93 protein-coding genes, 12 tRNA genes, 2 rRNA genes, 1 pseudogene and 1 riboswitch (1 of these 109 running past the window's edge) are annotated in these 115,343 nt (G+C 43.8%); of the genes and pseudogenes, 86 read left to right on the top strand and 22 right to left on the bottom strand.

The genetic code is table 11. The features are described from left to right. From M1K58_RS24905 to glmS, 22 genes are all read left to right on the top strand, one after another. Positions 1-115, top strand: a 23S ribosomal RNA gene (locus M1K58_RS24905); the annotation flags it as partial. 99 nt (positions 116-214) lie between these two features. Next, positions 215-331 (top strand): 5S ribosomal RNA (gene rrf / locus M1K58_RS24910). A gap of 43 nt (positions 332-374) precedes the next feature. Continuing rightward, positions 375-450, top strand: a tRNA-Thr gene (locus tag M1K58_RS24915). A 17-nt stretch (positions 451-467) separates the two neighbouring features. After that, positions 468-542: transfer RNA gene (locus M1K58_RS24920), tRNA-Glu, on the top strand. A 6-nt stretch (positions 543-548) separates the two neighbouring features. Next, positions 549-624: transfer RNA gene (locus tag M1K58_RS24925), tRNA-Val, on the top strand. Between the two features lie 25 nt (positions 625-649). Further along, a tRNA-Gln gene (locus tag M1K58_RS24930) sits at positions 650-723 on the top strand. Positions 724-727: 4 nt separating this feature from the next. Next, a tRNA-Lys gene (locus M1K58_RS24935) sits at positions 728-803 on the top strand. A 27-nt stretch (positions 804-830) separates the two neighbouring features. After that, a tRNA-Leu gene (locus M1K58_RS24940) sits at positions 831-915 on the top strand. Positions 916-930: 15 nt separating this feature from the next. Further along, positions 931-1,005: transfer RNA gene (locus tag M1K58_RS24945), tRNA-Gly, on the top strand. 6 nt (positions 1,006-1,011) lie between these two features. Further along, a tRNA-Arg gene (locus tag M1K58_RS24950) sits at positions 1,012-1,088 on the top strand. A 28-nt stretch (positions 1,089-1,116) separates the two neighbouring features. After that, positions 1,117-1,193: transfer RNA gene (locus M1K58_RS24955), tRNA-Pro, on the top strand. Positions 1,194-1,207: 14 nt separating this feature from the next. After that, positions 1,208-1,281, top strand: a tRNA-Gly gene (locus M1K58_RS24960). Positions 1,282-1,345: 64 nt separating this feature from the next. Then, positions 1,346-1,422, top strand: a tRNA-Pro gene (locus tag M1K58_RS24965). Between the two features lie 14 nt (positions 1,423-1,436). Further along, a tRNA-Gly gene (locus tag M1K58_RS24970) sits at positions 1,437-1,510 on the top strand. A 167-nt stretch (positions 1,511-1,677) separates the two neighbouring features. Next, positions 1,678-1,772: riboswitch (cyclic di-GMP riboswitch) on the top strand. Positions 1,773-1,907: 135 nt separating this feature from the next. Further along, positions 1,908-3,896, top strand: a complete 1,989-nt coding sequence (locus tag M1K58_RS24975; protein WP_256761608.1) for a sialidase family protein — start codon at positions 1,908-1,910, stop codon at positions 3,894-3,896. Between the two features lie 156 nt (positions 3,897-4,052). After that, positions 4,053-6,848 carry a phosphoenolpyruvate carboxylase gene (gene ppc, locus M1K58_RS24980; RefSeq protein WP_256761609.1) on the top strand — a complete coding sequence of 932 codons (2,796 nt, stop codon included), beginning with the start codon at positions 4,053-4,055 and terminating at the stop codon, positions 6,846-6,848. Between the two features lie 293 nt (positions 6,849-7,141). Further along, the gene (gene sigW / locus M1K58_RS24985) at positions 7,142-7,708 is read left to right on the top strand and encodes an RNA polymerase sigma factor SigW (protein WP_256761610.1); all 567 of its coding nucleotides are present in this window, start codon (positions 7,142-7,144) and stop codon (positions 7,706-7,708) included. A gap of 103 nt (positions 7,709-7,811) precedes the next feature. Next, positions 7,812-8,426: a zf-HC2 domain-containing protein gene (locus tag M1K58_RS24990; protein WP_256761611.1), complete on the top strand. Its 615-nt coding sequence runs from the start codon at positions 7,812-7,814 to the stop codon at positions 8,424-8,426. A 200-nt stretch (positions 8,427-8,626) separates the two neighbouring features. Continuing rightward, a complete protein-coding gene (gene cdaA, locus M1K58_RS24995; protein WP_256761612.1) occupies positions 8,627-9,457 on the top strand; it encodes a diadenylate cyclase CdaA in 831 nt (276 codons plus the stop codon). Then, positions 9,450-10,763: a CdaR family protein gene (locus M1K58_RS25000; protein WP_256761613.1), complete on the top strand. Its 1,314-nt coding sequence runs from the start codon at positions 9,450-9,452 to the stop codon at positions 10,761-10,763. The genes cdaA and M1K58_RS25000 overlap by 8 nt, the downstream gene beginning before the upstream one ends. A 30-nt stretch (positions 10,764-10,793) precedes the next feature. Continuing rightward, positions 10,794-12,134: a phosphoglucosamine mutase gene (gene glmM, locus M1K58_RS25005; RefSeq protein WP_256761614.1), complete on the top strand. Its 1,341-nt coding sequence runs from the start codon at positions 10,794-10,796 to the stop codon at positions 12,132-12,134. Between the two features lie 970 nt (positions 12,135-13,104). Then, positions 13,105-14,937 (top strand): glutamine--fructose-6-phosphate transaminase (isomerizing), encoded by a 1,833-nt coding sequence (gene glmS / locus M1K58_RS25010; RefSeq protein ID WP_256761615.1) that lies wholly within the window; start codon positions 13,105-13,107, stop codon positions 14,935-14,937. 462 nt (positions 14,938-15,399) lie between these two features. Here the strand turns inward: glmS and M1K58_RS25015 are convergent. After that, positions 15,400-16,309, bottom strand: a pseudogene (locus M1K58_RS25015) (transposase). 213 nt (positions 16,310-16,522) lie between these two features. Between M1K58_RS25015 and M1K58_RS25020 the strand changes: the two are divergent. Beyond that, positions 16,523-17,098 (top strand): sce7726 family protein, encoded by a 576-nt coding sequence (locus tag M1K58_RS25020; protein WP_256761616.1) that lies wholly within the window; start codon positions 16,523-16,525, stop codon positions 17,096-17,098. On the opposite strand, the gene M1K58_RS25025 is transcribed toward M1K58_RS25020, so the two are convergent. After that, the gene (locus M1K58_RS25025; RefSeq protein WP_256761617.1) at positions 17,067-18,146 is read right to left on the bottom strand and encodes a beta family protein; all 1,080 of its coding nucleotides are present in this window, start codon (positions 18,144-18,146) and stop codon (positions 17,067-17,069) included. The genes M1K58_RS25020 and M1K58_RS25025 overlap by 32 nt on opposite strands. Positions 18,147-18,498: 352 nt before the next feature. Here M1K58_RS25025 and M1K58_RS25030 point away from each other — a divergent pair, with 352 nt between their 5' ends. The 21 genes from M1K58_RS25030 to M1K58_RS25130 all read left to right on the top strand — a co-directional run bounded on the left by M1K58_RS25030 (position 18,499) and on the right by M1K58_RS25130 (position 51,712). Next, complete coding sequence (locus M1K58_RS25030) at positions 18,499-19,449, top strand: AlbA family DNA-binding domain-containing protein (RefSeq protein ID WP_256761618.1); 951 nt, start codon at positions 18,499-18,501, stop codon at positions 19,447-19,449. A 4-nt stretch (positions 19,450-19,453) separates the two neighbouring features. Then, on the top strand, positions 19,454-23,344 hold the full coding sequence (locus M1K58_RS25035; RefSeq protein WP_256761619.1) for a dsDNA nuclease domain-containing protein: 3,891 nt from the start codon (positions 19,454-19,456) through the stop codon (positions 23,342-23,344). Positions 23,345-26,296: 2,952 nt separating this feature from the next. Continuing rightward, positions 26,297-28,879 (top strand): hypothetical protein, encoded by a 2,583-nt coding sequence (locus tag M1K58_RS25040; RefSeq protein WP_256761620.1) that lies wholly within the window; start codon positions 26,297-26,299, stop codon positions 28,877-28,879. Positions 28,880-28,912: 33 nt separating this feature from the next. Then, positions 28,913-29,266, top strand: coding sequence for a glutamine amidotransferase-related protein (locus M1K58_RS25045; RefSeq protein WP_256761621.1), 354 nt, complete (start codon positions 28,913-28,915; stop codon positions 29,264-29,266). A 154-nt stretch (positions 29,267-29,420) separates the two neighbouring features. Then, positions 29,421-29,990, top strand: coding sequence for a glycerol-3-phosphate responsive antiterminator (locus M1K58_RS25050; RefSeq protein WP_256761622.1), 570 nt, complete (start codon positions 29,421-29,423; stop codon positions 29,988-29,990). Between the two features lie 245 nt (positions 29,991-30,235). After that, complete coding sequence (locus M1K58_RS25055; RefSeq protein WP_256761623.1) at positions 30,236-35,986, top strand: glycerophosphodiester phosphodiesterase family protein; 5,751 nt, start codon at positions 30,236-30,238, stop codon at positions 35,984-35,986. Positions 35,987-36,035: 49 nt separating this feature from the next. After that, positions 36,036-36,857 carry an HAD-IIA family hydrolase gene (locus tag M1K58_RS25060; RefSeq protein WP_372339209.1) on the top strand — a complete coding sequence of 274 codons (822 nt, stop codon included), beginning with the start codon at positions 36,036-36,038 and terminating at the stop codon, positions 36,855-36,857. 102 nt (positions 36,858-36,959) lie between these two features. Beyond that, positions 36,960-38,315: an ABC transporter substrate-binding protein gene (locus tag M1K58_RS25065; protein ID WP_256761625.1), complete on the top strand. Its 1,356-nt coding sequence runs from the start codon at positions 36,960-36,962 to the stop codon at positions 38,313-38,315. Between the two features lie 106 nt (positions 38,316-38,421). Next, positions 38,422-39,315 (top strand): carbohydrate ABC transporter permease, encoded by an 894-nt coding sequence (locus M1K58_RS25070; RefSeq protein ID WP_256761626.1) that lies wholly within the window; start codon positions 38,422-38,424, stop codon positions 39,313-39,315. A 19-nt stretch (positions 39,316-39,334) separates the two neighbouring features. Further along, the gene (locus tag M1K58_RS25075; RefSeq protein WP_256761627.1) at positions 39,335-40,147 is read left to right on the top strand and encodes a carbohydrate ABC transporter permease; all 813 of its coding nucleotides are present in this window, start codon (positions 39,335-39,337) and stop codon (positions 40,145-40,147) included. Between the two features lie 37 nt (positions 40,148-40,184). After that, a complete protein-coding gene (locus tag M1K58_RS25080) occupies positions 40,185-41,015 on the top strand; it encodes a sugar phosphate isomerase/epimerase family protein (RefSeq protein ID WP_256761628.1) in 831 nt (276 codons plus the stop codon). Positions 41,016-41,667: 652 nt separating this feature from the next. Continuing rightward, positions 41,668-43,146, top strand: a complete 1,479-nt coding sequence (locus M1K58_RS25085; RefSeq protein WP_256761834.1) for a DHA2 family efflux MFS transporter permease subunit — start codon at positions 41,668-41,670, stop codon at positions 43,144-43,146. Between the two features lie 164 nt (positions 43,147-43,310). Further along, positions 43,311-44,645 carry a UDP-glucose dehydrogenase family protein gene (locus M1K58_RS25090; RefSeq protein ID WP_256761629.1) on the top strand — a complete coding sequence of 445 codons (1,335 nt, stop codon included), beginning with the start codon at positions 43,311-43,313 and terminating at the stop codon, positions 44,643-44,645. 12 nt (positions 44,646-44,657) lie between these two features. Next, positions 44,658-45,695, top strand: a complete 1,038-nt coding sequence (locus M1K58_RS25095) for a GDP-mannose 4,6-dehydratase (protein ID WP_256761630.1) — start codon at positions 44,658-44,660, stop codon at positions 45,693-45,695. Continuing rightward, positions 45,689-46,396, top strand: coding sequence for a glycosyltransferase family 2 protein (locus M1K58_RS25100; RefSeq protein WP_256761631.1), 708 nt, complete (start codon positions 45,689-45,691; stop codon positions 46,394-46,396). The genes M1K58_RS25095 and M1K58_RS25100 overlap by 7 nt, the downstream gene beginning before the upstream one ends. 1 nt (position 46,397) lies before the next feature. After that, complete coding sequence (locus tag M1K58_RS25105; protein ID WP_256761632.1) at positions 46,398-46,718, top strand: lipid-A-disaccharide synthase N-terminal domain-containing protein; 321 nt, start codon at positions 46,398-46,400, stop codon at positions 46,716-46,718. 82 nt (positions 46,719-46,800) lie between these two features. Beyond that, the gene (locus tag M1K58_RS25110) at positions 46,801-47,259 is read left to right on the top strand and encodes a DinB family protein (protein WP_256761633.1); all 459 of its coding nucleotides are present in this window, start codon (positions 46,801-46,803) and stop codon (positions 47,257-47,259) included. Between the two features lie 553 nt (positions 47,260-47,812). After that, complete coding sequence (locus tag M1K58_RS25115; RefSeq protein WP_256761634.1) at positions 47,813-48,331, top strand: hypothetical protein; 519 nt, start codon at positions 47,813-47,815, stop codon at positions 48,329-48,331. Positions 48,332-48,517: 186 nt separating this feature from the next. Further along, a complete protein-coding gene (locus M1K58_RS25120) occupies positions 48,518-49,057 on the top strand; it encodes a sigma-70 family RNA polymerase sigma factor (protein WP_256761635.1) in 540 nt (179 codons plus the stop codon). After that, positions 49,050-50,393 (top strand): DUF4179 domain-containing protein, encoded by a 1,344-nt coding sequence (locus M1K58_RS25125; protein WP_256761636.1) that lies wholly within the window; start codon positions 49,050-49,052, stop codon positions 50,391-50,393. The genes M1K58_RS25120 and M1K58_RS25125 overlap by 8 nt, the downstream gene beginning before the upstream one ends. 317 nt (positions 50,394-50,710) lie before the next feature. After that, positions 50,711-51,712: a cell wall hydrolase gene (locus M1K58_RS25130; protein ID WP_256761637.1), complete on the top strand. Its 1,002-nt coding sequence runs from the start codon at positions 50,711-50,713 to the stop codon at positions 51,710-51,712. Between the two features lie 71 nt (positions 51,713-51,783). On the opposite strand, the gene M1K58_RS25135 is transcribed toward M1K58_RS25130, so the two are convergent. The 4 genes from M1K58_RS25135 to M1K58_RS25150 form a co-directional block, all read right to left on the bottom strand. Beyond that, positions 51,784-53,364: an ABC transporter substrate-binding protein gene (locus tag M1K58_RS25135; RefSeq protein WP_256761638.1), complete on the bottom strand. Its 1,581-nt coding sequence runs from the start codon at positions 53,362-53,364 to the stop codon at positions 51,784-51,786. A 75-nt stretch (positions 53,365-53,439) separates the two neighbouring features. Further along, the gene (locus M1K58_RS25140; protein ID WP_256761639.1) at positions 53,440-54,360 is read right to left on the bottom strand and encodes a carbohydrate ABC transporter permease; all 921 of its coding nucleotides are present in this window, start codon (positions 54,358-54,360) and stop codon (positions 53,440-53,442) included. A 24-nt stretch (positions 54,361-54,384) separates the two neighbouring features. Then, complete coding sequence (locus M1K58_RS25145) at positions 54,385-55,347, bottom strand: ABC transporter permease (protein WP_256761640.1); 963 nt, start codon at positions 55,345-55,347, stop codon at positions 54,385-54,387. Positions 55,348-55,551: 204 nt separating this feature from the next. Continuing rightward, on the bottom strand, positions 55,552-56,970 hold the full coding sequence (locus M1K58_RS25150; RefSeq protein WP_256761641.1) for an ABC transporter substrate-binding protein: 1,419 nt from the start codon (positions 56,968-56,970) through the stop codon (positions 55,552-55,554). Between the two features lie 163 nt (positions 56,971-57,133). On the opposite strand from M1K58_RS25150, the gene M1K58_RS25155 reads away from it, so the two are divergent. From M1K58_RS25155 to spoIIP, 3 genes are all read left to right on the top strand, one after another. Beyond that, entirely contained in the window at positions 57,134-58,915 is a 1,782-nt protein-coding gene (locus tag M1K58_RS25155; RefSeq protein ID WP_256761642.1) for a sensor histidine kinase, read from the top strand. Continuing rightward, on the top strand, positions 58,890-60,506 hold the full coding sequence (locus tag M1K58_RS25160) for a response regulator transcription factor (protein ID WP_256761643.1): 1,617 nt from the start codon (positions 58,890-58,892) through the stop codon (positions 60,504-60,506). Before M1K58_RS25155 ends, M1K58_RS25160 begins: the two co-directional genes overlap by 26 nt. Positions 60,507-60,589: 83 nt before the next feature. Next, positions 60,590-61,819, top strand: a complete 1,230-nt coding sequence (gene spoIIP / locus M1K58_RS25165; protein WP_256761644.1) for a stage II sporulation protein P — start codon at positions 60,590-60,592, stop codon at positions 61,817-61,819. A 131-nt stretch (positions 61,820-61,950) separates the two neighbouring features. Here the strand turns inward: spoIIP and M1K58_RS25170 are convergent, their stop codons facing one another. Continuing rightward, positions 61,951-62,259 carry a hypothetical protein gene (locus tag M1K58_RS25170; RefSeq protein ID WP_256761645.1) on the bottom strand — a complete coding sequence of 103 codons (309 nt, stop codon included), beginning with the start codon at positions 62,257-62,259 and terminating at the stop codon, positions 61,951-61,953. Positions 62,260-62,408: 149 nt separating this feature from the next. Here M1K58_RS25170 and M1K58_RS25175 point away from each other — a divergent pair, with 149 nt between their 5' ends. Both M1K58_RS25175 and M1K58_RS25180 read left to right on the top strand, forming a co-directional pair. Beyond that, entirely contained in the window at positions 62,409-62,966 is a 558-nt protein-coding gene (locus M1K58_RS25175; protein WP_256761646.1) for a sigma-70 family RNA polymerase sigma factor, read from the top strand. Continuing rightward, entirely contained in the window at positions 62,953-63,918 is a 966-nt protein-coding gene (locus tag M1K58_RS25180; RefSeq protein WP_256761647.1) for a VCBS repeat-containing protein, read from the top strand. The genes M1K58_RS25175 and M1K58_RS25180 overlap by 14 nt, the downstream gene beginning before the upstream one ends. Before the next feature lie 234 nt (positions 63,919-64,152). Here M1K58_RS25180 and M1K58_RS25185 read toward each other — a convergent pair whose 3' ends face one another. Both M1K58_RS25185 and M1K58_RS25190 read right to left on the bottom strand, forming a co-directional pair. Then, entirely contained in the window at positions 64,153-65,412 is a 1,260-nt protein-coding gene (locus tag M1K58_RS25185; protein ID WP_256761648.1) for a hypothetical protein, read from the bottom strand. Beyond that, positions 65,399-65,944: an RNA polymerase sigma factor gene (locus tag M1K58_RS25190; protein ID WP_256761649.1), complete on the bottom strand. Its 546-nt coding sequence runs from the start codon at positions 65,942-65,944 to the stop codon at positions 65,399-65,401. Before M1K58_RS25190 ends, M1K58_RS25185 begins: the two co-directional genes overlap by 14 nt. A gap of 237 nt (positions 65,945-66,181) precedes the next feature. Between M1K58_RS25190 and M1K58_RS25195 the strand changes: the two genes are divergently transcribed. Next, a complete protein-coding gene (locus tag M1K58_RS25195) occupies positions 66,182-67,141 on the top strand; it encodes an alpha/beta fold hydrolase (RefSeq protein ID WP_256761650.1) in 960 nt (319 codons plus the stop codon). A 110-nt stretch (positions 67,142-67,251) separates the two neighbouring features. Beyond that, complete coding sequence (locus M1K58_RS25200) at positions 67,252-68,352, top strand: glycoside hydrolase family 88 protein (RefSeq protein WP_256761651.1); 1,101 nt, start codon at positions 67,252-67,254, stop codon at positions 68,350-68,352. Between the two features lie 148 nt (positions 68,353-68,500). Here the strand turns inward: M1K58_RS25200 and M1K58_RS25205 are convergent, their stop codons facing one another. After that, positions 68,501-68,758, bottom strand: coding sequence for a hypothetical protein (locus tag M1K58_RS25205; RefSeq protein ID WP_256761652.1), 258 nt, complete (start codon positions 68,756-68,758; stop codon positions 68,501-68,503). A 319-nt stretch (positions 68,759-69,077) separates the two neighbouring features. On the opposite strand from M1K58_RS25205, the gene M1K58_RS25210 reads away from it, so the two are divergent. Continuing rightward, entirely contained in the window at positions 69,078-70,034 is a 957-nt protein-coding gene (locus tag M1K58_RS25210) for a metallophosphoesterase family protein (protein ID WP_256761653.1), read from the top strand. A gap of 97 nt (positions 70,035-70,131) precedes the next feature. Beyond that, positions 70,132-70,797: a hypothetical protein gene (locus M1K58_RS25215; protein WP_256761654.1), complete on the top strand. Its 666-nt coding sequence runs from the start codon at positions 70,132-70,134 to the stop codon at positions 70,795-70,797. A gap of 73 nt (positions 70,798-70,870) precedes the next feature. Here the strand turns inward: M1K58_RS25215 and M1K58_RS25220 are convergent, their stop codons facing one another. After that, on the bottom strand, positions 70,871-71,572 hold the full coding sequence (locus M1K58_RS25220; RefSeq protein WP_256761655.1) for a metal-dependent hydrolase: 702 nt from the start codon (positions 71,570-71,572) through the stop codon (positions 70,871-70,873). A 145-nt stretch (positions 71,573-71,717) separates the two neighbouring features. On the opposite strand from M1K58_RS25220, the gene M1K58_RS25225 reads away from it, so the two are divergent. From M1K58_RS25225 to M1K58_RS25240, 4 genes are all read left to right on the top strand, one after another. Beyond that, positions 71,718-72,062 (top strand): potassium channel family protein, encoded by a 345-nt coding sequence (locus M1K58_RS25225; protein WP_256761656.1) that lies wholly within the window; start codon positions 71,718-71,720, stop codon positions 72,060-72,062. Between the two features lie 95 nt (positions 72,063-72,157). Next, the gene (locus tag M1K58_RS25230) at positions 72,158-73,162 is read left to right on the top strand and encodes an HD-GYP domain-containing protein (RefSeq protein ID WP_256761657.1); all 1,005 of its coding nucleotides are present in this window, start codon (positions 72,158-72,160) and stop codon (positions 73,160-73,162) included. Positions 73,163-73,178: 16 nt separating this feature from the next. Continuing rightward, positions 73,179-73,916, top strand: a complete 738-nt coding sequence (locus tag M1K58_RS25235) for an AAA family ATPase (protein WP_256761658.1) — start codon at positions 73,179-73,181, stop codon at positions 73,914-73,916. A gap of 81 nt (positions 73,917-73,997) precedes the next feature. Continuing rightward, complete coding sequence (locus M1K58_RS25240) at positions 73,998-74,423, top strand: VOC family protein (protein WP_256761659.1); 426 nt, start codon at positions 73,998-74,000, stop codon at positions 74,421-74,423. A gap of 63 nt (positions 74,424-74,486) precedes the next feature. Here the strand turns inward: M1K58_RS25240 and M1K58_RS25245 are convergent, their stop codons facing one another. Both M1K58_RS25245 and M1K58_RS25250 read right to left on the bottom strand, forming a co-directional pair. Further along, positions 74,487-75,092: an acyl-CoA-like ligand-binding transcription factor gene (locus tag M1K58_RS25245; RefSeq protein ID WP_256761660.1), complete on the bottom strand. Its 606-nt coding sequence runs from the start codon at positions 75,090-75,092 to the stop codon at positions 74,487-74,489. Between the two features lie 64 nt (positions 75,093-75,156). Beyond that, positions 75,157-76,674 carry an MFS transporter gene (locus M1K58_RS25250; RefSeq protein WP_256761661.1) on the bottom strand — a complete coding sequence of 506 codons (1,518 nt, stop codon included), beginning with the start codon at positions 76,672-76,674 and terminating at the stop codon, positions 75,157-75,159. A gap of 192 nt (positions 76,675-76,866) precedes the next feature. On the opposite strand from M1K58_RS25250, the gene M1K58_RS25255 reads away from it, so the two are divergent. Beyond that, positions 76,867-77,340 (top strand): heme-degrading domain-containing protein, encoded by a 474-nt coding sequence (locus tag M1K58_RS25255; RefSeq protein WP_256761662.1) that lies wholly within the window; start codon positions 76,867-76,869, stop codon positions 77,338-77,340. A 68-nt stretch (positions 77,341-77,408) separates the two neighbouring features. On the opposite strand, the gene M1K58_RS25260 is transcribed toward M1K58_RS25255, so the two are convergent. Further along, positions 77,409-77,786 (bottom strand): hypothetical protein, encoded by a 378-nt coding sequence (locus tag M1K58_RS25260; RefSeq protein WP_256761663.1) that lies wholly within the window; start codon positions 77,784-77,786, stop codon positions 77,409-77,411. A gap of 215 nt (positions 77,787-78,001) precedes the next feature. On the opposite strand from M1K58_RS25260, the gene M1K58_RS25265 reads away from it, so the two are divergent. After that, entirely contained in the window at positions 78,002-78,823 is an 822-nt protein-coding gene (locus tag M1K58_RS25265; protein ID WP_256761664.1) for a hypothetical protein, read from the top strand. A 236-nt stretch (positions 78,824-79,059) separates the two neighbouring features. On the opposite strand, the gene M1K58_RS25270 is transcribed toward M1K58_RS25265, so the two are convergent. Then, a complete protein-coding gene (locus M1K58_RS25270; RefSeq protein ID WP_256761665.1) occupies positions 79,060-80,412 on the bottom strand; it encodes a glycoside hydrolase family 30 protein in 1,353 nt (450 codons plus the stop codon). 127 nt (positions 80,413-80,539) lie between these two features. Here M1K58_RS25270 and M1K58_RS25275 point away from each other — a divergent pair, with 127 nt between their 5' ends. The 7 genes from M1K58_RS25275 to M1K58_RS25305 all read left to right on the top strand — a co-directional run bounded on the left by M1K58_RS25275 (position 80,540) and on the right by M1K58_RS25305 (position 87,501). After that, a complete protein-coding gene (locus tag M1K58_RS25275; RefSeq protein ID WP_256761666.1) occupies positions 80,540-81,355 on the top strand; it encodes an AraC family transcriptional regulator in 816 nt (271 codons plus the stop codon). Positions 81,356-81,444: 89 nt separating this feature from the next. Beyond that, positions 81,445-82,329, top strand: coding sequence for a TRM11 family SAM-dependent methyltransferase (locus M1K58_RS25280; protein ID WP_256761835.1), 885 nt, complete (start codon positions 81,445-81,447; stop codon positions 82,327-82,329). A gap of 81 nt (positions 82,330-82,410) precedes the next feature. Further along, positions 82,411-83,814 carry a threonine synthase gene (thrC, locus tag M1K58_RS25285; RefSeq protein WP_256761667.1) on the top strand — a complete coding sequence of 468 codons (1,404 nt, stop codon included), beginning with the start codon at positions 82,411-82,413 and terminating at the stop codon, positions 83,812-83,814. 29 nt (positions 83,815-83,843) lie between these two features. Continuing rightward, the gene (locus tag M1K58_RS25290; protein WP_256761668.1) at positions 83,844-84,734 is read left to right on the top strand and encodes an ROK family protein; all 891 of its coding nucleotides are present in this window, start codon (positions 83,844-83,846) and stop codon (positions 84,732-84,734) included. Positions 84,735-84,988: 254 nt separating this feature from the next. Beyond that, positions 84,989-85,504, top strand: a complete 516-nt coding sequence (locus M1K58_RS25295) for a hypothetical protein (RefSeq protein WP_256761669.1) — start codon at positions 84,989-84,991, stop codon at positions 85,502-85,504. A 228-nt stretch (positions 85,505-85,732) separates the two neighbouring features. Beyond that, the gene (locus tag M1K58_RS25300; protein WP_256761670.1) at positions 85,733-86,833 is read left to right on the top strand and encodes a cation diffusion facilitator family transporter; all 1,101 of its coding nucleotides are present in this window, start codon (positions 85,733-85,735) and stop codon (positions 86,831-86,833) included. 191 nt (positions 86,834-87,024) lie between these two features. Beyond that, on the top strand, positions 87,025-87,501 hold the full coding sequence (locus M1K58_RS25305; protein WP_256761671.1) for a C40 family peptidase: 477 nt from the start codon (positions 87,025-87,027) through the stop codon (positions 87,499-87,501). 72 nt (positions 87,502-87,573) lie between these two features. Here the strand turns inward: M1K58_RS25305 and M1K58_RS25310 are convergent, their stop codons facing one another. From M1K58_RS25310 to M1K58_RS25325, 4 genes are all read right to left on the bottom strand, one after another. Then, complete coding sequence (locus M1K58_RS25310) at positions 87,574-88,374, bottom strand: DUF4358 domain-containing protein (protein ID WP_256761672.1); 801 nt, start codon at positions 88,372-88,374, stop codon at positions 87,574-87,576. Positions 88,375-88,467: 93 nt separating this feature from the next. Beyond that, the gene (locus tag M1K58_RS25315) at positions 88,468-89,610 is read right to left on the bottom strand and encodes a DHHW family protein (RefSeq protein ID WP_256761673.1); all 1,143 of its coding nucleotides are present in this window, start codon (positions 89,608-89,610) and stop codon (positions 88,468-88,470) included. 17 nt (positions 89,611-89,627) lie between these two features. After that, entirely contained in the window at positions 89,628-91,025 is a 1,398-nt protein-coding gene (locus tag M1K58_RS25320) for an MBOAT family O-acyltransferase (RefSeq protein WP_256761674.1), read from the bottom strand. Between the two features lie 6 nt (positions 91,026-91,031). Further along, complete coding sequence (locus M1K58_RS25325; protein WP_256761675.1) at positions 91,032-91,535, bottom strand: DUF4358 domain-containing protein; 504 nt, start codon at positions 91,533-91,535, stop codon at positions 91,032-91,034. Between the two features lie 283 nt (positions 91,536-91,818). Between M1K58_RS25325 and M1K58_RS25330 the strand changes: the two genes are divergently transcribed. The 18 genes from M1K58_RS25330 to M1K58_RS25415 all read left to right on the top strand — a co-directional run bounded on the left by M1K58_RS25330 (position 91,819) and on the right by M1K58_RS25415 (position 108,267). Then, on the top strand, positions 91,819-92,403 hold the full coding sequence (locus M1K58_RS25330) for a TerD family protein (RefSeq protein WP_256761676.1): 585 nt from the start codon (positions 91,819-91,821) through the stop codon (positions 92,401-92,403). 89 nt (positions 92,404-92,492) lie between these two features. Beyond that, positions 92,493-93,068, top strand: a complete 576-nt coding sequence (locus M1K58_RS25335) for a TerD family protein (protein WP_256761677.1) — start codon at positions 92,493-92,495, stop codon at positions 93,066-93,068. Positions 93,069-93,146: 78 nt separating this feature from the next. Beyond that, positions 93,147-93,725: a TerD family protein gene (locus M1K58_RS25340; protein WP_256761678.1), complete on the top strand. Its 579-nt coding sequence runs from the start codon at positions 93,147-93,149 to the stop codon at positions 93,723-93,725. A gap of 12 nt (positions 93,726-93,737) precedes the next feature. After that, positions 93,738-94,319, top strand: coding sequence for a TerD family protein (locus M1K58_RS25345; RefSeq protein WP_256761679.1), 582 nt, complete (start codon positions 93,738-93,740; stop codon positions 94,317-94,319). 29 nt (positions 94,320-94,348) lie between these two features. After that, complete coding sequence (locus M1K58_RS25350) at positions 94,349-95,635, top strand: TerD family protein (protein ID WP_256761680.1); 1,287 nt, start codon at positions 94,349-94,351, stop codon at positions 95,633-95,635. A gap of 42 nt (positions 95,636-95,677) precedes the next feature. Next, positions 95,678-96,484, top strand: a complete 807-nt coding sequence (locus M1K58_RS25355) for a TerC family protein (protein ID WP_256761836.1) — start codon at positions 95,678-95,680, stop codon at positions 96,482-96,484. Between the two features lie 91 nt (positions 96,485-96,575). Further along, positions 96,576-97,784: an HpcH/HpaI aldolase/citrate lyase family protein gene (locus M1K58_RS25360; protein ID WP_256761837.1), complete on the top strand. Its 1,209-nt coding sequence runs from the start codon at positions 96,576-96,578 to the stop codon at positions 97,782-97,784. Further along, entirely contained in the window at positions 97,723-99,135 is a 1,413-nt protein-coding gene (locus M1K58_RS25365) for a phosphoribosyltransferase family protein (protein ID WP_256761681.1), read from the top strand. The genes M1K58_RS25360 and M1K58_RS25365 overlap by 62 nt, the downstream gene beginning before the upstream one ends. Positions 99,136-99,156: 21 nt before the next feature. Next, positions 99,157-100,296, top strand: a complete 1,140-nt coding sequence (locus tag M1K58_RS25370; protein ID WP_256761682.1) for a cysteine protease StiP family protein — start codon at positions 99,157-99,159, stop codon at positions 100,294-100,296. Between the two features lie 3 nt (positions 100,297-100,299). Beyond that, positions 100,300-101,106, top strand: coding sequence for an HAD family hydrolase (locus tag M1K58_RS25375; RefSeq protein WP_256761683.1), 807 nt, complete (start codon positions 100,300-100,302; stop codon positions 101,104-101,106). Further along, entirely contained in the window at positions 101,103-102,119 is a 1,017-nt protein-coding gene (locus M1K58_RS25380) for an ATP-grasp domain-containing protein (protein WP_256761684.1), read from the top strand. Before M1K58_RS25375 ends, M1K58_RS25380 begins: the two co-directional genes overlap by 4 nt. An 86-nt stretch (positions 102,120-102,205) precedes the next feature. Continuing rightward, complete coding sequence (locus M1K58_RS25385) at positions 102,206-102,922, top strand: DUF456 domain-containing protein (RefSeq protein ID WP_256761685.1); 717 nt, start codon at positions 102,206-102,208, stop codon at positions 102,920-102,922. 21 nt (positions 102,923-102,943) lie between these two features. Then, positions 102,944-104,044 carry a toxic anion resistance protein gene (locus tag M1K58_RS25390; protein ID WP_256761686.1) on the top strand — a complete coding sequence of 367 codons (1,101 nt, stop codon included), beginning with the start codon at positions 102,944-102,946 and terminating at the stop codon, positions 104,042-104,044. A gap of 327 nt (positions 104,045-104,371) precedes the next feature. Beyond that, positions 104,372-104,956, top strand: coding sequence for a hypothetical protein (locus tag M1K58_RS25395; protein WP_256761687.1), 585 nt, complete (start codon positions 104,372-104,374; stop codon positions 104,954-104,956). Positions 104,957-105,023: 67 nt separating this feature from the next. Continuing rightward, positions 105,024-105,701, top strand: a complete 678-nt coding sequence (locus M1K58_RS25400) for a TIGR00266 family protein (RefSeq protein ID WP_256761688.1) — start codon at positions 105,024-105,026, stop codon at positions 105,699-105,701. Positions 105,702-105,800: 99 nt separating this feature from the next. Further along, entirely contained in the window at positions 105,801-106,343 is a 543-nt protein-coding gene (locus tag M1K58_RS25405; RefSeq protein WP_256761689.1) for an RNA polymerase sigma factor, read from the top strand. A 105-nt stretch (positions 106,344-106,448) separates the two neighbouring features. After that, positions 106,449-107,255, top strand: coding sequence for an alpha/beta fold hydrolase (locus tag M1K58_RS25410; RefSeq protein ID WP_256761690.1), 807 nt, complete (start codon positions 106,449-106,451; stop codon positions 107,253-107,255). Between the two features lie 37 nt (positions 107,256-107,292). Then, positions 107,293-108,267 (top strand): sensor domain-containing diguanylate cyclase, encoded by a 975-nt coding sequence (locus M1K58_RS25415; protein ID WP_256761691.1) that lies wholly within the window; start codon positions 107,293-107,295, stop codon positions 108,265-108,267. 63 nt (positions 108,268-108,330) lie between these two features. On the opposite strand, the gene M1K58_RS25420 is transcribed toward M1K58_RS25415, so the two are convergent. The 3 genes from M1K58_RS25420 to M1K58_RS25430 all read right to left on the bottom strand — a co-directional run bounded on the left by M1K58_RS25420 (position 108,331) and on the right by M1K58_RS25430 (position 113,414). Beyond that, positions 108,331-111,684: a DEAD/DEAH box helicase gene (locus M1K58_RS25420; protein ID WP_256761692.1), complete on the bottom strand. Its 3,354-nt coding sequence runs from the start codon at positions 111,682-111,684 to the stop codon at positions 108,331-108,333. A 129-nt stretch (positions 111,685-111,813) separates the two neighbouring features. Next, positions 111,814-112,134, bottom strand: a complete 321-nt coding sequence (locus M1K58_RS25425) for an ArsR/SmtB family transcription factor (RefSeq protein ID WP_256761693.1) — start codon at positions 112,132-112,134, stop codon at positions 111,814-111,816. A 119-nt stretch (positions 112,135-112,253) separates the two neighbouring features. Then, on the bottom strand, positions 112,254-113,414 hold the full coding sequence (locus tag M1K58_RS25430) for an ROK family transcriptional regulator (RefSeq protein WP_256761694.1): 1,161 nt from the start codon (positions 113,412-113,414) through the stop codon (positions 112,254-112,256). 202 nt (positions 113,415-113,616) lie between these two features. Here M1K58_RS25430 and xylA point away from each other — a divergent pair, with 202 nt between their 5' ends. After that, on the top strand, positions 113,617-114,933 hold the full coding sequence (gene xylA, locus M1K58_RS25435) for a xylose isomerase (protein WP_256761838.1): 1,317 nt from the start codon (positions 113,617-113,619) through the stop codon (positions 114,931-114,933). 96 nt (positions 114,934-115,029) lie between these two features. Further along, positions 115,030-115,343, top strand: partial view of a xylulokinase gene (xylB, locus tag M1K58_RS25440; protein WP_256761695.1) — the 5' end (the start) only. Its footprint extends 1,183 nt past the window's final position; 314 of the gene's 1,497 nt are visible here — the first part of the coding sequence; its start codon is at positions 115,030-115,032; the stop codon falls past the right edge of the window.

A 115,343-nucleotide genomic window follows, 5' to 3' on the forward strand; every position in this document is an offset into this window, starting at 1 on the left:
GATGAGATTTCCCAATTCGTAAGACCCCTTGAAGAACACGAGGTTGATAGGCTCGGGGTGGAAGCGCAGCAATGTGTGGAGCTGACGAGTACTAATAGGTCGAGGGCTTATCCTAAGCGAATTGACATTGTAAGACATATGACACACCACTTCTTCTATAAAGCTTTACTTCGCATCCAGTTTTCAAGGCGCAAGCCTTGTATAGTAAGTCTGGTCTGGTAATAATGGCGGAGGGGTTCCACGCGTACCCATCTCGAACACGACCGTTAAGCCCTCCAGCGCCAATGGTACTTGGACCGCAGGGTCCTGGGAGAGTAGGACGTTGCCAGGCCAGAATTATTAATCTCTATCGCTGTGTTTAGGTATTGGACCATGCTCTCATAGCTCAGTAGGTAGAGTGCATCCATGGTAAGGATGAGGTCACCGGTTCGATTCCGGTTGAGAGCTCCACTTCCATTACCATTCATGGCCCCTTGGTCAAGCGGTTAAGACACCTCCCTTTCACGGAGGTAACAGGGGTTCGAATCCCCTAGGGGTCACCATTATTCGGAGGCTTAGCTCAGCTGGGAGAGCATCTGCCTTACAAGCAGAGGGTCGGCGGTTCGATCCCGTCAGCCTCCACCATATCTATTTAAGATTGGCTTGCCGTTGGGGATTAGCCAAGCGGTAAGGCAACGGACTTTGACTCCGTCATCCAAGGTTCGAATCCTTGATCCCCAGCCATTTTGAGCCATTAGCTCAGCTGGTAGAGCACCTGACTTTTAATCAGGGTGTCGAAGGTTCGAGTCCTTCATGGCTCACCATTTTCAGAATGGTGAACTTGTAATCATGCGCGTATGGCGGAATTGGCAGACGCACCAGACTTAGGATCTGGCGTTTCACGACGTGGGGGTTCAAGTCCCTCTACGCGCACCATACTTACAAAAGGATGCGGAAATAGCTCAGTGGTAGAGCATCTCGTTGCCAACGAGAAGGTCGCGGGTTCGAGCCCCGTTTTCCGCTCCAACATTTGCGCCCTTAGCTCAGCTGGATAGAGCGTTTGACTACGAATCAAAAGGCCGGGAGTTCGAATCTCTCAGGGCGCGCCATTTTTTACAACAGAATACTTATCAATGTCGGGACGTAGCTCAGCTTGGTAGAGCACCTGGTTTGGGACCAGGGGGTCGCATGTTCAAATCGTGTCGTCCCGACCATCTATTTTCACTATGCGGGTGTAGTTCAATGGTAGAACTTCAGCCTTCCAAGCTGATAGCAGGGGTTCGATTCCCCTTACCCGCTCCAAAGTCGCTTTCAGGAGCCTTTACATCTAGGGCTTTTTTTTAAGAAATGATTACCTTCATAATGTCGGGACGTAGCTCAGCTTGGTAGAGCACCTGGTTTGGGACCAGGGGGTCGCATGTTCAAATCGTGTCGTCCCGACCACTATTGCAACGCACGCGGGTGTAGTTCAATGGTAGAACTTCAGCCTTCCAAGCTGATAGCAGGGGTTCGATTCCCCTTACCCGCTCCAACAACAAACGTCGAAGCTCCTTGTTAATCAGGGAGCTTTTTTTTGTTGTTTATCTAAAGAAGGAGCGCAACGTGGCTTCCAATATTAGTCTGGTTCAAATGATAACCCGCTACTATAATAGGCATAGGTAAATTAGCCCTAGGTCTATAAAACTAGATATTAGCTAAACAACGAAATGGCAAACTTGTCGAAAGACAAGGACGCAAAGCCTCGGGTCTAATGTTCTCTCCAAGAGAGAAACGATGACGGCCGGGTTACCGAACAGAAGCTTGAGATAACAGGTAGAGCCACCTTTTCGCAATTCGTGAAAAGGTGGCTTTTTTCATTACAACAAAGATTATTCGGGGACGTATTTGTTCAAACAAAACAATAGCAGCCTAGAAGGGACTTCGCCATCATGATTATTCAAACAATGAAAAGAGTATTAACGACGACCGCTATCGCAGCACTATTACTGACCACGATAAGCCACGCAGCTAGTGCTTACACAAAAGTCATAACAGAATCGGATGGAGAAACCTACATCTCCAGTGGATCGATATACTCACAAGACGGAACTTGGACGATGAATACCTCTTTCTCGATAGATACGCTTCATGATTTCATCTATGGGAATAACGAGTACGTTGCGATTGGCCAGCATGGAACATATGCCATATCTAAGGACGGTCGCCGCTGGCAGAGTCAATCGAGAATTGGGGATTACCATCTATCAACGATCGTATGGACGGGCAAGCAATACATGATGTGGGGATCTAGGGACGACTACGGCTACGGAGATTCTATGGTATTCATCTCAGCGGACGGCGTCACTTGGAAGAGGCAGGATACAAACTTAGATGAGGCACTTACGAAAGCTATTTTGGTAAATGAAAAGTTCTATGGAACGGATCACTATGGGAATGCTTATGTATCCACGGATGGAATACAATGGGCAGATTTACAAACTGGGCCAAAGGGGAAAGAGCAAGTTACTTCTATATCATCGGTAAATGGACTGCTTATCGCCCAAAATTACAACGGTCAATACATGGCGACGTCCAAGGACGGAACGAAGTGGATCGAGAAGACGAACAAGGGTGATGATTTTTATATTTTTGAAATCATATGGAACGGAAAGCAATACGTTGGCGCAGGGAACGGTGGGTTCTATACTTCGCCAGATGCACAAACCTGGAAGAAACTGCCCTTTATCAAAGGCGGCCAAGTCGGCAACATCGCATATGACGGCAAAATTTATGTGGCAATGGGATTGTTGAAGCAAGGCTCACAAACGAATAGAGTTATTTTCTCCTCTACAGATTTGAAAAACTGGAAGTCGACGCCTTTACCAGGCACCCAAATCATTTCAAGTATGATATCGACGAAAGATGGATTCGTGGGTGTTTCTTCTCATGATCCACACTTCCCCAAAGTAACTTATTACTACTATTCAAAGGACGGACAGTCATGGGAGGTTAACTTGCTTGGGTCATCCAGTGATTTTAATTCTTCTGCAACGAATGGTAAAAGAACAGTCCTCGTCGGTGATGATGGAGCAGTTGTATATACAGATGACGGTAAAACCTGGAGACCAAGTGCGATTCTAGACTCAACCTTGGCACCACACCTCAGTTCTGTAGTCTGGGATGGGAAGAAATTCGTGGCTGCCGGCTTAAAGGGTGTCTATGTATCAACGGATGGAGCCAAATGGAAGCTTATTCAAATGAAATGGCGAGAGCCTATTTTTAACTTATTGAAGTATTTGGTTTGGACCGGAGATCGATTTCTCGCAGCGGGACAATTCGGAGGCATCTTTACGTCCAAGGACGGATATACGTGGAAAGAACTCGGAAATCAAACTGATTTCAATATGGAAAGTCTGATGTGGGACGGCAAGAAATTCATCGCTTCACAAGGCCTTGGAGGTGTTAAGCCTAGCCGCATCGTATATAGCTCAGATGGATTGAAGTGGAAGGTTGCGAAGCTTCCAAGTGCTTCTGGACTCCCCTACATCATGAAAAACTCGAAAGGGTATGTTGCAGCGGGTACCGGAAACGATTACGTCTTGACCTCTAAGGACGGAATAACGTGGAAAAAGGAAGTCACAAATGTTCCTGATGCAAATAGCCTTATCAGCGATTTTATTTCTGTTATCGATGATAAGTTCGTAAGGTATGCCGCGTATGAACATCATGCTACCGTTCTTTACTCGGATGATGGTGTGAAATGGAAGGTTAAGCCACTCGTGCTCAGTGGTGAAGATGCAGTAGAGGATGATGATAAATATCCGATTGGCAGAATGGGTTCAGTTGTGAAAGCGTATGGGTCCTATATTTTCTCCGGAAGAGAGAGCAGAATCATTACAATTCCTGATCTTACAAATATTACGACCTTACAAAAGTAGCATAACGGCCGTGACGACTCGTTCGTGCGGCTGTTTTTTTTAACTGGTAAATAAGAATTATGACTAAATGATGAATTAAAAGAAGATTTTCGACGATCATTGTAGTATGATAAAAGGAAGGTTTTTTTGTAGAATGTAATGTTTGGAGTGAATGTGATGACGGAAGTGACTACAAGTCAACGTTCTCCGTCCAATCATCTGTTGCGCAGAGATGTGCGCTTTCTAGGTAACATTCTGGGTGAAGTGCTCGTGCATCAGGGTGGTCGGGAACTGCTAGAACATGTTGAGAAAATACGGGAAATGAGCAAGGCTCTACGAGCTGAGCATTTGCCAGAGTTGTACGAAGATTTTATTAATACAGTTAAAACTTTAGACCCTGAAAAGAGACATCAGGTTATTCGTGCATTCGCGATCTATTTCCAATTGGTCAACATTGCTGAACAGAACCATCGGATCCGCCGTAAGCGTGATTACGAACGTTCTACAGGAGAAGCGGTTCAACCCGGTTCAATTGAGAGCGTGGTACAAGATTTGAAGCAGAAGGATCTGTCCGTAGGCGAAGTTCGGGATATGCTTAATGATATCTCTCTAGAGCTTGTCATGACTGCGCATCCGACTGAAGCTACACGACGCGACGTACTCGACATTCATAAACGGATCGCGGATGAGGTTATGGAGCTGGATAATCCAACTCTAACTTACCGTGAACGTGAAAAGCTACGCGAGAAGCTGCTTAATGAGGTATTAACCTTATGGCAGACGGACGAATTGCGTGATCGGAAACCTACTGTACTCGATGAAGTGCGTAATGGGATGTACTTTTTCCACGAAACGTTGTTTGAAGTTCTTCCGGACGTATATGAGGAGCTTGAGCGTTGTCTCCAGAAGTATTATCCAGAGGAGTCATGGCATGTACCAACCTATCTTCGTTTTGGTTCATGGATCGGCGGAGACCGTGATGGTAACCCATCGGTAACGTCTGAAGTGACATGGAAGACGCTTAATATGCAACGTAACCTGGTTATCTATAAGTATGAGAACATTATTCGTGATCTCAGTCGTCAATTGAGCTTCAGCACTACGATTGTGAACGTGACTGATGAGCTTAAAGAGTCTATCCGTGAAGAGAACAGCAATGTTGAGCTTCGTACGGTGGAGCCTTGGACGAATGATAATGAACCTTATCGCGTTAAATTAAGATATATGCTACAGAAGCTTCAGAACATGAGGGAAGATGAATTCAAGGGGACGAAACAACGTTATCATACGGTTTCAGATCTCATTGCCGATATCGAACTCATTGATCGGAGTCTGCGTCATCACTTTGCGGATTACGTAGCGGATACTTATCTGAAGAAGTTTATTCGCCAAGTGGAGTTGTTCGGTTTCCATCTTGCGGCTCTAGACGTTCGTCAGCATAGTCAAGAGCACGAGAACACGATGACTGAGCTGCTTGCGAAAGCGGGAATTCAGACGAACTATAGTGGGCTTTCAGAGCCTGAGAAGATCAATGTTCTTAATGGATTGCTTGAATCAGACAATACCGTGTTGAACGGCGGGACGATTGAACTAAGCGATTCCAGTAAGGAATGCATGGATGTTTATCATACAATCTATAGAGCGCAGCAGGAGTTTGGAACAGGCTGCATCACGAGCTATTTGATCAGCATGTCTGAAGCTGCTAGTGACATTCTTGAAGTTATGGTATTTGCTAAGGAAGCTGGTTTGTTCCGTCGCAATTCAGATGGCACAATCACATGTACGCTGCAAGCAGCGCCGTTATTTGAGACGATCGATGACTTGCATGAAGCGCCTGCAATTATGGAAACATTATTTAACCTTCCTGTATATCGTCAATGTCTTGCTTCGATGGACGATCTACACGAAATTATGCTTGGTTACTCCGATAGCAACAAAGACGGCGGAATGGTGACAGCGAACTGGGAGCTGAGAGTAGCTCTTAATGACCTGACACAGACTGCGAAAGCTCATAATGTTCGATTGAAATTTTTCCATGGTCGCGGTGGTGCACTAGGACGTGGAGGAATGCCGCTTAACCGCAGTATTCTTGCACAGCCTCCACATACGATTGGCGGAGGAATTAAGATAACGGAGCAAGGCGAAGTGTTGTCTTCCCGTTATTCGATGAAGGGGATTGCCTACCGGAGTCTGGAGCAAGCGACTGGCGCGTTAATCGTTGGAGCTTACCTCGCTCGCAATCCTTCACAGGAGAGCTCAGTTGAGAAGCAGTGGGAAGAGATCATGCGTGGAATTTCCGTTGATGCTCAGACCAAATATCAGGATCTGATTTTCCGTGATCCGGACTTTATGACCTTCTTTAAGCAATCGACACCTCTTCCGGAAGTTGGAGAGTTGAATATCGGCTCACGTCCTTCCAAACGGAAGGGAAGCGATCGTTTCGAAGACTTGCGTGCTATTCCTTGGGTATTCGCTTGGACGCAAAGCCGCTACCTGCTACCAGCATGGTATGCAGCGGGAACGGCATTCCAAGTATATGTGAACGGAAATGCAGAGCGTCTTGAAACTCTACGTACAATGTACAAAGAGTATTCGTTCTTCAAGTCTCTTATCGACAATCTTCAGATGGCGCTTGCTAAAGCGGATCTGATCATCGCGGATCAATACGCGGGTATGATTGAAGATAGCACGATCAAGGAAAGAATCTTCTCGCAAATCGAAGAAGAATATGCGAAGACTAAAGAAATGATTCTGACGATTACCGGACAAGAGGAAATCCTTGATAATGTCCCAGTTATCCAAGAGTCGATCAGACTTCGTAATCCTTACGTCGATCCGTTAAGCTACATGCAGGTTCAATTATTGACTGAATTGCGTGCATTACGTGAACAGAACGAAGATGATGCGATTCTTCTTCGTGAAGTGCTGTTAACGATTAACGGCATTGCAGCCGGTCTACGAAATACAGGCTGATATAACGGAATGAATAGGGCCCGGGCTGCAAGCCGGGCCCTTTTGTCACAATTAGGGAGTCGGACAAGAAGATTTTTTGTCAGGATTGGAACCTTCTTTAGGTATTTTCTTGCTTTTTCAGTTTGACTGGATTACGATTCTGCTAGGTAGCTATTCGTTGTTATGGACGAGCCTCTCACTTAATGGCAGGGAGCGGGCATTATTCAAATTATCGTGGGTAGTATGGGAGTATGGCGGCACAGCGAAAGTCTCAGTAAACCTGCCATAGCTGGGAAGGAAGGTGAGGAGTAACTTTGAAGCCAGTTGAAACGCGGCTGGCGCGATTAGCCCTGAAAGGGGATCAGCGTGCTTTCGCGGAGATTGTGGATATGTATAAGGATAAGCTGTACCACCTCGCTTACCGGATGACGGGAAACCGTCAGGAGGCGGAGGATGTTGTGCAGGAAACCTTCCTTAGAGTATATAAGAATCTGGATCGTTACGATGAGAACCAGAAGTTTTCCACATGGATATACAGAATCGCTACAAACTTATGTATTGATCGACTTAGAAAAAGGAAAGCCGTATATTCACTCGATGCGGAATCGTCTGAGCATGAGGGCTTAGACGGATATGCGATGCTTCCAAGCGACGATCGAACACCAGAGAGTGAACTGCTACTTTCGGAGACGCAGAAGCTTATTCGCGGGGCAATAGCGACATTACCCGTGAAATACAAATCCGTGATGATTTTACGATACCTCCAAGACATGTCATTGCAGGAAATATCGGACGTGTTAGGCATGCCAGTAACGACCGTGAAAACTCGGGTGCATCGTGGGCGAGAGTTTATGAGGAAGAAACTGGAGAACAAACAGTGAGCGGATTCATTCAAATAAATGAAACCCCATTGTTATGCCACACGTACACTATAGAAGCATCGGTTGTGGAATTTGTTATCCACTTAAGAAAGGGATGGCTGATATGAAGTGCAACGTCGCCGTCGTGTTCATGCATGACTATCTGGATGGGGACTTGGCACGCGAGGAAACGATGCAGCTGCAGAAGCATCTGGGTGAATGTTCGTCGTGCAGTAACCGTTATGAATCATTAGAGCGCACAGAGGCGCTCGTAAAGGCTTTCCCTATAGAGAAGGCACCTGCTGATCTGGGTGACCGAATTATGAAGTCGCTTCCTAGCTCAAGACGTCCTAAGGCATGGACCTCCTGGGTTCGTCGGCATCCCGCTGTATCCGCAGCCGCGTTATTCTTGGTTGTGATGCTATCCAGCTTCGTGTCGATGTGGAATCAGAGTCAGGAGCTATCCGTATCTGGTCCAGATTTGGAGCATGTTATCATTGAGGGCAAGAAGGTCATCGTACCTGAAGGGCAGAAGTTTTCCGGAGACTTAGTTGTTGTTAATGGTGAGGTTGAGGTTCTAGGTGATTTAGATGGAAATCTTACAGTTATCGATGGCAGTGTGACTCCTCTGGCATCAACGGCACACATTGCAGGAGAGATCAAGACAATCGATAGGGCTGTAGACTGGTTCTGGTATAAAGTAAGCTCCTTTTTTGGGACATTGGCTTATGGTTCCTGATAAGATTCGACAGGAATTGATACCGTAGAACAGCACTCCGGATTGAGCAATAAGACCTCTCTGGGATAATGAGAGGTTTTTTTTGTGTAAATGACAGGAATTCATGGTAAGAGTAGAGAAAGATAATAAGATAGATACTAACAGTAACTCCGACAAATTTTGTCGAAAACTATTCCAGCGTCGGGACGGGGGGTCGCGTCTTGGACTATTTTGCCGGGCTGACACTTAAAAATTCGATTAAAGATATCGCTGATGTGGTGATCGTAAGCTACATCATCTACTTACTTATCAAAATGGTGCGTGGGACTCGGGCGGTTCAATTGCTTCGGGGAATCTTCTTGCTCGTGATTACTTGGGCATTGAGTACGTGGCTTAATTTGTATACGCTGAAATGGCTGATGAACCAGATGTTCACCTTCGGTGTTGTTACGGTTCTGATTATTTTCCAACCGGAGCTTAGAAGGGCTCTTGAGCAGCTTGGTCGAGGTAAGATTTTTACTCGATCATCACCAGAGGAGCAGGATACTAGTCATCAGATCAATGAAGTTATTAAGTCGGTTAATTATTTAGCGCTTAGAAAAATTGGAGCGTTAATTGTGTTTGAGCGGAATACGGGCTTGAATGACTATATTGAGTCGGGCATTAAGATGAATTCGAAGCTAAGCTCTGAGCTTCTAAGTAATGTATTTGTTCCTAATACACCTCTGCATGATGGTGCCGTTATTATTCGTGGCAATCAGATCATGGCAGCGGGCTGTTATTTACCACTATCGGAGAACCCGTTTATAAGCAAGGAATTAGGAACTCGTCATCGTGCTGCTATCGGTGTTACTGAGGTGTGCGATGCGATATCTGTCACAGTCTCGGAAGAAACCGGACAAGTATCGCTAGCCATCAACGGTCAAATTGTGCGCGATATTAAGGAAGAGTCATTGATATCTAAGCTATTCGAGGAATTGCGTCCCCAATTCAAGGTTAAGACAACGGATTGGGCTTTCTGGAAACGGAAAGAAGGTGGCAAACGTGGATAAGTGGCTAAATCACCCGATCGCATCGAAGCTGATTGCACTTGGACTTGCGATATTAATGTGGGCAGTCGTTCATTTCGAACCGAATGATACGACGCCTAATAATGTGTCATCTCTGTACGATACGAAAGTAATTAACGATGTCAGTGTACAGCCGTATGGTTTGGATGAGAAAAAATACGTGCTGATCGGCTTAGAGCCACAGAAGGTTAACCTTACGGTTCGTGGATCCAAAAGCGCTCTAAAAACCGCGCAAACAAAAAACTATCGTGTGAAAGTTGATTTGAGAACGGTGGGCGAGGGAGAGCATACACTGCAGTTAGAAGAGGATCTGCCCGCAGGAATATCAGCAACGTTGTCGCCAACTTCTGTGACAGTCCGAATTGAGTCTCTCCAGACGAAGGAAATGGAAGTCGAGATAAAGACGAAAGGCTATCCTGCCAAAGGCTATAAGCTAGGCACGCCTATCCTAACACCAAGTAACCGAGTGCACGTTACGTTACCTGAAAATTTATTGGCGGTAGTTGAAAGCGTTGGAGCTACGATTGCGATTGATGGGGAGAAGGAATCCATTAAGAACAAGAGCGTAAAGCTAGCTGCTTATGACAAGGAAGGTAAAGTGGTCGAGGGAGCTGTTATTGATCCAGCAGTGCTCGAGGTTGAAATCCCGATTACAAATCCGTTTAAGATCGTTCCATTACAAATTAAATTAGTCGGTCATATGCCATCAGGACTAAGTATTGCTTCCTTCAAGTCTGATGTAGAGCAGGTAACCGTCTATGGACCACAGGATGCGCTGGACAAGATTGAATTTATTGATGTTAATGTTCAATTGGACGAGATCAAGAATTCAGGAAAGGTGACTGTTCCGCTGAAGATTGTGGCCCCTATTATCGAGATCTCTCCAGCAGAGATTAACATTAACATTGAGGTCCTTCTCTCCACCACGAGGACTCTTGAGGGATTGCCTATAACTTTAAGTGGGTTAACCGAGGGGCTGAAGGTAACGATAACGGATCCTTCGTCGGGTAAAGCGGATATTGTCATTCAAGGGGCTCCAGCCATATTGGATCGCCTGAGACCTGGTGATGTAGATGTTATCGCAGATCTTAGTGGTAGAGGTCCCGGCATTTACACAATACCGCTTGTCGTTAGTTTAGAACGATACATGGAGCAAGCGGGTGGCACGAAAACGATAACGGTAGAAATCTTGGATGAGGCCGCAACTGAGACGACGACTGACCCTGACAACCCTAATGGAGACATTATCGTTGAGGAAGGCGAAGTCCAGCCAACTGTGCCACAATAAGATGAGAACGAAGGAGCAGGATAGTTTATTATGGGGAAATATTTCGGAACAGATGGTGTTCGCGGTGTAGCTAATCAGGAGCTAACACCAGAATTGGCATATAAGATTGGTCGCTGTGGTGGAGTCGTATTAGCTGGAAAAGCTAAACGTCCTAAAGTATTCATTGGTTGTGATACACGGATATCGGGTGCTATGCTCGAAAGTGCTCTAACGGCTGGATTATTATCAATTGGAGCAGATGTCGTTAAAATAGGCGTCGTAAGTACGCCTGCTGTTGCTTACTTAACCCGTGTATTAGGGGCGGATGCGGGAGTTATGATATCGGCATCGCATAACCCTGTTGCTGATAATGGCATTAAGTTTTTCGGTGGGGACGGCTTTAAGCTTTTAGATGAGACTGAGCTGGAGATCGAACGCTTGATGGATGCTGAGGAAGATACATTGCCTCGCCCAACGGGAAGCGGGATCGGTTCGGTCACAACGGATCTTGAGGTTAAGTCCATATATCTAAATTATTTGAAGACGACAGTAAGCCATTCTTTTGCTGGTATTAAGCTTGTGTTGGATTGCGCACATGGTTCTGCCTTTGAGCTTGCTCCACAAATTTTCCGTGAGCTTGGAGCAGAAGTCATTGCGTATGGAGCTGAACCAGATGGACTGAACATTAATGAAGGTGTTGGTTCAACTCATCCTGGGATGCTTGCTGCTAAAGTGAAGGAGCATGGTGCGGATCTTGGGCTCGCCTTCGATGGAGACGCGGATCGCTTGATCGCGATCGATGAGCATGGTGATGAAGTGGATGGGGACTACATTCTATGCATTTGCGGAGATGCTCTACGCAGGTCGGGGCGCTTGGCGCACGATACAGTCGTTACGACCGTCATGGCGAACATTGGGTTCTTCAAAGCGGCGGAGACGTTAGGACTTCGTACAGCGAAGACTGCAGTAGGCGATCGCTATGTCATGGAAGAGATGGTTAACGGGGGCTATAACCTCGGCGGAGAACAGTCTGGTCATGTTATCTTCCTAGATCACAGTACAACGGGAGACGGCATCCTGACGGGCTTACAGCTGGTGGATACAGTTGTTGGCTCCGGGCGTAAGCTTGGCGAGTTGAAGAAAATGATGCGCAAATATCCACAGGTGCTCGTAAACGTACGCGTAGCGGACAAATCCCGCTATCCGGGGAATACAGCAATAGCCGAGGCTGTCGCTGCTGCGGAAGCAGCTCTAGGCGATAACGGACGCGTGCTGGTGCGTCCTTCTGGGACTGAAGCTTTGATCCGCGTTATGGCTGAAGGGCCGGAGCGGGAAGAAATCGAGCAACACGTTGCAGCTATCGTGGCCGTTGTTAAGGCAGAATTGGTTTAATAGCAACGGATCGAGCTACGCTGATATCGTTCGTATAGAAGTAAATGCTTATATAACAACAAGCGCCCAGGTTTTGCGACTGGGCGCTTGTTGTTATATTGGTGAGGTACTTCGTTATCATTCACACTCGGGTAGACTTGTATCTGAGAAGGTTACGAACAGGAGTGACGTTGCCCGCTACCCTTTAGAAGGATAACGTTATGGCACGGTGCTATTTCAGCACGAGTGACACATTTCGGCACAATAGAGTGATGCCATAACGTTATCATCTCAATATGCTCCCGAAATGATCTCCATTCTAGGAAATAACGTTATAGCACGGCGCTATTTCGGCACGAGTGACACATTTTGGCACAATAGAGTGATGCCATAGCGTTAAAATTTGATCTAATGCGATTGCCCTGAAGCGCCAGCCATTCGTAACTGAATACATGAACTCCGCGCTTAGTCGTAAATGCTGTCCACAAATAGAAAATTACGGTGTAAAGGTTGCAACTCATTTTCAAAACGAATAAGATAAGGGATGACTCTAGAATGGAAGGGCAGGGTAGAAGTTTTTAAGCATATTAGCGCCAGAACTTGTTGATGCTTAGAGTAATGTCGAAGGGCAAGGATCAGGAACGGGAAAGCTGATTCGAGCGCAAAGCTTCTACATTAGGTCTATGTAACCGACAAGTTGACGAGGTGGGGGTGTTCGAAATATTCGGCGGGGACCTCCCGGCTTATCATCGGAGCCGACAATCGGAACACAAAACGCTTAGGGCAACCAGGCGTACAAAAATCCGATACGATGATTCAAAGAAACAACGTAGGATGTCCAGCGACCTGAACCGGTCGCTTGAGGGGCATAACGTGGGATGTTAGGGGAGAGCGGAAACCCCTTATTTGATAACGGCTTGTGCCGCTCATTCGGCTTGGTTGCGGGATCTCGGATCAAATTTGAGAAACCAAAACGGAGGCTTATATAAATATGTGCGGAATAGTTGGATATATAGGAAATAGAGACTCACAACCGATCTTGCTAGAAGGTCTTAAGAAGTTGGAGTATCGGGGCTATGACTCGGCGGGTATTGCAGTGTTTACAGAGCAAGGCCTGGAAGTCACGAAGACGGTAGGTCGCTTGGTAAACCTGGAGAACAAATTGGGCGGAGAGCCACTACGCGGAACAGTCGGAATCGGGCATACTCGCTGGGCGACGCATGGTAAACCTTCGGATGTAAACTCTCATCCTCATACGGACAATTCGTTGAAATTTTCCGTCGTGCATAATGGGATTATCGAGAATTATTTAGAGCTTAAAGAAGAGCTTGTGCGTGCGGGTCATCGTTTTCTGTCGGAGACGGATACGGAAATTATCTCCCATCTGATCTCAGTGGAGTACGAGGGTGACATCGTTAAGGCTGTACAGCGTGCCGTCAAAAAAATGCGTGGAGCATTCGCACTTGGTGTGCTGACAGAGCATGAGCCGGATCGTTTGGTTGCGGTGCGTTACGCTAGTCCTCTTATTATCGGTATTGGAGATGGAGAGAAATATATCGCATCTGATATTCCAGCGATTCTGGAGCATACGCGGGATATTTACATTCTCAATGACGGGGAGATGGCTGTTCTGACACGTGATGGTATCGAGCTACTCACGATGGAAGGCAATCCGATTTCCAAAGATATTTTCCATGTGGATTGGGATTTGATGACGGCTGAGAAGGCTGGTTTCGATCACTTTATGCTTAAGGAAATCCATGAGCAGCCTAAGGCTTATCGGGATACAATGCTTGGGCGCATTAGCGAAGATGGTCGTTCCGTGGTGCTACCGGAGCTTAAGATTACAGCTGAGAAGCTTAAAGGCATTAATCGTGTTCATATTGTAGCTTGCGGTACCGCTCTGCATGCGGGACTTGTTGGGAAAAATGTAATTGAGCAATTGGTGCGCATTCCAGTAGAGACGGATGTTGCATCGGAGTATCGCTATCGTTCGCCGATCATTACGCCGGATACGTTGGTTATTGTTGTCAGCCAATCTGGGGAAACAGCGGATACGTTAGCTGCTCTTCGTGAGGCTCAACGTTGCGGTGCTCACGTACTAGCGATTACGAACGTAGTTGGTAGCTCCGTAGCCCGTGAAGCGGATGACGTTATCATCACGCTTGCTGGACCAGAAATCGCGGTAGCTTCCACCAAAGCTTACTCGTCTCAGCTGATTGCTTTCTCCCTATTTGGATTGTACTGGGCACAGGTAGTTGGAACGCAGGATGAGGCGGCAGTTGCTCACGTTCTTGCAGCAATGGAGGCATTGCCAGAGCAAGTGGAGAAGATTCTGGGTCAATCGGAAGTGATTAAGAAGGTTGCGGAATCGATCACTCATCATAGCAGTCTGTTCTTCATTGGTCGGGGTATCGACTATGCGGTGGCAATGGAAGGCTCGCTGAAGCTGAAGGAAATCTCGTATATTCACTCCGAAGCTTATGCTGCGGGAGAGCTCAAGCACGGTACGTTGGCGTTGATCGAAGAAGGAACGCCAGTTATCGCGCTCCTCACGCAAGAGGACCTCTACGAGAAAATGCTTAGCAACATTAAAGAAACGAAAGCTCGCGGAGCTGACGTCCTTGGCATAATCAATGAAGGTCACGAGCAAGAGGTTGCTAAATCGGTCGATCGCCAGTTTGCGATCCCTCGTACTTTGCCTTTGCTGACTCCAGCATTGTCGGTGGTGCCATTGCAGTTGTTGTCCTACTATGCTTCGCTGGCTCTTGGTCATGATGTTGATAAGCCGAGGAATTTGGCTAAGAGTGTTACGGTGGAGTAGGGTGTTACGCACTTTAAAAATGATTGTTCTTAAACAATAAAGTCGTTGAGTTTACAATAAAGTTGATTAACAACTCCCTGGTGCAATGCGCTAGGGAGTTGTTTTGTAACCTGCGTTACAGAAAATTAATAAAAAATGCAGTTACACTATGTTGGAGACGTAATTTCCGTGAGGCTGTTTTTGAATGGTAGGATAACCAAAGATAAAATTTAGTGAAGGACGGTTTAAAGTGATGAAAAAAACTTATTTGTACTACTTGTTTTTGTATTAATTGTATTCAGCGTAGCTGCATTACCTGCAGCTGCGAATCAGTAAGTAAACAAGGGAAGGTAACAAATACACCAATCTACGTTGATGGCAAGAAAACAGAAGCGGAAATTCTATCGATTTCGATTATTAATTGGTTCTGTCAAATCTTTTGTGTAAACTCTCTTAGTGCTCCCCCCCCACCCAAGGGGGATTTTATCGTAAATGCTGTCCGATACGATCCGGGAAGAACATGGAAAGCTGCAGCAGCATTTGACCCCAATTCTGTACTCGGCCCGTCCATTTTCGTTTTACATACATCGTGGCCAGGTATAACAATTTAAGCAGTGATTCGTCCGTTGGAAAGATGCTTTTACCATTCGTTACTTTACGTAGTTGACGGTGGTTACTTTCAATAATGTTAGTAGTGTAGATAATTTTTCGAATCTCTGCGGGGTACTTGAAGAAGGTCGCTAGCTCGTCCCAGTTATTACGCCAGGAACGGATAATGAGCGGGTATTTGCTTCCCCAGATTTACTCAAAACGATCTAGCTCAACAAGAGCTATCTCCTCATTAACGGGTTTGTAGATGGGTTTCAGATCAGTTGTGGCCTTCTTCAAATCCTTATAAGAGACGAACCGAGTCGAGTGGACAGCTTGTAGCGGCCGATTCTGCAACTCCTTAATAAGGGGGATGATCTTGTTCGTGACGTTGGAGATGAAGGTTGGAGAGACCTCAACACCATATTGATTTTGTAAGTGATCTTGGATCTCACGGGTGCGGACACCTCTGGCATAGAGGGCAATAATTTGGTCTTCAATACCGGTTACATTGGTTTGGTGCTACTTCACGACAAGCGGCTCAAAGTCACCTTCACGGTCACGAGGAACCACGATCTCTTGCTCCCCGTACTCACTGGTGATGCTTTTATTGCTCTTGCCATTCCGGCTATGGTCATTTGTTTGTTCTGCATTTCATGTTTCTGTAGCCCAAATGTGCATCCATCTCTACCTCTAGCATCTCTTGTATCGTCTCGGCAAAAAGATTCTTTAATGCATTTTGAGCGTCCTGGGCAGATACCAACTTGTTATCTTTAATAAACGCTCGGTGTTGCTGCTTGTCCATAATCCCATGTGTTCTTCCCAACCTCTCTTATACTTCCATTTTAATGGGTTTAGGAGTTTACACATTCTATTTTACAGACTCTGCAGGACCAATATTCATAGATCAGTGATAATTTGGACGAGGTTCTTTTTGCCTATCCAAGTATTAGCACCATGTGCTAAAATAATACTATGCGAATTTTGCACGCGCATTAAAATGGGGAGATGAGTGTTCATGAAAACTCGGGATATTGATATACGTGTATGTCTTCATTCAATCCTTCGAAGAGAGCATGTTAACGAACCCGATACATTAATTCTTGATGAGCTTGGTTTGTGCCAGGGAGATGCAAGAATTGATGTTGCAGTAGTGAATGGAGCAATTAATGGCTTTGAAATTAAAAGTGAAAGTGATACTTTAGAGCGTTTGCCAAGGCAAAGCCAAATATATAATAAAATATTTGATACGGTAACTATCCTAACTGCGAATCGCTATATTGATGGGATTATTGAAATGACCCCGGAGTGGTGGGGTATAACTCGAGCGGAAATGGATGAAGATGGAGTCGTAAATTTTATTTCAGTACGTGAGCCAAAGCAAAATAATGAGATTGATTGTTTTGCTCTATCTCAATTGCTGTGGAAAGATGAGGCTTTAAGGATATTAAAGGAAAGAGGCTTGCAGAAAGGACTATTGAGCAAGCCTCGAAATGTGCTATGGGATGCTTTGGCAAATAATTTGCCTTTAAACGAACTGCAAGATGAGGTCCGCAAAACTCTTAAGGCAAGGTCACGTTGGAGAGATCATTAACGACATATGTCCAATGATGATTTGTTCCTGCACGCCTCCAAGTTTGGGGGCTCCCCGAAGTACCAACTTGATTGGCCGCTTCGTAAATATAATGATCCCCAGCAGAAAATTGCGGTCCTGAATATTCTGGGTGAGCTACTACTTGAGCGGCAAGTTGATAGTATTGAGCATATCCATTTTTCCTTAGATCGCGCCCTCTGAACATTATGAACTTATTTTCCCCAGTGTACCGGATATTTGCGCTCATTCTGATTAATCTTGGATCAGCTTCAAATGGCTCAGGATGTGCAACTCCATAGTCACCAAAAATTGGTCTTCTTGTTAAGAGATTTGTTTGTACAAGTCTCTTCCAAATTAACCATTCGGTTCTCTCTATTACTCCTACATTATCAGCGCCAATTTCGGACAAGTCTTTCGGGATTGCTGTGCCACAGAGAATGATGTTTCGCCATCCTTGCAGATAAGGCATGCTATTAATCAGTCCCGTGAGTAATAATGTAGTTCTCGTTCTAGAGTCAGGGTCAACATGTCTATAATCAATTACTAGGTCGACTTCTGTGGGACCAATATGCAAAGAATTCAACAGCCCATCAATTCGTGTGTGCAGGTTGTCGAAATCTTCTTCAACTAAACGTATACAGATACCTAAGCCATCTTGTTGATGTGCGGTAGAAACTTCTCGATTATATGTTGCATCGCGATCACATGCTGTAACTGGGATGGCTTTAACAAAATGAAGTCGTAAATCATCCATAACGTAGCCTAATGGATGTTGTCCGGATGCCATTCGATCATTAGGTTCAATATAAAGTAAGTCTACAAACACAGAACCATCTATTCCCCATGACCGTGAAACTATTTCTCCGAATCCATCGAGGTGCTCGTCAATTGTCTTTTTATACGTCCCATTGTCAAAATCCCAATCGATCGGTGCAACTTCAATGAGCGGGGTTAGTCCTTGTTTTATAGTAATTGTTAGAGACTCTATGGCTTTCTGTTCGCCCTGCTTCCACTTTAATACTGGTACATAACGTCTTTCATCAAACATTAGGATTCTCCCTTGCGAAATCTTCATCGGCTGAAGGAATGGCTTAGGACTTCTTGTCTATCTCATTTTACTACAACAGTCACAATATGGCGATATGTGGAACTAAATGTTAATTTATGTAAAGTGTTCTTGAGGATTACGCTAATGAGGAACGTCACTGTTAGGTTAGGGGATATTCAAGGTAAATAACATAAAGATATGAGAGCATTAGCCATTTCCCGGTTAATGCTCTTTTTATTTCTATAAACAATGATAGCTATATTTGTTCGGATCAACTGGAAATTTTGGTAGGATATTGATAGTATTTGTCGAATTAAGTAGCTAACACCTTAGTGAGAAGGAGTTATTCTACATGCAAACAATCTCCGACTTATTACAAATTGGCTACGAGTGTGAGTACTTAGATTTTAAAGAAAAACAATATTCAAAAGACAAGCATATGGACTTAGTTGCTGATATTATGGCGATGGCAAATTCACGTCATGAGGGAGATAAATATATTATCATCGGAATTAAGGATCGACCTGAGGGAAGAACAATCAAAGGGATTAATCCAGAGGATTTTGTTGATTCATCAAACTACACCCAGGTGATTCTGAGTAACATTGAACCTGATATTCAATTTGATTATTTTAAGTATGAATACAATGAAGCTTTACTAGGGGTTTTTAAGATATATGGTACGGACAATAAACCCTATATGCTTAAAAGAAAATACAATGGATTGAGTGAGGGCCTTTGTTTAATTAGAAAGGGAAGTACAAATTCTGCAGCAAAACGTAGTGATTTTGATTATATGTACCGGAATAAAGGTGGGTTTGAAGTCAGATTCATAGAAGAAACATTGTATGCAATACACGACGCCGATGAGTGTGCATCTATTGAAGTATTGTTGTCTAATACAACAGAGTTCCCAATTACAATTATTACAGGCATTTTAAATATTATTAATGATCAGGGTAAAAAGTTATCACAACATCGGGTATATGGTTTAGATCAAATAATCGGTGCTGATTTTAAGTTGAGCCTACAACCTAAGTCGGAAATAGTAGGCCAATTATTAGTAGGATTTGGTTCATCTGACCCTTTGCGATTAAATATTGATGAATATGGTGTCAGTAGTCATGACTTTAGCTTTGAACTCATATTAGTTGATGCGCGTCGAAATGAATACTTAATTTTACTGAATGAAGGTAGTGTATTTGTAGATGGGGATTTTCTATGGAAAGTGAAACAATTTAATCTATTTTGCAATACGAAGGAATTAAATATGATTAAAATATCAGATATACAGCTGAGGTGAGACAATGTTGGATGAGGAACTTCACATTTTTAGAAAGAATACAGAAGCAATACCCACAAATAGAGGGTTTCTATTTCAATACTTAATAACGTTGAACAACTGGTTAGAAAACTACGTTCAAGTAAATGGGAAATCTATTTTTTGCGAAGTAGAAGATGATTTGAAAGAGTCGGATAGCAATAGTAATGTGACATATTCACAAATAAAATGTTATGGAAGTACATTTTCTCTAAGTGATATCGAAATAAAAAAAACAATTTTTAATTTTTTTAATTTATTCCTTCAATATCGGAATGGAAAAACAGTTAGGTTTCAATTTATTTCTAATTCAAAACCTAATGATAAAGGTGATTTATTTCACTCATGGGTTCTAAATCAAAGAGAGCTAAAGGGACAAATATATAAAGATTGTTGTAATTATGTAAGGAACGTTTTAAAAGTTCAATACCAAACATTATTACAAATAAAGATTGATGTTTATAAAAAGGGGCATGAAGTAACAAATAAACTACAAACAGAAATAAATAAGCTTGAATTCATTTTAAGTATTCTAGATAATACTGATTTAATTGAGGAATTTGTTCATACTATTAATTGGGATTTTAAGAATGTTGATGTAAATAATATCATTGAATTATTAACTAAAGAAAATATAACTATACTATCTTCCATTGATAAGACTAAAGGAATGAGCAAGTTAATTCATAGTCGGCTTCTATCGGAAGTTTATAATAGATCTGCAAAAATTGATAAAGATGACAGAAAGTTAAATAGAGAGTTAATCGATACTATCCTTGATGAATCAATATTAGAGATGCACAATTGTATCAATCCTATAGTTGAAAGTTTTATGAACAAAGTAACGGAAGAAATGGCTTATCTAACTATGAGAACTGATAGAGTGGAACAAAGAATAAATAAACATCTTGATGATAATGGACTTTATGATGTCTCAAATGAATTTACAATGTATATAGGGAGAGTGAAAGATAGTATTTATGAAAACTTACATAGAGAAAATTTTTCGATAGTGGATATATTTGTGATTCCAGACTTTGAACATTATGAGTTTAGAGAAGAATTCAGAAGGCCTGATGATATAGGAATAATATTTGAATCCTCCTCGGCAGAAGATAGGGGACAAAGTATTAATGAAAAATTGATAGCTTTGTTATTTAAGGAAAAACAAAAGAGCATTATATTAATCCATGGTGATCCAGGCGTCGGTAAAAGCTCTTATTCAAAATCTTTGTTCTTAAATATATCAAATATGCCAGATATACCAGATTGGTTTTTAATACATATTGATCTAAAAAGGTTTAAATTTAGCAGAGATTTTAAAGCTTCATTAAAACAAGAACTGGAAGAAGAAATTCCATCATTTAAGTCATCTCATTTCAAAAAAATGAAAATTGTTGTTATTCTTGATGGGTTTGATGAGTTGCATATATTAAATGAAGGGAAACTCGATGATTTCCTAATATCATTAATTCAATTCTCGGAAGAATATAAAAATATACGAATAGTAATAACAGGTAGAACTACTGCTTTTGCAAAATACGAAAGACTCATCCCTAAAGGGACAAATATTCTAGAAATTAAGCATTTTAAGGAATCTCAGATTATCGAGTGGATTAATAAATGGTCTGTGGCTAAGGGATATAATAAACCTCTTGTTGACCAAATATTATATATGAAAAGAAAATCAGAGTTTGATTATTGGGAAGATGAGTACTATAGTAATTCAATTAAATCGAAATATCCAAAGGACGATGAGGAGCTGCTTGTAAGTCTTCCTTTATTTCTTTATTTATTCTGCACCATGGTTTATGAAGATGAGACATTAGTCATCGAGGAAATAATAGAATTGGAGTATCATCAGTTTTATAAACGTTTGATTGATTGGACATGTGCTACAGTAAAATACCAAGATGAGTATAATCCACTGAAAAAGAAAATGAATTTAGAGATGCTTGCGGTACATAAAAGATCTTTCAATAAAAATATTTCTCTATCAATGTATCACTCTGACAAATTTTATATTAATGAGAATGATATATATGAAAAGGCTCTGCTTCCATCCGAGCTAATAGAGGATAAGGAAAATGCATTAATTTTAATAAATTCATTCATTGTACTCAATTATATGAAACCCGTTTTGGGGAGTGGATACGCATTTGAATATATTCATAAAAGCTTTTATGAATATCTAACAGCGGAAGCACTATTGGACGTACTGATAAGCCTGGGACAGAAAAAAAGTGATGTCAATGAAATAGCCAGTGTTTTTTATACAAACTTTGGTGGATTCAAACTAACTCAAGATATATTAAATCTTTATTTAATTCCATTGCTAAGTGGAATTGATGAGGTAAATTCAAAACGAATTTATGAGAACCTTTTGAGTTTGTATTATGAATACTATCTTGAACATTACTTTCTAAATGAAGAGAGTAATTCGTGGTTTAAAGAATACTCTATGAAATACAAAGGAAATGCACAAAAGAAAATTTCCATTGAAAAAAATGTCTTATTTGCATTATGGACAATACTTCCTATATTAAGTGATAGATGTGGCGCATCTTTTAAAGTGAATAAAGAGGACCTAACAAATGAATTCAATAAATTAATACAACTTTCCAGTGATACATTTGAAGCTAATGAGTTAACCCTGGAGGGAGTGAATCTAGAAAAGGCTCATATTAATAATGTCAATCTATCTGGAATTAATTTATCATTTTCGGATCTGTCACACAGTCATTTCAATTTTTCTAATATTTCTAAGTCAAACATGAGGGGCGCGAACTTGTATGCAGCGACAATTAGTTTTTGTGATCTTGAGGCAGTGGAACTAAGAGAATCGATACTTACCTCTACGAAGATTTCCCAAACTAATATGATTGAAATTGTACTTGTCGATTCTTTTCTTGAAAACTCAGAAATATTCAATTCTAACCTGAACAATGCATCATTGGAGCGTTGTAATTTTTCTAATGCACAATTAATTCAATGTAATTTTACAAAGGCCGCGTTAAACAATTCAAAGCTTCCAAATGCTGTATTAAATAAATCTGTATTTAATGAAAGTAATTTAACTGATTGCGATTTGTCTAGCGCAGATCTAAGGGATGCTGGACTTTCAAGAGCAATCTGTTTTAATGCAAATTTAAAAGGTGCGTGCCTTTATTCAGCTGATTTAAGTCACGCAGATCTTCGTAATGCAGATCTTTCAAATTGTGATTTGTCATATGCTAATCTATCATATGCGGATCTTAGTGGGGCCAATTTGGAAGGTGCTAACTTAGGGGGAGCTGATTTATCTCATGCCAAATTAAATAAAATCAATGCAGCAAAAGCTGATTTCTCACATTGTACTTTTTCTGAAAATCAATTAAATAGTTGCAACTTTAGTGAGGCAATATTCCGTCAGGTAGACCTTTCATCAGTTAAGTTCAGAAAGGTGAACTTTTATAAAGCTAGTTTAAAAGGAGCGAGATTTGCAGTACAAGATTTAACAGGGATTATTACATTTGAAGATGCAGATTTATCAAGCGCTACAATAATTTTTTCCAAGTTGAACGGAATGAATTTTAAAGGTTGTATTTTTAACGGTGCTTCTATTAAAAACTCCTTTTTTATTAAGTCTAGTCTAAGGGATTGTAATTTTGTGAACTGTGAGTTTGAAGAGACACAATTAGGCCTGGCTGATTTCAGTGCGAGTAAACTTCTGTACACTCGGTTTAAATCATGTGACATGTTTGATACGGACTTCAAAAGATCGAGTGTTGTCAACTGCGATTTTTCAACTTCCTCGCTAAAGTGTTCTAATATTCATGCAAAGAGAAAAAGCTATAATTTTTATAATAACCAAATAGGTACTGGAAAAAGTCATTAGGAAGTTGAACAACTTATCGAAGAAAGCTTTTAGCATAAGGTATTGAATTCGAATGATTCCAAACTTTCTTTGCATGATAATTATTAGTGGTTCCCGACTTTCTTTTTTTCGACTTTATCACATGCCGCGGCAAGCCTAGTATAATCAATAAAAATGGTTCCAAACTTTTTTATCACCTGACACATGCTGTCCCAAGAAAATAAAGTATTAGACTGGAAAATAGAGTGTTAGACTAGGAAAATAAAGTTGTAGACTGATTCTCCTGTAATGGACTTTAATAATTTAGAAATTCTGATTTTAGTCCGCTGCGTAAAGCTTGTGTTTTAGGGGGGAATCGGGAATATGTTGTTAAGTTGGGTTTATTTAAGGGACAGAGCTAGGAGGACGGAATATAAATGACCACACATTTCGGGGTAAAGTTACGCAATAAAGAGGGTGGATTTAGATTAACCGCTGATAATTATATAGTATTTAGGAGTAAAGATTTTACCTCTCCCCATCTTGAAGGCTTAAAGAATAAATTCGAGAAGGCTCTGATCAATTTCGATCTTAATATGAAATATTCAAAATTCTGTCTTGGGGTAAGTTTAATGCAGAATTGCATAGGTTAGTAGATTCGTATACCTTTGATGAAATTACTGACCTTAATTCTGTAAACGAGGTCAAAGGATTCTACGTTATAGTTTTAGACGATTATTGTCAAGCTTATATTGGGATAAGTCATGATATAAAAAGAAGAATAAAGGAACATTGGGGCAGACAAATTCCATTGGATCGTCTCGCGGAGGATATCGGGGTGTATGCACTAGCGATAGATTGCTTTAGGGCTTTAGACACCACGAGAGTATTTGTACGTCCTTGTCCTGAGTGTGATTTTATTAATTACCCTCTGCTATCCGGAAATCTTGAGAATCAATTAGTAAACAAGTTTCCTATAGATTATTGCTTAAATCAGGGTATGGTAGGTACGAGAGAAGGTGTGAGAGAAAGGTTAAGAAATCGTGATATAAGGATTTCAAAGGTGCGTGGTCAGTCTAGCGATTACTGATGTTGTAGGTGTTAGATTGATAATGTGAATATAGTGCTTTTTATCAGAGTTTTTCAGGACAAAACCCTATAAAACCTCGTCATTAAGGAATTGCTAGTCTAATACTTTATTTTTCTTTTTCGAGTGTTAAGGGGAAAGAAAATCAGCTGAGTCTAATACTTATTTTCCAGAAGCTGACGTTCATTGATTTAAAAAAAGGCTTAGTAGCAAGACCGACAGTCTACTACTTTATTTTCTTTGTACACATGCATTATAGTTCGCCATGACCCCATAAAGTTTACCACTCATCATTTAAAGTTTGCCACAGTGCCGAACGATTGTCAGGTTTTTATCCTGATTTTCGCTCGGCTTCTTCTTTTACCCAACCTATAATTCCAGCTTACATCCCGCTCTTCCTCGATCTTTTTCTCTCTTTCTTTTTTCTGCTTCTCAAATCGGCGATCCCTTTCCAGAATTGCATTCTCGGGCTTTTCCTCGATTCTTTATATCCCGTTCTTAAGGTCTTCTTAGGTCTTGCCTCAGCTCGTTCCTGCCCCCTCATCCCAGTCAATCCCCCCTGCTCTTCCCCCTGCCGTTACGTCAAACTTATTTTTCTTTTTTAGCCCCGATTTGCCTCGAATTTTTTTGATTTCTCATGTCCTTTTTCGGCTTTTGCATCAAACTTTGGGGATAGGGAGCGAGAAAGGCTGGGAGGGCCTGTGTGGCTTGGAGTTTGGGCGATGGAGTGGTGAGAGGGGGAGTTGCAAACTTATTTGCATGGGGACAATACGGCGGGGGTACTCTAAAGCCGTTTCTACCATTTCTAAAGATAGTGACACTTATTCTTAAACTTTAGTCTAATACTTTATATTTCAGCTTCTGGTTGTTAGAAGTTGAATTGCAAGTAGGAGTCTAAAACTTATTTCTTAAAAGCTGACGATTTTCAATCTCAAAAACCGCGTCAAATCAACAATCCCAGTCTAACACTTTTTTTTCTTCGAACAAGTTGTGCATTCACTCTAAAGTTTACCGATGTTCCACAAAGTGTACCATTCGTCACTTAAAGTTTGCCGCCAAGCCGACCGATTGTCAGGTTTACCTCCTGATTTTCGCTCTGCTTTTTCTTTTACCCAGCCTATAATTTCAGCTTATATCCGGCTCTTCCCCGATTCTTTATCCGATTAATCTCTTCTTAATCCCAGTACTTCCCTGATGACTTTCCCTGCCCTTAAGTCAAACATGTTTTGCTGTTCTAGCCCCGATTTGCCTCGAATTCTAATGATTTCTCATGTCTCTTTTCGGCTTTCACATCAAATTTTAATTACTCTTGGAAATTGCGAGATGGGAGCGGGGAAGTTAGTTCAAACTCATTTGAATGGGGACAACAATTCAGTTAGGGTTAACGCTGGGTAGTTACTAGCGATCTCAATTTAATAAGCGCCAATGGTATTTACAGTCCTGATTTTATATGGTCCTGATGCTAGTTCCATGGTTGGTCGTATAAATCCAAGTTTTAATGCTAAAAGAAAAGTGACTATTATATTTTCATAATTAGAGCATATTTAATGGTTTGAATAGATAATAAGAGAAAATGATAGACAAGAATTTCCGGATGGGTTATTATGGGATTGCAAAGAAATAAAGATACCATAGTTTCTGTTAATGGGTTATTTATGTTTTATTATATGTATAAATGCGAAAAAAGGTGATTATGTTTTCTTTATAAGCTTAACGGAAGTCGGGAAGAAGAAGGGGGAATTTTATGATGAATATTGGATATTTCATACTCAAAATAATATTGTTAATTGTGATTCTTTTCTTCTTTTTTCCGACGAATGTATATTAAGTAAGATATATAAAAAATTATAAATGTTGATTTTAAATACAAAATGCAATGTGGTTATGAAATTTAAGGAGATGATTATATGAATAACAGTCTTCAACAAATCTTTGAGACAAATCTATCTGTAATTAATGATAGTGGTAAACCCAAAGTATATGGAAAATTAAAAAAAAATGGGAAATTCATTAAGAAAAGCCCGGATAAAAACATAGAAATTGGTAGATTGCACAAAGTTGTTGATGAAGTGAATGACATGATCGAAAAAGGATTTATGATCTCTAAAATTGAAAAAATGAAAATTTATATAAATAAAGGTATGGGTTCTGTTTACAGCATCGATGCCGTAAATCTTGCAATTGATATACACGAATATTATAAATTCATCATATTAAATGATAATGAACCTACACATAATAAATTGTTAAATTATTTAAGTAATGAACGTACTATTCTGAGTATGGGGAAAAGTGCATCAGGGAAGTCAGCTGGAATTAGATCTTTTATACCGAAAGAATACTGGAATATCTTTGAAATAATAGTCGGACTCAGAGAAACATCGATGTTTGAAAACGAATATCATCTGATTACTGATCCTTCAATCGCGAAGGAACTATCATCCATTGTTGGTGTTTCTGAAAATGGATTTTCTATAAGACCAACTATGAAACGTTCAAAAAGTATCTCAGATTTGATTCAAGGAAGCGTCCATAATTTTCTTGTGAAAATAGACGTAATATTATTTGAAAAAACTGATCCTGTGCAAGTAGAGGGTATAAATTGGTCGGATATAATTTCACAAAGCCTATCTGCGTTTGTAAGCGATCAGGATAGAATCTTTAATATTGAGTTACTATTAGGAAAAAGACATGAAAATCATGTGATCTTTGAGGAATTGAAAAAGCTTCTTAAGTCTGTGATGGTTGAAATTGAAAGAACTAGATTGAAAAAACAGAGTGAGATGTATAATTCTGATGCACTTTTAGATAATAAGATTACGGTTATTCGAGAACTACATACACGATCAGAAGATAAAGCTATATTATTAGAAAATTTATCAATCGAGTATAATAGAATCTTTGAGGAGCAGCCAATTCTAGATGACTTAAAGCTCTTGATGTTTGAGGAAATTATTAAAATTGTTATTTCGTTATTTTCCCGTGAGAATGTCGAGAATTATTCTTTCAATTCATCTACTTTAATTGAGGCAATGAATTATTTTGATTCAATTACACAAGATGAAGATATGAATTTCATTAAACTAACGTTACCCTCGAAAAATGGTTCTAAAGAGATTAATAATAAGATCAGAAGAACTACTTCGGATATACTTAAATCCTTTTATGCTAATAATAAGCAAGTTAAAGATGACAAATCTTATGCATCACCTTTAGTAGAAAGAATGGAGGTGTGGCTGCCATGTAATGATAAATTTGAACATATAGGATTAAACGTGAAGATAATAGATACTATTGGACTTGATCATGGAGAGAAAATAGACTCGATTAAGTTCGGTAATCGAGCATTAAATTATATTAATAACTATCATCCAGATGTTGTACTTTTTAATATAAATATTACTGAAAAACAAGATATACTTCAATATGCAATGGAAAGTGTGAAAAATAGTGGTTATTTAGAAAAAACCTTCATTTTAGCTGGTCATTCGGATGAAGTTGTTTTAGATATTTTGAAAAAGGACTATTTAGAAACATTTCTTGAAAATAAAACCCTAGATCAATTGGGACTCTCTTCAAGAGCTCTGGATGTTGTAGAAGAAGGGGATGGTGATATTTTGTCGGTCATTAATTTGCTGGATAAGGCTGATCAGGATAAAATCTCATCACTTGTATTAATTGAGAGTTTGGAATCTATTTTACAAACAGTGGAGTATAACTATGTTGAAGAACAAATTAATACTTCCTTAAAACTAAATTATAATACTATTAAAGAGCGAGTTTTTATGATAGATAGATTAGATAATTTTACCACTATGATTGGTGATAACTTGTTATCTCTCATGAAAGTTCAAGAAAGGTTACTACAAAAAGTTAAAGAGATTATAGAGATTCAAACTAGATCAGTATTGTTAGTGAAAAACAGTGTCAAAATTGATATTAATGAGAAATACTTTCATGAAATTGTTCGCGAGATTTATTATTCATTCATCGAACAAGAAAGAACTCTATATGAAAGGGATAACCAAGACTTTCGTTGGATCACTTTGGATACTGGTTTGTACGAAATGAAGAATGATTTTCCAGGACAATATCGTGGCATTAGCTACGACATAACCCCAGGTTTTGATTTTGCTGCTATTTTTAATAAAGGAATATTAGCGGTTGATAATGCTCAAAAGACTTTTGAACTTAAGTTTAATATTGTTGTTGATGAAGACAAAAAGTTATTATACGAGAAATTCAAAACTAATTTTAGTCGTATATTGTATGAGATAGCTCATTTTTCTTATATTACTAATAATTTGAATCAAATCTCAGATATATATAGTGTTAGATACGGTAAGAGGATATATCATAATATCCCTATGACAACAGAACGCAAAAAAAGAATGTTTAACTTAATAGAAACTACCGGAGCTGATAGTTCATATGTTGAATCTTTGATTAGAATAGCCCTCAAGTTGGCTACTGAAGAGTTGTACTTTTGAAAATTCGGATGAGTGAAGGATGCGGTATCCGTAGTGAAGCGTGTTCATTGTCATATGGAAATTGAGTGGATTCCAACGGATACACTTGAAAATGATTTTGAACATAAACTAGCAGCGTTTCAAGCCATTTGGACTGTTCCTGCTAGTCCCTATAAGAATATGCAAGGGGCGTTAAATGGTATCCGATTTGCACGAGAACATAATGTACCCTTTCTAGGAACATGTGGGGGGTTTCAACATATGGTTATGTTGGTTGCTCCTTTTACTTGTTCGGTAAGTGAAAAAACGGTTACTTTTAAACTTACACATGGCTCAAAGACTGCGGATATTTATGGTGATTTTGAAATAGTCGAACAGTACGGAATTTGGGACGCTATTTCAGCCTGAACGTTCAGCATTCAAAAATATCGTTCACCCATTAATTAGGGCATTTCTTCATAAGGTCATTCAATAAGGACGGACCGTTAACATTCCCGAAACATTCATCAGTTAAGTTTGAGTGAGAGTTATAAATCAGACTATGATGAGAGTAGGGCTGGAGATGAATCGGAATATGCATGATTATTGGGGGCCTAAGAGGATCATTCCAGCAGTACGTAAGACTGCGGATCTGCAAGCAGCCTGCAATAGTGAATGGCCGGTAGTCTTTTTGCTAATCGGCGATTTGTTCACGGTGGAGGAATATGTTAGCCAAGTGCTTCGTGCACGAAAAAAAGTTTTTCTGCATGTGGATTTTATTAATGGGTTGGGCAGTGATCCTATCGTAATTAAATTTATCGCGGAGCGGATAAAACCGACAGGCATTATTACTACGAAAAGCCACTTTGTGAAGCAAGCCAAGAAGAGTGGACTGATCGCCATTCAGCGGATTTTCCTAATTGATAATTCGGCTTTGGATCAAGCTATTCAGAACATAGAGCAGAGCTGCCCAGATGCTGTCGAGATTATGCCCGGACTTATTCCAAGGGTCATTACGAAGTTGCGCGACACGCTTTCCCAACCTATTATTGCAGGTGGATTAATTCAGGATCATACCGAAATTGAGATTGCCTTGCAAGCAGGAGCGAGTGCGGTTTCGATGGGTAGCAAGCACCTGTGGACACCCAGATAATAGAGATAGATTCTAATAACCTGTAATTGAGTTTTACAAATCTTTCATTTGTGCTTGATACTACGATAACAAAAGGCTGATAAAGTAGAACTTGTAGCTGACAACCGAATAATAAGGGTATGAGTCGAGGAGATAACCCTTTATGCAACAAATGGATGAGCACTTATTTTGCCGTGCCGGCATCCGTTTGATGGATAAAGGGTTTTTTGTATTGTCTTGAACTCTATTCGGATGAGGCTAAATCTGTGGAATGGAAGGATTGGACACTTGTGATACGACATTCTAGGTTCTTTTCCGTTATCCTCATTTTTACTCTAGTAAGTGGAATCATTCAGTTTAATTCGTTTTTACCTAAGGCTAATGCTGCAGATGCGGTAAGGAAATCACTCGATGTAAACAAAACGCTGGTAGCGCCCGTGATCGACGGAAGTCTAGACGAATCGATATGGAATCTGGATCAGCAGCTAGACACGAGGCAGGGGGAGGGCAACTTCAAAGACTCGAGCTTCGGTCTGCTCTGGGATAACCGATATCTCTATATTGGCGTCAAGCTGGAAGATGATAATCTGATAGCTAACGGTTCGGGCTATTGGTTCGAGCAGGATAATATCAACGTGTTTTTCGATCCTACGATGCATCGGTCTACTCCATTTGCTAAGGACGACATGCAGCTGGGATTCGTTTATCAGCCGGGAACGACGACTCCGGAATTTCATTTTGGAGCAGCGCTCAATAATCATAGCGGCAAAGACGAGAAAAAGCTTCTTAGAGCCATCCAAACTACGAATAACGGTTGGTCTCTGGAGTTGGCGGTGCCATGGGACATGCTGAATATAGATCCGCTGGTAACGAGGCAATTGGGCATCGAAATTGGAGCTTCAGATCGTTATGATACTGATCCTTCAAAGATAAGAAATAGCTATTGGAGCGCATATAACACCTTATCTTTCTGGAATAACACGAGCGGCTTCGGCCAAATCAACCTGGTTGATAGCAATCCGGTAACAGGAGCTGTTAACCCGGTGCTGCTCGAGGAAAACTTTGATGGATATGCGGATGGTGAGCTTCCGTTCGGATGGATATCAGACGTGAATGCCGGCAGTACTCCGATATCCGTCGTTCGGGATACATACGGGAATGGGGCATTGAAGTTCGACGGAAATGCATCCGGCAAACAGGCCCGAATCACGGCGCCGGTCCAATGGGATAACTACGTGATTGAGGCAGATGTGAAATTCGAGGAGGTTCTGAACGGAGGCCGGTGGGCAGCTATCATGTTCAGAGGCGCTTCCAATGGTAAGAACCCCTATAATCAGATGGCTGTTAGGCAGGACGGCAGATATGAAGTGGCCTTAAGGAAGCAAGATAATCAATGGGCAACGCCTACACCCGTAACGGGAACGTGGAATCCGTTGATGCTTAATGAAGATTATTCATGGAAAATCAGAGTTTCCGGCAGCAATGTTAAGGAATATATCAAGGCGAAGGGCGATCCCGATTATACGCTGGTGGTGGATCAGAATCTAGGTCCTGATGTTTTGTTGGAAAAGGGAAAGGTTGGCTTTCAGGCCGATCAGAGCAAAGTATCGTTTGATAACCTGAAGGTGACGAGAATAACTGCGGAACGTCTGGATGTGACTCTTCCTTCTACTTTAGAAGCCCTAACTACGCCAGTTAGCGTAACAGGCAGCGTCTATCAATCCGATGGAATTGCAGATCTTGTAACAGATAAACAGATTAAGCTGTATTCGTCCGACGAGAGTGTTATTAAAATTATCAACAACAAAATCGTTCCGATTAAAGAGGGAAGCGCAACGGTAAAAGCGGTATATATCAATGCTGAAGCTACACAGCATATCGTTGTAACCCCCTCGACTACCGGTGTGCAAACCATTTCTTTAGTGCCGGATGAAGGCTACAAGCTTGCTATAACTGGAACGGAGATCCCATTAGACACCCTTACTTTCAAGGCGGATTTCAGTGATTATACTTCTGGAACGCTTAAGGGCGACGAGTTAAGCTGGTCATCCCGTAATCCTGCGGTTGTCATAGAAGACGGGGTAATCAAAGTGCAGCAAAAGGGCGCCCATCTGCTGACCGTACAAATGGACAGTGCAACGGCCACAATGCTTATAGCTGCTAAGGATGCTGCTGATCCTGAATATGTATTATATGAAGAAAATTTTGACGCGGTTGCGGACGGTTCGCTTCCAGAGGGATGGATTCGTAAGGAAGGTGCCGCTGTAGGGAAAGCAGGAGTGAAGGACGGAGCACTGGAGATCGATGCGAGCTCTTCGCCCAATAATCCTTCCAGAGTCCTGCTCCCTGAATATTTGGCGATGTTCGGCGATTATAAAATCGAAGCGGACGTGACTCATCTGGCGGCGAACGATGCAGCGAGATGGAATTCCATCATGTATAGAATCCAAAACAATAATTATCCCTATTATCAGATGGCGGTAAGAAAGGATGCAACGGCATCCAATGGAGTTGAATTTTCTGAAAGAACTCCAGCTAATGCTTGGAATGTGATGGATAGAGGGACTTATACAGAGGCACTCGATCCTGCCAAAATGTATCACTATGTGGTAAAGACATTCGGGAACAGAGTAGAACAACAGATCGATGACAAATTAATCAACAATAATGATATGGCAACTGCTTATGCCAAAGGAGGCATCGGATTCCAGGCAAACGGTAGCAAAATGAAGGTAGATAACGTTCGTGTGTCGCTACAACAAAACGCTTTGTCTCCTCTGCCATCCGACCTCTTTGTCAACGTGACAGAGCCGGAAACCAAAATTTCGATCGCGCCATCCGTGGTGACCGAGATTAAAAGCATGAACGATCTAAGCGCACTGACTGGGACTACGCTTCCTGCCACAGTCATTGTACATGTTAACGGTAGCTTGAAAGTTACGGACCCGTCTGGCCAAACCCTAATCGGAGATCTGGATTCGATGATCGACGCAATTGGAGCCAGGATGATCCCAGCCTTTTACGTGAAAGACGAACAGACCGTCAACGGCTTGGTGGATGCTCTGAAGAGCAAGGGGATCGAGGATGCTTTTGTCATCTCGGTCAATGGGGATTTAGTTAAAAGAGCACGAACCCTCTATCCGATGATCCGTGGAATCGTTGATTTCAGCTCGATGAACATCGTGTCTAAGGAAGACCTGATGGATATCCGCAGAAAAACGACGGTTAGTTTGTCTAAAATTGCAATTTTGCCTCAAAAAGCTTCTTCTATGGAAAATGTGGCCTATTTGCAGCAACGCGCCATCATCGTATGGACCCAAGAAGCTGCAAGCCAAGCGGATAAAAGCCTATCCCTTCATCAATTGATTACGGCGGGCTTAAACGGTATCGTTACGGATTCGCCAACGAAAGCGTTCGAGGCATACAAGGTATATGACCACGAAACGACGCTTATCCGCAAGCCCTATATTATCGCTCACAGAGGAATGCCTTCCGTTTCTCCTGAAAATACGCTCATTAGTAACAAGCTTGGTCTCGAAGCGGGGGCGGACTTCATTGAGAACGATATGTTCCTCACGCTCGATGGACATTTGATTATTACACATAGTCAAGAGCTGTCGACGACAACGAATGGCAGTGGGAATGTAGAAAGCTACAACCTTGCGTACTTGAAAACATTGAATGCAAATAAGCCTTATCCGAATGGATTCCCATTCGAGCCTATGGTGACCTTGGACGAGCAGATTGATCTGGCTCGGCAGAGCGGGAAGATGGTTATGGCGGAAATCAAGACGAGTACACCCGCAGCTGTCGATGCCTTCGTGAGAATTATCAAGGAGAAGAATGCAGAAGATGTCATCAATGCGATGTCCTTTGATGCCAATCAATTGAAACGGCTCGCGTTGCTGATGCCGGAGATGCCTTCCGGATTATTAACTGGCTATATAGCGAACGAATCGAATGTCAGTAGATCGCTGCGTGAGACGCTGAAGGTGCTCCAGCCGCTGAATGCGACTTTCAATACGGATTATTCCGGATTGGGCAAGAACTTCATGGAGGCTGCGAAGCATCGGGGTATTCTGGTCTCTCCGTGGACGTTCAATAATAAAGCCGACTTCATTAGATTGTTCAAGCTTGGAGCATTTGGTATAACGACCGACTACTCTTTCTGGGCATCGGATTGGGCGGCTGCAATTAAACCAGAGAAAGACCACTATGTGCTAGAGAAGAATGAGACGATTCCAATTCTAGCAGAAGTTGAGAGCTTTAAGGGCGATAAGACTAACGTGACACCTGATCTCGTGTGGTTGGATGGCCAAGATCTGGTTGAGGTGAACGGTAGTAAAATGACGGCCAAGAAATCAGGTACGGCACATGCTCTGTACAGATATACGGCATCCATGGATGAAAGTAATACAAATCGTTACGACATCTATACGCAACCGGTAGCTTTTGAGATCAAAGGTCAGGAGCCGGAAGAGCCGAACGGCGGAAGCCCAGGTTGGAACGATGGGAAGCTTGAAGCTACTAAGATAACACAAAGTGGCTTGACGTTAACATGGTCAGCAGCAAGCGATGAGGATAGCGTAACGGAATATATCGTGTATCTAGGAGATAAAGTGTTCCGTACAGTCGATGGTACTGTGAGGAGCATCGATGTGAGCGGATTGAATGCCGGAACAGAATATATTTTCACCGTCCAGGCGGGAAATAAAGCCGGAAAATGGAGCACGAATGGCCCGAGTATTAAGGTTATGACACGGGTAGAAAGCGGCACTGGAGGCGGTGGAAACGGTACGGGTACTGGCGGCACTGGTGGTACTGAAATTCCAGTTATCCCGGCTAATCCCACGGATGTGATTGTAGCGGTAGACGGCATAGTGGACGCTGCCACTTTGAAGAAGACATTTGATGCTTTTTCCCAAGTGAAAGTGAAATTTTCCGGAGAGAAGCTGGAGCTAGCAGCGGCTGGCCTTCTGGATGCAAGCCGTAAGAAGGATCAAGTATTGGTTATCATGGGCGAGCATGCAACGTATTCTCTGCCTTTATCTACTCTGAATCTCGAAGCATTGGCCAAGCAGCTTAACATAAGCGTAGATGCCATGTCTATCCGAGTGACACTTCAAAAGCTAAGCGGTCGCGATGCTGAGGCAGTGGAAAATTCAGTGATAGCTGCAGGAGGGACATCGGTCGCAGATGCTGTGAATTTTGAAGTAGAAGCGGTGAATCAAGAAGGGAAGTCTATCACTGTTTCGTTTGGTTCCACCTATGTTTCACGGGATATTGTACTAAACAAGGTAGTGGATCCGAGTAAAGCGACTGGCGTGCAAATGATCCCCGGGACGAACCGGATGAAATTCGTTCCAACGCTGTTCTTCACCAAAGACGGTAAAACGACAGCTACGTTAAAACGGAATGGAAATAGCTTATATACGGTAATAGAGAACAATATCAGCTTTACGGATATGGCCAACCACTGGGCAAGGGCTGAGGTTGAGCTGTTGGCAAACAAGCTGGTCGTGAATGGTGTGAGTGATCATCGTTTTGACGGCGACCGTAATATTAGCCGGGCAGAATTCGCAGCGCTGCTAGTTCGGGCATTGAGCTTAGATCCTGTGAAAGCAGCTCCAAGCTTCCATGATGTGAACTCCACTGCCTGGTATGCGGAAGATGTGGTGACGGCAGTATCTGCAGGCCTGATTAGCGGATATCAAGACGGAACCTTCCGTCCAGATCAAGAGATTACACGTAAAGAGCTTGCAACGATGGCTATCCGTGCTCTCACTTATGCAGGCATAGCTACAGAAATCTCGGCAGAGAAGCAAGCCGAAATGCTTAGTAAGTTTAAGGATGTACAGGCTGTTGGCTGGGGGAACTCGGAAATGGCCGCAGCAATTAACGTGGGTCTATTGCAAGGGACGACCGCAAATACGTTGGGTTCTGAGAGCTATGCAACCCGCGCGCAATCGGCAGTCGTATTGAAGCGTTTGTTGAGTAAAGCGAATTTTATTAACTAACCATGTTGCTAGTTGGTGCTGGAAGGGAGCTGCTTGTATTTTGTCGGGTGTGTTGGATTTCGATGGCTACTTTTTTGATTTGGATGGGACGATTCTGCTTGGAGACGCTTTGCTTCCTGGCGTCTCGGAGACGCTCGCGGCTTTGCGGGATCAAGGAAAGAAGATTTTGTTTCTGAGCAATACAACAACCCGGACTCGCGGAGAATGCCAATTAAGGTTGAAGAGACTTGGGCTGGAATGTCATTTGGAAGAGGTGGTGACAGCGGCTTATGCCGCAGCTGTGTATTTGCGTGAAGAGAAGCCGGAAATCCACGTGCTGGTCATTGGTGAACCGGCGATGATCTGCGAATTGGATGAACAAGGGATTAGTCATACGGAAGATCCACTTGAAGCTACGCATGTGTTAGTTGGAATGGATATGCATTTCAATTACAGCAAGCTGCATCAGGCAATGAAAGCCATACGCAATGGGGCGGTTATGATTGCAGCCAATCCTGATCCATGCTGCCCGGTTGACGGCGATCTCATTCCCGACACATGGGCGATGGTGCAGGCGATTGAAGCCGCCAGCGGCACGAAGCCACTGGCCGTTATCGGTAAGCCGTCGAAGCATTTCGGAGCCAAAGCGCTAGAATCGGGAGGGCTGTCCAGTGAGCGCTGCCTGATGATAGGTGACAGGCTGGAAACAGACATCTTGTTTGGTTCCATTAACGGCCTTAGTACTGCGCTCGTACTGACGGGGGTAACCTCTGAGGGCGATATCCGGCAATCCCAGGTTCAACCGGATTATGTATGGGCCTCTATGGAAGAGCTGCTTTCTGTTATTAAAGGTGGTGAGAATGAATCGTTTTTAGATTTTACACCCGGTTGATACAACTCTAGTTTTTAGTTCATGTTCATTCGCTAGAGTGAAAGAATAAAGCGGATGGAGCGCATTTCTGACACCCATTATCATTTTGAAGGAGAGAATACTATGCGTCTAATCTCGAATATGTCAAATAAAACGATTTTAGCTTCCTTATGTCTTATGTTATCTATTACGGCTTGCTCTAACAACACGGCTGCCCCTGAGGATCAGTCATCGGCAACAGTATCTCCTTCTACGGCAGTAAATGAAACAAATAAAGATGAAAAGGTCGAGCTTACCTTCTATTATCCAATTGCTGTAGGAGGCCCGCTAACCGCTACAGTGGAAGGCATGGCACAGGAATTTACGAAGCAGAATCCTAATATTACAATCAAGCCGGTTTACACAGGCAGTTATGCAGATACCGCTGTCAAAACACAGGCGGGGGTGCAGAGCAAGAATCCACCTGATGTCGCTGTGCTGCAATCGACGGAGCTATTCAGCTTGCTGGATATGGATGCGATTATCCCTCTCGATGATTATATTGCCGAGGAAGGCGGAGATTCGTATTTGTCAGACTTCTACCCGGCATTCCTATCCAATTCCCAAACTGGCGGCAAAACGTACAGCATTCCGTTCCAACGCAGCACCATCGTCTTGTACTACAACAAGGACCTGTTTCAAGCAGCTGGTCTAGATCCGGAGAAGGCACCGCAGACATGGGACGAGATGAGGGATTATGCCAAAAAACTGACTAAGGATGGTACTTGGGGCTTGGAAATTCCCGTATCAGGCTACGCCTACTGGATGCTGCAAACCTTCGCACTGCAAAACGGAAACAACTTGATGAGCGAGGATGGCAAGAAGGTTATGTTTAATACGCCCGAAAATATTGAAGGCTTGCAATATTGGAGCGATCTAGCAAAGAAGGATAAGGTTGTCCCTGAAGGAGTAACTGAGTGGGGAACCGTACCTTCCGACTTCCTGGAGGGCAAGACGGCCATGATGTACCACACGACAGGAAACCTATCTAACGTTAAGAAAAATGCCAAGTTCAATTTTGGCGTTAGCTTCCTACCGAAGAACAAAAGCTACGGAAGCCCGACGGGTGGGGGCAATATGTACATTTTCAAAGATATCGACAAGAAGAAGCAGGATGCGGCTTGGAAATTCGTGCAGTTCATGACGGAAACGGAGCGTGCGGCGCAGTGGAGTATGGATACCGGCTACGTAGCTGTCAAAAAATCAGCTTACGAAACCGAGCGGATGAAGAAGTACACCACTGATTTCCCTGCGGCTCTAGTTGCCCGTGATCAGCTTGAATATGCTGCAGCCGAGCTGTCAACCCATAATAACGGCAAGGTCATTAAAGCTTTGAGCGATCCTATCCAAGCCGTTCTGACCGGCAGCATGACGCCAGAGGAAGCATTGAACAAAGCTCAGGAAGAAGCGGATAAAGCGCTGGCTCCATTTAATAAGTAACAGATTTGTAGAAGCGGGGGGCGTGGCACTGGGCGGCATCTTTACGGAGTTCCGTCGCGGTGCCATGCCCCTTTCTTTTCCAACACGTATGTTAGGAGGTACCCGATTGGACAACAGAAGGTTTAGGTTTCATTGGAAAACAAATACTTTTGCCTGGCTGCTACTTCTGCCTTCACTGCTTTTTTTATTCCTCTTTACCTTTTATCCGATTGCCAAAACCGTCAAGCTTAGCTTATTTCAAGCAGATTTGGCCACATTGGTGCCGGTCTTTATAGGGCTCGATAATTACACGAATCTGATAGGCGATGAGGTTTTCTGGAAGGTGATGTCCAATAACCTGTGGTTTGCCATTGGAACGGTCCCGACATCTATAATACTGGCAATACTGATGGCGATCTATTGCAATAAAGCGATGCGGGGAACGAGTATGGTTCGTATTTCCTTTTTCTACCCGACGATGATCCCGATGATTGCTGTTGCCAACGTATGGCTCTTCATTTATACGCCTCAATACGGACTGCTCAGCAGATTAATGAAAAGTATTGGACAAGGTGATATCAATTGGCTAGGATCGCCGCAATATGTAATGTGGGCGATGGTTATTATGGTCGTTTGGAAAGAAGCTGGCTATTTTATGATCTTCTTCTTGGCGGGACTGCAAAATATCCCTCACGATTTATATGAATCGGCGCAGGTAGATGGTGTGGGACGTTGGACGGTATTCCGCAAAATCACCTTTCCGCTGCTCATGCCTACGACGCTGTTTGTTTCCATTGTAGCGCTGACGAACTCTTTTAAGCTGGTCGATCACATCATGATTATGACCAAGGGTGGACCGAATAATGCTAGCAATTTGCTGCTTTATTACATTTACGAATCGGCCTTCAGCTTCTGGGATCAGGGAATGGCTTCGACCTTAACGGTTGTTATGATTGGAGTGCTGCTGCTGTTCGCGACGCTTAACTTTTTTGGGCTCGATAAAAAAATCCACTACCGCTAAGGAAGAGAAAGGCGATCTTATGCTGCTCAAAAAATTGAAAATAAGCCGATGGCTTCTATATGGTTGTGCCGCATTGTGGCTCGTTCCTCTTCTATGGATGACGGTTACCGCTTTCCGTCCTAGGGAAATTGCGTTGTCACCGTCATTCTCGCTAGATTTCACGCTTGATAACTTTGCTAACGTTTGGTCGGCGGCGCCGTTTGCACAGTATTACATCAATACCATTATCATCGTCGTGTGCGTATTCGCCGTACAGATGCTGACGGCTACGATGGCAGCTTTCGCTTTTGCCCGATTAGAGTTTATGGCAAAAAATGTGGTCTTCATGCTGTTTCTTGTACAAATTATGATTCCTGCTGATGTGCTGATTTTCCCGAACTATAACGTGCTAAAGGAATTATTTCTACTAGATACGAAGCTTGGAATCATGCTTCCTTATTTCGCATCGGCCTTCGGGATCTTTCTCCTGCGGCAGATGTTTAAGACGATTCCGCCGGAGCTGGATGAGGCAGCCGAAATTGAGGGCTATTCGAAGTGGACGATTTTGTGGAAGATTTATTTTCCGCTGTCTCGGCCGACATATGTCGCATTTGGTCTCGTATCGGTTAGCTATCATTGGAACAATTTCTTGTGGCCGCTTATTGTGACCAATTCCGTAGAAAACCGTCCGCTTACGGTAGGACTAGCCATTTTTGCACAGTCATTCGAAATAGGAGCGCAGTGGACGGAGGTCAGTGCGGCGACGCTACTCGTCATCGCTCCGCTGCTGATCGGGTTCCTGCTATTTCAACGACAGTTCATGAACAGCTTCATTCATTCGGGAATTAAGTGATTCGGGCTTATCCTAGAGAAAAGATAGGAGGATGACAATGTCTGCGAGCCGCGATTATTTCGTTTCTACCTATGCTTGGATCGAAAAGCCCCTACGAGAAACGGTGGTTGAATTGGTTGACGGGGGCTGGAAGGCCGTTGAGATTATGTGCGAGGGTCGTCATGGTGAATTGCTAGATTGGTCTGAGGAGCGAATGGCCTGGCTTAAACAGATTGGACAAGATAACGGGATAAGCTGGTCTCTCCATGCTCCCATTACGGGCTGTAATCCGGCTTCCTCTGACACGGAAACCATTCTTGCCTCAGCAGCCTTACTGCAGCGGACCATGCGAATTGCCGAAGAACTCGGTTGTGCTTACGTAGTTGTCCATCCCGGCGAACGGGAGGAGAACTTAGACGATCCGTACGAGAACGATAATGAAGCAGCGAACCGTGTTGTTTCCTTCTTACAGAAGGTTTTGAAAGCTACGGAAGGATATGAGGTCATTATCGCTTTAGAAAATGTACCTCCTTATCCGGGGCTGTTGGGAGTAGAAGCCTCATTCCTCAAGCATGTCGTGCAAAAAGTGGATTCTCCGCGTGTCCGCATCGTTTTTGATGTGGGCCATGCGCATCTAACCGGCAAGGGTCAATGCTTAATGTCTCTTCAATATCTGCTGCCCTATGTGATCAGCCTTCATCTTAGCGATAATAAGGGAGAGAAAGATGATCATCTCCAGCTTGGAGCGGGGACAGTGCCCCTTGAAGGGGTATTGACTCTGATTCGCAAGTTCCAATATTCGGGCTCTTGGGTATTGGAGTTACGAGCGGTTCCCGACGTATTCGCATCATTCGAGTGGCTGGAGCTGCGCAGAGCGGGTAACAACTAGAGAAGGGGCTGTCCCAAAACGAAAAAAGTTGGTGCAGGAGTGGTCTATTCCTATACCAACTTTTTTTCGTCTTTGGTCAATTGCTGCTTTCTTGACGGGATAGCCTCTTGGCCTAGGACACAAGTTTGGAGGTGGATTTGGAGTAATAACGTTATGGCATCACTCTATTGATCGAATAATGGAGTTGAGTACCTGAATAACATTACGCCATAACGCTATTTGCTTCAAATTTACGTTTTGAAGGCAGATTTGGAAGAATAACGTTATAGCATCACTCTATCGACCGAATGATGTGGGGTTGAGCACCTGAATAACATTACTCCATAACGTTATTGGCTTCAGATTTATATAGAGGCTGACCATAGAGATAACTTATGGGACAGCCCCTTTTTCTGATGTAAAAAGTAGACTACAGAAATAGCTTACTCGTGCGGATGGCTGTGATTTCAACTCTGAGCTACACTTTCACCTTCATTTGTATAATGTTTTTCATGTAAACGACAGATTAAATCAAACCGTAAACTAATAAACATTTATTCAAAAGTCTGTCGCTTGTGAAATGTAAGCTAGAGATTTATGATGATTTACGATTAGTTCATTATGCTACACAGTGTTTATTATTAGTTCGATGAATTTGAAGGGATTGAGAATGATGAGTAAAAGTTTAGCCTTTGACATTAGTTCCATTAAGAAAGGCCCACTGATGTTTGTCATGATTGTGGGGGCGTTCATTGCTGTATTGAATCAAACCATCATGAGCGTCGCCCTGCCGGAGCTGATGGTTGACTTCGACATTGCGGCGTCTACAGCCCAATGGCTGACAACCGGCTATATGCTGGTAAATGGTGTTCTTATTCCGATCACCGCATTTCTAATGCAACGATTTACTACCCGTGAGCTTTTTCAGACTTCCATGATTGTTTTTCTCGCAGGAACGATTATTTCGGCAGTTGCGCAAGGCTTCGACATGTTGCTAATTGGCCGCCTGATTCAAGCAGCTGGCGCCGGTATTATTATGCCACTGCTAATGAACGTTATCTTGACGGTCTTCCCTCCAAACAAGCGAGGAGCAGCAATGGGAATGGTCGGTTTAGCCATTATATTCGCCCCTGCTATCGGACCTGCAATCGCCGGGTATATCATGGAGCATTACTCTTGGCAAACCATGTTTTATGGAATGATCCCGTTTGTCGTTATGGTTATTGTGGTCGCCTTTATCTATCTGAAAAATGTGGCTGAACGAACTTATCCCAAAATTGACGTTTGGGGTGCCATTCTCTCAACAATCGGATTTGGTGCTCTACTATACGGTTGCAGCAGTGCTGGAAGCAAGGGCTGGTCAAGTACGGAAGTGATTTTACTTCTTGTCGTAAGTGTAATCTCCTTGATTTTGTTCGTCTGGCGGCAGCTGGTCTCCAAGAGCCCACTTCTTGATCTTAGAGCATTCAAATACAGCATGTTCTCCCTGACGACCGTGATTAATATTGCGGTTACGATGGTCATGTATGCAGATATGATGCTGCTTCCATTGTATTTGCAGAGCGCACGTGGATATACAGCTATGGAGTCCGGACTTCTCATGCTTCCTGGTGCACTTCTGATGGGAATTATGATGCCGGTGACAGGCAAGCTGTTCGATCGGTTTGGAGCGAAGTGGCTGTCCATTATCGGGATGACGATTACGATCGTGACAACAATCGGCTTCGTTAATTTGACCGATTCCACCAGTTATACGTATTTGGTTCTGATGTCCACAGGACGACGCTTCGGGATGGCTATGTTTCTAATGCCAATCACAACGGCTGGCTTAAACCAACTACCTGCAAGATTGAATGCGCATGGTACTGCCATCTCCAATACCATCAAGCAGGTAGCAGGTGCGATAGGCACCTCTCTGCTCGTCACGGTTATGACGACCAGTACCAAAACTCATCTTGAGGATATGGTCGCCGCTGGCGGATCGCCGAAGGATATGATGGTGGAGGCGTCGATTCAGGGGATTAATGATGCTTACCTTTTCATTATTGGAATCGGAATTGTCGGTCTGGTGCTCTCTTTCTTCATTAAACGTAAGGGGCAGGCAGTGGAAAAAGAAGTCGGAGTAAAATTCACAAAGAAGCAGATAGGTTAACAAAGAAGAGCATGGGATGATTCAGAGGGACTCGGCGGATCACATAGGTTACAGCTGCTTGCTTAATTCCAAGTATTCTCTAGTGAATGAAGGAAGAAAGAACGGCATATGCTAGCCTATGATCAGCGGAGTCCCCATCTATGTGATGGATAAGGAGTACATATATGATGACTATTGGCTTATTGGGAACAGGATATTTGGGTCTTGTTCATGGTGTAGGTCTTGCTAACTTTGGAATGAAAATCATATGTACGGATATTGACCATCAGAAACTAGATTTGCTGAATGAAGGAACAATCCCCTTTTACGAACCAGATCTTCATAACCATATGGAAAGGGCAATTCAGGCTGGATTTATTACTTTCTCCAATAATATCAAGCTGATGATCGAATCAAGTAAAGTCATCTTTATTACAGTGGGTACCCCGACAACAGAAAATGGGGAGGCTGATCTCTCCTTTGTTGAAGAGGCTGCGCATATGATTGCTGCTTATATGAATGAAGACAAAGTTGTCGTTATCAAGTCGACAGTACCTGTAGGAAGTACAAGGCTCATTGAGCAAACAATGATAGATCATCTTGCAACTAGGGGAGTTAAATTCCGTGTTGAAATCGTTTTCAATCCGGAATTTCTGAGTGAAGGAACAGCCGTTCAGGATATGCTTCTTCCGAAGCGGATTGTTATCGGTTCACATAGCCTTCAGGCGAAAAAAATAATGAATATTATCTATAAAAAATATAAGGAGCGTCGGGTTCCTTTTATATACACCGATTTTGAGACTGCGGAAATGATTAAGTATGCCTCCAACGCTTTTCTGGCTACGAAGATTTCTTTTATTAATGAATTTGCTCTATTAGCTGAGAAAACGGGTGCTAACATCATGGATATTGCGCAAGCTATGGGCTTTGATCCACGAATTGGACCTCAATATCTTCAGCCTGGTGCTGGTTATGGGGGCAGTTGCTTCCCCAAAGATACAGCAGCTATTGTGAGCTTTGCTAATCATTATGGAGAACCCTTGCACACGGTAAAGGCAGCTATTGAGGCAAATGAGAGACAAAAAGTACAAATGGTTGAAAGAATCGCGAATGCGTTATCTCCAAAAGGGAGCCTGAAGGGAATGATTATATCTATCCTGGGATTATCCTTTAAACCAAAAACGGACGATATACGCGATGCTCCCAGTGTTCATATTATTCGTGAACTGCTTGCAAAGGGCGCAACGATTAGAGCCTATTGCCCCGGAGGAATGACGAAGATCAAGCTTTTATTTAAGCAGCTTGAATATCAAATTCATTATTGCGAAGACGAATACGAATGTGTGCTGGCAGCGGATGCGGTTGTCATTCTAACCGAATGGCCGCAATTTAATACGCTAAACTTAAACCTTATTAAGACATCGATGAGAGGGAATCTATGGTTTGATTTGAGAAACCAGTTTGTTAATCACCAAACGATTCGCAAGCAATTTGATTATCAACCTGTGGGCTTGAAATAAGGAGAGAAGCGTATGTCAGTCTATCTCATTACCGGAGGGGCCGGGTTTATCGGTTCTCATTTATGTGAGGCTTTGTTGAAGGAAGGCCATCATATTATTAATGTGGATTCCTTTGCGGACAATTACAGCTATCAGAGAAAAGTAATTAATGTTCTTGAATCACTGGGGATGGACACGGAATTTACATTTCGTAATAAAAAGGATGATTTGCAGCTGTTGCTCCAGAGAGTGAATGGGGATCGATATCGTCTAGAGCTCACGGATATTCGTTGCATGGACAGTATGGAGCATATTTTCCAAACCTCGAGGATTGATGTGGTTGTACACTTAGCTGCCTATCCAGGTGTCAGAGCTTCCATGGACAATCCGTATGAAGCTGAAGAGGTTAATGTAAAAGGCACGCTTCACATCCTGGAGTTAATGAGAAAGCATGGGATCAGGAAGTGGATTTGCGCCTCATCATCTTCTGTATATGGAACAAACGCAAAGGTGCCTTTTGCCGAAGACGATGCAGTTGAAAGTCCGATCTCAGTCTATGCGATGACGAAGAAGAGCTGTGAGCTCTTGGGTCATATCTACCATCACCAGTATGGAATAGATACAATCATGCTTCGTTTTTTCACTGTGTTCGGGGAAAGGCAGCGTCCCGATCTTGCGATTCATAAATTTACTGCCTTGATAGATCAAGGCTTGGAAATCCCTTTCTATGGTGATGGATCAACGTATAGGGATTATACCTATATCAAAGATATTATTAATGGAATTAAAGGCTCTATCGAATATGTTGAACAACAGCAAAATGTGTATCAAATCCTTAACTTGGGCGGCAATCAAACTCATTCACTTGCAAGCATGGTGGAAGATATTGCTCAAGAATTAGGCAAAAAGACGATATTGCACAAATTACCTAAGCAACCTGGGGATGTCGATAGAACATATGCTGATATTTCCAAAGCTCAGAACATGATTGGCTATGAGCCTATGACGACTTTTAGAGAAGGGCTACAGGCTTTTGTATCTTGGTATAAAGGGGGTGGCTACGAATGGTAGAGCTTTCTGTGGTGGTGCCTATTTATAATGAAGTCGAGAATATCGCAGGGCTCTATAATAGCATCACAGAAGCTGTAAAAGATAAGACAGCTGGCTACGAAATCATTCTTGTGAACGATGGGAGTACAGATGGAACTGAACGTAAATTAGATGACCTGGCTCTAGAAGACCCTTGTGTAAAAGTAATTCATTTCCGGAAGAACTGCGGGCAAACAGCAGCTATTCAAGCTGGAATTAAGAAAGCGAGCGGCAAGTATATTGGTTTGATAGATGCAGATTTGCAAACGGATCCTAAAGACTTTTTTACTTTAATGCCCTATTTAACTGAATTTGATTTCGCAAACGGCTGGAGAACCAAGCGTAAGGATACCTTTCTCAAAAAGATATCCTCACGAATCGGGAACGGCGTAAGGAATTGGATAACTGGGGATGTCATCGAGGATACGGGCTGTCCAATGAAGCTCTTCAAACGGGAAGTCGCTGAAAGTCTGCATTTGTATGAAGGATTCCATCGATTCATGCCTACACTGGCTAGAATGAATGGTTATACCGTAGTGGAAGTACCTGTCGATCACAGAGAACGGCAATATGGTACTTCGAAGTACGGTGTGATGAATCGCGCCTTTGTGGGTTTGATGGATGCAATTGTAATTGGATGGTTACGAAAGCGTGCCATACATTACGAGGCTAGGAGTGAGTAAGATGTGGATGTCATTTTACAGCATGCTTGGAACAACGGAGTTTCGCTGGATTATAATTGGTTTTTTTGGACAATTGATGTTCACAGGCAGGTTTGTTATTCAGTGGATTGCAAGTGAGAGGGCGAAGAAAAGTGTAGTCACCCGTTCCTTCTGGACATTCAGTATACTTGGAAGCAGTGTATTATCTGCTTATGCCATTTATCGCAAAGATCCTGTTTTTATCGTTGGTCAAGTTCCGGGTATTCTAATTTATATTCGAAACTTGGTTATCATGAGAAACCAGGAACGGAAGCTTGCGCTTGAAGCTGCTCAGGAAAGATGAAATGAAGCTTCCAGTCCTTTATAATGAATAATGCCGTCATTGCTTGATGGCTACCTCATAAATACCAAGGAGATCACGCGTAATGACAAGTATGGATAAATTTATCAAGGATTGGCTAAACCATCGTAAAGTACTGCACGAAATGCTGGAGGAAGTAACTACCGAGCAGCTTTCCATGAAGCCATGGGAGACTGGGATGTCACTATCGGGGCTTGTACTGCATATTACTGGAGCGATGGGCATGTTCGCGTCGACGGTGAAGAACGGAGCCTATACGCCTTCTGGTCAACCGAAGCCCTTCGAGACAATCGAGGAACTTAAGGCCAATATTGCAGCGGATACCGAACAAACTGAAGCGATCCTGAGATCGATCACTCCGGAGCAATTGGAGCAATCAATCGATTTCTTCGGTAATGCGGCGCCGGGCAGCATTTTGCTGCAGAACGCTAAGGATCATGAAATCCATCATAAAGGTCAATTGTTTGTCTATTTGCGTCTAGCTGGCATCGAAAAATTGCCGTTTTACGTAAGTCGCGCTTAGATAGATCAGAATCAGAAATCACTTCGATAAGAGGTGGTTTCTTTTTTTTGGCTAGGTTATGAAATATAAGATTTTATCTTCACGCACATTTTCTACCTAAACCTGCATTGTGATGTAGGCACTCTTGAGATGAGATTACGGACTAGAAATTGGTCTGACGAGAAGATTCAAGATTGCAAGGAGTATGCACAGCTTCTAATTGAAATTACCAGTGGGGACTATTCTCCACCTATGCTTGAAATTGTTACAACCCTCATGAATATTTTCGGAGCTTATGTTGCAAAATAATGTGGACGGTGTAAGAGAGGTGTGGTTCCATTGGACCGTTTGGTGCAAGGGCTGCAGGAGGAACTTATCTAATCACTTAGCTTAATTAGGAAGCGAGGGGTTGTGCCGCAGAGTATCTCTGAACACAGGTTTTACCCAAGTGATCTATTATCGCGAAGTGTGATGTCTGAGACTCGGCAATAACAATCAACCACCGTCGAAAGTTGGAGCCTATCATGGGCTCCTTCTTTTATTTCAAACACAATTATGAAGGAGATGGGGCAGTATGGATTTCACCCTTCAAGCTTTGATTAAGAGGGCATATGCCACTCCTTGCCTTAGGCAGAATATTTACAACAAGGGTATGATTCACTTGTATTGTGATTACTCTGGTCACGAGGAGCGTACGGATTGCGGTATAGCTTGCTGCTTGGTCTATAACAGAACGATCCAAGTATCCGCGGAAAAAATAGGGTTCGAGCCTATAGGGGATTCTGTTTATGGTGAATTATTAGCCATTACATATAGTCTTGAAATTCTCGGAGAAGCCTTGACGGAGCATCGTCCGAAAATCGCTATTGTCTTTACGGACTGTAGCTGCATAGCGCGGCTGCTGTCGAAAGATCAGTTCTCCAAGCCCTCCTATGAAGAGATAACAAATCAAATCACAGTAGCTCTCACCAAATTGCAAATTAGATTTCCTGATGTCGAAGTGAGAGTGAAGGTTATGAACAGCAAGCATAAAAGGAATAATGCTCTCCATAGGATGGCGCATGTAGCGGCTAGGAAGGTTATTGGGAAGTGAATGGAATGTTTTTAGAACACTCAATTACATAGCATTTCTTGTTATACTTTGATGTACCAAACCACTGGTATATCAAGGTTTTTCTTATATGTAGGACTAAAAAGCCTTTCGTTACAAATTAATAAAACCGTTTGGCGGTGTGCAGAGTCTAATGGTATAGAAGCAAATCGGCAGGAGAGGTTACGAGTGGATAACGAATTGCTGGCTCTTGCGGCCAAGCGTGGCGATGATGCGGCTTTCTACAGCCTCATTATGCAGCATAGGGAAAAGATGTATCGGATCGCTTACACGTATTTGAAAAATGAGACCGATGCTCTTGAAGCGGTTCAGGAAGCGACTTGTCGGGCGTATATGCAGATTCGTAAATTAAAGGAACCAAGTTATTTCGGCAGTTGGCTGATCCGTATTCTAATGAACTATTGTGCGGACGAGGTAAAAAGACGGGCTCGAAGGAACGGAGGACGTGATGCGGCCGCTACAAATGTAGAGTCGCACACGGCGAGCGGTGAATCAGCGTTGCTAGAGAAAGTATTGCTAGAGTCTGCGGTCGAACAGCTAGATGCCAACTATCAAAAAGTCATTCAACTGAAATACTATCACGATCTAACGATTACTGAGATAGCAAGAACACTGGAGAAACCGGAAGGTACAATCAAAACATGGCTGCACAAAGCTCTCGGCGGGTTACGTCAGAGGCTGGAGAAGGAGAGTGAACATCATGGATGAGAAACGTAATTATGACGGGCAGGAGTTACCTCTGTTAGATGCGATGAAAGAGCATATTGAACAACTTCCGGTCCCGCCACAGATCGATGAGGTGATTCGAAACGGTATGCAGCTTGGCCGACAACGTAGAAGGCATCGGGTGCTAACGAGAATGACATCCTGCATTGCAAGTCTGCTTATTCTGGTATTGGTAGCTTCAGTCCGATTCTCCCCTGCTGTTGCCGCATATGTCGGTGATATACCCGGTCTCCGGTCGTTCGTCCAGTTGATACACTTCGATAAGGGCCTACAGCTAGCGCTGGAAAATGACTATATGCAGCATGTTGGTCTTTCCGATGAGCATGACGGCATCAAGCTAACTGTAGACGGCGTTCTCGCTGATGAATCGAGGATTATTGTATTTTACACATTGGATAACATGGACGGACGGAAGCGGGTCATGAATGTTCAAAATGTGAAGCTGGTCAATAACCAACATACCTCCATATCTCACGGGGCATCGGATTTCGGTGAAGATTGGGTAAGCAAGCAAGGAACGATAGAATTTAATTTGCTAGATGGGGCTGGCATTCCAGATACCTTAGATCTGGAGTTGAAGGTTGGTAAGGATTACGAGACAGTCGCAAATGGTCCGATATGGAAGTTTGCAATACCTGTAGATAAAGTCAAATTTGAGGGATTGAAGGAAACCTATGATATCAACCAGACGGTTACCGTTGAGGGTCAGCGCATAACCATTGGGACATTGACCGTGTATCCGACTCGGATCGGGCTGGAGGTCGTTTACGATTCGGCCAACACGAAGAAATTATTTCATTTTGATGATATCCGGATCGAAGACGAGCAAGGAGAAACCTTCGGGACTATCAACAATGGTGTAACTGCTTCGAACATTAGCGAGAATCGGCTTGTGCTCTACTTCCAGAGCAACTATTTCCGTAAGCCGGATCGGCTCTATTTGCGGGCGAACAGTATCCGTGCACTGGATAAAAACAAGCTGGAGGTCCAGCTAGATCTCAATCGTAAAGAACTGCTGTCCCGTCCGGACGAACGGCTCACACTCGATGACATCGGCATCAGTGCGGAGAATGGCCAGAGCATTCTTGTCTTTCACTTGAAAAATGATGATCCGCTCGACAAGGACCGTCAGTACAGCTTATTCGACAGCAAGTACAAGGATGCCTCTGGTCAATCATTCGAGTCTAACATGACGGGATCTACATTCGACAGTTTTCAATATTATATTAAGAAAACGAACTATCAAAGCCCATTAACGCTCACCATCTCCGATTACCCTTCTCGGATATATGGCGATATTAACCTTAGAATTAAATAGGTATTCACGGAGGATCAGGGATTAATCAAGTATTCCGGCACAGGTTATCGTCGTTCCCCTTTACTTGCTCATGGTTCAGTTTGACTGGGTTGTTATTCGTAGATAATTAAGTTTCTCTAGCAAGGAACAAGAGGTGGCGCAGGCAAATCTGCGCCACCTCTTGTTCTGCAATTAACGTGATGTTTCAACCCGCCCTATTTTAGAACCTCTTATTTGTGTGAAAATGTTAATCCACCAAGCACATTGAGTTGTGATATATTTTTACAGTGACCCAGAATGCACGATTTAATATCATGAACCATTTTCGGGAGGATTACATGAGTATTAGAACAAAGCAAATTTATGGGCGATTGCTCATACCGATATTTACGTTAATCCTGTTGTGCATCTCACCCATGGCAGTCTTTGCTGCTCAGAAAGATGAAGCAACGGTAGCGCCAGATGTATCTGTTAAGATTGATGGCGTGAAGGTGAATCTAGCCGGTCAGGTGCTGATGCGGGATGGAAGCCTGTTTTTACCTGTCGCACAATTGGCAGAAATGTTTGACGCGAAGACGATGTGGGACCAGGACACGGAATCCGTGACGATACATACGGTTTATGGAGACAAGATTGTGCTCAGTAATGGAGTCCCCGTCGTTTATTTCAATGAAAACCGTTATCGCATGGACGTGGCACCATTGCTTACGAGTGGAAAGACTTATATTCCGCTTCGCAATGTCGCAGAGCTACTGCATGCAACAGTCAAGTGGAACCCAGATCAGCAATTAGCCGAGCTTGAAACGGTACAACCAGCTGTAATAACTGAAGAATACGGATTGACGGAGATCAGCAAGCAACATGGCGTTAGCGACTCTGCGTTGTTAAAACGTAATGGGCTCAAAAGTGCGGATAGCATCAAGGTGGGGGCTAAGCTTCAGGTGGTGATCCCTTCTATTTTCTCTAACGAGGCGGAATCATTCACGGAGAAAGACTTCATGCTGCTGGCGAAGCTTACACAAGTGGAGGCTGGATACGAGACCTATGAGGGGCAGCTGGCTGTAGCTAATGTCGTTCTTAACAGGGTGAAGAACGCAAAGTTCCCGGATACGATCCGTGATGTTATTTATTCTGGAAAGCAGTTTCCTGTTGCTCATAATGGTATGTTGGATAAGAGTGTACCGAATGCAAGTGTGCTTCGCGCTGCTAAGGATGCCTTGAACGGGAAGAGTAATGTGGAGGATGCAGTCTATTTCTTCAATTATAAAGTATCCAAAGGCGCGTTCTGGTCCGGTCTTGAAGTGATCGCAACGTTCGGCCATCATAGATTTGCGAAATAGATCAGATAAATGGAACAGACCTCCAACCCACTGAAGTGTGGATGAAGGTCTGTTCCATTTATCCTACTTTATTATTTTGTTGCGAGCCAAGCATCGATTTGCTTCTGCTTCTCGGCAATGATCTTATCAAGGCCTGCTTGCTTCATTCTTTCAATTAACTTAGGAAGGAATTCCACAGGGTCCACGGTTCCAGTTGCAATGCTAGGCCAAAGCTCGTTTTTCACATTCGCAACCGCAGCGATTTCTGTCTTGACAGGCTCTGCATCGAAATTAAAGCCTAGTATTTTGCTTGGTACGCCGGATTCGTTATACTCCTTGAACAAATCCCATTTCTTAGTGTTCTGACCCACTGTAAAGTGATTCAAAAATTGGTTTCCGAATTCCCAGAAGGCATTCGGGAAATAGCCGGAATTTTGACCAGTTAAACCAGGAGCGAAATCAATGACGTTCTCGACATCTGTTTTCACAAAATGCGTGCCTTCTACGCCGTAGTTAAGAATATTGTTGACGACAGGATCTGAATTTACTAGCTCAAGGAACATTAGTGCCCGTTCAGGATTTTTGGATGAGGCAACTACTGCATTCATTGAGCCCTGTGTGTCATTGGATGTAATAAATGGTGTTGTAATAGAGAACTGCTCAAGCTCGTATCCATAGGATGCGCCTACTTCCTCATTAGCAAGCGGCTTTGTCGTTCCACCGACTAAGAAAACTTTCTTTCCTTTTCTATCTGGTGTCGCGTCCTTAACGATAGTGGCATCCTTACGAATATATCCAGCCTTGTAATACTTGTGCATGGTATTTAATATCGCCTTGTATTCGGGTGTCTCGTATTCGTTAACTACGATGGTATCCTTGTTCTTGTATAGCTTTCCGGGTATGTTCTGATCACCTACAGGATCAAAGTCCAGGAATGTCATAGCAAAGTCCATGGATGCAACCCCGCCTAATGGAGAGACATTAGGGTCTTGTGCTTTTACTGCCGCTAAAATAGGCTCCAGGTCATCCAGCGTCGGAATTTCTGTCTGGAATTTCTTCAATTGCTCTTCTAAACCATACTTTTTAGCAAGCTCTGTGCTATAACCAAATCCATTCGTATGAGCGATTTCCTTGCTTGTTGGGATTGCATAGATTTTACCTGCAACTCTGGCGCCTTCAAATAGAACTTTAGGTAAGTTTTCTACAGTTTTGGGAGCGTATTTAGGTAACAGCTCTGTAATATCTGCAAAATATCCTTTAGCTACGCTTTGTGCGAATTGGCTCCAGCCTGCGGTGAACATAATATCTACATTAGAACCTGCCGCGAGTAGGACAGGAAACTTATCGCCCCAGCTCCCCCAATCGACAAAGTTAATGTGAACAGTTGCATTGATCTTGTCTTTCAAATAGTCGTTTAATGCTTGTTCAACTAACTTGGTGTCCTTTTGTGGGGCTGCTGGCAAAAACCAATTTAATTCAACAGGCGGCAATTCCGCTGGCGCTGATGCAGTTGCTGTTTCACTAGCTTTTTCACTGGCAGGCTGACTTGCTGTTTCTTTTGATTCAGGAGTGCTAGTCTTGTTATTGTTGTTGGATCCACAACCTGTAAGAACCATGCTGAATGCAAATACAGATATCAATGCCCAAGATATCGCTTTTTTCGAAATGCGCATGTCCAATCCCCCTCAAAATGATTAAATATTTATTTACTAACCTTTTAGAAACCTGTACACAGCTTCTAAAAGGGATTAGCCCTTAATTGCGCCTATCGTCAAACCTTTGACAAAATACTTCTGAAAAAACGGATAGCTTAAAATGATGGGTCCTATCGTAACAATACATAATGCCATTCTCGCGCTTTGCCCTGGAAGATCGGCTATCGTCATCGCTCCCTGTCCGGTTTGCGATGATATCTGAATTAAATATTCCAGCGTGGATTGAACTCGATACAGAAGGAATTGCAATGGTATTAATTTGTCGTTCGAGATGTACATGAGCGCGGTAAACCAGTCATTCCAATAATGAAGAGTATTGAATAAGCCGATCGTTGCCAAAGCTGGCGTCGAAAGTCTTAGAATAATAGAGAAGAATATTCTCCATTCTCCTGCACCGTCGATCTTCGCGGCTTCCACGAGAGAATCGGGTATGCTGGTAGAAAAGAATGTTTTCATGATTATGACATACATAGGCGATACGAGCAGTGGGAAGATCAGAATAAGTATCGTATCGCTCCAATCTAAGAGATTGGAATAGATCATGAACGTCGGGACGAGTCCGCCGTTAAACAACATAGTGAAAAATACCAAGAAGGAGAAGAAGCCTCTGTATTTAAATTCCTTTCTTGATATCACGTAGGCATATAGAGCGATTATGAACACGCTGAGAAGGGTCCCAGCAATCGTTATGAATAATGAAACTCCATAGGATCTAATGATCTGCTGCGTGTCGCTAAAAATATACTGATAGGCTTGAAAGCTGAATTCCTTTGGGAAAAAGCTGTAGCCGTTCGTAGATAACGTGCTCTCGTCCGTGATGGATATCATGAAGATCAGAATTAGCGGACCAAGGCATAAGGCTACGAATATAGCAAAGATAATATGAAAGAAAATATTCGTCGGAGAGGAGATTTGATTATGAATATTTGATTTTTTTTTAGCGACCGAAGCCATTGGAGGTTCACCTCATACGAATTTTTAGAACAGCACATGATCCTTGTTTATCTTTTTGACAACGAGATTAGCTCCAAGAACGAGCACTAAGCCCACGACAGCCTGATACAGTCCAACTGCGGTCGACATGCTAGGATCGCCCATGACTCTTAAGGCGTTGAACACATAGGTGTCAATGACAAGGGTAACCGGATATAATGCACCTGAATTCTGAGTGACTTGAAAGAACAGTCCGAAGTCAGCGAAAAATATTTTTCCAATAGATAACAGAGTTAAAATAACCATTAAGGGCGTTAACAAAGGAATCGTGATCTTAATGGCTTGTTTCCACTTATTAGCTCCGTCGATAACAGCTGCTTCGTATAATTCAGTATCGATGCCAGCTATTCCCGCGAAATAGATAATAGTGTTAAACCCTAGTGTTTTCCATATGGTGACCAACGGGAGGATATAGATCCAGTATTTAGGCTCTGAATACCATTGAATTGCTTCGAACCCCAGCGGCTCGACAATGAATTTATTAATAAATCCGACGTCAACACTGAAGAATGCGAAAGCAAGGAAAGAAACGACGACCCACGACATGAACTGGGGTAAAAACATGGCTGTCTGATAAAATTTGGCGAGCTTGCGATTCTTTAACTCGTTAAGCATGATTGCAGTGGGAACGGCAGTGACTAGTGTCAGGATAATAAAAAGGAGATTGAATAAGATGGTGTTGCGAGTAATCGTAAAGCCATAGGTCGTTTTGAGAAAAAATTCGAAATTTCTAAACCCGACCCATTCGCTCGACAACAAGCTGGTAATAAAGTTCCCGGAAGTCATTTTGAAATCTTTGAAGGCCAATATCACACCAAACATTGGAAGGTAATTATTGATTAGTAAAACAATGAGTACAGGGATCAACATAATAAATAAAGTTTTGTTCTTGTTCAATTCATACAAAAAGGACTTTGATTTCCTTCGCCCGTGGAGTCTGAGCATCATTGTAACTTCCTCTCTCTGTGATTGCTTTACTTTTTTTATTATGGTTTTTATCCTTGCTAGGGTAAATGGACTCATCTATAGGGGAGTGTAAAATTCTATGTTCTTTTTACACAGTGAGACAAGGCTATCCCACAATACGCGAATGGCACGATCGCTTAAACGATCGTGCCATTCGCGTATTGTGGAAGGGATTCCTCGACAGATTCATTTCCGATCCATAGGCGTTAGCGGATTAAAGTTAGGAAAATAGTAATCGTTAATATTTATCGTCTTGGATGTCACTGCAACATCAAGTAGTGTATTCAGACGATTACTTTCCTCGAGCATCGATGGATCGTCTTGGTTTCCGGCGAGAGCTTCCAGATAGATTTTCTTGCGTGACCATTCTTCTAAGATAAGCGGCGTATTAGGGTAGATGGAATCGTGGGTACCAGGAAAAAACTGTCGGAAATGAGAAGTATCCGTTAGATTGTCTAGGTCATTCGCTTGACTGCTAATGACTGGAATCATGCTACTTTGGGCGAATAAATGTCCAATGTATTCATCGGAGTAGAGAAATTCCCACACCTTCGCTGCCTCTTCCGGATAAAGAGTCCCCGAGTTGACAACCTGCCAACCTGCCGTATCGATTTTAATCGCACCTTTTCCTAATCTCACATCGTCTATCGCCGGAGGTAGGGCAACACCCCAATCGCTCTTCGGAGCGAATTGGTCAAAGAGCAGGGAAGCTTGCCAGCTGGAGGCGATCATCATACCGATATTACCATCCGCAAATTGAGCCATGGCTTGACTGATCTTCATGTTCTCCATGCCCGGGAAGACGCCGCCTTTTTCAATGAGCTCTTTAATGGTTATGAGCCATGGCTTATATACGGTTAAATCATATTTTCCTGCCTTAAAGTCGTAAAAGTGAACTCCACTGTAGCTGTTTAAGGCCTCCATAGGCTGAACGAAGTCCATCCATACTTCTCCCATGGGCATCGCAATGCCATATTTGCTTCTACCGATTTCTTTGTTGCTAATGATTTGGGCTGCTTTCACCAATTCGGAGAAGGTCTTGGGTGGAGAGTCGGGGTCTAAGCCTGATTCTCTAAATAAATCCTTATTGTATATGAGCCTGTAAGTCAGTTGATTGGAAGGAAGGGAATACATGCCATTTTGGCTGTCTAAGAGTTCTCTTGAGGAGTTTACGGCCCAGTCGGGAAAGGAAGATAAAAACGCAGGACTTATCTTGGGGGAAAGATCGGTTACCCAGTCTTTAGTGATGTAGCTGTTTAGCCATTCCCTTGGTAGCTCGAACACATCAGGGCCACTTCCGGATGCATTCAGTTTGTTCAGAGTTTCAATGTATCGATCAAGAGGGATATTTAGTAAATCGATTTGAATATTTGACTTGTTATTCTCATTGAATTTAGTGATCGCTTCTTCTACAAATTTTGTTGAAGGAACTGACCATTGGGCAAATTGAATATGAATCTTAGCGGGTTGCGAGTCTATGGACGCTTGTGGCTGCACGGGTGCTTCTTCTTTGTACAACTCGCCTTTGCTACATCCGACTCCTAAACAGGCTAGCAGCGTTAATAATATAAATATGACAACGAGCCATTGGCGGTTGCTTCTCATTCTCTCACCTCTAGTGATTCTATTCATTTCATGTTGCGTTTTGGTTGTTATTGTATTATATATTAAACAGCAAACGATCTATATTATTCTTTTTAAGCCAAGTTCTAGTTGGGTTCTCTTTTTTTAACCACCGCTATTTTCGCAAAAAGGAGAGAGAGCCATAATGCCGTCTGGAGGGCTGAAGACAACATTCTTTAATCGGATTTTTTTTACGATCAGCATCAGAAGTAGGTTACTTTTATATTTTATCTTTCTTATCCTGCTACCCACCTCGATTATTTCGGTAACAATATACAATAAATCGACGGATATTATTACCCATAAGATCAATTCCTCTCTGGAAGAAAAGTTAAATATCATTGCTTCAAGCATTACGCAAAAGTTTCAGGCAGTTAATAACACCTCCTCCGAAATCTATCTGAATAGCGATCTCATTCGCATTCTATCGTCACAACGCCCGAGCGATACTACTGGAATCATTAGCGAGATGTCGAATATGGACAAGTTGCTATCAAATTATACTGTAATGAATAACGCACAAGATCTATTGCTCCCTAGAATCTACCTGTTTAACCGACCAGAATATTTACTGCATAGCTTTACGAATAAGGTATCCGACCTCAGTATGATTGAGAAGGAGAAATGGTATCAGTCTCTGCCTAACAGGGCGGAGTATACGATTGTAGGGTTGGATGAGGTGATCGTTTCCTCCGTTAGAATTAAAACGATAAAAATTGCAAAGCGGTTATTTGGACTTGATGACATGAGCATTAAATTCAGCGGAGTGCTTACCGTTGATATTGGAGCTGACTATTTTAATACCATCCTAGACAAATCCAAACCGACGATTGGCAGCTCAACCTTTATCATAGACGACAACAAATCAATCATAATAAGCTCCGACGATTCTTTGTTAGGAACCGTATTCGAACCGAACAAGCATGATAATATCCTCGCAGCCTATGAAAGAATAGAACCGTTAAACTGGACACTCGTTTCTTTAACTCCCATGAATGAATTGAACGGAGAATTGATTTCCTTCAAGAAGGTCATCTATACAGTTATTGTAACTTGCGGAATTTTGGCCTTATTGATGGCCCTGTTCCTCTCAGAGAATATTTCCTATCCGATTCGCAAGCTGGTTAAATCTATGAGAGTTGTGCAACGCGGGAATTTCGATATTACCTTAGAATACAAAAGAAATGACGAGTTTGCGTATCTATTTCATTCCTACACGAAGATGGTTCACGATATTAAAGAGCTCATCGATAAGCTCTATGTGAGTGAGGTTATGAAGAAGGAAGCAGAGCTTAAGGCTTTGCAAGCTCAGATAAACCCTCATTTCCTGTACAACACGCTGGATTCCGTGAATTGGATGGCATTAGAGCTTAATGCGACAAGGATAAGCACCATGGTCACTTCGCTGTCCAACTTTTTCAGATATAGCCTGAGCAAGGGTGAAACGATCATTTCATTACGGGAAGAAAAGCTACAGGTGGAAAGCTATTTAATCATCCAAAAAATTCGCTTTCAGGAGAAATTGGACTATTCGATCCACTTTTCTAGTGACATCCTCGATAATTTGACTGTAAAACTTATTCTACAGCCAATCGTAGAAAATGCGATTTTGCATGGCATCAATAAGATACGAGGCAAAGGAATGATCGCGATAACGGGCACTAAAAGCGACTCCATTATTGAAATACGAATTAGTGATAACGGGGCTGGTGCTGATATCGAAGAACTGAACTCTATCGTGGACAATCGGAGTCATTCCACCTCTTTTGCTTTGAAAAACGTGAACGAAAGAATAAAGCATTATTTCGGGAGCGAGTTCGGAATCCAATTCTGCAGTAACGAGGATTCAGGCATTACGGTCATCGCGAGGTTTCCCGCAGTCAAAACAATGGAGGGATTATATGTTAACCATGATCATAGCGGATGATGAATCCATCGTCAGGCAGGGATTGAAAAACATAGTGCGTTGGAATGATTTGGGGATAGAAGTCATCGCCGAAGCTAGGGATGGACAGGAAGCCTATGATCTATGTCAGGAGCTTCATCCCGACATTCTCTTTACCGATATTCGTATGCCCTTAATGGACGGGCTGGAGGTGGCTATGAAGCTGGAGGAGCAGGGGAGTGATATCCGAGTTGTTCTTATCAGCGGTGCCCAGGATTTCAATTATGCCAAAACCGCGCTTGATATTAAGGCGGAAGGCTATGTATTAAAACCGGTAATTGTTGACGAGCTTAATGAAGTGATTAGAAAAGTAGTAAACCGAATTAAGCTTGAACGAAAGCAACAATCGGAGATGACGAAGCTAAAGGAGCAGATTCACGAACATTTTCCGCTAATTAGAAATAACTTTCTAAGGAACTTGGCTAGCGGCGTATATATTAACGAAACCTCAATTCACAATAAATTAGAATATTTCCAAATTCCTATACAGTCGGACGAAAGCCTTCTGGTATCCTCACTGCAAATTGACGACTACGAGAATCGAATCGAGAAGATGTCCGAGGAGGATAAGCAGCTATTAAACTTTGGCGTAACCAATATCATCGAGGAAATTATTACGAACTACAAATCGGGAATAAGCTTCAGTATGAGCGAGAATGAATTCGTTCAGATCTATCATCAAAGCGCACTCACGAATAGGAAATATACCGAAATATGTGCAGAAATCGCTTTATGTTTGAAAAACTTCTTAAGAATATCCGTATCTATCGGAATAGGAAGACCGATCGACAAGATTTCGTTGGTTCATACTTCCTTGGAAGACGCACGATCAGCCTTGCAGTACAAATTCTATACGGGTCATAACTCGATCCTGGATATTAGCGACATTGATATCTTGAACGATACTCCTAACGAGGGTATCATTCCCTCCGATTTATACGAGAATGAAAACCGCTTAATGGGTTATATCAAACTCGGGGACGTGGAAGGGGTCACGGAGACGATTAATGGCATATTCGACTATCTTTGTTCCGGTAATACTATGACCGTGGATTACGTGCAGGGCGTGTGCTTCGAAATGGCCTGCATCGCATCTAGAACCGTTCAAGGTCTTGGGGAAAGTATGGATAGTATCGCGGATGAGCGTTCTGTCGTTCTAGATGCCATATACAGAAAGGAAAATATCGCTGACCTCAAGAGCTATATGTCGAATCTATTTATTCTTATCGCCCAGTTCTTCTCGAAAAAGTACAATCAGAAGAGCGCTAAGGTCATCCGAAAGATTAAAGATATTATTGATCAGAAATATAGTGGTGACATTAGCGTCGTCAAAATATCTCAAGAAATCTATCTGACTCCGAACTATCTCAGTATGATCTTTAAACAGGATACAGGAGAAACTATCTCCGAGTATATTACGAAGGTCCGCATGGAGCATGCCAAAAACTTACTCAAATCAACTGATCTGAAAATTCTCGAAATCGCGGAGAAGGTCGGATATGACGATCCGCATTATTTTAGCAAAGCGTTCAAAAAATACAGCGGAATCCACCCGCAGAAGCATCGACTATAGAATTTCAGTTTAATAGCAGGTTTTCCCTCAAACCATGTCGAATCTTGTTAAGAAATACGATTTGACATGGGAGAGAGACTGCATTGTTCCTACGTAAAACATTAGTGAGCGGAACCGCTCTCGCTTTGCTTCTATGTGTTGGATTCGATCTTGCATATGGGGCTACGACAACGAAACCACCAATAACCAATACCAATGTTAGCTTAGATAATAAACAGAACGATCCGATAGATCAGATCGATTCGAGCGATCCAAAGGATCTGATAGAACAGAAAGCGCAAAATCTAGTAGGAGCGGTTGTAAATATCGTAGACACGACGAATTTGCGAAGCGGTCCGGGGATAGATCATGAAGTTGTGGGCAAAGCCAAGCCAGGCGACTCATTTCCAGTCGTAGGTGCGGAGGGAGATTGGTATAACATACCTTTGCCGAGTGGCGAAACTGCGTATGTCGCCAGTTGGGTTGTAAACCTGGATATTCCTATTCAGTTTGCTCATATCGTTGAGAACACTAATTTGCGAATCGGTCCAGGGACGGATTATGAGATTGTCGCCAAGGCTAAGCTGGGCGATTCGTTTCAGATCGTGGGTACGGAAGGGGAATGGTACCAAGTATTGCTCCCAAGTGGGGATAACGCATACGTCGCCAGCTGGATCGTAAAAACCAACTCCACTGAACAACAATCGCAAAATAAAGTGTACATCTATCAGACTCACAATAGAGAATCATGGAAAAACGTTGCAAGCAATACGAAAGGCTCATCCTTCGACGATCCTATTAAGAACATTAGTTTGGTAGGTAAGCGCTTGGGAGAGGCTCTACAGAAGAGAGGAATCCCAACCTTAGTAGGACAAGACGATTTTGCTGATAAGCTCAAGGTGCAAAATTTGAACTATTCTCTCTCCTATTCAGAGTCTCGTAAAGCCGTCAACAAGGCGAAGGCAGCCCATCCTTCTTTGACTTATTTTTTCGATATTCATCGTGACGCTAACGTTCCTCGTAAGGATACGACGGTTAAGATAAAAGGTAAAGATTATGCACGTATTCTGTTCGTTATCGGAACCGCTCATCCTAATTATGCGGAAAACAAAAAATTAGCGACAGCGTTGAGTGAACGTCTAAACAAGAAATATCCCGGATTGTCTCGCGGGGTGCTTACCAAAAGCAAAGGGAATGGGGAGTACAATCAATCTATCTCGCCAGGCAGCCTATTATTGGAAATCGGGAGCGTGAACAATACACTAGAGGAGAGCTTGCTTTCGGCAGAAGCGTTCTCAGATATTTTTACTGAGTATTACGGTTCCCTAAAATGAAGTGTAGTCGTATATAGAACTGCTCACTAAAGGGGCTGATGTAGAAGGTCTATTCAGACTTTCTGCGTCAGCCTCATCAAATTTGTGCGGTTATTTCGAATGATTCGCGCCCGATCTTGCTATACGCCGGCTTATGAGCTGGACAAATGGTTACTGCTTAAGTTCCATGTTGTAAGGGGAATAAAGGCACTTTTTTGGCCTTCGTCCTCGCCAAACTCAACTTCCCGGACTGCCAAGGCACTTTTTTGGCCTTCGTCCCCGCCAAACTCAACTTCTCGGACTGCCAAGGCACTTTTTTGGCCTTCGTCCCAGCCAAACTCAACTTCCCGGACTTCCAAGGCACTTTTTTGGCCTTCGTCCCCGTCAAACTCAATTTCTCGGACTTCCAAGGCACTTTTTTGGCCTTCGTCCTCGCCAAACTCAACTTCCCGGACTGCCAAGGCACTTTTTTCAAACTGTCCATCTTACGGGTCACAGTTCAACCAGTTCAACCAGTTCAACCAACTCAGGGGACAGCTTCTTTTTTTGATTATCTTTTAAATGTAACCCTAATCTCATTCAAACGTCTAATTCATGAGGGGGAAGCAGGATGGATTTGGAATATATGAAGTACATGTCGAGCGGTTATGACAAAAACAAAATATTACATCTTTTAATGGTGCAGTACGGACAAGACGTATGGAATTTTGCTTTTTCATTAACACGCCAACGAAACCTTGCAGATGACATCAGACAAGACGTATTCGTGAAAGTATTCGATAAACTTGATACGTTCCGCGCACAATCCTCTGTGAAAACTTGGTTGTTTTCGATCACCCGAAACCTTGCAGTTGATTATCGAAGATCAGCTTTCATACGTAAGGTGACGCTTGTGGATTATATACGGGATAGAGGAAGCAGACATTCGGCTGAGAATGAGTACTTCGAGAAACGAGATCTAAATGAAGCTTGGAAGGCCGTTTTGAGTTTGCCTATTAAGCTTCGGGAAGTGATTACACTTTTTGCGCATCATCAGTTATCCATAGCAGAGATAGCTGTTACGCTACAGATTTCTGAATCGGCAGTAAAGGTGAGGCTGCATAGAGCTAGAAAACAGGTGAATGAAAAGTATAAAGGAAGAGAGGATGCATTCTATGGAGAAAAGTAAGAGTCAGTGGGAAATTGAGCTACAAACCCCTCCACTTTTAAGTGAGAGCTCGAACATAGAATGGATGGCACTTGTAGAGAAACGCCTAGGGAAGCGAAGGAGTATTTATAAGCGGTATACCATGTGGGCTGGAAGCCTGGCTGTGATCGTAATGGCATTAATTATTATCATAGTTAATGAAGAGCACTTAAGAAGCTTGATACCCACTTGGGTTACTTCTCAGAATACTTCACAAACACATGTGGTAGAGGGCATAACGATTGAACAAGAGGCTGAGATTAAAATAAGCAAGAAAGCAGCTCTATTAGGCTCCGCGGGGGAGGCTACAATCGCGCTTATCAATTTACCTCTGATACCAGAGCAGGATTATACCGGTTATTTAGGAATCTGGGATGCTAACGGAAAGCTGCTCCAGAAGTTTGTTGTCGAAGGGTATAACATTATGAATCCCGTTCAAATCCATGTGGAGGACATTACGGGAGACGGGCACCCTGACATTGTATTAGAGACGGATGAGCATGCAAATGGCGGTTTAGGTGTTCATGTTCTTCATCTATATGTGAAAGACAATGATCAGTATGTTGAAGCGCCTTTACCAGATGAAGTGAATTCAAACTATATTGTAGCCTTTCGTTCAGCTAGCAATGATTTTAGGATGACCTCGGTTCAAGATAAGCGACAATGGACGATACAATTGACCACAGACCATTTGAAACAATTAGCTCCGAATTTATTAACCCAGACGAGTCCTGTCAATGTGGATCCCATTTCATCAATTGCTATTCAGAACAATATCTTAACAACGAAGAGATTAATCTGGTTTGGAAATTTACAGCTGAATTCTCTTGCTATACTAGAGACGAGTTATCGATTTGAAGAAAATAAGTGGACTATACAAAGCTATAGCTTAGAAAATATCGATAAGAGCTCGATAGTAACTGAGGTTAAGTAGACAGTTGGGGTATTCTCAGTTCAAATTTAAGTTCAAACAATAACGAAAAGCCGAGCGGGCTTCAGATATCCGTTTCTGATGCTGCTCGGCTTCTTTTGCTATTGATTCTTAAGCCGCTGCCAGCGGTTTAGGGCCTGCTCTTTCAAGATTATCGGTCAATTAGACCGCTGCCAGCGGTTTAATGTGGACTTTGGCGATGGGGCAAACATGGTTCTTAAGCGGATGTGCTGGAAATTAAGGGATTTGCTCTTTGCTTTCCAGCACTAGCTGATTTTTCGCAAGATCAGGAACGTAGACATACCGGGTAGCACCATCCATACCAGCTCCTCGGCCACCTTCAACAACAAGTTTTCCATCGATGACTTGAGGTAGATTTACAGGTGATGTCGTCCAATAGGGTGAGATGACCTCATCATTGAGGAAAGTAAGGCTCGACACCTCACCGGACTCTTTGTTGATCCCATAAGCATAGAATTCCAAGGCATGGCAGTCCGTATAGCGCGGAATGAGCAAATACAACTCGATCTCTGTTAAATTCAGCTTCATAAGCGGGATGAATGTGCTCGCAGGTTGGATCATCTCCAACTGCTTGAACTCTTGTATCAGGGTTTCATTACCAGAATTATCATTGAAATAAAGCTCATAGTCACCCGTGAATTGAATATCTGTCTCCTGACCAAGGCAGCTTGGTGCACCTAAAGGCTCGATTGTTTCATTTCCGTCCTTAAGAGGGCGCAACTGCAGAATCCCCTTAGAGGTCACGCTACTCGCTCGAATCCCTTCGTTAGGCGTAGCTAATGAAGGGTCGATCTGCGGAACGTCAGAGGCAGGTGGATCTGTGGGTGGGGCTTCTTCGACTCCGGGTCCGATTTGAAGGGTATCGATGTCGCCTTCAATGTTCATCGATTTGAAAATGGCGCGTTCCACTCTCCTGTCTTTCCAATAGATGACCAACTGCGATTCGATATTTCGATTGCGGATTCCAGTGAGATCAAACGCGCCCTCTTGATCCTTCGTTCCGTCAGCTTGAGTCACTCCATAACCTTCATGAACCCCAAAGTCGAAACGCCATATATCGACGGAGCTCCAAGTCGACATGTCGTTCGGATCCTCCTTATGATCTTGGGAGAAATCTCTACGAGTAGACTGTGCTTGATAGTTATTGCCGAAAGCTTGTTTAACCTCATCTTCTGACATCAGGGCTTGCAGGTGATCTATCACATATTCGGACATAGTGGGTTCGTTGGCATTAACATTCGCCGGAGGTGAAGAGACGAGGGACTGGTCCGGCGAAGGAATTAGAATGAATACAAGAGTTAGGAAAACCAACGTCACAACTGCCACTGCCCATGGATTCAGACGTCTTTTACGATTATTCGACTTTCCCAGACTCGTCCGAGCTTCCACCTCCTGCTGCATTTCGGAATCGAAAATCGGTTTATCGAATGGCCCCTTCTTCAGTCGCGTATACCACTCCGGTTTATGATTGTTCATGGCGCTCCACCTCCTCCAGGTACGACTTCATTTTAGAGCGTGCTCTATGCAACCGGGACTTTACGGTACCTATGGATATTCGCAGCAGTAATGCGATCTCCGCCTGAGGCATTTCATAATGAGCATCGAGGATGAGAACCTCTCGGTATTTTGGTGGAAGCTTCATGACTAACAACCAAATGGAGTCCGCATAAGTACGTTCCATGTAATGCTCCTCTGCGGATGGAGCGCTTGGAGCGGGGTAGAGGAAGTCGAGTAGTGTTACCTTGCGGATAAATGCAGATTTCTTATGGTTGATGGCTGTGTTTCTCGTAATGGAGAAAAGCCAGGTTCGCACAGAGGATTGACCTCGGAAGGAGGAAATATGCATAAATGCCTGCAAAAACACCTCCTGTACGATATCGTCAGAAGTGTGGTGGTTTTTGGTCAATAAGAAGGCATAATTCCATACATCCTGCCCATGATCTCGCATCAATTCGTTCAGTGAAGCGGATTGTATGCTAGTTACGTATTTCAGATAATCGTACGCCATCCTGTTCACCTCGATAGATTAGACAACACAGCTTGTAAAAGGTTCCTTATCTGCTCAGCTAATTGAAAAAACCGACGATACGAAGATGCAAGAGTAAAAGTGATAAGTACAATGCACTCCTCGTATACTTTTCTATTTTAATCCAATTTGTAGCTTCATCAAGCGCTTTCATTATGATACGATGTGGATACGCAATTTCTAAATTCACATACTCAATGTTGAAAGGGATGTTTATGAATGCCGTTAGTTGATATGCCACTTGAGCAGCTTAAAGAGTATCAGGGAATAAATCCGCGTCCGGCAGATTTCGATGCCTACTGGGACCGGGCGATTGCTGAGCTACGTGCGGTAGATCCGCAAGTGGAGCTTGTTCCGAGTCTATTTCAGACACCGCAAGCGGAATGCTTTGATCTCTATTTTACGGGAGTTCGCGGTGCGCGTATTCATGCAAAATACGTTCGTCCGAAAAATATAGCCGAGCCGCATCCCGCAGTCGTATTGTTTCATGGGTATTCGGGAAATGCAGGCGACTGGAATGATAAACTGGCATACGCTTCACTTGGTTTCTCCGTATTGGCTATGGATTGCCGCGGTCAAGGTGGCTTGTCAGAGGATGTAGGTGGGGTGAAAGGAAATACGTACCAGGGCCACATTATTCGTGGTCTCGACGACCATCCCGATAACCTATTATTCAGGCATATTTATTTGGATACAGCACAGCTTGCGGGTATCGCGCTGGGATTACCCGAAGTAGATCCTGAACGCGTCTATGCTGCTGGAGGTTCGCAGGGCGGTGGATTAACGATTGCATGTGCGGCACTTGAGCCGAGGGTGAAGAAACTGGCACCTTTGTTTCCGTTCTTGTGCGACTATAAACGGACTTGGGAGATGGATCTGGATAAGGATGCCTATCAGGAGCTGCGGACGTACTTCCGCCACTTCGATCCGTTGCATGAGCGAGAGGATGAGATTTTTACTAAGCTAGGCTATATTGATCTCCAACATCTAGCAAGTCGGATTCGTGGGGAAGTACTGATGTTTGTTGGTCTTATGGATACAGTATGCCCTCCTTCCACACAATTCGCTGCTTACAATAAGATGACCGCAACTAAGCAAGTAGTTATTTACCCGGATTTCGGTCATGAGCATCTTCCGGGGTCAGGCGACCGCACTATTCAGTTTTTCTTGGAGTCTTGATTTAACACTGGCCTAATAGGGATATCTCGTAGTGTACGCCACTCCAGATTTCGCAATCAGCATTTAAAGCGTATAGAGGCATTTGGCCATTTCGGAGAGGAGAATCTCGAATGGATAAGAGCAAATTGGAGGGAGCGGCGCTCCGAGTCTATCGATTTATAATGCACGGGGAGCAGGCACAGTGGGGAAACCATGAGTGGACAGACTGGGCGATGAATATCAATCGTTGGGATTGGAATTCGGGAGTGGGAATCATCGCAGCCGCGGAGTACGGAACAGTGTTGGGAGAAGAGTGGGCGATCCAAGAAGCAGAAGATTGGGTAAAACGGAACATGTGGCAGTCGGACTCCGTTAAAGTTATCAATTCGATGGCTCCCTATGCCATCTTCCCGTTATTGCTTGAGAAGAAGGCAAACCCGAGCTATGTGGCAAAGGTTGAAGAAATCGCAAATTGGATGATGGATCAGTCTCCCCGAACGAGGAACGGTGCTTTCGAGCACACCGTCACTGAGAAGGCATCATTTCGCGAACAGATCTGGGCGGATACCATCTTCATGGCCGTACTGTTCTTGGCTCGCGCAGCCATAATGCTCTCGAATCGGCGAATGGCGGACGAGGCTTTGCAGCAAGTTCTTCTGCACTTGCGTACACTACAGGATGATGAGACGGGATTGCTCTATCACGGCTGGAACTGTGAAACGGAAGATTGGATGTCCGCTGCGCGTTGGAACCGGGCCAATGCATGGAACGCTTGCGGCGTTCCAATGATTCTGGAAGCCTTGGCAGGCGGCGAAATCGACAATGGCGAAGAGTCCTTGGTAAAGAGCGAGATCAAGATGAGGTACGTCAAATTAATGGAAGGTCTCATGCTGAAACAAAATGTGAGCGGGCTATGGCCTACTGTGTTGGATCAACCTGACTATTACGAGGAAACTTCGGGGTCTGCTGGCATTGCTTACGGATTGTTCAAGGGGGTCCGAATGGGACTGATACCTGATTCGAGTAGAGCTATGGCATGCGCCGATAGGGCTCTAGATGCGATCGTATCCAAGATTGATGACAACGGATCCGTCGATGGCGTCTCCGGAGGGACTCCGGTGCTCGATAGCGTTGCGGCGTATAATGAAGTCCCGATCTTCCCGACTTTGTATGGGCAAGGCTTAACATTGCTCTTGCTTACGGAAGCTCTAGATTTGAGAAAGACTTGCTAATGAGTACATAAGCTCCTCTGTAAGTGGTGGGCTTCATATCCCATCCAAGAGTGATCATTTGAACGAGTGTGGAAGAGGCAACGGACCATTTCGCCGTGGTTGCAGCTTTCATCATCACTCGTTTTTTCTTTTTTCATTTTCTAGTGTGCTATTCGCTTTTATCGTCGTGTTTCTGTGAGTTCCTATGATCCGAATATCTTTTGATCGCAACAAATAGATTAAGAACCCCTGATAGCATTGCGCCAATAATTACAGATAGCTGAATAGGAGTCGGTCCTGCCTTCGTACCCTCCCCCACTGGCCCTGTTTTCGGCTGATTCATATCCCAGAGTCCATATAATAAACCGATTATCGGGATGAGTATTCCCGCAATACTTACAAGGATATAAAGTACATACCTATTCAACCTGTTCACCTCCTAATTATTGATATACAAACATTGTAACATTTGGTAATTGATTTTGGAGAGGCGAGTGAGTTTCTTCGTTTTCCTTCGTAAATATGAAGTGTAATGAATGCGCCCACTATTCGACAATCTTATTAGCATGTTATCCACAATATCCACAGAAGAGGTTGTGGATAACATCTGAACAACTTCTAAACAGTTAGATTGCTCATATCCCCTTATTCGAGATCGCAACTATTCATTAATATATTATATTGAATATGTGTGTGTTCATGTGATATTGTGTTGGGAAAATAGGGTGAGAGAAGGATGGATAAGGATGTCAAAGGAGCTTCGCTTTAGCAAAGAGGGTACGTTTACCATTGTTCAGTTCACGGATATTCACTGGAAGGACGGATCGGAGTTAGACTTGCAATCCAGAGCTCTCATGGAGCTTACGCTGGATACAGAGCAACCAGATTTTGTCATGTTTACCGGAGATGTCATTTATACGGGCGAGCATTCGGACGGGGCAGCTTTTTGCGATGATCCTATTCGTGCTTTTGGGGAAGCCGTTGCAGCAGTCGAGGAACGTAGCATCCCATGGGGAGTTGTATTCGGCAATCACGATACCGAGGTTGATATCACAAGGAATGAATTGATGAACGAAGTGCTAAAGCACTCCTATACATTAGCCCAACCTGGACCTAAACACATTAAAGGCGTGGGTAACTATGTGCTTCCTGTCCTGGGATCAAGCAATGAACAAGCGGCCGCCTTACTCTATTGCCTTGACTCCGGAGATTATTCGGGGAACCCTCTCGTTTCCGGATATGACTGGATTCAGCCGGATCAGATTCAATGGTACATAGAGCAATCCCGTTATTGGAAAGACCAGGCTGAGGGAAAAACCTTACCAGCGCTCGCTTTCTTTCATATTCCGTTACATGAATACCAAACCGTGTGGGATCGAGAAGTTTGCTATGGAAATAAATACGAGAATGTTTGTACGTCGCAAATACAATCGGGTTTCTTCTCGGCGATGTTGGGGCAGGGAGATGTGATGGCAACATTTTGTGGCCACGATCATATCAACGATTACTGGGGAGAACTGTACGGGATTCGTCTACATTACGGACGGGCAACGGGGTTTAGTACTTATGGCAAAGAGGGCTTTTCACGAGGTGCGCGAGTTATCCGTTTGACGGAGGGCAAGCGTGATCTGGAGTCGTGGCTTCGCCTTGATGACGGTTCTGTTGTTATGATGCAGCCTGAACATCAACCGGAGCTTGGCTAATCAGCCTGATCATATGTATGTGCAATTTCATGCAACATTTGAGAAAATTTTCCGTTTATAAGACAGATGACACACATCTCTTATTAACGGGGGACATATGAAGAAGCTACTTTTAGTGATGTTGATTATACTGGCGATAACGGGTTGTAATCAGGAGGGAAGCTCTGGTAATGCCACCGATTCTCCTTCTCCCACACCCGTACCCGTCGCATCAGTCAAACCAGAGGATCCCCCGTCGCCACCTGCGGAAGGATTGGAAGCGATTAATGAAAAGCTTAGTGAACATATGCAGGAATTAGGTAGGCAGCAATCTATTGCCGTTCAATCCCTGTATTCTACCGATGAAGCGGTTAAGATGGAAGTCCGCAGCTTCGGTGATGTCGAGCAAATCTTGTCTGAAACGGATATTGAAGCCTTTAAACAAAGCTTATTTGAACTAGTCGGTGAACCGTTCCCGATAGATATTTCCATCCGGAAATGCTGTGACGGGAAAGCTGGAGTTATCGGAAAGATTACTGAAGTGAACACAGAAAGAAACCGGATTCTTGTTGTCAATGAGCTAGAGAAGAACGGTAACACAGACGACCCGGTTGCCTATTGGGTAAGTCTAACGGACGACGGAAAGGTGTTTGTTGAAGGAGAAGAAACTACGGACATTTTCGATTCCGCACTCGTAGGTAAGGACGCGCAAGTGTGGACGACCGGAATGATCGATCAATCTTATCCAGGTCAAGTGGCTGCTTTAAAAGTAGTCGCGGAATAATAGAGGAGCCTCCAATCCGTAATGAAGCGGGTGGAGGCTCTATCTTTGTCACTTGTCGAAGACGGGGGTTAACTTACATATCACCTGCGGTAATCTCAAGCTTCTCACCTGGAGCGAGAACTCGGCCTTGTTGACCTTGACCTTCTATACGCTTAACGAAAGCTTCGGCGTCCTGTCGAATCGGTGTGAATGTGTCGTAGTGGACGGGAATGACTAGCTTAGCACCGAACCACTCGGCTGCTTGTAAGGCATCGTCTGGACCCATCGTATAATGATCGCCAATTGGCAGGAAGGCGATGTCGATCGGATGGCGGTCGCCGATCATTTTCATATCTGAGAAGAGTGCAGTATCCCCAGCATGTAGCAGCGTTAATCCTTCAACTTGAATGATATACCCTGCAGGCATTCCGCCATAGATGATTTGGCCTTCTTCAAGAAAGATGCCCGAGCTATGGAAGGCTTGAATCATTTTCGCTTTGGCGAATCCCAGATCAACTGTACCCCCGATGTTCATGTCGATTGTTTTGAGGTTTTTCCAGGACATGTAATTCGCAAGCTCGAAGGTGGCCACGATGGTGGCATCGTTCGCACGGGCGATTGGTTCGGCGTCGAGGATGTGGTCTGTGTGTGCATGGGTGAGCAATATGTAGTCTGTGCGGATGTCTTCTGGCTCCGTAACTGCGATCGGATTGCCTCTCAGAAATGGATCGATGAGCAGCGATTTCCCATTCGTAATGAGTTGGACGCATGAGTGGCCATGATAAATAATTTCCATAATGCATTCCTCCTTTTTCTTCTATTGTAACCGAATTACGAATTAACCGATCAATCCCCAAGAACCGAGGAGCTCGTCGAGTATACTTTTCCAGAGACAAGGGAACGTTGAAAAGCATATTCGATATTGGACAGGAGAATTTGCGATGGTCTCGTTCCTGATTACGCTAATGCGTTTATTGAAAGGATTACGAAGAGCTTTTAAAGAAAAGGACTTCCAAGTGCTGTTCATCCTCATTCTCTTGATGTTAGTTTCGGGCACGATTTTTTATACGAAGGAAGAAGGACTTGATCTACTTGATGCGCTTTATTTTTGCGTTACGACACTAAGCACGGTGGGATCGTCTCATTTCGAACCCCAAACGACACTCGGTAAAATATTTACGATGGTATATATCCTAGTAGGAACGGGTCTGTTCTTAGGATTAGTCTTCCATATCGCTCTTGCCGTTATGAATCGACCAGAGGGTGACAATAAGACTAAGAAGTAATCCTTATATTACTTATCTACAACGTTAAATATTAAGTATGTAAAGAAAAATATGGTAGAATAGGAGAATAGAACTACGGCAACAGGGGGATGGAAATGGACAACTTGATTGGAAAAAAATTAAAAAGCGATGTTATAAATACATATGGTGTGACGATTATCCCTGCCCACACGGTTATTAACTCTGATTCCATCAGGCTATTACTTAGTCATAAGATAGATATCAACTCCCTATTCCTCACTGCTGAGGTGGAAATAAATGATCCATATCCGTTAGTCCAGCAAGTCGTTGCGAAGTCTAAGCTTCTGTTTGAATCTATTATCGAGTCTCGTAAAGTTCCGTTATTGGAAATTCGTAATGAGGTTATACCTAGCATTCAGGATATATCGAATAATGAGAATCTGTTTGAGTTGTTTGAAGCGATAAAAGCAAAGGATGATTACACCTATCAACACAACATAGGTGTTGGAGTGTTGTCGACGCTTATTGGTCGTTGGATGAATCTGAGTGAATCAGAGCTTTCCATCCTATCCTTAGGGGCTGTCTTACATGATATTGGAAAAGTTAAGATTCCCAAGGAGATCCTTAATAAGCCAGGAAAGCTGACCAAAGAAGAGTTCGACTTGATGAAGAAGCATACGATCTTTGGTTATGAAATGCTCAAAGAAACGACAGGTCTGAATCAACGCATTGCTTTTATAGCATTACAGCATCATGAGCGTGATGATGGTAAAGGTTATCCACTTGGTCTTGTTAAAGGCAAGATTGACATGCTGAGCTCTATCGTAGCCGTTGCGGATATCTTTCATGCGATGTCTTCCAAACGCCCCTATCATGACCCGATCCCATTTTATGAAATTGTTAATCAAATGCGACAAGAAAAGTTTGGTCAGTTGAATCCGCATATCGTTTCGATATTTCTAGAAAACATCATGAAGCGATTAATTGGTGAACGGGTAATGCTAACGGATGGGCAAATGGGGGAAGTTGTATATCTCAATCCTCACAGCGTTGAGAAGCCGTTAATAATGATCGATGAAACGTTCTATGACTTGAGTAAGGAAAAGGATTTGCAGATCCAATCGATTGTTGTCTTGTAAAATTGGGGTGGATACATTGTTTTTGCGTAGTGTTGAGATTCTAAGTAAAGCAGAGCGTAACCCTAACTCTTATCCGTTCACTATTCCTGCAATTAAGCATCTAGATATCCTTGAATTCAAGAGGAATGTTACGTTCTTTGTTGGAGAAAATGGTTCCGGAAAGTCCACCATTCTGGAGGCGATTGCTTATCAGTGCGGGTTTAACACAGCAGGTGGTGGTAAGAACAACATCTATGAGGTGGATGCATCTCGTTCGATACTAGGTGACCATGTCCGATTATCATGGATGCCGAAGATTACTAATGGCTTCTTTCTTAGGGCGGAAACCTTTTACCATTTTGCATCGCATCTGGACAGCTTGCCTGAGAGCTTGCCTTATTATGGGGGACGATCCTTACACGAACAATCGCATGGGGAGGCTTTTTTGTCGCTTTTCAAGCATCGGTTTGGGAAAAAGGCGATTTACTTACTCGACGAGCCGGAGGCGGCTTTATCCCCTGCAAGGCAATTGGCATTAATGCGTGTGATCAAGGATTTGGATCAGGAAGCGCAGTTCATCATTGCAACCCATTCTCCGATACTCCTCGGATATCCCGATGCACAGATTCTAAACTTCGATGTTCAACCCGTTGGTGAAATTCGGTATGAGGACACGCTACATTACATAATAACAAGGCGTTTCCTCGAAAATAGAAAGTCAGTATTAAGGGAGTTATTTTCCGATTCAGATGCTCCTAACAACGAAGACGATTGAATAATCGGGCAGGAATATTGGAATGATAGAATAGATTGGAAAGATGATGATAAATCTATTATTTATTTAGGGAGTGGGCAAATGTCTGTAAATGTGTATTTGAACTTTAAGGGTAACTGTCGTGAAGTGGTACAGTTTTACGCACGGGTTTTTGGAACTGCCGAGCCGAAGATCATGACCTTTGGTGACACTCCAGCCCACCCAGATTATCCACTTCCGGATGAAGCGAAAAATTTAGTCATGCACACGCGACTTATGATTAATGGAAGCAATGTCATGTTTTCCGATACTTTTCCTGATATGCCTTTTGTTGTTGGGAACAATGTCAGCCTTGCCTTCGTCAGCAAGAGTGTGGATGAAATCAAATCCGCATTTAATCAATTGAAGGAAGGCGGGACAGTAGGCATGGAGCTTCAAGAAACCTATTGGAGCAAGTGTTATGGCAGCCTAACGGATAAGTTTGGAACCGAATGGTTATTCAACTTCGACAACGGTGAAGAGTGGTAAACAACTAAACCGGTTAGCAATAACAAAAGAGGTGATGCAGGAGCCCCCTGTATCACCTCTTTGTTATTGAAAGCCCTCTTCGATATGAGCTAGAGCAGCCTCAATTACATCGATATAATCCGCATCGGAGTGCAGCACACAATAAGTGTGCGCTCCTAAGATGGCTCCCACTATCGAACCGGAAAAAGCGAGAACAGCGAGGTTTCCACTATCCTGTCCGGTCCTTTCCGCGATCAGATCTGCAATCATGACTAGCGTTTCAGAGTTCTGGCTCATACTCGCTGCACGAAGCTCAGGAATCGACATGATGAGTTCCATTCTTTCTCGAATCTCTTGTCTAGCTTCTTGCGGGATAAGAGCTGAGCCTTCTCTAACTGCTTGCCGAAAAGCTCGGATGGGACTGAGCTCTTTTGGCTGTTTGCGGAACAATTCCACCAACATCGGATCGAAGTCATCTTCTGTGACGAGCGATTCCTTCGTTGGGAAATAACGAAAGAGAGTACTCGGTGAAACCTCAGACGCCTCGGCAATTTGCTCAACTGTCGTTTCTTGATACCCTTTTTGCTGGAACAATCTAATCGCGTTCTTCTGGATCGTTGATCGGGTTTTAATCTTTTTCCGTTCGCGAAGCCCGATTTTGGGTTGATCGTCTAGTTCGTCTATCAACACGTCAGTGCCTCCCGCTACACAGTTATTAACCATAGTGTACCGTTTTTGTGGGCACCGGGCAATGTTACAGTCCGATTTCCTTCACTTGATCGGGGGTCGAGGCGACAAGACCTCGCGGCAGAAAAATGAGTGTAAGGACGACACCGATGAGCGCGATTCCGCCACAAATCCAGAGCATCGTATCCATACCGGAGACGAAAGCATATCGAACGGACTGTAGTAACGGTTCAGAGCCTAACTGCTTTGCAATGGCAGTGCCAGCTGTCACACTTAGCTGTACAGATTCGGCAGCTAAATCTGGAACGCCTGTCAGATCAATGTTTGACCGATAGGTTGCATTTAATGCAGCACCGAGCAAGGCTACGCCGAATGAGCCGCCAACTAGACGGCATGCCATAATGAGAGCTGAGCCTACGCCACTTCGTTCAGCAGATAGCTCGCCTAGTGCTGCGTCCATTGCTGTCGGTAACGCCATACCGAGCCCGAGACCGCTAATTGTAATCCAAGTGGCTGCAAAGCCGTAGCTGCTGTCCATATGCGTAGCTGCTCCTATAGCTAAGCTAATAGCAAGCAGTGCAAATCCTAGAGCGGCAATCCACTTCGTGCCCATCTTAGGAAGTAAGCTTTGCGCTGCTTTAGCCCCGATGATCAGCCCACCTATTAACGGGAGTAGTCGAAGTCCGGTCTGAAGGGAGTCTGCGCTTTGAACTGCTTGAAAATATTGAGGCATAGCGAACATTAAGCCGAATATGGCGAAGGTTACGATCGTTGCAAGTATAGTTCCCCATGTGAATCTCGCTGAGCGGAACAACGATAGATCGATCAGCGGATAGGTGATTCGCCTTTGCCAGGCAGTAAACACGATTAATAAGAGCAATCCAACGACCATTGAAGAAATCGCCATGGGTTCCGACCAACTGTGTTCGCCTGTACGAATGACTCCATAGGTAATGCCTGTTAGACCTAGGCTGGAAGTGATTACACCGAAGACGTCTAGGCGTTGTCGATTTTCACTTCTAGATTCCGGTAGCAGGAATCCGACGGCGATAAGGGCAATCGCGACGAGTGGAATGTTAATAAGAAATACGGATCCCCATGAATAATGCTTCAGGAGCCAACCGCCGAGAATGGGGCCTAGTGGGATGCCGAACATATTCGCCATTGCCCATAACATCATAGCCTTAGTACGCTCCGCTCCGTGAAATAACACGGGAAGGATAGACATAGACAGCGGCATAATAAACGCGGCTCCTAACCCAAGAAAGCAACGCATTACAATGAGCATGGTTGTAGAATCGGATAATGCACAACCGCCGGAAGCTAAACCGAATAGGACAAGTGAGGCGAGTAGATACTTTTTCCGACCGTAGCTGTCCCCAAGCATTCCTGCTGGAAGTAGAACAGCGGCAAGAATGAGGTTATACGAGGCGACTATCCATTGCAGCGAGCTAGTTGAAGCATTGAGATCCGATGCAAGCGTCGGCAAAGCGACATTGAGAATCGTCATATCCAATGAAATCGCTAGAATACCGAAGGTTAATGCACCGAGCACCCACCATTTGCGTGAATCATTCGTAATCATCGTGATCATCCACCTTTTCCGGTTGTTTCCCAACCACATAATGACAGTGTATTAAATTTGAATGTAACTGTCAAATTAAATTAACTGTCATAAATTTGAGTGGATTAACTACACAAAATAACATATGTATCCATAAAATCACGAAAAAGCTATAATGGGAAAAGTTGTGAAATCCGAAAAGGAAGTGTTCATTTGGAAGATTACGCGCCATTATTAGAGCAGTTGCTTCAACAGGAAAGAGATTTGCAGTTTGATATTTTTACAAATCAGACGGCCCTTCAGTTAGGGAATGCGATATTGGAAAGAGCGATGAAAGAGGAGAAATTAATCGTTGTTGATATTAGAAGGAATGGACAATTGCTATTTCATGCGAAGTTAGAGGGAACTGGACTTAATAATGATCGATGGATTCAGCGTAAAATCAATGTCGCTAATCATTTCGGACATAGCTCTTATTATATGCACGTTTTGTATAAGTCATGGAACACCACGATCCAAGAAAATGCGTTCGTAGATCCGATGGAATATGCAGCAGAAGGTGGGTCATTCCCTATCTTTATTAAGAATGTTGGCCCTATCGGGACGATATCTGTGTCGGGTTTGCCTGGCGAAGAAGATCACGCATTGGTCGTCACAGTCTTAAGAGAATTCTTGAATTCGGTCTGATTTAAAAAGGCGAGTAAAGCGTAGATGTTCAGTCTACGCTTTACTCGCCTTTAGGTTGGTGCTAGTGGTTAAATACTTATTTGGGCGAACTGTCTGTTCCGTAACAGGAGCAATTGCTGATCGATAGCTGATTGGTTCAAGTGGAGGTCATTCAGGTAAGCATGAAGGGTTGTCTGCAAATGATGCACGATATTTCGTTGGATATCCGGAATGCTATCCTCCCTACAAAAAGCCGAACAGGAGAGAAAGCCTTCTGCATAGTGCTTAATATCATCTGAAATGACATTAACCTTTTCCTTATAAATCCTTTTTACAGCACCGGCCTGTGGTTTTATTTCGTAGTAACGATTTGTCTCGATGAGCAGCTTCCATGGACTAACATGGAAAATAAATGTGCTATTCTTCAATTCACCCGTCACCTTGAACAGATCCATGCCGTTGCTCATACGTAAATATCCCCTCTTTCATCGTTGACATGTTAAAATTTATGATATAGAAATAATAGCATAAAATGAGGATCTACTCCTCCTAATATATTGTGAACTTTGTGCCACATAATCTGTAGCTCCTGTCGTTTTCACATATTGGATGATAGGCCGGACGTCCCGGTGGACTTGTTTGATATAATAAAATAGAGATTGTTGTTTAGGAGTCTGATAAGATGAACGGCTTAGAGGCCATATTAACCAAGAAAAATAGAACTAAGCTTTGGATAAGTGGAGTTATCATCTTTATATTAGCGGTGTTAATTATTCTCGTCGTTTATTGGATTCGAAGCGATAATGGAAATTCTAAAGACCAAGAATTAAATATGCCGCACGATTATGTTTATAGCACAGTGGTGGCCTCTAATCGTATGGAGCTACATTATTTGCGCACACGACCCTCTAATATCAGGTTGGAGTCCATACATAACAATGTCACTGTGGCACCCTTTTACGGAATAAACGGTGGTTTTTTCTACGAAAATGCATTGCTTAGTATTGCCGTTATGAACGATGAGCCCGTTAACGACACTAAAGGTCAATATGGAGCCGGAGAGGCTAATGCCAAATATGCCAGAGGCACACTCGTATGGGATGGGAGTTTAGATCAGCTTAATGTGCAGGTCGTGCGTCAAGCCTCTGAGCTTGCGGTAACGGATCGCTCGCGATTCTGGGCGCAGGGAGGCATTAGCATGAGCCTCGATCGAGAGGAGCAATGGGTAGATCAAATCACAGCCGAGAGTGCTCCACTTCCGATTGCCTACTGTCTTCGGTCAGCGGCAGTATATGACTTGGACGGTAACTTATATTTGATTGTTAGCACGACGAAGGGTACTTTGGCAGAGTTCCGTGAAGCGATAGTGGAGACTGTCGGAGATGGCCAGCTTGTGAATGGAATCTTTCTCGATGGTGACGGCTCATCTCAGCTCCGAAGCAGGGAAGCGAAGCTAACCGGCGATGGTCGGCTTGTTGTTCAAATGTTAAGTCTTATAAAGTGAACATTTAAGCTTAATGCGAACCCAATCTACCCTAACGATAGGGTTCCATATGATGTTTAGGGATGGGAATAAGAACTGCCCACCATAGCGGCGTTGTGTGCCGGTATATGATGGGCAGAGTCTATTTCGTAGGTTGAAGATGGATGGATCCTACATTGCCTTGAGCAATTTCTCGGCTTTGGAACGTATCTCGGGTGTTGTCCATTGCTTCTGGCTCATGGAGTGAACTTCTCCTCTCATAGACTTGGGAACAATAGGGTTTGAATGGAATTTGCCGGACTAACTGACTCGGCGAGTTCATCACGATTCCGAAGGGTATAAGGAAGATCCTCATCTGTGCGGTTTAGAACGACGACCACAATTGTTCCATCCACGTTCTTAAACGCGATCGTTTCCAGCTTATCTGTATATTTAGAGCTAGCGATTCGAACTGCACCGGGACGGATATATTTGCTGAAATGACCAATGTAGTAATAGGAGCTTTGGAAAGTCAGAGTGTCCGACTGCGTGTCAGCGATGATCGGTGCATCACAATAATTACCGACGTGGTTCGGACCTCCTTGCTCATCTAGTACGATATTCCAATCCGTCCAGCCGGACATCCAGTTGTTCAAGTTTCCAATAATATCGTGTGCGTAACGCTCGCCACTTTTCCAGGATCCAAGCTGAACTCCACCTTCATGGCAGCCTTCAGTAAATACAAGCTGCTTGTCCGGGAAACGGTCGTGTACAGCAGATAATGCTTCGAAATGATCACCGGAATACCAATGAAAGCCAATTCCCCAAATGTATTTCGAAGCATCAACATCCGTAAACGCGACTTTCGCGCGGTCATAGACGCGTTCTTTGTTATGATCCCACACCATAAGACGGACGTGGGAGAGGTCAGCGGATTCTAGCGCAGGTCCCAGATGATCGCGCACGAAGTCACGTTCTTCTTCAGCAGTGTAAATGCAAGAATCCCATATTTGTACGGCTTTTGCTTCGTTCTGAACGGTTAATCCCCAGATCGCTAAGCCTTCAGCCGCATACGCTTGAATGAACTTAATGTAATAGCGTGCCCATACTTCTTGGTATTCGGGTTTCAGCTTGCCACCGTTATTCATTTCTCCGTTCGTCTTCATCCACGCGGGTGGGCTCCAGGGCGATGCATACAAGAGGAAGTTGTCCCCGGCAGTAGAAGCCGCTTGCTTGATATAAGGAATGAGGGCTTGCTTATCCCGGCTTATATCGAAGTTGGATAGGGAAGGATCCTCTTCCTCGACATAAGCATAGTTTCCGACGGAAAAGTCGCAGCTATTGATGTGCGTGCGACAAAGCGTATAGCCGATACCTTCCTCAGCGTCAAAATAAGCTTTAATGATTTTGTCACGGTTCTCTTGTCCTAGCTTAGCGGCGGTCACGGCAGATGATTCCGTAATGGCGCCTCCGAAACCGATAATTTCCTGGTAAGTCAAATCGTCATAAATGTTAATTAGCTGATTCTCTACACCCTGTTCATCCCTGTGAAACGATATTGTGGCTTTCTCTGTCAACCTATCTTGCGAATTTTTCTCAGTCTGAATCATTCTGATTGTCCGTTGGCTCATAAAAGTTAACCTCCATAATCATTTATGTGATAATTATAGGAGGAATGAGGATTGTTTTTGTAGAAACAATATGATTGTAAACCTATACGATCTGGCTATTATGTTTAATGGAATAGAAGGTGATGGAATGGCGTCTAGTGAGATTAACGTGCAATTATGCGGGTATTCCAAGCATTTGGAGCCATTCAAGCAAGATTACGGTAATGGGCTCGACACCTATGTTATCCGATTGCAGATGGAAGGAATTAGTACGGCATTGATTGATGGGGAGAGGTCGGATATTTTGCCGGGCGATCTGCTATTGTTCAAGCCGGGCGATATCTATGAGCTAACAATCGGAACTCCGGGACAGCCCATGAAGCCGAATGGAGATTATTTTGTCTTATGTACTGGACCAGGAGTGGATGAGTGGTGGGCATCTAAGGAAAGACCTAAGCGTAAGAGAATCGCCGAAGACGAGCGGATCAAGGGGATATGGCAGCAATTGATTTTTGAAAAACGAAGATTAGATGGCGGACATCAAGAGTTGATTACACTGCTTACATGCTCACTTTTACTATTGCTCGAACGTGCCCTTGAAGAGGCTCCGCCTACACAGTCCGCATCTGCCTTTCATGCTCTGAAGATGAGGAACTATATCGAAGAGAACGCCGCCCAAGCATTGAGGCTACAAAATATTGCAGGTCATGCAGGTCTAAGTGTTTCTCGAGCCGTGCATCTATTCAAGGAGCACTTCGGGGTTTCCGCGATGCTGTATGTCCAGCAATTAAGGCTCTCTCACTCGCTAGAGTTACTTGACTACAGCTTTATGTCCTTGGAGCAGATCGCTGCAGAGACAGGACTAGGAAGCTATACTTATTTTCACCGGGTATTCCGCGACACCTATGGCATTTCCCCCGGTCAATATAGGAAGCAACGGATGCTTAAGCAGAATCAGGGGTAACTAATAGAGTACGATCAATAAAGGATGGATTCTGATTGAACGACTATATATACGCAATCGCTACTAATGATGAGGAACACTCCTTGTGTATGCTGGAGATGCGGTCACTATTTGGGATTGACTGTAGATTTAATATGCTGCGGAGCCCAGTTGAGGTTGAACCTAGTCGAAGCCCCTTCATTAAGATGAGAATAAAAGTCATGTTCGAAGGAACGACTTTGCTTGAAATAACGGAGCAGGTAGGCGGCATAGAGCTTAATGAGGCAACATTCAAGGTAATGGCAATAGACAATGATGACCCTGAGGAAAATGGCAAGTTCGAGTATGAAGAAAAACGCCTGATGGAACGAGAAGTGGGACTACGATTTCGTGGACGAGCGGAGATGCGTAAGCCTGATCGGGAATACGGCTTCACTCGAGTAGGCGGTCGTTGGTGCTTTGGCGAATTGGTTAAAGGTGAGGCAATATGGCTAAAGAATAATGAGAAGCCTCGAAAATACTCCACAGCGCTTAGTACTCGTGTCGCTAGGGCAATCGTTAATATCGCCGTTCCAAACATCGTTGGGGTGCAGGCTATCGATCCGTGCTGCGGCATCGGAACTGTACTGGTAGAGGCTGCGTCGATGGGGATCGATATTGCAGGACGAGAGATCAACCCCTTGGCCGCTGTTGGAGCACGAGAGAACTTAGCGTTCTTCGGGTACAGCTCGGTAAAGGTAACGCTGGGGGATATGCGTGAAATTACGGAGAAATATGATGTAGCGATTATCGATATGCCCTACAATCTTTGTTCTGTTCTATCTTCGGATGAGAAGCTAGAGATGCTGCAGAGCGCGTGTAGGTTTGCGACCAAGATAGTCGTCATTACAATAGAAACAATGGACTCAATTATTGAGCAATCCGGCTTCGAGATTAAGGATCGATGCACAGTGAGCAAAGGAAAATTTGTTCGAAACATTCTCGTCTGCAATTAGGACATACGTAGCTGTTGAAATTATGGGCACTTTCGTCCACAATGGATGAAGAATAATATATAAAGAGGAGAGAACTTGACGATGAAATTCATAAGCACGAGAGGGAAAGTAGCACCTATCGGCTTTATCGATATGTTCCTGATGGGTCTTGGAGAAGACGGCGGTCTTATTGTACCGGAGACGATTCCAACGATAACTGCAGCGCAATTGAAGGAATGGTCCAAGCTTTCCTATCAGGACCTCATGTTTGAGGTGTTCTCACTTTATACGAATAACGAGATTCCAGAGCAGGATCTACGGAAGCTTATTCAGGATAGCTATGCTACCTTTAATAGTCCGGATGTATTACCAATGACATCATTGAATGATTCCTTACACGTGCTTGAGCTCTTCCATGGACCCACGTTTGCGTTCAAGGATGTTGCTTTGCAATTCATGGGCAATTTGTATGCTTATGTAGCGAAGAAGCAGAACAAGGTCATTAATATTTTAGGCGCGACTTCCGGGGATACAGGAGCATCTGCCATTAGCAGTGTTCGCGGTAAGGAAGGGATACAGATTTGTATTCTTCACCCTAACGGAAAAGTGAGTCGTGTACAAGAGCTACAGATGACAACTGTGCGCGACGACAATGTGCTGAACCTCTCGGTCAATGGGAATTTCGACGATTGTCAGCAGATCATTAAAGAGCTTTTCGCCGACGTTCCGTTTAAGACGAAATATCACCTTCGTGCAATTAACTCCATTAACTTTGTGCGCATATTGGCGCAATCGGTATATTACTTCTATGCTTATTTACAATTGCCGGAGAAGGTAAGAGCAGACGGCGTCAACTTTAGCATCCCAACTGGGAACTTCGGCAATATTTTCTCAGGCTACTTAGCTAAGCAAATGGGCGTACCGATTAAGCAGCTCGTCTTGGCGACGAACGAGAACAATATCCTTGAGCGGTTTATCCGCGAGGGTGTCTATAAGCCGGAAGGATTCCATAGCACGCACAGCCCGTCCATGGACATTCAGATCGCGAGTAACTTCGAGCGTTACTTGTACTATTTCAACGGAGAAAATGCAGAAGCGACAGCATCTCGCATGGAGCAGTTTAAATCCGATGGGCAGCTTATTTTCTCTGCTGAGGAAGTAGCGCGTATTCAGAACGATATGACCGCTTATAGCGTTGGAAACTCCGAATGCTTAGATACGATCAAGACGTATCAGGATCGTTACAATTATTTGCTAGACCCCCATTCCGCATGCGGAATTGCAGCATATGAAGGCGCAGGAAATAAAAACGATGGAGCGTTCGTGTCGCTCGCGACTGCGCATCCAGCGAAATTTGATGAGGCAATTCGTTTGATTGGCATCGAACAGAAATTCCCTGAGCAGATTCAGGAGCTGTTCGATAAACCGCAACAGCAGGTCGTTGTCGATAATGCCAAAGAGGAAATCGTGACTCAACTAGAGCAATTTTATAAAGTTAATCAATAGATCGCAGACAGTAGTAAGGAGGAATTACGGTGTTAATAGGTGCAGTTGAAGCAGGCGGTACGAAATTTGTATGTGGAATCGGGAACGAGAAGGGTGAGGTTCTCGAACGGATTAGCTTTCCAACGGAGCAGCCGGAGAAGACTTTGGCACAGGTCATCGACTATTTCCGGGACAAGCAGGTGGAAGCGATCGGGATTGGTTCGTTTGGTCCGATCAATATTGACCGGACGCATCCGCAATATGGAAGTGTTACAACGACACCAAAGCCAGGTTGGGCGAATTACCCTGTACTTCCTGAGCTGAAGAAGGTATTTAATGTACCGTTCGGCTGGGATACGGACGTTAATGCGGCAGCTTTAGGTGAAGCGACATGGGGCGCGGCTAAAGGCATGGACAGCTGTCTATACTATACTTTCGGTACAGGAGTAGGTGTTGGAGTATTTGCTGAAGGCAATATGGTACATGGCCTCGTACATCCGGAAGGTGGTCATGTGCTAACTCGGCGTCATCCAGCGGATACCTATGAGGGGAAATGCCCGTATCACGGGGATTGCTTGGAAGGAATGGCAGCCGGACCCGCTATCGAAGCTAGGTGGAAGGTGAAGGGCAGTGAGCTGCCGGTGGATCACCAAGCGTGGGAAATGCAAGCTTTCTATATTGGACAAGCGTTAGCAAGCGCAATTCTACTTCTATCGCCGAAGAAGATCATTCTTGGTGGGGGTGTCATGCATCAAATGCAGCTATTCCCACTCATCCGTGAGCAGGTTCGGAACAACCTGAAGGGATACGTGGTCTCTTCTGCGCTAGAAGCGGGGGGCATCGATGATTACATTGTACCTCCAGGCCTCGGGGATAACGCAGGCTTAAGTGGCTCGATTGCTCTTGGATTAAGGGCATACAAGGAAGCGGCGCAAGCCTAATAGGATTGTGGAAGATCGAAGGGGCTGACCCAAAAGTGATCAACTTTTGGGTCAGCCTCTTTGTATTCCTTTCTAAAGTAAAGACAATGAAATCGGAATGGTTAACCCCAAAGGCTATCGGGGGTGAGCTATTCCTGTTTGTGGCGTGGAAATGTGTGAGATAGCGGAACGCGGATGTTACTACTCAGGTACCCCCTAACATGATTGCAACTCTCACTTGCAAAAAACTGCCTTGGCAGAGCGAGAATTTGAGTTTGGCAGGTGCGAAGGCCAAAAAACTGCCTTGGCAGAGCGAGAATTTGAGTTTGGCAGGTGCGAAGGCCAAAAAACTGCCTTGGCAGAGCGAGAATTTGAGTTTGGCGGGTGCGAAGGCCAAAAAACTGCCTTGGCAGAGCGAGAATTTGAGTTTGACAGGTGCGAAGGCCAAAAAACTGCCTTGGCAGAGCGAGAATTTGAGTTTGGCATGTGCGAAGGCCAAAAAACTGCCTTGGCAGAGCGAGAATTTGAGTTTGGCATGTGCGAAGGCCAAAAAACTGCCTTGGCAGAGCGAGAATTTGAGTTTGGCGGGTGCGAAGGCCAAAAAACTGCCTTGGCAGAGCGAAAATTTGAGTTTGGCAGGTGCGAAGGCCAAAAAACTGCCTTGGCAGAGCGAGAATTTGAGTTTGGCGGGTGCGAAGGCCAAAAAACTGCCTTGGCAGAGCGAGAATTTGAGTTTGGCGGGTGCGAAGGCCAAAAAACTGCCTTCGTTTTCCCTACAACAGGGAATATAAGTAGTAACAACGTGGATCCGCTATTCCTGTTTGTGGCGCGGAAAAGTGTGAAATAGTGTAACGAGGATCCGCTAACTTTAGCGTCGCTGACATAAACGTTGAACGTACTAAAAGGACGGTGCTAGCGGTTTATACTTGGTACTTCTGTGGAATGGTATTGACAATAACAAGGAAATCTAATATTTTAATATATGAGCACATATTCATATGTTGGGATGAGGGAATCATATGAGAAACATTCAATTACATCATAACGACCACAGCAACCATGATCACAATCACAGCAACCACGACCACAATCACGATAACCACAGCAACCATGATCACAATCACAGCAACCACGATCACAATCACAATAACCACAGCAACCACGACCACAATCACAATAACCACAGCGACCACAGTCACAGTCACAGCCACAGCCACGGATTTGGGGGTCACCACCACCAAGATGGGGGGCGGGAGGGGAATAAACGAGGCTTAACGATCGCACTTCTCATTACTGCGGGCATTATGGTATTGGAGTTTGTCGGTGGCTTAATGACCAAGAGTTTAGCCTTGCTTTCCGATTCTGGACACATGCTAAGCGATGTGAGCGCGCTGGCATTGAGTCTTCTGGCCATTTGGTTTGCCGCCAAAGCGGCGACCCCCAACAGAACATACGGCTTCTATCGCTTCGAGGTGCTAGCAGCTTTATTTAACGGAGTAACACTATTCGCGATAGCCGGATTCATCCTGTGGGAAGCTTATCAGCGGTTTAATTCTCCGCCTGAGGTTTCTAGCCTGTCGATGATCCTGATTGCTTCTGTCGGACTTATCGCTAATCTACTGAGTGCACTAGCCTTAGTTAGACAAGGTGATGTTAAGAATAACCTTAATCTCAAAAGTGCATATCTACATGTACTAGGTGATGCTCTCGGCTCTGTCGGCGCTGTTGTTGCAGGTATTATCATGCTTCTTACGGATTGGTATGTTGTGGATCCGATCATTAGTGTACTGGTGTCCTTGTTGATCTTAAGAAGTGCATGGGGGGTCATTAAGAGTACGCTTCATATTCTGATGGAGGGCACTCCGACAACGATTAATCAGGAGAAAGTCAAAGTCGCATTGGCCGAAATCGAAGGTGTCATTGATGTTCATGATCTTCATATTTGGACGATTACATCGGGTATAGATTCATTGAGCTGCCATTTGTTAATCGAAGATGAAGCGGACAACCAAGCAATTCTTCAGCAGGCTATCAAGAGGCTAGAGGAGCGTTTCAAAATCCAACATGCGACGATCCAAATCGAAACTTCTGCCGTTCTGCATCCGGAGTTAAAGGTGTAGAGGAGTCACGTAGAATAGGTTGAATCATAAATTAACGTTTTCTAACCCTTTTCTAAGAAAGTCTGATATATGCCGTGGTAATTGGGTTTACCCTCTCCTTGGTAAATTATTGGGTATAAAACGTATGATATATTAATTCCCGACAGCAATGGTTCAATTGCAACCAGAGAAGCCGGGAGGAAATTTACAACATGAAAAAGAAGTTCACATTAAAGTTATTATTAGCTAGCAGTTTACTTATATCGGGGTTGTTCGGTACTATGATGGTTTCATCGCCGAAAGCGAGCGCTGCTACGGAACAATCCCTAAGCCTTATCGCTTACGGCAAAGATTATGTAGGCACACCTTATCAATTCGGAGCGACACCAGGCGTTACTAGCGTGTTTGATTGCTCCTCCTATGTTCAATATATTTTCAGCCAATTTGGACTAGATCTGCCACGGACTTCTGTTTCCCAATCGTATGTTGGTGAGAAAGTTCAGAAAGAGGATCTTAGCGTGGGAGACCTTGTGTTCTTCAAAACCGGTGGGAGCGGAATTAGTCATGTTGCGATCTATGCGGGAAACAAAAAGATTCTTCATGCAAGTAGCAGTCAAGGCGTTACCGTATCTAATATGACTTCAAGCTATTGGACGAAAGCTTACGTAACAGCTCGTCGGGTGCTGTAGCTTTTAACTAAAAAAGGATTGAGCAGGGAGATATCTGCTCAATCCTTTTTTGGTATGTCTTTGAAAGTTGCATTACTTTTTGTCGAAGGCAGCATTAAATGCTTTCTCTAGTCCATCGGCGCTGTCGGATATGAGGAACAGTACATAGTTATCTTTTGTAACGATTTTATAGTTTTTAGCATTCTCGTATTGATCGGGCAGGTAATTCTCGAATTGCTTCTGAACGTCTCCCGCGCGTTTCTCGATCCCTTTTTTGATCGTTGCGATATCTTTGGTTTTATTAACTTTGAAAATGGCAATTTCGTTCGTCTTGACGTTCATCATAGGAGTTTTAACCGTAAAATCCGCAAGCAGTTTCGTATCAATGCCGTATGCGGTTTTAAGTTGCTCTGCATCCATGTCCATCAAGCTTGGCTGCTCAATTTCCTTCAGCATTGCGTCCAGAATATCTTTGGTTGCCGGAGCAGGTGCCTTGCTTGCTTCTGGTTCCTTAGATGGCTCAGGCTTCTTGCTTGGTTCAGGCTTCTTGCTTGGCTCAGGTTTCTTAGTAGGTTCAGCTGGCTTCTTACTTGGAGCAGGTTCCTTGCTCGCCTCAGGCTTCTTACTAGGCTCTGGAGTTTTGCTCGCTTCGGGTGACTTGCTTGGACTAGCTTCTTCGCTTGGGCTCGCCTCAGGGCTTGTACTAGGCTCTTCGCTAGAACTAGCTCCTTCACTTGGGCTAGCTTCCGGGCTAGCGCTTGCTTCACTGCTATTAGAGGATTGGCTCGTTTCTACAGGAGCCTTATTATTGTTATCAGAGTTGCCAGAGCATGCGGTAAGTAAGCTTCCTAGAAGTGCAGTAACTAACATGAATGTAATTGCGCTTTTTTTCATAATGTAAAATTCTCCTCGGTGTGTGTGATCATTTGTACAAGCATACTAACGTAGACTTTCAGCTTAAGGTTGCAGTAAAATACCATTCTTCCTCTAATCGTCTATTTTCAGAATTTCTCCATTGTCGACGAAGGTTGCGGTGTTGAATAGCATCAACACGTCCTTGATCCCATTTTGGGCCATATAATCGCTAATGCTGCCGTTATAATAACGGATGTCGATGACATGAATTTCCGGTACATGCTGCGTTAAGAACGGCAGGAAGCTATGCGCGTAGGAGTCCTTCACGACGAGTAGCTTTTCTGTCGTCACAGCTTGCGGATCCAACGGACTCTTAAGGGTCATCAATGCATGCACGCCGCCTAGAAAATAAGAGTATTGATCCTTCTTCTCCAAGAAACTATCGTCGTATAGATTAGAGAACGTTTTATCCGTATCTGCAATGTACATTTCTGTCTGTACAGGATGTTTGGGTATATAGGTTTGAATCGTATCCGGTGTTAAACCGCTAAATTGGCTACGAGTGTGATAGCTTCCAAGGAAAGATTCACTCACGTTCGTAATTTGAAATTCCTCTTGACTCATTGGCTCCCAGCCCATCTTCTCAGCGTAGGCTATGTAAGCATAATAAGCGCCGAGCGTCGTCCAGTGGTGATCCGTCTTGTAATAGATTTGTTCTGAGGCATGAGGGCTCAGGAAACGAAAACCATCCATAAAGGATAAGCCGTCCTTCAAGTGATCGGCAATAAAGTCGTTGACCTTAGCTTCCGAATAATTCGGGGCCTTCCATGGCAAGCGCTCAGGGTACATACCGATCGACGTAGGTGCCAGCATGAAGGTCATGCTCGCGTCCGGATGACTGTCAGCAAATTGCTTCACGGCTTCCACGTATTGCTGTAATTTCGCATAATCAGGCTCTGCAAACTTTTCGAATAAGTAGCCGTCCTTCCCCCTGAAGATTCCGTTATTCTCCTGCTGTAAGCGCAGCTGCTCCATCGTGGACTTCGTCCATACCCAATCGGCACGGAAAGGAAAATGATCTGTTACGAAGCTCTCAGCTTGATCGGCAAATGTCTTGGATATGAGGTTGTCCCATGTAAGCTGAGGGGTAGCCTGCAAAGTACGATTTTCCAGCTCTGAGAATCGTTCCTTGGGCATAAGGAAGAAGGCCAATGACATCAGGAACAATATGGAGACAAATCCCCCAACCAGGATACGGTCTGCTTTCTGTTTCATTCGTTCACCTCATCTCGTTAGAAACGGAAATATAAGAACGGGTTAAAGGTCGCATCCACTAAATAAGACACCGACAGGAAAAATAGAATGCCGCACCAAGCCACATTCAGTAGCGAGCTTTTACCTTCATTGTTATTAGTCGTTGAAAGCTTCTTCCTAGAAACGGATGCAATAATAAGCACCACAAGCAAAATCGCATTCGTATAAGTGAAATACATCGTGTTACTATCCCATAGGGGCTGGCCAGTAAATCCCACCATTGCTTGTAAGTAGTGACCGACCTTCGGAAGCTCATCAAAGGCAAACAGTACCCAGCCGATGAGAATGAGAATAAGGGCGTAGACATGTCTAACCCATCGTGGAGATTGGCCGAGTAGCTTTAAGCCCCACCATTTTTCGAAAATAAGAATGACACCGAAGTATAATCCCCACAGCAGGAAGTTCCAGCTAGCTCCATGCCAGATGCCCGTAAGTAACCAGACGATAAGAATATTACGCAATTGAATGCCTAATCCTCGACGGTTACCACCAAGAGGGATGTAGACGTAATCACGAAACCAGCTGCTAAGCGAAATATGCCATCTCCGCCAGAAGTCCGTAATACTCTGTGCAGTATAAGGCTTATTGAAATTTTCATTGAAGCGGAAGCCGAACATAAGTCCGAGACCAATAGCCATATCTGAATATCCACTGAAGTCGAAATAAATTTGGAAAGCAAAGGCAATAATACCTAACCAAGCGGTTAAAACGGGTAAAGAACCGGCATCTGAGCTCGATATCGTATCCCAAAGCAGTCCGATATTGTTAGCAAGGAGCACCTTTTTGGCAAGACCAATAATGAAGCGCCTAACGCCTTCCGCGAACATCTCAATGCTAACCGAACGCTTGCGCAATTGCTCTGCAATGGTGTTGTACTGAACGATCGGTCCAGCGACCAATTGTGGGAACAAGGCAACGAACGTACCGAAGTCGATCCAATTGCGCTGTGCTTTGGCTGTCCCCCTGTACACATCAATGATGTAGGACATGGATTGGAAGGTATAGAAGGAAATCCCGATCGGGAGAGCCAGCTCCGTTAAAGGGATTTGGGTTCCTAACAGCTCATTCACATTGTTAATGAGGAAGTCCGCGTATTTGAAATAGGACAGGAGCCCGAGATTAACAATCACGGAGGATACGACAATGGTCTTGCGCCATACCGGACTCCGCTTCGAGTTGCTTAATAGCAACCCGAAGATGAAATCGGTGACGGTGGAAATGAGCATAATAACGATGTAAACCGGCTCACCCCATGCATAGAACACAAGGCTGGCTAAGAATAAGATAAGATTCTTAATTCTCCATGGTGAGCAGTAATACAGGAGCAGGACGGCAGGGAGGAATAAGAACAGGAACAGCAGGCTGCTGAATACCATGGCCGTCTACTTTTGCTCGAAGAAGCTATCGTATGCTTTAACGAGCTCGTCTGCTTTATCTGAAATGACGAACAGGATGTAGTTTCCTTTAGTTACGAGCTTGTAGTTTTTAGCGTTCTCGTATTGGTCTGGAAGATAAGTCTCAAATTGCTTTTGTACGTCGGTTGCGCGTTGCTTGATTGCTGCTTCGACAGTAGCAATATCTTTGGCATCTTTGACCTTCACGATCGCAATCTCATTCGTCTGCACGTTCATGAGGGGAGTTCTGATTGTATATTCTTCAAACAATGCTGCATCTAGATGATAGAGGTTTTCGATCATTTCCGGATCTAACTCCATTAGCATAGGCTGCTCGATTTGCTCGAACATTTGATCTACCATTTCTTTGGCGGAGGCCGTTGCTTGGATTGCAGCCTCCTTGGAATTACTGCTATTACTGCTATTGGAGCAGGCGCTAATCACCAAACTCAGTACGATAGTTAATAGCAGAACGAAAGTTCTTTTTTTCATTATTGTGCACTCTCCTTGGTGTGATATTGTTCGAATTCGACAAGCATACTAACGACGAGATGTCGAATAAGGTTTCAGTGGAAATGGGTTTGCCAGATTTTACTTGAATTTAAGGTGCTAGGCATCGAAACGTGTCCAGAATTAGGTTATAATTTAATTGTTGTCGTTATTTGAAACCTTTTTGTCGTTTGGTCGTAAATTAGGTTAGTTAATGGGTGAGAGAGTGATAGAATCCATTACACACGCAACAGATTGATATCTTTGAAGGGAGACCCTACTTGAAATGACGATTTCTCTAGTAAAAGGACAGAAAATCGATTTAACGAAGGGTAACGCCGGACTTAGCAAAATTATTGTAGGCCTCGGATGGGATCCTATTCAGAAGAAAAGCTTCTTCGGCTCCAAGAAATTGGACATTGACTGTGATGCTTCGGCGTTGCTGCTCGATGAGAACGGTAAGCTTCAAGGGAAAAACTTAGTATGCTTTCATAATTTGAAAAGCCCTGACGGTTCAGTCGTTCACTCTGGAGATAACCGTACGGGAGAAGGCGACGGCGACGATGAGCAAATTCATGTCGATCTAGGTCGCGTTCCAGCGAATATTCACAAAATCTTGATGGTCGTAAACATTTATGACTGTGTGAATCGTAAGCAGGATTTCGGAATGATCTCCGCTGCATACATTCGTGTGCTCAACCAAACTAATGAACAAGAATTAATTCGCTTTAACTTAACAGATAGCTACGCTGGTATGACGGCTCTAGTTGTCGGTGAAATTTATCGTCACAGCGGCGAGTGGAAATTTAACGCGATTGGCGAAGGCATGAATGCGCCACACATTGATATTTTGGCTCGTTCTTACCAATAATAAACTTTTATGTCCAAACAAAAACACTTTCGGCGTCTTCAGACGTCGATGAAGCTGTAAAATAAACCCAATGAGAAGAGGTCATTTAAATGTCAATCAGCTTATCTAAAGGTCAGAAAATCGATCTTACAAAAACAAACCCAGGTCTTACGAAAGTTCTAGTTGGATTAGGTTGGGATACGAACAAGTATGACGGCGGTAAAGATTTCGACCTTGATGCTTCTGTCTTCTGTCTGAATGCAGCGGGTAAAGCAGCTACCGAGAAAGATTTCATCTTCTACAATAATCTTAAAAATGCGAATGGCTCCATTGAGCATACAGGCGATAACTTGACAGGTGAAGGCGATGGGGACGATGAGCAAGTAAAAGTGAACCTTTCAACTGTACCTGCGGAAGTTGAGAAAGTCGCATTCTGTATTACGATTCACGAAGCTGCGGAAAGAGCGCAAAACTTTGGACAAGTTACGAATGCTTTCGTGCGTATCGTTAACGAAGACACTGGCGCTGAGCTTATCCGTTATGACCTGGGAGAAGATTTCTCGGTTGAAACAGCTGTAGTCGTTGGAGAACTTTACCGTCATAGCGGCGAATGGAAATTCAATGCAGTTGGTAGTGGGTATCAAGAAGGACTTAACGGCTTGTGCAAAGATTACGGCTTAATGTAATAATCATTAAACCCTAATTACGAGGGACCGCTTCTCAACTGAATTGCGGTCCCTTTTTTAATTCAAGGAGGGGCTCTCATGGCTGTTAACTTGTCCAAAGGTCAGAAAGTTGATTTAACGAAATCTAATCCAGGTCTCACTAAAGTGAAAGTCGGTTTGGGTTGGGATACGAACAAATATGATGGTGGAAGTGCATTCGATCTTGATGCCTCATCCTTCTGTTTGAATACTTCAGGTAAAGTGAACTCCGAACGCGATTTTATTTTCTATAACAACAAAACAAATATCAATGGAGCCATCCAATTATCCGGTGACAATCAGACGGGTGAGGGAGCTGGGGATGACGAATCCTTAACGATCGATCTGAGTCAAGTTCCAGCGGATATAGAGAAAATCGCATTCTGTATTACAATTCACGATGCAGCAGCTCGCAATCAGAATTTCGGACAGGTAGCTAACGCATATGCCCGTATCGTTAAGGATGGGACTGAGGAAGAGCTTATCCGCTACGATCTGGGAGAAGACTTCTCCGTTGAGACAGCTGTAGTCGTTGCGGAATTATATCGTCATAGTGGTGAATGGAAATTCAGTGCCGTGGGTAGTGGATATAGAGATGGATTAGCAGGATTATGCCGTGATTTCGGCGTTCAAGTATAGGAGGGCGTTCCCATGACAATAAGTTTATCTAAAGGCCAAAGAATTGATTTAACGAAAACAAATCCTGGTCTAAAGCAAGCGATAATTGGACTCGGATGGGATACGAATAAATATACAGGCGGAGAAGCATTTGACTTGGATGCATCTGCTTTCTTGCTTGACCAGAACGGTAAAGCAGGTGGAATAGAAGATTTTGTGTTTTACAACAATCTTTCTGTATACAACGGTGCGGTCGTTCATACGGGGGATAATCGTGACGGACAAGGTGAGGGTGATGATGAGCAGATCAAGCTTGATTTCTCCAAAATCCCTGCACAAATCCATCGCATTGGCATTACCGTAACGATTCATGATGCTCAGCAGAGAATCCAAAATTTTGGTCAAGTATCCAACGCCTTCGTTCGGTTGCTAGATGAGCAAACCGGGAGTGAAATTCTTCGCTACGATCTAGGAGAGGAATTCTCAGTCGAAACGGCTATTGTCGTTTGTGAGCTATATCGTCACGGCCCGGATTGGAAATTCCAAGCCGTGGGCTCCGGTTTCTCAGGCGGACTTTCCGCTCTAGCTAATAATTATGGCCTTGATGCCAAATAAGCTGAACCCCAAACGGAGGATTTATTGCGATGACTTTGTCCATCATTAAAGGTCAAAAAACAGATATAACCAAAAACAACCCGTCATTGAGTCGTATTATTGTAGGGATGGGTTGGAATTCTACATCTGGGGTCGAATTAGATTTCTCAGTTTTTGCGCTTCAAGGAAGTGGGAAAGTAAGATCAGATCAAGACTTGATCTTTTATTCGAATCCTTCTGGCGCTAATGGTGCAATCCAAATCGTAGGACAAGCTAAAAAAACATATGGAAACCAAGAAGATAAAGAGCAAGTGAACATCCAGTTAGGAAGTATTCCAAGCGATATTGAAAAGGTTTCCTTTACTTTAACGATCTATGAGGGCGATGTGCGTAAGCAAAATTTCTCTCTTGTGAACGATGCTTATATCCGGGTAATGGACGAGGCATCGGGAAATGAATTGTTTCGATATGAACTTGGAAAAAACTTTCCTGTCGAGACGGCGATTGTCGTGGGGGAATTATATAGATATAACAGCGACTGGAAGTTTAATGCAATAGGCTCTGGTTATTCTGGTGGGTTATCCGCATTGTGTGGAAGCTTTGGCGTTGATGTGCGTGAAGATGCTGCACCCACACCACCAGCAGCTTCCCCGGCACCATCTGTTGAACCGAAGCCTACTGCAGGACAAGCATCTTCTGCTCCTGTTCAACCGCCGGTCACTCCTCCTTCCTCGATTCGATTAGATAAGATTGAGCTTCGCAAAAAAGGTGAGGTCATCAATCTACAGAAAAAATCGGGTTCCTTGGGTGAGATTCTGGTTAACTTAAACTGGAATCGCAAGAAAACAGGAGGCGGGCTATTCAAAGCCGCTACAGGCATCGACTTGGATTTGGGGTGTTTGTTCGAGATGAAGGACGGCTCGAAGGGCGGTGTGCAAGCACTGGGCAACGCTTTTGGAGACATCAATCGACCGCCTTATATTTCACTTGATGGTGATGACCGAACAGGGGCATTGGCCGGTGGTGAGAACCTAAGGATTAATGGAACAAAAGTGGCCGATATCGAGAGAATTGTCATTTTTGCCTTTATATACGAAGGGGTAACGAACTGGTCGCAAGCGGATGGTGTTGTCACCATTAAACAGTCTGGCGGTCCGGATATCGAAGTGAAAATGGACGAGTACAACAATAGCAAAAGGCTTTGCGCCATTGCGATGATCAAGAATGTGAACAATCAAACCTTCAGCATTGAGCGATTGGTTCAATTTTTTAATGATCAACGGGAACTGGATCAAGCGTACAACTGGGGATTGACTTGGACTAAAGGTAGGAAGTAATTACACAAGTAGATAGAACGAACGAATATTGAAGGGGGGTCCATCATGGTAGATTTTTTTAGTAATTTTGTGGATAGCTTTGCTAACTTTTTCGATTGGGCTCATATTGGAGAGATTTTATCTCAGCCCTCTACCTGGGGAATTATCGGGACACTTGTTGTTCTTGAGGGCTTGCTTTCCGCTGATAATGCATTAGTACTAGCCGTAATGGTTAGGCATCTTCCGAAAGAGCAGCAAAGGAAAGCTTTGTTCTACGGACTTATTGGTGCATACGTATTCCGGTTCTTGGCCATTGGTATAGGAACCTTCTTAGTTAAGATCACCTGGATTAAAGTGGCTGGGGGTCTGTATCTCCTCTGGATTGCACTTAGTAATTTGTTTCACTTGGAATTTGCCCTTGCCCGCGTTGGTGGCATTCCACTTATTCCTTACATTCGACGCAAAGATCAAGAAGAAGATGGCGAGATCAAAAATAAAGGCCTCAGCTTCTGGCGTACCGTTCTTGCCGTTGAAATCATGGATATCGCCTTCAGCATCGACAGCGTATTAGCGGCTTTCGGTGTGAGCGAAGAAGTATGGGTATTGTTCCTAGGAGGTATCCTTGGGGTTCTGATGATGCGTGGAGTCGCCCAAGTATTCCTGAAGCTGATCGAGAGGTATCCAGAGCTCGAGAAAGCGGCGTTCATCCTTATTATTGTTATTGCCGCTAAGATGATTGGTGGAGCATTCGGTTTCCACGTTTCGCATGCGGTGTTCTTCTCCATCCTCATCGCTATCTTCCTTGGTACGATGGTTATTAGCTCCATTAAGAGGAAGAAGGAAGAAGCCAAGTCTTCTGACTCTGTATAGAACAATTTAATGAACGAAACAACTATGTATAGACGTCGGAATATCCCTCATGGACAAATGAGGGATATTTTTGACTAAGGAGATGATGTCAGTGCGATATTTTGACTATCTGACCCCGGAACAGGAAAGTGATATTTTTCATTACCTCCCTACGGAGTTCAGCAACCGAGATGATAAGGAGCTATTAGCTTATGCGGTAGGGGCAGCCCTCTATATGCCTGCGATAAGACCAACGATAGCTGACGATATTATTAACCAGAAAATTAAAGGGCTTGTTTCCCTCGTCATCGATTTAGAGGATGCTATAGGAGACAATCAATTGCAGCTTGCTGAACAGAATCTATGTGATACGATAGCGAAGCTTCATAGCTATATAACGATTGGATTACTTCACCCAAGTGCGTTACCCTTAATTTTTGTCCGTGTTCGAAGTGCGGAGCAGCTAGAGAAACTACTCATTCTTTTATCCGATCATCTCTCATTGATTACAGGCTTTGTATTTCCTAAATTTACACCTACATCTGGTGAAGCTTATTTTCGGATACTGGAGGATTATAATACAGGTAAGCCCTCGAATGCTCCGATCTTATACGGAATGCCGATCTTAGAAACACCTGATGTGATCTTTCGGGAGAGCCGGCTATCCACATTGTTAGACATCCAAGCTTTATTAATGAAGTATAAAGCTTATGTGCTTAATGTACGTATTGGGGCGACTGACTTTTCGAGTATTTTCGGATTAAGACGAAACCCAGATATGACGATTTATGATATTGGAGTCCTTCGGGATTGTGTGACGGATATTATTAATATTTTCGGCAGAGAAGGCAACAGCTTTGTGATTTCTGGTCCTGTGTGGGAGTACTTCAAGAGCGATCGGGTTCTGAAGCCACAGTTGAGAACAACCCCTTTCAAGGAAGAGATGGGTCAAGATGGGCTGAAGCTGAGAATGTCATTCCTTGATCGTTCGGTAGATGGTTTGATCCGCGAGGTGGCGTATGATAAGGAAAACGGAATTATTGGTAAAACAATTATCCATCCCACCCACTTGAGGCCGGTTCAATCGTTATATGTCGTCACGCATGAGGAGTATAGCGATGCTGTTAGCATTATTGCGAATAGTCAAGGTGACCACGGTGTTATGAAAAGTAAGTACGAGAACAAAATGAACGAAATCAAACCGCATCTTAACTGGTCAAACCGGATTATGAGCAGATCAAAAATATTTGGGGTGCTTCATGAGAAACACAACTTTACCTGCCTACTCGCTGAAACAGAGCGAGCAACCGCACTTGTATAAAATATTGGATAGCTTAGAGGTCGAAGTGAATGTGACCTCGAATCCTTATGACTTGAAGCTAGACCATCTGTTCCAGATGGCCGCCAGAATTAATAAGAAACGTGGCTTTCTCTTCGTCAGCAAGCTGCTGGGCAAGCATTTGCCTGTTCATCCGGCTCTATCTCTAGCATCTGGTGCGATATTAGGGTGCTTATATGAATCTACGATTCTAAATCGTTCATCCGCTATGTCTGTCGTGCAATTACGTGAAGCCTTCGAGAACACAAAACTAGCGGATGAGCTATACGAGCAACTTATGGATAAGAAAATCAAAGTGGATGAGCCGACATTATTTATCGGATTCGCAGAGACGGCTACCGCCCTTGGTCATAGCATGTTCGATGCTTTCGAGGGAAATGTAACTTTCCTGCATACAACTCGGGAGCAGATTGATGATATGCATTCCCTAATTAACTTTGAGGAAGAGCACTCCCATGCGGTTTCTCATCGTTGTTATGCCGATAATCCCGATCTCTTCCGCAATGCGTCTAGAATCGTATTAGTGGACGATGAGATCACTACTGGGAATACATCGCTGAATATCATTAAAGAGTTATTTGAAAGATTCGGGCATACCGACTTTATTGTGGCGAGTCTACTGGATTGGCGTTCAGCGCAAGATAGAAGCCGGTTTGATCAATTGGAGCAAGATCTTGGGATTCGGATCCGCTGTCTGTCATTAGTAGAGGGCTTCATCTCCGTGAAGGGGAGTCCTTTGGAGGAACGAGAACCTATCGCGCCTAAGATATCGACGGATAACGAAGTAACCTTTCGAACACTAGACGTTTCCCCATACTTTAAACCTCATGAGTCTGAGAAGCGCTCCACTGCTGATGGTGGTGTTGCTGGGAATGATGTATTGTATGTTAAGCATACGGGTAGATTTGGAATGGATGCGTTGCAAGGTGAAGCGCTGGATCAAGAAATCCAACAAGCTGCTGCTTACTTGGTTTCGCAGAGAACGGGCAAGCGAATTCTGTGTATCGGAACGGGCGAGTTCATGTATATTCCGATGAGGATTGCCGCTCTCATGGGAGATGGGGTCAGCTGTCAATCCACGACAAGGAGCCCTATTCATCCGCTACAGAGGGAGCATTATGCTATCACCTCAGCATTCCCGTTCGACTCCATTGAGGATGCCTCCATCCCGAACTTCATGTATAATTTGTCCCCTGGGCAATATGACGAAGCATTTGTGTTTGTTGAAAGAGCGTATGATGCAGACAACGGGAAATCCTTTGAGCAGGCGCTCTCCGAGATCGGTATACCTGTCGTAAATCTAGTTACATTTTCACATTGCAAGGAAGTATGAGTTAAGTTCGGAGGGCATGAGATGAAATCATCAATACTGGACGGGGAATTAGCTACACCATCTCCAATGGGAAGTTACCATTCTGAAGATGTCGTATTTCTGTTAAAGGATTTAAGTCATCTGGAGCTGGAGAGAGGAACGGAAGACCGTGAGGAAGCGATTCAAACGGGTACGCACTATTCAGAAATGCTACCTATTGAATATCGTCCAACGGATGCTTATATTCAGCTGTTTCATGAGACGCTTCATCTGACAGCTAGACGTGTAGCAGAAGCGGTAGCTATCGTATCTGAACAGATTGTTAGCAAGCGTGGGACTTCTCTAGTTCTTGCATCGTTAGCTAGAGCAGGGACTCCAATCGGAGTATTAATCAAAAGATACATTCAAGCTTATTATCAAGTGGATGTACCTCATTACAGTATTTCAATTATTAGAGGCAAAGGCATCGATGAGAACGCCATTAAATATATGCTACGTAAGCATCCACAAGCCGAAATCCAGTTTGTTGATGGCTGGACAGGCAAAGGTGCCATTCGAAAGGTGCTCATTGAAGCTTGCGAAAGCTTAGAGCAGAAATACGGGGTTCAATTAAACGACGATCTTGCCGTGCTCGCGGATCCAGGCTGCTGCTCCGCGACGTTCGGCACACGTGATGATTTTCTCATTCCGAGTGCTTGTCTGAATTCCACAGTGTCGGGCTTGGTAAGCCGAACGGTTCTAAGGGATGATCTGATCGGACCTGAAGATTATCACGGAGCCAAGTACTACCGGGAATGGGAGAAGGATGATCTATCGAACGAATATATCGATACGATTGCACATCACTTCGATTCCGTAAGGGATGAAGCCAGGGTACAGGCAAAGTTACTGTTGGAGTCTAAGGGCGAGAGTGCTGCTGTGACATGGAAAGGTGAACAAGATATCCGTAGAATCCAAAATGATTTTAGGATTGATAACATTAACCTTGTCAAGCCTGGGGTCGGGGAAACGACGCGTGTGCTGCTACGAAGAGTGCCATGGAAAATTCTCGTAAATGACTTGAACAATTCAAATCTTGCTCCTATCCTTCTATTGGCTAAAGACCGTGGAGTTCCCGTTGAAGTATATCCAGATTTGACTTATTCATGTTGCGGGATCATTAAGCCGCATAGGGAGGACTAAGATTTGATCTTTGCCTGCGATTTGGACCAGACACTTATTTATTCGCGTAAATCAATGGGGATTATCGATGCGGATGAGCTCGTTCCTGTAGAAACCTACGAAAATGACTACCTCTCCTTCATGACGCGAACGGCTTACCACAACCTTCAACAGCTTAGTCAGCAAATCCATTTTGTACCTGCTACTACGAGAATCTACGAGCAATTCCAGAGAATATTTGGATTGAACGAGGGTATTCGCTCCCGTTATGCCGTCATCAGTAATGGGGGTAGGGTGCTTATTGAGGGTAAGCCGGATTTGGATTGGGAGAATCGAGTTCGGGAGACGGTACGTAAGGAATGTGCTCCCCATGACGAAATCAAGCTGATGTTTGAACGACTTGTTCATGCGGATTGTGTCATTAAGGATCGTTATTGTGACGACTTGTTTTATTCTATTATTGTGGAGCGTGACTTGCTTCCTCCAGGCTTGATGGTGGAGCTAGAAAAGCTCCTTCGTGGCTATGGCTGGAACTGCTCACTTCAAGGACGTAAAATTTATTTAGTACCGGACCATGTTAATAAAGGTGCGGCTGTTCAATATGTTAAGGAGTTGTCTAATTCTCGGAGTATTTTCGCGGCTGGAGATAGCTTGCTGGATGAAAGTATGCTTGTCATTGCCAACGAGGCTATGGCTCCTAAACACGGTGAGCTCTATCGGAAATACGGATCACACGATCATATTCGTTTTACGGAACACTCGGGTATTCGGGCTTCGGAAGAAATCATAGATGTATTAATGAAGCGGATGGAGGTAAGGGACGTTATATGACTAATATTTATTTGAACCGCTGGTTTTCAGTCTCTTACCACTACATGAACATGATTCGCGACAACCCTGATAGACAGTTATTTAAGTTTTACGGCACGCATCCAGATCCGAGCCATTTGAGCTTGCAGGCTTGCGATTACTCGGAGCAAGAGCCCGTTCTACACGGTACTGAGTATGTCGATTATGCCGTTAATTTTTGTAAGCGCCATAAAATTGACATTTTTATCCCCCGTCTCAAGATGCTCGAAATTGCTAAGGAAGTTCATCGATTCGACGCCATTGGTACAAAGGTAATGGTGTGCCGCGACATTGAGCTTCTGGAGTGTATGATCGAAAAAGATCAATTTTATGAAAAGCTTCAAGGTACCGGTGTAGTCCCCATTCCGGAATACTATATCGTTGAAACGGCACAGCAATTCAAAGAAGCGTATGAAACGCTTATCGGTAATGGACACAAGGTGTGCTTTAAGCCGACGAATTCCGAGGGGGGCATGGGGTTTCGGATTATCGATAACAACATGAATCCGTTAGAAAATCTATATAGCTGGGTTAGCTTATCGGTTCCTTTCGAGCAAGTGTATGACACGCTATCTGCTGTCGAGAAGTTTCCCAAGCTGATGGTGATGGAGCTGCTGGAAGAGGATGAATTCAGCATTGACTGTCTGGCAGACGCAGAGGGGAAGCTCATTACTGCTATTCCAAGAAGAAAGTCTTCCGGTCGAATCTACATTATGGAGGATATTGCTGAGCTTACTCAGATTGCTTGTAATGTTGCAGAGAAGTGTCGAATACCGTTCGTCTACAATATTCAAGTGAAGATGAACAAAGGTATCCCTAAGCTTCTAGAGATTAATCCGAGAATGTCTGGCGGCTTGTATATTACTTGTTTGACTGGGGTGAATATGCCCTATCTAGCGGTTAAGACGATCATGGGACAACCTTTCGAGCAACCCAAGCCTCAGTTTGGAGTCAAGGCTAGCTACATTGAAAAGCCAATTATTATGAAGGAATAAGAGTTACTTCCGATAATAAATTGACGAGAGCTGTTGAAAATCATAAACTTATACCAATAGATTGTAAGTTGGGAGGTATGATTTGTTTGCTTCGTTCCAAATGGGGGTTAATCTCCGTAATTATTGGTTATGTCGCTGGGCTAGTTACGTCTAAATTTCTTCCTATTCCTGTTGCGTTAATATTTCCTGTGCTTGGGACGATGTTGGGTTCAGTTATACGTCAATCCGAGCTCAAAGTGGCCAAGCTTGTTGCGGAAAGAGATGCGGCAACTGCAGCCGCAGCAGCAATTACCGCTACGAATAACAGCCAGAGGGTAGAGCCACCACAGTCTTCTAACAGTCGGGTTGTCGATGCTTCGTCGTCACAGTCGGACAAGGCTACAAGCGAGAGAGCTATCCAGTTAGGGCCGGAATGGGACTCGATTATTGAGTATATCGGAACGATCGAGGATATGGTGCTACTCGAAGGGGAGAAGGACAACCTCGATAATGAAATCGTTCAACGGACGCTTTCTGTGCTTGTGAGGTTAAATCGGATTATTCCACAAATTGTTGCCTTCAATAACGGTGAAATTAATCATAAGATTCAACGGTTAGTTTTGAAGGATTTGAATGGCGCAATTACACCGTTTATTCATTTAAGTGGTGAAGCCAAACGGCAGAACCGCAGAATTTTATTGAATAGCCTTAAAGATATCGACAATCAAATTTCCACTTACACGAGCTTCGTAGAGCAGAAGGACCTGATGGAATTGAAAAATAAGGCCGAGCTCATACATCAACGATATGGCGCAGGAAATTAAACTTATGGGGAGGATTTACGCATGAGTACACAAGCCATTCTTCTTAAAGATTCAGACACAGCTAAAGTACAGCAAGAAGCGCAATCTACAATTCAACGGATTTCTTCAACCGACTCTACCCAATTGGATTCTTTAATGGATGAGATCGGGAGAATGGGTCAGAGGACGATGGAGAAGGCTGGGGCTAATCTTACCTTGCTGGAGCGTCCACTGAATGATCTCTTAAATGGTAAGCGCTCCGAAATTGCGGGCAACATTATGAAGCTGCGCAACGAGGTCGATGACTTAAACCGCAGTAAGGATCTATCGCTTATGCAGAAAATTCTGCGCAAGACTCCGATGAAAAACTACATCATGAAGTATCAGTCGGTTAAAACCAACGTTAACGCGATTATTTCCGCGCTTCGTAATGGTAAAGATACTTTGGAAGAAAACATCGTGCATATGCGTAACCTGAAGCAAATGTGTCTTACGGAAATGTATAACGTACAGCAACGCATCGAATTGGGTAACCAGCTTAGAGTGTTGTTCGAGCAAGAGATCGCTAAGCCGGAAAATGAATCTCGGAAAGCTCAGCTTGAACGTGGACTACGTAAGGTGGTAACTCGTATTCAAGCATTTACAGAGATGATTATGCTGTATCAGCAAGCGATTGCCGGCTCTGACATCATTAATGATAATAACGACAAGCTGATTGATTCAGTTGATGCAACAATCGATAAGACACAGCATCTGATTACCGTGTCGGCGATGATTGCAACGGCACTGGATGATCAGTTGAAGGTTATCGATGCTGTTAATGCGACGAATGAGATGCTAGGTAAGCAGTTTGCCGAGAATGCACGTCTCCTTAATGAAACAACTCAGAAGACGACACAAGCGATGACAAAATCAGCGATGTCCATGGAACAGATTAATCAAGCCATGAATGACCTGACTTCGGCCATCACGCGTTGCGAGGAGTCGAATCGGACGATCATTTCGTCTGCTACGGAACAAACCGCGCGTCTTACAGAAATCAACAAGCAAATGGGTCAACGTTTAGGCTTGAATTCTGGTAAGAGTGCTGCAGCAACGCCTGCAGCTATTCAAGAGCCAGCGATTACAAGTTTGTTGGACTAGCATCTTCCCCTCATCAGGTCGGCCAGTGTTACTGGCTGGCCTTTTTGTTGACTACGCTCGGCAATACAAGCTCTACTAAATATCGTCATATTTTCTCTATTAACTGGATAGACTTGAATTACAGGTAGAATATCCGGATTTAGTAGAGAGGAAGATTAATATGGTGATGAGCTGGGTAATTGGGCTAAGCATGCTTGTATTAATCGTAGTGGTAAGTAGTGAAAAAGCAGAGGCTATTATGGAGCTATCCGAAGATTAGATTTTCAAATCCCTCCCAATTTGTTACTATACCAATATGCGACAGCGAGAGTGGGAGGGGAAATTGGTTTGGATTTTACCTTTGAAATTTTGGATTCCACGACAATTAATATCCGTTTCAATTATGGAGGAGAATGGTTCGAGTTCAATATTTTTTATAAAGAAAATCAATGGATTTTACACCCGTTCGATGCGAATTTGTTAGGCAACCCGGACATGTGTCGACTTGTCATTGCAGATTTATTAGCGAATAAGCCATTTCAGGTCATGCTGGCCAAAGAACGGATTATGCTCTCTCAGCTGAGAACTTCTGTTGATGTGTCCGGTTCTTATGATCAGGATCCTCCGATACGTGGAAGAAAGTTCGAAGAGGATAGAGAAGAAGAAACAACGGACGCTCTGGACAATTGGATCAGAAGCCATTCCTTTGAAGAGATACTTACTCAGGAGCTGCAAGGGATCGAGGGACGACTTGAGCTCTTTAATTCCTTACTTCAGAAGATGTTCTATGAAAACTTAGGTCCTGGAAATGTAGAGTTCGATAAGGTTCAAGAGATCACTCGGATTTACAAGGATGCAGCTAGTAAAATGAACGTATTAATAGATCCAGATAATAACTTAGGAAATCGAGATTTTAACCGGAAGCGGTTCTAAGTAACGAGTTTAACCGATTATTTATGGCCTAAATGATTAGGCATTCTAACAATTGGGGGGATTAATTATGAAGCACGAAGTTCTGTACCAGGGAGCATTTGCACTATTAAAGATTCAATTGAATGCTGGGGAGAGCGTTAAGGCAGAATCAGGTGCAATGGTATCTATGTCTCCTAACGTTGATGTCAAAGGGACAGCGGACGGTGGAATTATGGCTGGCCTAGGGAGAATGCTGAGCGGTGAGACGTTCTTCTTTCAGGAGCTGTCTGCCAATCGGGGTGGCGGTGAGGTGCTGTTGGCTCCTTCCACGATGGGTGATATTCAGTCCGTAGAGCTCGATGGCTCTTATCGACTTTTCGTGCAGAAGGATGGGTTTCTAGCAGGGACAAGCGGTATCCAGGTGAATACGAAGATGCAAAACTTAAGCCGCGGATTGATGTCCGGTGAAGGGTTCTTCATCATCGAGATCAGCGGTACAGGTACTGTATTTCTATCCTCCTACGGTGCGATTCATGCCATTAATCTGGAGCCAGGAGAAGAAAGAATTATCGACAATGGCCACTTGGTTGCTTGGCCGGATTATGTCCATTATTCGATCGAAAAAGCTTCTAAAGGCTGGTTCTCCAGTATTACAAGTGGAGAAGCGCTTGTATGCAGGTTTCGCGGAGAAGGAATCGTTCTTATTCAATCCCGTAACCCTGCTGGGTTCGGAAATTGGATCAAGAAATTCATACCAGGACGTTAATCGTGTAGTTTTTGCAAATTTTCTGTGAATTCATAGCAGACAAGCTCTCTTCTGATATAATAGGGGATATTGAGGCCTACAGAGAAGAGGTGCAAACCTATGGATATGCAGCATACTGTAGACAGGGGAATCCCTGCTATCTCCTATGAGCAATTATTTGAGCATTATAAAGATAAAATTTTTAGCTTTGCATGGAAAATCTTGCGTAGCAAGATGGACAGTGAAGAAGCCGTTCAGGAAACGTTCTTGAAGCTCTATATTAACTTTGAGCGATTAGATCCTGCGGGCTCCGTCTCGTCCTTAATTTTCACAACGACTAAAAATATTTGCATCGATATTTTGCGCAAGCGAAATACAAAGCTTACTTTAGCCCATCCCTTGATGAAGCATGAAGGGTGGGAGGATCAAGCTGTTGAAGCCCAGCGCCCGGAAGATGTGCTTATCTCGAAGGAAGCTTCCGAGAATTTGCTCGCGGCTATTAATAAGCTACCGAAGGCTTACCGGCTTATGGTCTATCAGCGTTATGTGCTTGATATGTCTATGGATGAGATTGTGGAAATAAACCATGTGAAGATGAATACGGTCAAATCCCGTCTCAAGAGGGGTAGAGATTTACTCAAGAAGAACATGGATAAGGGATAATGAAAGCCGAGATACCCCGGAGGAAGGTCCGGAATTCTCGGCTTTTGTTTAAAGCATGCATGTCCAATGGAAAATAATGAATTTAAACAGCGAGAGGTGACTGTTATGGCAACGAATATTATCGCTCGAAATAACGTCAAAGTATTCGGTAAGGGAGAACAGCCGATTGTGTTCGCGCATGGCTTCGGTTGCGATCAAGAGATGTGGCGTTATGTCACACCAGAGTTCGAAGAAAATTATCGGGTTATTTTGTTCGATTACGTAGGTTCGGGAGAGTCGAGCTTGAATGATTACGATCCGGTAAGATATGGTCATTTGAATGGGTATGCGCAAGATGTACTAGAGATTGCGGAAGCATTGGAGCTTCGAAATGCAATCTTCGTAGGACACTCGGTCAGCGGGATGATTGGGATGCTTGCTTCCATAGTCAATTCCGATTATTTCGATCATCTGATTATGCTTGGACCGTCTCCTTGTTATCTCAATGAGCTTCCAGAGTATTATGGAGGATTCGATAGAAAAGATATTCAAGAGCTGCTAACGATGATGGAGATGAATTTTACAGGCTGGGCTAGCTATCTGGCACCTATCGTTATGAATAATCCTGAACGTATGGAATTGTCGGACGAGCTAGAGCAGAGCTTCTGCTCCAGAGATCCGGTTATCGCTCGTCAATTTGCTGAAGTAACCTTCTACTCCGATTGCCGCAGGGAGTTGAATAAGGCAAGCGTTCCGTCTCTTATCCTACAATGCTCCGACGATAGCATTGCTCCAAAAGAGGTTGGGGATTACTTGCATGAACATCTTAAGAACAGCACATTACAACTCATGCAGGCCAAAGGCCACTACCCACATTTGAGCCATCCGGAAGAAACTTCGCAATTAATTAAAGAATATTTGACGAGCGCATGATTCGTTATTTATAGGGAAAGGGCTGTGCTGAGGCCTAATGGATGATCAGTTAAATTTTGCTCCGTGCGGATTTTTTACTCTTTCGAATACGGGTGTTATTACAGAGGTCAATCATTCGCTGCTAAACCTGCTTCAATATGAACGCAGCGAACTGGTTAATCAACATATCGAAACGATAATGACCGTCCCGAATAAAATTTTTTTCCATACTTATTTTTATCCGTTCATTCAGCTCAATGGTTACGTCAATGAGATCTATCTCACCTTTAGGAATAAGAACGATCAAGGCGTTCCAGTACTCTTAAATGGGGTCCGTAAGGAGCGCGGTGGAGAACAATTCATTGATTGTGTATTAATCGAGATGCGCAAGCGAATTGAATATGAGAGAGAGATGCTCAATTCTAAGCGAAAGCTTGAAGAACTAAATCAAGAAAAGGATTTAGCACATGAGACGTTGAAAGCTCTGCACACGGAGCTTGAGTTGAAGCAGGCTGAGCTGATCCAGTTAAACCAGCAGCTTGAGACACAGGCATCGACGGATGGACTAACGGGTGCAAGGAATCGGAGGTTTTTCCAGGAAAGCTTGGCGGCGAGCATCGCTTTGTTTAACCGAATATCTATTCCGTTCTCGCTCATGCTTCTGGACATCGATTTTTTCAAACGGATTAATGATACTTACGGCCATCCCGTCGGGGATGAGATCCTCATCCGATTAGCTCAGACGATGCAAGAGCAGTCTAGGGAAATCGATATCGTAGCGAGATATGGGGGAGAAGAGTTCGCGATTATTCTTCCAGATGTGAATCGGGACAATGCTCTACAAGTTGCCGAGAGGTACCGACGGACAATTGAGCAGGCGGAGTGGGGCGAATATAAGATTACGATTAGCATAGGCATTGCGACTGTTACGAGCGAAGACACGGCTGAGACGTTACTAGTTAAAACGGATCAAGCACTTTATGTCTCGAAGAGCAGAGGCCGAAACCGAGTCACTCACTCCGATGATGCGTAGGAATACATAGAAAAGCCCCGTTTCCGGGGCTTTTTTTAATGTGTGGTATGTGATCATCTCTTGCTATCCGATCATCAGGATGTCCCGGATTTCTTCCTCGGTAAGAGTAGACAAAGCTTCCTGGCCTGGCTGGATCACTTCATCGATTAGATTTTTCTTCCTTTGCTGAAGTGCGTACATTTTCTCCTCGACCGTACCTTGAGCAATGAGCCGCAACACTTGTACGACGTTCTTCTGTCCCATGCGATGCGCTCGATCCGCCGCTTGCTGCTCTACGGCAGGATTCCACCATAGATCATAGAGAATGACGGTATCTGCTCCAGTCAGGTTTAGACCCGTTCCTCCGGCCTTTAAGGAGATGAGGAACAAATCACGCTCTCCCTCATTAAATCTGTTGCATAGCTCGACGCGATCAGAGGCCGGGGTTGAACCATCAAGGTAGAAATAAGGGACTCCCTGATAGCCAAGCTCCCGCTTGATCAAACCGAGCATCTCCGTAAATTGTGAGAATACGAGCATCCTCTTGCCGGAGCTGCGGCATTCCTCCACGATCTCCATCAATTGCTCAAACTTGGCTGAACTGCCTTCGTAGTCTTCTACGAACAGGGCCGGGTGGCAGCATAGCTGCCGGAGCCGGGTTAAGCCCGCTAATATTTTAATGCGGCTTTTATTAAAGCCATCCTCGTTCAAGTGCTTCAAAGTTTCCTTCTGAAGCTTGGCTAGATAAGCCATATACAACTTTTTCTGTTCCGGCAGAAGCTCCGAAGCTTGAAGGGATTCAATCTTATCTGGCAATTCCTTCAATACGTCGGTTTTGAGCCGTCTGAGCAGGAACGGACGAACACGCTTGGCGACAGTTTCCCTCGTCAACTCGTTAAACGATCTTCTGTCCTGGAACAACTCGGGGAAGACGGCATCGAATATCGACCAAAGCTCTTCGATGCTATTCTCTATTGGAGTTCCAGTGAGAGCAAATCGGTAGCGTGCCTGAATTTCTTTGACCGCTTGTGCGGTTTGAGTGGTGTGATTCTTGAATGCTTGAGCCTCGTCTAGAATGAGCGTATGAAAAGCTGGAATGGCATAAGAGTCAACATCTCTGCGTAACAACGGGTAAGAAGTGATGACGACGTCTGTTTCGGATAATTGCTGCAGCACACGGCTGCGATCCTCTTTACTCCCATCGGCGATGATCGCACGGACTTCGGGAGCGAATTTCTTGAGCTCATTGTACCAGTTGTACATGAGGGAAGCAGGGCATACGATGATCGCAGGGAGCTGTTGTTCTCTGATCTCAGGCAGCACGGAGACGACATAGGTTATGCTTTGTAGCGTTTTCCCTAAGCCCATATCATCCGCCAGAATGCCTCCAAATCGGTAGTGAGCGAGCGTCTTCAGCCATTGATAGCCAAACTTCTGATAGTCGCGCAGGATGGAAGTGAGACTATCCGGGACGGTGAAGTCCAGGTTGTCCGGATTTCTCATATTATCAAGCAGCGCACGAAATGATTTGCTTAACTTGACAGCATTACCTTGCTTGTCAGCATCCATGAGGTGAAGCGCACGAACGATAGGGAGGCGGAATTCCGTTCCCTTGAGCCCCCCTTTGGGTACTCCTATTTCATTCATGAAGCGATTGATTTCTTGAAAATCGATGCTTTCCAAGGGGAGCAATGCCCCGTTAGCTAGCTTATAATATTTGCGCTTCTCTTCGAGTGACTTTAGCAGATTCCGGATTTCTGTTTCGGGAATTCCTTCGATTTCGAACTTACACTCTAGCCAATCCGTACGTTCATCCACATCAACCCTAATCCTAGGAGGGGTATGTCCAATATGAAGCCGCGCTTTTACGGCTGAGGTGGCATAAACTTGAAGCAGCTTCTCGAGATGTGGAACGATATGATATAGAAATTCATACTCCCCGTCCTCATCGTCCATGAAGTATCCACTTTCTGTCTTGGCGAAATTACTTAGCTCCATGAGCTCAAGTATTCGCATTTCCTGGTCACCATCTCGCATAAGAATGCGGTCGGTGTCGCGTTTCTGGTTAGTTCCTTCCAATGGATTGATCACGATATCCCCATAATGAAACTCTAACCCAGCAAGCAGTCGATCCCTTACCCGATCCAAGTAAAGCTTGGCTTTGAGTGGGGAATGCACGATGCGTTCAGATACGGATTGGGCGATATGAACACTGCCCAGCTTCATGAGACCGGGGATAACCTGCTCCATGAAAGGCTCCATCTGCTCAGGTAATATCCGAATATGGCTTCTGTTAGAGGTATCGAGCATTTGCTTCAACTCTGACAGTCGGGCACAATGCTCGGATTTCAGCTTTATCAGCTTCCCTTCAGAAAGAACAATATTGTAAGCGTCCATGACGATAATCTGATCCAAGCCAACGACATCTAATTGATAGCCTTCACTTCCCCCGGCAGCCTGATCTCGGTCGAAGTCGAATTGGAGTGGCACAGGTCCATTAGTGACATGGATTCCCTCATAAAAGCGGTTATTATACTCAAGCTTGATATTAGGTGCTTGAGCCATCAAGGGGACAAGAAGCTCCCACGAAGAAGGGGGAATGAGGAGTATTCGATCTCCACTCATATGGCTCGCGTGCGCAGAATAGATGCTGGACGTTTCGCGATACATTTTCTCGTTGTGATATATATCTATTAATTGCCTGATTACAGCATCATTTTCTTTGGAGAAGCCGTGTAGCTCTGGCTCATATATGAAGTTTTTAGAAAAGGTGTAGGACTTATTACGATGTATCTGATCCAGTAATTCTCTAATTTTGCGTACGATGTACAAGCGTTTCGAGCCGACCTTCAGTTCGATGCCGAACATATATTTTCGGTATCCATATGGGAACGGGCTTAAGATGAATTCTACGTCCAAGAGCTCTCTCGTGTCGAATAGGTGTCTTACGGAGCTTGAACGTGCCGGTTTGTTCCCGAACAGGCCTAGCATTCCGTTCGTAAGCCCGATATCCCCGTCCGTTATGCCGGGAAAAGTCCGTGCTGTATTCACAGCGAATCGTGGCGTCAACTGATCTTTGCCGGTTGAACCCGATGGACCGTTCTCTGGTGATAGCATGGAAGTATAAGAGCGGGTAGGAGATTTACCCACGTTCTGAATGTCATGGATATTGAGCAGTACAGCAGCGATATGCTTGCAGTATTTAGGTGACGCTTCAAATACCGGACAGTTACACTCTGCATCGACATCCCCGTTGGAATCGATAACGACTTTAACGTGGTAGTCATTGTTCCCTTTAACGGTAGCACAGTAATTAGACGCCTCAGAATCAAAATCTGTGATCGTTACTTTACGCGCTTGGTAGTCCATTTCTCCTCTTTCATATGCAAATGGGCCACATAATAATTTGATGACCCGTTTAGTCAGTTGAAAGCTCATTGCCATGCTCCTGCCTTTTACATTCGTATTTGTTCTGCACAGAGGTTGTTCAGTTGACGGATAAAAAGCTTGATTGAATGAGCCGTTAGGTTGCATTCAATCAAGCTAGGTAAAAGGAATGGATTAGAGCTAGTTTCGTCCAGGCAAGCCAGACAGCGAACGGAGGCGTTCTTTCCGTCCAGGTAGCTGAGATAAGAAAATACGCAGGTCAGGGAAATCATCTAAATTCAAGGAATAAAATACCCATTGTCCACGCTTGTCTTCCCTTACCAAGCCTGCACTTTTTAACCTACGAAGATGTTGACTAGCATTTGGCTGACTTGTACCTAGTAAACCTACGATATCTCCAACGCATAAATCTCGTTCTTGCAGAAGCCCTAGTATCGCTAATCGTGTTCGATCGCCTAATAACTTCAGAAGCTCCGCCATCTCTGATAGCTTATCGCTCATCTCGCCAACCTCGTCTCTAGAGTTATGATCATTTAACCTAAGAGCATCAATGAATTTGTATATAACTATATATTAATTTATACCATAAATTATGATAGAGATAAAGCAGCATCACTCACCTAAGTCGCCTTCACGCGCGAGAAGAATCCTGATATGGTCATCTCAGCAGCCCCCATCATAGAGGAACGTTCTCCTAGCTCTGCAAACAGGAGCTGGACATTGCGTAAGTGAAAGCCGATGGCACGCTGCACGACGGTTTGACGTACGATATTTTCCAGCCATGGACGAGCTTGACTCATCCGATTGCCGATAATGACAGCGTCAGGATTAAACATGTTAACAATATTGGCGATGCCGATTCCTAGATATTCACCAATACTCGCGAATAGCTCCAATACTTCTGGTTGCTCCGCGGCAGCCGCATCTAGTAAAGCTTCCAGATCCTCGAATCCGAGAACGGCGGCTTGCTCCAGCAATGCTTGCTCCGAAGCATACATCTCCCAGCAGCCACGGTTGCCGCAAGTACAGCTCTTCCCATGTGCCTCGATAGATAGATGCCCCATTTCACCGGAAAAGCCTGATGCGCCTTTGTAAAGTGACTTTTGTAGGATCAAACCTGTCCCGATCCCGATGCCAACACTGACATAGATCAAATGATTGATGGTACGCCCTGCACCGTATTTCTGTTCCCCTAGCGCACCCATGTTGGCTTCATTATCTATCGTGACGGGTAGTGAAAAGCGTTCAGTTAACCATCGTTGCAGAGGAACGTCTCGCCACTTCAGATTGGGAGCGAACAGAATACTCCCACTGTCATCAACGAGACCAGGTACACCGACGCCGATGCCAACAACACCAAAAGGGCTATCCGGTGCTTCAGCAACGAGAGCTTCGATACAACCACACAACTGTTCGAAGGCTGCTGCGGGCTCCGGATCCCGAAGAGAGGAGGTACGTTCCGCAATAATGGTCCCTCGCAAGTCTGTGAGTACCCCGCGGATATAATTTACACCCAGATCAATCCCAATCGCATAACCAGATGTTGCAATAAATTCAAGCATGACAGGCTTACGCCCACCGCTAGATTTGCCCGTTCCAATTTCTTCGACCAAATGACCATCGATTAAATCTTGGACAAGGCTAGATACGGTCGCTTTGTTCAGACCGGATTGTTCAGAAATTTGCGCGCGGGATAGAGGTGCTCCCCGCAATATGAATTCGAGCACGATGGCTGTATTGATTCTCTTAATTAAGGCTTGATCGCCTGTTGGCGTCGTCATATCAAGAAGCGACTCCTTATTCTATAAGTTGTTCAGCTGTTTATTTCAAGGAATATGCTTGCGAAGTTCTTGTTGATATCATACCACATTAGGTTAGGATTCCCTGAAATAACTTAGTTTATTGGATAGACAAACTAAGTATAAGCATGATATGCTGAGGTCAGTTAATAATTTGATATCGCTTACAGGGAGGCAACATATGATGAGCAAGTTTCCTAATGTTCCTAATATTCAGTACGAAGGACGTACTTCGAAAAACCCATTCGCATTCAAGCACTATAACCCACAAGAGGTTATATTCGGTAAGACTATGGAGGAGCATCTTCGTTTCGCGGTTGCTTACTGGCATACTTTTAACGCAAATGGCGGAGATCCGTTTGGTGCGGGTACGGCAGTTCGTAGCTGGGATTCTTTGTCCCCTTTGGATAGATCGAAAGCTCGTGTAGAAGCTAACTTTGAATTGCTAGAAAAATTAAATGTTCCTTTCTATGCATTCCATGATGCAGATATCGCTCCTGAAGGCGCAACTTTAGCGGAGACGAACAAGAATCTCGATGTCATCGTAGCTATGCTTAAGGACTATCAGAAGTCGACAGGCAAGAAGCTATTATGGAACACTGTAAACTTGTTTACGAACCCACGTTACGTTCATGGCGCTAGCACAACGAACAATGCGGAAGTGTTCGCTTATGCTGCCGCAACACTCAAGAAAGGTCTTGAAGTGGGTAAAGAGCTTGGCGCCGAAAACTATGTTTTCTGGGGTGGCCGCGAAGGCTACGAATCCCTACTCAACACAGACTTGAAACTGGAGCTCGATAACTTGGGACGCTTCTTGCATATGGCTGTTGATTATGCGAAGGAAATTGGCTTCGATGCTCAGTTCCTGATCGAGCCTAAACCGAAAGAGCCATCTAAGCACCAATACGATTTCGATGCGGCTACAGCAATTGCATTCTTACAAACCTACGGTCTGAAGGATCAATTCAAGCTTAACATCGAAGCTAACCATGCGACTCTTGCTGGACATACCTTCGAGCATGAGCTGCGTACAGCACGCATCAATGGAATGCTTGGCTCAATCGATGCTAACCAAGGCGATATGCTGCTCGGTTGGGATACAGATGAGTTCCCGACGGACCTCGTATCTACAACGCTTGCCATGTTCGAAATTCTTAACAATGAAGGCGGAATCGGTCGTGGCGGCGTCAACTTTGACGCTAAAGTACGTCGTTCGTCATTCGAAGACGAGGATTTGTTCTTCTCCCACATTGCAGGTATGGACACTTACGCTCGCGGCTTGAAAGCAGCAGCGAAGCTGATCGAAGATCGCGTGCTTGATGATATTGTCGACAACCGTTACCGCAGCTTTAACGATGGCATTGGCGCGGAGATCGTATCCGGCAGAGCTACGCTGAAGTCTTTGGAAGCTTACGTTCTGCAAGCTAAACCAATCCGTAACGAATCCGCTCGCTTGGAACAAATCAAAGCGACTTTGAACGACGTCATCTTCAGCGTATAAACAGATCAGGCATCTGGTGGCCTAAGCGGCACAACCATTCCGCCCCCCGGAAGGAACCGGCGGGGCGGATTTCCATATGAGGAGATGAACACCCCCATGAAATATGTCATTGGCGTTGATTTAGGAACGAGCGCTGTGAAGACGTTGCTTATCGGACAAGATGGTACATTGAAGGCAGAGGCAACTAAAGAGTACGCGCTCTATCATGATAAAGCAGGTTGGAGTGAGCAGGATCCTGAGGATTGGGTGACGGGTACGACGGAATCCCTTCAAGATCTGATTGCTAGCTCGGGTGTAGACGCTGCTGACATTGAGGGAATAAGCTTTTCCGGGCAAATGCACGGTCTTGTGCTTTTGGATGAGAATAATAAACCCGTGCGCAGAGCAATCCTATGGAATGATACGCGTAC

Origin of the sequence: Cohnella sp. WQ 127256 (assembly GCF_024519285.1) — a bacterium.
In the GTDB taxonomy this organism is placed as follows: Bacteria; Bacillota; Bacilli; order Paenibacillales; family Paenibacillaceae; genus Cohnella.

Excerpts from the sequence above, each read along its gene's own strand:
- M1K58_RS24975 (WP_256761608.1), top strand. The coding sequence starts at position 1,908 with ATGATTATTCAAACAATGAAAAGAGTATTAACGACGACCGCTATCGCA.
- ppc (WP_256761609.1), top strand. The coding sequence starts at position 4,053 with ATGACGGAAGTGACTACAAGTCAACGTTCTCCGTCCAATCATCTGTTG.
- M1K58_RS24990 (WP_256761611.1), top strand. The coding sequence starts at position 7,812 with ATGAAGTGCAACGTCGCCGTCGTGTTCATGCATGACTATCTGGATGGG.
- glmM (WP_256761614.1), top strand. The coding sequence starts at position 10,794 with ATGGGGAAATATTTCGGAACAGATGGTGTTCGCGGTGTAGCTAATCAG.
- glmS (WP_256761615.1), top strand. The coding sequence starts at position 13,105 with ATGTGCGGAATAGTTGGATATATAGGAAATAGAGACTCACAACCGATC.
- M1K58_RS25020 (WP_256761616.1), top strand. The coding sequence starts at position 16,523 with ATGAAAACTCGGGATATTGATATACGTGTATGTCTTCATTCAATCCTT.
- M1K58_RS25025 (WP_256761617.1), bottom strand. The coding sequence starts at position 18,146 with ATGTTTGATGAAAGACGTTATGTACCAGTATTAAAGTGGAAGCAGGGC.
- M1K58_RS25030 (WP_256761618.1), top strand. The coding sequence starts at position 18,499 with ATGCAAACAATCTCCGACTTATTACAAATTGGCTACGAGTGTGAGTAC.
- M1K58_RS25035 (WP_256761619.1), top strand. The coding sequence starts at position 19,454 with ATGTTGGATGAGGAACTTCACATTTTTAGAAAGAATACAGAAGCAATA.
- M1K58_RS25040 (WP_256761620.1), top strand. The coding sequence starts at position 26,297 with ATGAATAACAGTCTTCAACAAATCTTTGAGACAAATCTATCTGTAATT.
- M1K58_RS25050 (WP_256761622.1), top strand. The coding sequence starts at position 29,421 with ATGAATCGGAATATGCATGATTATTGGGGGCCTAAGAGGATCATTCCA.
- M1K58_RS25065 (WP_256761625.1), top strand. The coding sequence starts at position 36,960 with ATGCGTCTAATCTCGAATATGTCAAATAAAACGATTTTAGCTTCCTTA.
- M1K58_RS25075 (WP_256761627.1), top strand. The coding sequence starts at position 39,335 with ATGCTGCTCAAAAAATTGAAAATAAGCCGATGGCTTCTATATGGTTGT.
- M1K58_RS25080 (WP_256761628.1), top strand. The coding sequence starts at position 40,185 with ATGTCTGCGAGCCGCGATTATTTCGTTTCTACCTATGCTTGGATCGAA.
- M1K58_RS25085 (WP_256761834.1), top strand. The coding sequence starts at position 41,668 with ATGAGTAAAAGTTTAGCCTTTGACATTAGTTCCATTAAGAAAGGCCCA.
- M1K58_RS25090 (WP_256761629.1), top strand. The coding sequence starts at position 43,311 with ATGATGACTATTGGCTTATTGGGAACAGGATATTTGGGTCTTGTTCAT.
- M1K58_RS25095 (WP_256761630.1), top strand. The coding sequence starts at position 44,658 with ATGTCAGTCTATCTCATTACCGGAGGGGCCGGGTTTATCGGTTCTCAT.
- M1K58_RS25100 (WP_256761631.1), top strand. The coding sequence starts at position 45,689 with ATGGTAGAGCTTTCTGTGGTGGTGCCTATTTATAATGAAGTCGAGAAT.
- M1K58_RS25105 (WP_256761632.1), top strand. The coding sequence starts at position 46,398 with ATGTGGATGTCATTTTACAGCATGCTTGGAACAACGGAGTTTCGCTGG.
- M1K58_RS25110 (WP_256761633.1), top strand. The coding sequence starts at position 46,801 with ATGACAAGTATGGATAAATTTATCAAGGATTGGCTAAACCATCGTAAA.
- M1K58_RS25115 (WP_256761634.1), top strand. The coding sequence starts at position 47,813 with ATGGATTTCACCCTTCAAGCTTTGATTAAGAGGGCATATGCCACTCCT.
- M1K58_RS25125 (WP_256761636.1), top strand. The coding sequence starts at position 49,050 with ATGGATGAGAAACGTAATTATGACGGGCAGGAGTTACCTCTGTTAGAT.
- M1K58_RS25130 (WP_256761637.1), top strand. The coding sequence starts at position 50,711 with ATGAGTATTAGAACAAAGCAAATTTATGGGCGATTGCTCATACCGATA.
- M1K58_RS25135 (WP_256761638.1), bottom strand. The coding sequence starts at position 53,364 with ATGCGCATTTCGAAAAAAGCGATATCTTGGGCATTGATATCTGTATTT.
- M1K58_RS25140 (WP_256761639.1), bottom strand. The coding sequence starts at position 54,360 with ATGGCTTCGGTCGCTAAAAAAAAATCAAATATTCATAATCAAATCTCC.
- M1K58_RS25145 (WP_256761640.1), bottom strand. The coding sequence starts at position 55,347 with ATGATGCTCAGACTCCACGGGCGAAGGAAATCAAAGTCCTTTTTGTAT.
- M1K58_RS25150 (WP_256761641.1), bottom strand. The coding sequence starts at position 56,970 with ATGAGAAGCAACCGCCAATGGCTCGTTGTCATATTTATATTATTAACG.
- M1K58_RS25155 (WP_256761642.1), top strand. The coding sequence starts at position 57,134 with ATGCCGTCTGGAGGGCTGAAGACAACATTCTTTAATCGGATTTTTTTT.
- M1K58_RS25160 (WP_256761643.1), top strand. The coding sequence starts at position 58,890 with ATGTTAACCATGATCATAGCGGATGATGAATCCATCGTCAGGCAGGGA.
- M1K58_RS25175 (WP_256761646.1), top strand. The coding sequence starts at position 62,409 with ATGGATTTGGAATATATGAAGTACATGTCGAGCGGTTATGACAAAAAC.
- M1K58_RS25180 (WP_256761647.1), top strand. The coding sequence starts at position 62,953 with ATGGAGAAAAGTAAGAGTCAGTGGGAAATTGAGCTACAAACCCCTCCA.
- M1K58_RS25185 (WP_256761648.1), bottom strand. The coding sequence starts at position 65,412 with ATGAACAATCATAAACCGGAGTGGTATACGCGACTGAAGAAGGGGCCA.
- M1K58_RS25190 (WP_256761649.1), bottom strand. The coding sequence starts at position 65,944 with ATGGCGTACGATTATCTGAAATACGTAACTAGCATACAATCCGCTTCA.
- M1K58_RS25195 (WP_256761650.1), top strand. The coding sequence starts at position 66,182 with ATGCCGTTAGTTGATATGCCACTTGAGCAGCTTAAAGAGTATCAGGGA.
- M1K58_RS25200 (WP_256761651.1), top strand. The coding sequence starts at position 67,252 with ATGGATAAGAGCAAATTGGAGGGAGCGGCGCTCCGAGTCTATCGATTT.
- M1K58_RS25210 (WP_256761653.1), top strand. The coding sequence starts at position 69,078 with ATGTCAAAGGAGCTTCGCTTTAGCAAAGAGGGTACGTTTACCATTGTT.
- M1K58_RS25215 (WP_256761654.1), top strand. The coding sequence starts at position 70,132 with ATGAAGAAGCTACTTTTAGTGATGTTGATTATACTGGCGATAACGGGT.
- M1K58_RS25220 (WP_256761655.1), bottom strand. The coding sequence starts at position 71,572 with ATGGAAATTATTTATCATGGCCACTCATGCGTCCAACTCATTACGAAT.
- M1K58_RS25225 (WP_256761656.1), top strand. The coding sequence starts at position 71,718 with ATGGTCTCGTTCCTGATTACGCTAATGCGTTTATTGAAAGGATTACGA.
- M1K58_RS25230 (WP_256761657.1), top strand. The coding sequence starts at position 72,158 with ATGGACAACTTGATTGGAAAAAAATTAAAAAGCGATGTTATAAATACA.
- M1K58_RS25240 (WP_256761659.1), top strand. The coding sequence starts at position 73,998 with ATGTCTGTAAATGTGTATTTGAACTTTAAGGGTAACTGTCGTGAAGTG.
- M1K58_RS25250 (WP_256761661.1), bottom strand. The coding sequence starts at position 76,674 with ATGATTACGAATGATTCACGCAAATGGTGGGTGCTCGGTGCATTAACC.
- M1K58_RS25260 (WP_256761663.1), bottom strand. The coding sequence starts at position 77,786 with ATGAGCAACGGCATGGATCTGTTCAAGGTGACGGGTGAATTGAAGAAT.
- M1K58_RS25265 (WP_256761664.1), top strand. The coding sequence starts at position 78,002 with ATGAACGGCTTAGAGGCCATATTAACCAAGAAAAATAGAACTAAGCTT.
- M1K58_RS25270 (WP_256761665.1), bottom strand. The coding sequence starts at position 80,412 with ATGAGCCAACGGACAATCAGAATGATTCAGACTGAGAAAAATTCGCAA.
- M1K58_RS25275 (WP_256761666.1), top strand. The coding sequence starts at position 80,540 with ATGGCGTCTAGTGAGATTAACGTGCAATTATGCGGGTATTCCAAGCAT.
- M1K58_RS25280 (WP_256761835.1), top strand. The coding sequence starts at position 81,445 with ATGCTGGAGATGCGGTCACTATTTGGGATTGACTGTAGATTTAATATG.
- thrC (WP_256761667.1), top strand. The coding sequence starts at position 82,411 with ATGAAATTCATAAGCACGAGAGGGAAAGTAGCACCTATCGGCTTTATC.
- M1K58_RS25300 (WP_256761670.1), top strand. The coding sequence starts at position 85,733 with ATGAGAAACATTCAATTACATCATAACGACCACAGCAACCATGATCAC.
- M1K58_RS25305 (WP_256761671.1), top strand. The coding sequence starts at position 87,025 with ATGAAAAAGAAGTTCACATTAAAGTTATTATTAGCTAGCAGTTTACTT.
- M1K58_RS25310 (WP_256761672.1), bottom strand. The coding sequence starts at position 88,374 with ATGAAAAAAAGCGCAATTACATTCATGTTAGTTACTGCACTTCTAGGA.
- M1K58_RS25315 (WP_256761673.1), bottom strand. The coding sequence starts at position 89,610 with ATGAAACAGAAAGCAGACCGTATCCTGGTTGGGGGATTTGTCTCCATA.
- M1K58_RS25320 (WP_256761674.1), bottom strand. The coding sequence starts at position 91,025 with ATGGTATTCAGCAGCCTGCTGTTCCTGTTCTTATTCCTCCCTGCCGTC.
- M1K58_RS25325 (WP_256761675.1), bottom strand. The coding sequence starts at position 91,535 with ATGAAAAAAAGAACTTTCGTTCTGCTATTAACTATCGTACTGAGTTTG.
- M1K58_RS25330 (WP_256761676.1), top strand. The coding sequence starts at position 91,819 with ATGACGATTTCTCTAGTAAAAGGACAGAAAATCGATTTAACGAAGGGT.
- M1K58_RS25335 (WP_256761677.1), top strand. The coding sequence starts at position 92,493 with ATGTCAATCAGCTTATCTAAAGGTCAGAAAATCGATCTTACAAAAACA.
- M1K58_RS25340 (WP_256761678.1), top strand. The coding sequence starts at position 93,147 with ATGGCTGTTAACTTGTCCAAAGGTCAGAAAGTTGATTTAACGAAATCT.
- M1K58_RS25345 (WP_256761679.1), top strand. The coding sequence starts at position 93,738 with ATGACAATAAGTTTATCTAAAGGCCAAAGAATTGATTTAACGAAAACA.
- M1K58_RS25350 (WP_256761680.1), top strand. The coding sequence starts at position 94,349 with ATGACTTTGTCCATCATTAAAGGTCAAAAAACAGATATAACCAAAAAC.
- M1K58_RS25365 (WP_256761681.1), top strand. The coding sequence starts at position 97,723 with ATGAGAAACACAACTTTACCTGCCTACTCGCTGAAACAGAGCGAGCAA.
- M1K58_RS25370 (WP_256761682.1), top strand. The coding sequence starts at position 99,157 with ATGAAATCATCAATACTGGACGGGGAATTAGCTACACCATCTCCAATG.
- M1K58_RS25380 (WP_256761684.1), top strand. The coding sequence starts at position 101,103 with ATGACTAATATTTATTTGAACCGCTGGTTTTCAGTCTCTTACCACTAC.
- M1K58_RS25390 (WP_256761686.1), top strand. The coding sequence starts at position 102,944 with ATGAGTACACAAGCCATTCTTCTTAAAGATTCAGACACAGCTAAAGTA.
- M1K58_RS25400 (WP_256761688.1), top strand. The coding sequence starts at position 105,024 with ATGAAGCACGAAGTTCTGTACCAGGGAGCATTTGCACTATTAAAGATT.
- M1K58_RS25405 (WP_256761689.1), top strand. The coding sequence starts at position 105,801 with ATGGATATGCAGCATACTGTAGACAGGGGAATCCCTGCTATCTCCTAT.
- M1K58_RS25410 (WP_256761690.1), top strand. The coding sequence starts at position 106,449 with ATGGCAACGAATATTATCGCTCGAAATAACGTCAAAGTATTCGGTAAG.
- M1K58_RS25415 (WP_256761691.1), top strand. The coding sequence starts at position 107,293 with ATGGATGATCAGTTAAATTTTGCTCCGTGCGGATTTTTTACTCTTTCG.
- M1K58_RS25420 (WP_256761692.1), bottom strand. The coding sequence starts at position 111,684 with ATGAGCTTTCAACTGACTAAACGGGTCATCAAATTATTATGTGGCCCA.
- M1K58_RS25425 (WP_256761693.1), bottom strand. The coding sequence starts at position 112,134 with ATGAGCGATAAGCTATCAGAGATGGCGGAGCTTCTGAAGTTATTAGGC.
- M1K58_RS25430 (WP_256761694.1), bottom strand. The coding sequence starts at position 113,414 with ATGACGACGCCAACAGGCGATCAAGCCTTAATTAAGAGAATCAATACA.
- xylA (WP_256761838.1), top strand. The coding sequence starts at position 113,617 with ATGAGCAAGTTTCCTAATGTTCCTAATATTCAGTACGAAGGACGTACT.